We start from the raw sequence: 115,343 nt of genomic DNA on the forward strand, positions 1-115,343 counted from the left end.
TGGATCGGATGGTCGATACCAATGCCATCATCGCCAGCGCCATCGAGCAGCAAGGCGCTGTGGTCAACGAGATCGAACGCAACGTGGTGCGCATCTCCGATGGCAGTGACGAGGCGTTGCAAGTGGCCAACGCCGCTCGCGATGCCGCCCGCCAGATCCACCAGCTAACCGAACAGCTGCGCACCATGGTGCAGAGCTTCGTGCTGTGACAGAACGCTGACAAGCCGGGCTCAATATGAGCCCGGCATTATCCCGATCTGGCGCCTGCCCACACAGCGCCAGATGTACGGATCATCCTGAAAATTCCTGCGCCCCACTTGCCGGACAGACGCCAACAAAGTAGTCTCGAACGAAAACAAAATGCGGCATTCCTGACGCGCACTGTGTGCGACGTCGAGGCAAGCAAGCCGCCTGCGAGCCACAGATTAACACCAGCGTCACCTTATCTATCACCCGCTTCAGGCGAGGATTTACCTATGGCCAGATACCAATTTTTTACCGTTCCGGCGTCCAATCGGCAGCAATACACCTTTATCGACATGGCATCCCCGACTTTTCTGAGTGAAAAGGCGGCACTGCTGACCCAAGGATTCGAGGTGGAGGAGGACTTTATTGACGCAACCAGCCCGCGAGAGGCCGTCGAGAAGTACCAATCCAATTTTCTCTATGTAGCGGACGAGATAGGCAAGTCTGATAGCAGCTATGCCGCGGCCGTCGCCATGCTGGAGCTAGGCAAGGGGCTACTGGGCAATAAAACGCGCGGAGATTAGGTGCAGAGGTGAAGAGTGGTGGCCATCGTGGCAACGTGCCCGATGGCCATATGGCGAGGCGTTAATCTTGTGAATCAGAAGCGGGCCAACTGCTGGAGCATCTCGATCAGCTCCTCTTCGCTGCTCGGCTCATAGGCCAGCTGAAGGCTCGGCGCGGCGCCCCCCATCAGCATGTAGACGTTGGTGCTGCAGTGGTCGTAGTGATACCACTTACCGTCGATACAGACGTCGGTATAGCATCTCGGGTCCCTTTTCAGTTCCATATGCACATCCTTTTGTTACATCCCATCAACATCACTCCTGACCGTAAAACAACCCACTGCGACCTATATTGATACAGATCAAGGTGTGCAACGGCTGTGCTCCTGCGGGCGCAATTCCTGTTGTTTCCCTCCCCGATAGCGTGTTGTACCGCAAGCATCCCCCTCTTCTCTCCCTTCTCTTCCTTATCTCCTTTCTCTTCGCTGACTTGAGCCTGACTACACTGAGCCCTGCCGATCCACATCACCACCATCTGGAGTCATACCGATGAAACCGAGGCTTTCCACCCCCACGATTTTCTCGCTCTTGCTCTGTGGCGCACTGCTTGTGCAGCCTGATCTTGTGCAGTCGGCCAAGGCCGCCATCGACCCCAAGCCCGCGAGCGAATTTACCATCAAGGCTAACCAGCAGGTGCTCACTACCCTCCCCTTCAATGACAAGCAGGACTTCGAGGATGCCAAACGTGGCTTTATCGCCAAACCGGAGACCCTGACCATCAAGGATGACAAGGGCAACGTGGTGTGGGATCTGGAGCAGTACAAGACCTACATCGGCCTCGACAAGGTCGCGCCGGACACCGTCAACCCGAGCCTGTGGCGCAATGCCCAGCTCAACATGCAATACGGCTTGTTCAAGGTCACCGACAAGATTTACCAGATTCGCGGCTTTGATCTCTCCAACATCACCTTTATCGAAGGCAACAAGGGATGGGTGGTGTTCGATCCGCTGATCTCCCCGCAAACCGCCAAGGCGGCGCTGGCCTTCATCAACAAGACCCAAGGGGAGCGTCCGGTCACCGCGGTGGTCTACAGCCACTCCCACGTGGATCACTACGGCGGTGCCGCCGGTCTGTTCAACTCGCTGGACGAGGTGAAAAAGAACGGCGTCGAGATCATCGCGCCGGAAGGATTTACCGAACACGCGGTGTCGGAGAACGTCATCGCCGGCAATGCCATGGCCCGCCGCGCCGTCTACATGTACGGCGCCCTGCTGCCGCGCAACCCGCAGGGGGGCGTCAACGGCGGGCTGGGGCAAACCACCTCCACCGGTGTGCCCTCGCTGCTGCTGCCGACCCGCTTTATCGCCAAAACCGGTGAGACGCTGACAGTGGATGGCGTCAAGATGGTCTTCCAAATGACCCCGGGCACCGAAGCCCCGGCCGAAATGAACACCTGGTTCCCGGACAGCAAAGCATTGTGGATGGCCGAAAACACCACCAACACCATGCACAACATCCTCACCCTGCGCGGTGCCCAGGTGCGCGATGCACTGAAGTGGGCCAGCTTTCTCAACGAGACCATCGAAACCTGGGGTGATCAGGCCGAGGTCAAATTCCAGAGCCACCACTGGCCACGCTGGGGCAATACCAACATCGTCGACTACTTCAAGAAGCAGCGGGATCTCTACAAATACATCCATGACCAGTCGGTGCGCCTGATGAACATGGGCTACACCGGCGAGGAGATCTCCGAGCAGATCACCCTCCCTCCCGAGCTCAACAACTTCTGGCCGAACCGCGGTTATTACGGCACCCTGCGCCACAACAGCCGCGCTGTCTATCAGCGCTATATGGGCTGGTACTCCGGCAACCCCTCCGATCTCGACAACCTGCCCCCCGAAATGGTTGGTCCCAAATATATCGAGTTCATGGGGGGCGAGCAGGAGGTACTGAAAAAGGCCAAGGCCTCGTTCGATAAGGGGGAATATCGCTGGGTAGCAGAAGTGCTCAAGCATCTGGTGTTTGCCAACCCTAACAACACAGAGGGCAAGCTGCTGTTGGCAGATGCGCTGGAGCAGCTGGGTTATCAGGCTGAATCCGGCCCGTGGCGCTCTGTCTATCTGCAAGGTGCCTATGAGCTACGCAATGGCGTTCCGAACGTTGGCGGAACCGTGACCGCTTCGCCTGACACCATCCGCGCAATGAGCCCCAGCATGCTGTTTGACTATCTCTCGGTGCGCATTAACCCCGAGAAAGCGGCGGGCAAGAAGATGGTCATCAACATAGCGTTCACCGACATCGGCGAGAAACATACCCTGAGTCTGGAGAACTCGGTGCTGAACCACACTGCCCGCTATGCCGCCAAGCCTGATGTGACCATTACCCTGAGCAAGAAGACGCTGGATGATATCCAGCTCGGTCAGGGCACCATGGAGCAGAAGATCGCCAACGGCGAAATCAAGATCGAGGGTGATCAGCAGACGTTCAGCAACTTCGTCACGCTGCTCGACAAGTTCAACTTCTGGTTCAACATAGTGACCCCATGATGCAACGCACCTTGCGCGCCTGCATGGCCCTGCTCTGCCTCATCCCCGAGATGGGGCAGAGTTGCGGTTATGATGCACTCTACCCCAACCCGTTCGAACAGAACTGGCCGGGCACGGTCAATATTGCCATGGCCACGGCGACTGCGGTGAGCCGTGAGCAGTTGCCCCCCTTGACAGCCCTGACAGGCGAAGCCGGCTTCTCCCGTAGCCAGGCATGGCTCCAAACCCTCAAAAGTCGACTCCAGCAGGCAGGGGTAGGCGGCGGGATCTCCATCCTGCTTATCGACTCAGGACTCTGGTCCAGAGTACGAGGCAAAGAGTCCCTACTGCTCCAGCTGCACACCCCGGGCCCCCATCCCAATGATCGGATCATGCTGCTGAGCGAGGCGGCCATCAGCGCCATGCTGAATGGGTCGCTCACCATCGAGCAGGGACTGCAATTGGGTATTGTGGAACTGCAAAGAGACGACAATCAGCAGTTACAACGGGATCTGCACAAGGCGCTGAGCTCGCAGACCTGACGCCACAGGAGGAACAGATAGAACAAAGGGAGGCAAATGCCTCCCTTTTTATGTCTTCACGGCGAACGTCAAGCGCGAGCGCTTATTCGTCTTCCAGATAGGCGTAGCCTTGCAGACCCAGCTCCAGCTCGTCGAGCAGAGCTTTGCGGGTTGCGTCGTCCAGCGCCGGGTGGGAGGCGATCCGCTGGTAGTTCTCGCGAATGACAGACGGGTCAATGTTGACGTAACGCAGCAGCTGGTCGACGGTATCACCGCGCACCACGTTGCGAATGTCCATCTTGCCTTCCTCGTCCAGCCACACTTCCGCGCAGTGGGTGTCACCGAACAGGTTGTGCAGGTCACCGAGGATCTCCTGATAGGCACCGACCAGGAAGAAGCCGACATGGCACTCTTCGTTCTCGCCATAGACCGGCATCGGCAGGGTGCTCTCGACCCCCAAACCGTCGACGTAGTGCTCGACCTGACCGTCGGAGTCGCAGGTGATATCCATCAGGATGCCGCGACGGGTGAGCGGACGCTCGAGGCCAGCCAGCGGCATTACCGGGAACACCTGACCGATACCCCAGGCATCCGGCAGGGACTGGAACAGGGAGAAGTTGGCAAAGCACTTGTCCGCCAGCTTTTCACTCAGTTCGTCAGCCAGTGCGCGGTGGTTGCGGTTGACCGGATTGAGCAGCTCTTTGAGCGCCAGACAGGTGTTCTGGTGCAGCATCTCGGCCCAGGCACGCTGTTCAAGGTTCAAGAGACCCATGGTGTACTGGGTATTCACATCACCGAGGTCTGCCACCGAGTCGTGGAAGATCTCCAGCAGGGAGGGATCTTCGCTGCGCAGATCCAGCCAGCCTTGCCACATGTTCTGCAGAATGGTCGGTGCATCTTCGCCCGGTGCGCTGATGTCGTTCATCTCCACCCCTTCGGCACCAATGATGTTGGTAACCAGCACGGCATGGTGAGCGGTCAGGGCACGGCCAGACTCGCTGATGATGGTCGGGTGCGGCAGGTCGAACTCGCGGCAGACATCGCCGATGCCCCACACTACGTTGTTGGCGTACTCGGAGAGGCTGTAGTTGGCGGAGCAGTGGCTCTGGGAACGGGTTCCCTCGTAGTCCACGCCCAGGCCGCCGCCCACATCCACTACCTCGATGTTGGCACCGAGGCGACGCAATTCAGCGTAGAAACGGCCGCACTCGCGGATGCCGCCCTGAATGTCGCGGATATTGGCGATCTGGGAACCCAGATGGAAGTGCAGCAGTTGCAGACAATCCAGCTTGCCCAGCCCGCGCAGACGCTCGATCAGCGCCAGGATCTGGGAGGCGGATAGACCGAATTTGGACATGGAGCCGCCGCTCGATTCCCACATGCCGGAGCCGGTGGAAGCGAGCTTGGCACGCACCCCGATGTTGGGCTTGATGTTGAGACGAGCTGACTCGTCCAGCACCATTTCCAGCTCGGAGGGCTTCTCCACCACGATGTAGACCTTGTGGCCCATCAGGTTACCCAAGAGGGCGTGGCGGATATATTCGCGGTCTTTGTAACCGTTGCAGACGATCACCGAGCCTTGCTCATGGTGATGGGACAGCACGGCCAGCAGTTCCGGTTTGGAACCAGCTTCCAGGCCAAGCCGGGGCTTGTCGCTGTAGGACTGGCTGATGGTCTCGATGACACGACGCTGCTGGTTTACCTTGATCGGGTAAACGCAGAGGTAGTCCCCTTCATAGCCTGACTTCTCGATGGCCTGACCAAAGGCGTTGAACAGCGCATCGACCCGACTCTTGAGAATGTCGGGGAAGCGCAGCAACACGGGGGTGGTCAGCCCAGACTGACGCAGCTGTTCGATGGCATCAGAGATGACGATATGCGCGTCAGGGCGTGATTTATCGGGGGCGACGGTCACATGACCGGCGTCATTGATATTGAAAAAACCCGCACCCCAGTAGGGAACGTTGTAGACCTTCAAGGAGTCCTTGCTGGACCAGTTAGTCATGGGCTATGCCTCGCAAATGAGCGACCCAAAGTCGCCTTCGTTACCCTCAATCACATCCAGACCATCTAGTGCAAAGTGCGGCGGGTGCTGCCATCACGAGACGCAGCCACAACCGGACCAACGCTTTGCACATCGCGGCAAGCCAGAGGCTGCCTGGTGGATCTTGGGGAAGTAACGAGTCTTGATGTGGGGCTGGTGGCTTTACATCAAGCTCAACGGTATGCGGTGCCACCTTAAACGGGGCGCCGCGGTACTTTGATGACAGACGACATCAGCCACGCCGTCAGTTCATCATTCGGCAGCGATCCCGACAGAAGGAGAGGGTTCCAAGGAAGAGAAGCGAAGGCGCCAGCACGCATGCGTGTTGATAGACGACAACAACCACAGCCCACCTCACCGTCAGTGACCGCCCATGACAAGGGAAGATGATGAGCCGGTGGCCCACTCGGTCAAATGAAGGATGAGAGTCTGTTGTTCTCCCTGATACCGGAGCCTAACCGGTATTAAAGAAACCATTCCCCAGCAGTGTCTGTCGTTTCTGCGTGCCTCGCCCTATAGGCGTATGATCGGTCGGGTTTCTGGCGGCTCTGCCTGCTTCAGGGTTGCCCTTGGATCGGCGCGGAGTGTACACACTTACCGCAGGCGGTGACAATAAAAAATAGTGTTCAAAATCCCCTTTTAATAAGTCGATCAAATCTTGCTGGCGGGCAGGCGGGCTCTGGGATGGCGCAGGTTATGCGACAGCCCGCTTTCCCCTTGAAAAGTGTGTGAAAACGCCATGACGGGGCTGATGCCTTGCTGTGCGGTGGCCAAGGGGAATTTAGCCGTGACCGCCAGTGCCTAAATATCGTAATAAATGCCAAATTTATGCGCCCCCCCTCGCCGAAGTTGCCCCGCGCGCCGCACATTCGCCGCTCTTCCCTTGCGTCAAAAAATGGGAAAAACCTGCGCTGACGCAATGAGTCGCCTGCACTGATTGGCCACAATGACCGCTCACAACCGGTTAGAGGCTGACTAATGGATACCCTGCTTGAGCGTTTTCTGCGTTACGTGACTTTTCATACCCGCTCCGATGAGACCAATCCTGCCTGCCCCAGCAGCGAAGGCCAGCTGATCTTCGCCCGTGCCCTGCAAGAAGAGATGAAGGCGCTGGGGCTGACCCAGGTCACCCTGGATGAGCACGGCTACCTCACCGGCTGCCTGCCGGGCAACCAGCCGGACGCCCCCGCCATCGGCCTGATTGCCCACATGGACACCGCCGACTACGAGGCGGAGCAGGTCAAACCCCAGATCATCGAGAACTATCAGGGTGGCGACATCTGCCTTGGCAAGGGTGACGAAGTGCTCGCCATCCGTGACTACCGTTTCCTGAAAAACTATCTGGGTCAGGATCTCATCACTACCGACGGCACCACCCTGCTCGGCGCTGACGACAAGGCCGGCATCGCCGAGATCCTCACCGCCATCGCTCACCTGCAGGCCCACCCCGAGATCCCGCGCGGCGATATCTGGGTCGGCTTCACCCCGGACGAGGAGATCGGCCGCGGCGCCAACCTGTTCCCGCTGGACAGATTCCCGGCCAAGTGGGCCTATACCGTGGATGGAGGTGAACTGGGCGAGCTGGAGTATGAAAACTTCAACGCCGCCAGCGCCAACCTGCGCTTTGTCGGCAACAACGTCCACCCCGGCACCGCCAAGGGCAGCATGATCAACAGCCAGACCCTGGCCGCCCGCTTCCACGCCGCCATGCCTGCCGAGCAGACCCCGGAGTGCACCGACGGGTATGAGGGCTTCTTCCATCTGGCCCAGATGAGCGGCACGGTGGAAGAGAGCACCCTGCACTACATCATCCGCGACTTCGACGACGAGCGTTTCGCCGCGCGCAAGGCCGAGATGCAAAGCCGGGTCGCCGCCCTGCAAGCCAAGTATCCCAAGGCGCGCATCGAGCTAACCCTGACCGACAGCTATCGCAACATGCGCAGCCAGATCGAGCCGCACATGCACATCGTCGAGCTGGCCAAGGCCGCCATGGAGGCCGCCGACGTGGTGCCGAAGATCAAGCCCATTCGCGGCGGTACCGATGGCGCCCGCCTCTCCTTTATGGGCCTGCCCTGCCCCAACCTCTTCACCGGTGGCCACAACTTCCACGGCAAGCACGAGTTAATCCCGCTGCAATCCATGGAAAAATCGGTCGCCACCCTGGTGGAGCTGGTGCGCCTCACCGCGGCCTGGCGCGGTTAATCGGGTCGCTATCATTAACACGACAAAGGGGGGAGCCGGTTAACCGGCTCCCCCCTTTGCTATCTGGCCACCAGCCGCGAGCAACTGGCCGCTACTGCCATCAAACTGTCATCCCGCTGACATGTCGCGGGAACAGTGTCACATCATGCTGGGAGCAACGGATCGCCGGAGCCCTCCAGATGTTCACTATCGATACCCTGCTGACCCAGCACTTCCCTCGCCTGCTTGGCTCTCCCCTGCTCACCCCGCTGTGCAAGCGGCTGCTGGGCTGGCTGCTCAACGAACGGGCCTTTGCCGACTTTGCCGCCCGCTACCCGCACCTGCGCGGCCTCGACTTTGTCGAGCAGGCGCTGACCCGGCTCGACTTCGACTATCGGGTCAGCGAGGCGCAGCTGGAGCACATTCCCGCCAGCGGCCGGGTCATGCTTGTCGCCAACCACCCCATCGGCTCGCTGGACGGACTGGTGCTGCTGCAGCTGCTCGGCCGCATCCGCCCCGATGTGAAGATCGTCACCAACCAGCTGCTGGCCCAGCTCGCGCCGCTGCGCCCCCTGCTACTGCCGGTGGACAACATGGCGGGCAAGACCGATCGGCAGGCCATCCTCGCCATGAACGAACACCTCGCCCATGAAGGGGCGCTGGTGATCTTCCCCGCTGGCGAAGTCTCCCGGCTCGGCCTCAAGGGGGTGAAAGATGGCCCCTGGCAGGCTGGCTTTATCAAGCTGGCCCAGCGCACCCGCACCCCGCTGGTGCCCATCCATCTGGGGGGGAGCAACAGCCTCTGGTTCTATTTCGCCTCCTGGCTCAACAAGCCCGCTTCCGCCCTGCTGCTGGTACGCCAGCTGTTTCGCCAGCAGGGGCAGACCCTGCCGGTGACCATAGGGGCACGCATTCCGCTCGGCAGTTTTCAGGATCTGCCCGCCAAGACGGCAGCGCGGCTGGTGCGCAACCATCTCTACCGGATTGGCCGTGGCAAGGCGGGGCGCCTGCAGACCGAGGCCCCCATCGCCCTGCCGGAGGATCGCCGCCAACTCAAACAGTCCATCGAAAGCTGCGAGCAGCTCGGCACCACCCCGGATGGTCAGGGGATCTACCTCTACCGCCGCCACGAACTGAGCCACTCGGTGATCCTGCGCGAGCTGGGGCGGCTGCGGGAGATCGCCTTTCGCGCGGTGGGGGAAGGGTCCGGCAAGCGGCGGGATCTCGATGGTTTTGACAACGACTATCACCACCTGATCCTCTGGGATCCGGCCCGGCTCGACATCATCGGCGCCTATCGGTTCGCCCCGGTGGCGGAGCTGCTGGCCAGCAAGGGGAAGGATGGCCTCTACAGCCACACCCTGTTCGGCTTTGAGGAGAAGCTGCTGCCCCGGCTGGAACAGGCCATCGAGCTGGGTCGCAGCTTTATCCAGCCCGCCTACTGGGGCAAGCGGGGGCTCGATTATCTCTGGTTCGGTATCGGTGCCTATCTGGCCCGCTATCCCCGCTACCGCTACCTGTTTGGCCCGGTGTCGCTCTCCGGCAGCCTGCCACCGGCGGCCAAGGATCTGCTGGTGAGCTTCTACCGACAGCACTTTGCCCCCGAGCTGGCGCTGGCCCCCTCCCGCCGTCCCTACCCTGAGACGCGGCCCCTGTTCGAGGGGGTGGATTACGGCGCCGACCTCAAAGCACTCAAGGCCCGCCTCGACAATCTGGGCTGCGCCATCCCCACTCTCTACAAGCAGTATTCCGAGCTGTGCGAGCCGGGCGGCGTCCAGTTTATGGATTTTGGCATCGACCCCGACTTCAACCACTGCATCGATGGCCTGGTGTGGGTCGATGTGAGCCGCATCAAGCCCCACAAACGGGCCCGCTATATCGGTAGCCATCTGGCCGCGCCGCGCCCATAGCCCCGCAGATACCAAGCAAAAGCCAAATGCAAAAAAGGAGAGAGAGGCCATGGCCTCCCTCTCCTTGTTCTATTTTGTGTTTTACAGACAACGGGTTGGACGTTACTCGGCCGCCTTGCGATCCGAGTGGCCGAGATCCCGCTCCGGGGCGATGACATCGCGCACCCGCTGCTTGATCTCCTTGGCCTCGGGGAAGCCGTCATCGACCACCCGATCCCACACCTGCACCCCGTTCACCAGAATGCGGAACTCCCCCTTGCTGGCCGGCACCAGCGCCACCTCTCCCAGATCACTGTCGAAGGTGGAGAGCAGCTCCTGTGCCAGCCAGGCGGCGCGCAGCATCCAGCGACAGAGGGTGCAGTAGCGGATTTCGATGCGAGGTTTGCTGAGCAGGGTTTCGGATTCGGTCATGAATGACTCCATAAAAAAGTGACCAATAGCGGGAAGTGGCGTACTGCCGCCCAATGGCCGCTCCCGGTTTGGTCAAATCAGTGCTGATCAACCCCATGAAAATCGGCCAGCCAATGGCGGGCAATGGTACGCATCGCCGATTCTGGCAGCTCGAACAGGCCGGGAGCAAGGGGGCCTGCCGCCAGCATCCGGATCCCTTCCATGATCTCCGCCAGCACCAGATAGACGTATTCGCCAATTACGGCGCCATGGACGAAGTTGACCGCCTCGCCCCGATTGAGCAGGTAGATCTGGCTGCCATCCGGCCGGTTAAGGGCCAGTACATGGGGGCACACCTCTTCGCTCGGCCACGGCAGCTGGGCCAGCGAGAAGGCGAACTCGTCGTCGGCCGAGGTGACCGAGGCCACCATGGTGCCGGGGCGCAGCGCCTGCAGATCCGCCAAGTCCAGCGAACCGTTGCCGGTGGAGCAGATCACCAGCTCTGCACGGCTCAACGCCTCGGCCTTGGTGATCAAGCGAAAACCGTGGGAGAGCGCTTCGACCTGTCGCAGCACATCGGTTTCGACCAGCCCGAGATGGAGGTTGCGACAGCGCAGGTCGCGGGCGATGCTGCGCCCCACCTTGCCATAACCAAACAGCACGGCTTCGCAGACGTTGAAGGTGCGGTTGAGGGTGCGCGCCAGCGACTCGGCGGAGTAGACCACGCTCAGACCAATCTGGATATCCTCGGCCTGCTTGAGGGGGCTGCGCGCCACCGACACTACCGGGGTCGCCAGCACCTCCTGCTCATAGCGCTGATGGCCGTTTTCGGTCATCTCCACCACCCCGAGGAAACGGGGGCCGAAGTACTCGCTCAAGATCGCCTGGGTTCTGGCGAAGTAACCGCCGATATCGAGGATCAGCAGCCGCTCGTGGGGGGCCACCAGCGGTGCAATCTGCTGGATAAGGCTGTCGGGATCATTGGTCCAGTGCCGGTTGAGGGGCAACACCGGATAGTGTTGGGATACCCAATCCAGGGTCGGGCCGTGTACCGATTTCGGTTTGGGCAAAATGGCGCCGATTCGCCCAATCCGGGAAAGCGCTTCGATAAAACGGGGGCGATCGGGAAGCAGGTGAGTGACCAGCAGAATGCAGAGACCGTCGATACGTCCCTGTCCGGTGAAATGGCGAAAAAACAGATGCTCAGATCCTTGACTGCGCAACTGTGGCCTCCTTATGTGCCGCAAAGCAGGCAAACAGAACCCGGCGCGGCCGGGTTCTGTGTGTGTCCAAATAAAATGAAAATCCTTTTTATCTGAAACACATAGGGGGCTCAATCATTATCTGCCAAGAGTATGAGCGGGTATGCAAAAATGACTGTAATTGCCTGTTTTTCATGCAAAAATCAGTACAAAGAAGCAGCGGGCCACACCCACCACAGGCTGAGTCCGGTTCCTGCCGCGGCGAGCAGGATCAGTGCCCCCCAGCGCAGCGGCCACGGCTTGTCACGCAGCGCCCACTCCAGCAGCGGCAGCAGCCAGACCGGCAGCAACACCACCAGCGGCACCTCCACATACTGCCAGGCGAGCATCTGGACAAAAGCGAGGGCCAGCGCCAGACCGGCGGGTGCCACCTTGATGCCAACAAAGGTGGCGAGCAGGGCGCGAAAACCGGCGAAAGCGGCCAGCGCACCGGCCAACTGGGCAATCAGCAGGCTGCCATCGATGCCGATCACCAGCGCCAGCCAGATAAAGCCGAGGGCAAACCCCAGCCCCTCGCGGCTGTCAGAGCGCAAGGTGCTCCAGCCAAACCAGAGGATGGCGGGCAGCAGCGCCAGCCAGATCCCGGGTTCGCTCGCCAGTACCGAGGCCAATCCCTGCCACCACACCAGCGCACTGAACACCGCAAAGAGCAGCAACGAACCGCGCAGATCGCTCACCTGAGCCGCGATGGCGGGCACCAGCAAGGTCAGCGGCAGCCACTGCCACGCCTTGGTCGGGATGCCATAGAGACCGCCAAGCAAGGATCCCACCAGCCAGAGCGCCAGCGCGCCCCACAGATAACCCAGTCGCGGCCAGCGCCACGATAGCAAAGCGGCTCCCAGAGGAGCCGCCAGGGTTTGCAGCAGAAGTTCCGCGCCCATTACTTGCGCACGCCTTCGACAAACAGGTTGATGTTCATCTCGTCCGGAATGCCGGGCAGCATGTAGCTCACGCCAAAGTCACTGCGCTTGATGGTGGTGGAGGCGTTGAAGCCACTGCGGTAGCCGCCCCAGGGATCCTTGCCTTCACCAATCTTGACCAGATCGAAGGCCACTTCTTTGGAAACGCCGTGCAGGGTCAGGGTCCCTTTCAGCACGCCCTTATCCTTGGTGCCCTCGTAAGCGGAGCTGACGAAGGTCATCTTGGGATACTGCTTCACGTCGAGGAAGTCAGGGCTGCGCAGGTGCTTGTCGCGGGCCTCGTGGTTGGAATCGACGCTGGCGGCATCCACTTCAAAGCTCGCCTTGGCCGCCGTCGGGTTGGCGTCATCCATGCTGAAGGTACCGCTGAAGGTGTTGAAGCGACCCACCAGCTCGGAGAAGCCCAGGTGACCCACCTTGAACTGCACCGTGGTGTGCGCCGCATCCACATCGTAATCCGCCGCCATCAGAGGGGTAGCCATAAACAGGCAGGAGGCCAGCAGAGCCTTGGTCATTTTCATCCGTTCGTTCCTTCATCTTGGGGTTCACATCAGTGGCTAAAATGCTAACCTCGTTCTGAAGATGAATAATCAGTGATTTATTAAATTCATTATTTACTGAGGATGGAAAATGGACCAGATCGCCGCCATGCGCACCTTTATCAAGGTGGTGGAGTGCCAGAGCTTTACCAAGGCCGCCAACCAGCTCGGCATCTCGGTCGCCATGGCCTCCAAACTGATGCAGCAACTGGAAGAGTCCCTCGCCACCCGGCTGCTGTCGCGCACCACCCGTCAGGTCAATCCCACCGAGGCGGGCCAGTTTTACTACCAGCGCTCCCTCGCCCTGCTGGCGGAGCTGGAAGAGACTCACAGCCAGCTGACCCACCACAACCAGCAGCCCAACGGCACCCTCAAGCTCTCGGTGCCGATGGATTTTGGCTATCTGCACCTCTCCCCCGCCCTGCCGCTGTTTCGCCAGCGCTTTCCCGATCTCAAGCTCGATATCGAGTACAGCGACCGGCGGGTGGCACTGGTGGAAGAGGGATTCGATCTGGCGCTGCGCATCGGCCACCTCAGCGACTCCTCGCTGGTGGCACGCCAGCTGGCCACCATCAAGCTGGAGCTCTGCGCCAGCCCCGCCTATCTGGCTCGCAAGGGGGCGCCACAGAGCCCGGAGGATCTCAAGCAGCACGACTGTCTGATCTATACCCTGACCCAGCCGGAGTGGCACTTCAAACAGAGGGGCGAGGCGCAGAGCATCCGACCACAGGGGCCGCTGCGGGCCAACAACGGGGTGGCGCTGACCCGCGCCGCTTGTGATGATCAGGGCATCATATTGCAGCCCACCTTTATCGTGGGGGAAGCGCTGCGGGCAGGGCAGCTGGTGAGCCTGCTGCCGGAGTGGGAGAAAGGTGAGGTAGGACTCTATGCTGTCTATCCGCACCGCCGCTTCGTTTCGGCCAAGGTGCGCTGCTTTATCGAGTTCGTGCAGGAGCGCTATCTCGCCCCGCAACAGTGGGATACGCCGACCTGATTACCAGAGCAGAGAGTACGGCCTGAATGTCCGGCCTGCTGGCCCGGCTTGAACCCTAGGGCTGGCCGGGGGTGGCGGCAGGGGCGAGCCTTGCCAGCAGAAGCTCCTGCTCGAGGCTTAACTGCCAGCGCGGCAGCCGGGTGCGGATCACCGACAACTGCGGCTCACTGAGGGCATAGGGGAGCGCCACCTCCAGCTCGGTGCAATCAAACATGGCGGCCAGCTGCAGGATCAGAATGAGGTTTGCCTCGTCGGTCTTGTGCTTGTTGACCCGTTTGCGGATCTCGTGGCGCAGCTGGGTTTCCGGGTCCTGAGTCATCGCCTGCCAGCCGAAACCGAACAGCGGCACCAGCGCACTGACAATCCCCAGCGCCGTCATCGGCTGCTTGGGGGGATGATAGAGTTCGTTGAGATCCAGCAGAACAGGATTCTGACGAACCTCACCATCACCAAATAAAATCGTTTTCGTCATTGGATTACCCGTTATATTCCACTAGACTGCGCCGCATATTTTACCCCGATATGCCAACGAGGTGCTGATGCTAAGCGATATCGAGATCTCCCGCCAGTCCCCCCGTCTCTCCATTCACGCGCTGGCCGAACGCCTCGCTATCCCCCAGCACCTGCTCAGCCCCCATGGCCACTACAAAGGCAAGCTCAGCCTCGACCTGCTCAAGTCTCAGCCCAAACAGCGCGGCAAGCTGGTACTGGTGAGCGCCATCACCCCCACCCCGCTCGGTGAAGGGAAGACGGTGACCACCCTTGGCCTCTCCATGGGGCTCAACCATATCGGCAAGCCCAGCATCGCCACCATCCGCCAGCCGAGCCTCGGGCCGGTATTCGGTGTCAAGGGGGGGGCAGCCGGTGGCGGCCACGCCCAGGTGGTGCCGATGGAGGAGATGAACCTCCACCTCACCGGCGATTTTCACGCCCTGACGGCGGCCCACAATCTGGCGGCGGCGGCCCTCGATGCCCGCCTGTTCCATGAGCGCAAACTCGGCGACCAGTTCAGCGCCAAAACCGGCCTGCCGCGACTCGATATCGATGCAGACAACATTCTCTGGCCACGAACCCTCGACATGAATGACCGCGCCCTGCGCCACCTCACCATAGGTCAGGGGGGCGCTGCCGATGGTGTGGAACGCAGCGATCGCTTCGTCATCACTGCCGCCTCCGAGCTGATGGCCATTCTGGCGCTGGCAAGCGATCTGAAAGACCTGCGCCAGCGCATCGGCCGCATCCAGCTGGCCCGCGATATCCACGGCAAACCCGTCACTGCCGAACAACTGGAAGTGGCTGGCGCCATGACGGTGCTGCTGAAAGACGCGCTGCAACCGACCCTGATGCAGACCACCGAGCAGACGCCGGTGCTGGTACACGCGGGCCCCTTTGCCAATATCGCCCACGGTAACTCCTCGGTGATCGCCGATCGCATCGCCCTTGGCCTGACCGACTATGTGGTGACCGAAGCGGGTTTTGGCTCCGACATGGGGCTGGAGAAGTTCTTCAACATCAAGAGTCGCCAATCCGGCATTACCCCCGCCTGCGTGGTACTGGTGGCCACGGTGCGCGGCCTTAAGGCCAACAGCGGCCTGCTGGATATCCGCCCAGGCCAACCGCTGCCGGCGAGCCTGCAGGGGGAAGATCTGCCGACCCTCAAGCAGGGCTGCGCCAACCTCGCCTGGCATATCCGGAACGCCCGCCGCTACGGGGTGCCGGTGGTGGTCGCCATCAACCGCTTCCCCACCGACAGCGAGGCCGAACTGGCGCTGCTGGCCCATGAAGCGCAGCAAGCCGGTGCCAGTGGTGCGGCCATCTCCAACGCCTTCACCCAAGGTGGCGCTGGAGCCAGCGAGCTGGCCCGCGCCGTGGTCGCCGCTTGCGAACAACCCGGCAAGGTGAAACTGCTCTACCCCGACGAGATGAGCCTCGACGCCAAGCTGGCGACCCTGGTGGAGTGCGGCTACGGTGGCCGCGGGGTGCAGCTCTCCGACAAAGCGCGCCAGCAGCTGGCACAACTCTCCGCCGAAGGGTGGGATCACTTGCCCATCTGCGTGGCCAAGACGCCGCTCTCCATCAGCCATGACCCCGCCCTCAAGGGGGTGCCGACCGATTTCGAGGTGCCCATCGACGAGGTGAAACTCTGCGCCGGTGCCGGCTTCGTCTATGCGCTGGCGGGCCCCATCATGACCATGCCGGGGCTGGGCAGTCTGCCAGCCTATCGCCATATCGATATCGATGAGAACGGCGAGATAGTCGGCCTGAGCTGAGCCCTTCAGCTCACTTCACTACGCCAGAAACAACAAGGCCCCGCCAATTGGCGGGGCCTTCTGTTATCCGGGCATCAACCCTTAGAGGGTGAAGCGCTGGGTCATATGGTGCAAGGTGTTGGCCAGCTTGCTCAGCTCGACGCAAGCCTGGGCGATCTGATGAGCGCCCTGGGCATTCTCGTCAGCGGCATTGTGAATGTTGACGATGCTGCGGTTGAGCTCTTCGGTCACCGCGTTCTGCTCTTCGGTGGCGGTGGCGATCAGGGTGTTCATGTCGGTGATGCGCACCACGGCACCGTTGATGGTGTCGATACTGGTACCGGCATCCCGTGCCAGACCGACGCTCTCCTGCATCTGATGACGGCTCAGCTGCATGGCATTGCCCGCCTCGGCGGCGCGGCTCTGCAGCAGCTCGATCATCTTGCTGATCTCGGCAGTGGAGTCCTGGGTACGCTGGGCCAGGGATCGCACTTCATCGGCAACGACTGCAAAGCCACGGCCCTGCTCACCGGCACGGGCTGCTTCGATGGCGGCGTTAAGGGCCAGCAGGTTGGTCTGACCGGCGATATCGCGGATCACATCCAGCACCACGCTGATGTTGGCGCTGTCGGCCTCCAGCTGCTGCACCACGGTGCCCGCCTGTTCAATCTTGACCGACACCTCTTCGATGCTGGCGATGGAGCTGCGTACCACTTCGCTGCCGGCAGCGGAGGTGCGGGAGGCATCCTTGGCGGCGCTCATGGCATCCGTGGTGTTACGGGCCACTTCGTTAACGGTGGACTGCATCTCGTTCATGGCGGTCGCCACCTGGGAGACTTCGTTCTGCTGGATGGCCATGCCGCTGGCAGACTGGCTGGAGATGGCGCTCACCTCCTCCACTGCGCTGCTGAGCTGGCTCACGGAACCGGCGATCTCGCTCACCAGATCGGAGAGGGAGCCCTGCATCCGGTTGATGGCGGAACCCAGCTGACCCAGTTCGTCGCGGTTGAAGCGGCTGTCGCGGATCCACTGCTGCAGTTCGCCCTGACCCAGCTCGCCATTGGCAATACGCTGGGCCTGACGGGCCAGCATGATCAGCGGATCGCGGATCTGGCGGGTCAGTACCATGGAGAGCACCACCACCAGTACCAGACCGAGCACCAGCGCGATGGTGACGCTCAGCTTGGCGGAATCATAGGAGGCAACCACGACCTTGCGCGACTCGGTCGCATAACCGTGGTTGATGCGGATCAGCTCCGCCACCGACTTGTGCAGATTGTTGTAGAGGGGGATCCCCTGATCCATGAAGACGGTCTGGGCCTCGCTCATCAGGCCGCTATCTTGCAACTGCTTAACCTGCTGGTGCAGGGCCAGGTAGCTTGCCCAGTCACCCTTGACGATATCGAAGGTGCGACGCTCTTCCACGTCCTGCGCCCAGATGGTCTTGTCGTGGTCAATCATCTGCTGTTTGAGGCGTTCCACCAGTTGGGCGGCCATGGTGCGGTACTCGGCACGCTTCTGGGGATCAGAGGCCACCAGGAACAGGGCCAGCTCATAACGACGCAGCTCACTGATGCTGTCACCGATGTCATTGGTGCGGTTGACTGCGGGCAGGATGCTGTCGGTAAAACCGATAGCCGCCCGGTTCATGTTGCTGAACTCCAGCAACGAGAAGCCGCCGATAAAGGCGACCATCAAACCGAGCACGGCAAAGCCGGCGGTGAGTTTTTTGCCTATGGTCATGGAACTGGTATTCATGGCGTATCCTGGTGGTCGTTAAATTCGTTGCACTCGTCCGGTTCACGCCCTCCTGGCATGAACTATCTGGCCACTTGTTCAGTGGCGCACCATCCAACCTTGATGAATATCTCTGAATTCCATGAGCGGCAGCGAGAGCCGTGAGGGGGCGCTAGAGTAACCGGATTGTGGCGGTTCGGAAAGAGTCTGCCTGGTTACTTTTTGTAAGGTGAAAGCGAGGAATTTTTCGTGCCCGATTAAATATACCGTTCAGATGAATAAATCGAAAAAATGCATAACGTTTACATAGTGCAAGCCGTGCGGGCCCAGCCGTTGCAGGCCGCCGCTCTCATCCACGGCCAATGAAAAACGCCAGCAGTGGCTGCTGGCGTCTCGTTTATTCAGCGTGGCGGTTACAAAACAACCGCCTTTTTATCCGCGCAGGCCACCGAGAAACTCGGCGCGGGTATCGGGTTGGGTCTTGAACACCCCACCGAGGGAGGTGGTGGTGGTGTAAGAAGTCGAATCCATCACCCCGCGCGCCTTGACGCAGTAGTGGGTCGCCCGGATATTGATGGCCACGTCTTTGGTGCCGAGCAGGGTCTGCAGCGCCAGCAGGATCTGCTGGGTCAGCCGCTCCTGCACTTGGGGACGGCGGGCAAAGAACTGCACGATGCGGTTGATCTTCGACAGGCCAATCACCTTGCCACGAGGGATATAGGCCACATGGGCCAGCCCGTCGATGGTGACGAAGTGGTGTTCACAGGTGCTGGTGAGGCTGATGTCCCGCACCATGATCATCTCGTCCACCTGCATCTTGTTCTCGATCACCGTCACCTTGGGGAAGGTGGAGTAATCGAGGCCGGAGAAGATCTCGTTGACGTACATCTTGGCGATGCGGTGCGGCGTCTCGGCCAGACTGTCATCGGTCAGATCGAGCCCCAGCGTCTCCATGATGGAGCGCATATGGCCTTCGATCTTCTCCCGCTTCTGCTGGCTGTTCAGCTCGTTGGCGACCAGGGGGGTTTCCAGTCCCTGGGCTTCGAGGGCAGCCCTGACCAGCAAGGCTTCCGGACTTAAGGTTGTCATTATCTTCTCTCCCACGCTCAGGGACTGTGAGGGCCGCTCAAGGAGCAACCCCTTATGTTATGGCGGCGTACAGGGCCGACGGTATCGCTGTAATGGTCGCCACTCGGGATGTAACGGCCATCTGTTATGGCGGCATAGTAAACGGCCATTGCCGCCAAGATTCAAGTCAACTTGTGCGTCACCTCATACTTTATGGCCATCTCCCCCCGTTTTAGCGCCGATTACCCCGAGAATCCTTGAGATAACCTGCCCATACCCGGGGAATTTTGTGATAATCCCGCCTTCAATCATAGAAAGAGGTCATGACGATGGGATTTGATACCAGCGGACTACTCCCCTTAAGCGATGCCCTGCAAGGGATGCTGGAACAACTCGCCTGCTGCTGCGACTGCGAGCAGCTGCCCCTGCCAGAGGCCCTTGGCCGGGTACTTGCCAGCGATATCGCCTCCCCCCTCGCCGTGCCCCCCTTCGACAACTCCGCCATGGACGGTTACGCCGTGCGCCTTGCCGATCTCGCCAGCGGCACCCCGCTCATCATGGCGGGCAAAGCCTTTGCCGGTCAGCCCTATCAGGGCGAGTGGCCCGCCGGTCACTGCGTGCGGATCATGACCGGCGCCCCAGTGCCCGCAGGCACAGATGCGGTGGTGATGCAGGAAGAAACGCAGGCCGATGGCGATCGGATCACTTTTCTGGCGCAACCCGAACCGGGCCAGAATATCCGCCGCGCTGGCAGCGACATCGGCAATGGCGCCTGCGTGCTGCAAGCAGGCACCCGCCTTACCCCGCGCGAAATGCCGCTGCTGGCCTCCCTTGGTGTGGCCACCGTCGCGGTGCGCCGCCCACTGAAGGTGGCCATCTTCAGCACTGGTGACGAGCTCAAACCGGTCGGCACCCCGCTTGCCCACGGCGATATCTATGACTCCAACCGCTACGGCGTGCGGGCCATGCTGACACGCATGGGCTGCGACTGCCTCGACCTTGGCATTATTCCCGACGATCCGGCCCAACTGCGCGCCGCCTTTATCCGCGCCGATAAAGAAGCCGACGTGCTGATCACCACCGGCGGCGTCTCGGTGGGGGAAGCGGACTTCACCAAACTGCTGCTGGACGAGCTCGGCGAGATTGGCTTCTGGAAGCTCGCCATCAAGCCGGGCAAGCCGTTTGCCTTTGGTCGCCTGCCCCGCGCCTGGTTCTTCGGCCTGCCGGGCAACCCGGTCTCCGCCATGGTTACCTTCGATCAGCTGGTGCAACCGGCGCTGGCCAAGCTGGCGGGTCAACACTTCGAACGCCCACTCCAGCTGCAAGCCATTGCGGCCGAGCCACTCAAAAAGAGCCCGGGCCGACTCGACTTCCAGCGCGGTATCCTGAGTCAGGGACCAAACGGCCTCGAGGTACGCAGCACCGGCTCACAGGACTCCGCCGTGTTCAGCTCCCTGTCGCGGGCCAACTGCTACATCGTTCTTGAACGGGAACGGGGCCGCGTCGCCGCGGGCGAGACGGTGACCGTCGAGCCATTCGGGGGATTGCTGCTGTGAGCGAGATCCTCTGCGACGCCGAACTGCTGCGCTACAACCGCCAGATCATCCTCAAATCCTTCGACTTCGAGGGGCAGGAGGCGCTCAAGCAGGCCAAAGTGCTGGTGATCGGCGCCGGTGGCCTCGGCTGCGCCGCCAGCCAGTATCTGGCGGTGGCCGGGGTTGGCCAGCTCACTCTGGTCGATTTCGACAAGGTGGAGCTCTCCAACCTGCAGCGCCAGGTACTGCACAACGATGATCGCATTGGCCACCACAAGGTGGACTCAGCAGCGCAGTCACTGCGCGCGCTCAATCCCTGGCTCAACATCGAGACCCACGCAGCCATGGCCGATGAGGCGCTGCTCGATGCCCTGTTGCCCCAACATCAGCTGGTGCTCGATTGCACCGACAATCTGGCCATTCGCAACCTACTCAATCAAAAGGCACGCCAGCACCGGGTACCGCTGGTCAGCGGCGCCGCCATCCGGCTGGAGGGCCAGCTCTGCAGCTTCACTTGGCAGGAAGATGAGCCCTGCTACGCCTGCCTTAGCGCCCTGTTTGGCGAGCAGGCCCTCACCTGTGTCGAGGCGGGGGTACTCGCCCCCGTGGTGGGTCTGGTGGGCAGCCTGCAGGCACTGGAAGCCATCAAGCTCTTGGCAGGCATGGGCAAAAGCTACAGTGGCCGCCTGCTGATGATCGACGGCCTAAGCGGCACCTTCCGCGAGATGAAGCTGCCCAAGCGCCCCGACTGCCCAGTCTGCTCCCATCCTTAAACCCACGCGATACCCACAAAAAAGCCGAACCCTGTGGTTCGGCTTTTTGCATCAAGCTTGCGTAGATTAACCGGCGCAGTAGACCCGAGCCTCACGTGGGGTGTAGATTCCAAACGTAATCGCACCAAGCAGTCCATTGACGAAGGTGTGCTGGGCTTCAACCCGTACAACTTTGTCAGCACCATTGCACACGGTAGCAGCATCGATGTCTTTGCTCTGACCCAGACCAGAGATGAAGAAGTGATGAGTTACCTCTTTGGTCGGTGCAACCGCAGTACCCGGATGAACCGTGAAACCTTGCTGGGCACAACCAGCCATCATCAGCGCTACCGCTGCAGTCAATATCATTTTTTTCATTTTACTGTCCCTGACAACATTATTATTTCCCGTTCTAACCGGATGAAAAGAGGCGAGTTTTTTACAGTCAATGCGGTGTAAACATCCCCCTCTTACACCACCCAAGTTAATGAGATTAATCAGCTACTGCAACATGGCAATTGTTTCAAAATGCGACGAGTCCAGATCATGGCAAAGCTCAGTTTTAATGGGTGGTCAATATCCGGTGAAGCAAATGATTAAATCCGGAAGGATCTTCCGCTGGCCAAGCGTGGTGACCGTTGGGGGTGTGGATGGTGGCGTTGGGCAGGGCGGCAAACTGCTCTACCCGTTTGGCGAGCGGCAGGTAGTCATGACTGGTGGAAATGATGGCCACCGGCTGCCAGATGGAGCCAAGCCGGGCGCGTACCGACCAGCCGGGCAACGCCTCCAGCAGCGCCTTGTAGGTTTTCTTTTTATTGCGCACGAAACGCAGCCGGAAGGTGTGGCGCACCTGTGCCAGATCCGGCCCCGGGAAGAGATCGCGCCCCAACCACCAGGCGAGGGGGCGCATGCCAAACCAGCGCAGCCACTTGAGGCGCTGGGCATAACGCTCCTGCTCTTTGGGGCTCTCCAGCAGAAACTCGCTAAAGCCGTTGACCAGCACCAGCCCCTGTACCTTATGGGGCAGTTGCAGCGCCAGCTCCAGCGCCACCATGGCCCCCAGCGACAACCCTACGACCCAGGCGGGCTCTGACTGTGCATCGAGCCAACTCACCACATCGGCTGCCAGGGTCGCCACATCGAACGGCCCCTCCTGCATGCTCTGGCCGTGGCCACGCAAGTCCAGCGCCACCACCCGGTAGTGCTCGGAAAACCGTTCGATCTGCGCCTGCCAGTCGAGGCTGGAGGAGCCCAGCCCGTGCAGCAGCAACAGCAAGGGGCCCTCCCCCGCGCTGCGCAGGGCAAGACCATTGAATTTCATCACCTGATTGCGGCGCATCAGTGTATTGCCTCTCGACTCATCACCTGAACCATCTCTTGTTGTTATGTTGCCCGTGGCCATCCTGCCACGTTATCAGCACGGCGCCCAATCAGCCTTCGCTGACCAGACTCACCGCCTTGATATAAGCGTAGATCTGCTGCTCCGGCGCCAGCGCCAGCCGCCTGGCGGAGCGGCTGGTGATCCGGGCCAGCAGTATCTGCTCACCCAGCGCCAACTGCAACAGGGTCTGGCCGGGGCGCACCTCGCGCACCGCCAGCAGACGGGTGACGAGACAGTTGGAGAGACTGGAGTGCTCGATGGGGGCGGTGGCAATCACCACATCGCGCCCGGCCACCTTGATCTGCAAGGGGCCACTCTCGTCCGGCACATGGTTCATGGTGACCCGCAACTGCTGCTCGCCGAGTTGCAGGGTCGCCATCTGTTCGTCGTCATCGTAGTGGGCCAAGGTCGCATCCAGCATCACCCCGGCATCGTCACGGCTGGCGAGCGAGAGATCGGTTCGGGCGAAGATCTCGCTCGGCCTGCCTTGCGCCTCGACCCTGCCACTTTCCAGCAGCACCAGCTGATCGCAGAGCAGGCTCACCTCCTCCATGGCGTGACTGACGAAGATCATCGGGATGCCGCTCTCCTGCTGCAATCCCTTGAGCACATGGGCCTGATGGATGCGGCTGCGCCGATCGAGCGCAGAGAAAGGCTCATCGAGCAGCAGCAGGTCGGGCTCGGCCAGCAGCGCCCGTCCCAGCGCCACCCGCTGGCGTTGACCACCAGAGAGGGCATGAGCAGGCTGACCCAGCAGATCGGCAAAACCAAGTGTCGCCGCCAGCGCTTCGGGCTGCCAGCGCCCTCGCCCCTTGCGGGCCGCCAGTTGCAGGTTGCCGAGCACCGTCAGATGGGGGAAGAGGCGCGAGTCCTGAAACACCAGTCCGATCCGGCGCGCTTCGGGCAGCAGAGCTGCGCACTCCCGATCGCGCCACAGCAAGCGATCCCCGTTTTGGCGATCGAGCCCGGCGATGATGCGCAGCAGGGTGCTCTTGCCGCAGCCGGAGGGGCCGAACAGGCCGAGGATCCCACCCAGTTCGAGGGTCAGTACGCAATCGAGGGTAAAGGGGCCAAACTCGCGCCGGGCATGGAGGTTCAGGGCATGGCGGTGCGGCACGTTCACAGGCGGCATAGTAGCAGGCTGGTTCATCCAAACACTCTCCGCTGTCTGCGCTGCAGCACGCCGTAGACCAGCACCAGCATCACCAGCGAGAAGGCCATCAGGCCGCCCGCCAGAATATGGGCGTTCTGGTAATCCATCGCCTCCACATGATCAAACAGGGCAATCGAGAGCACCTGGGTCTCGCCCGGGATATTGCCGCCAATCATCAGCACCACGCCGAACTCTCCCAGGGTATGGGCAAAGCCGAGGGCCGCCGCCATCACGAAGCTGGGCAGGGTCATCGGCAAGATGATCTGGAAGAAGCGCTCCAGCGGGCCGAGCCCCAGGGTCGCAGCGGCCTCCAGCTCCTTGTTGCCCATGTTGACGAAGGCGGAGGTGAGCGGCTGCACCACGAACGGCAGCGAATAGAGGATGGAGGCGAACAGCAGGCCGAGAAAGCTGAAGGCAAGCGGGGCACCAAAGGTGTCGCGCCACCAGGCGCCGAAGCCATATTCGGGGGAGAAGGCGAGCAGCAGATAAAACCCCAGCACGGTGGGGGGCAGTACCAGCGGCAGCGCCACCAGCGCCTCCACCAGCGGCCGCAGCCGGTTCTGACTGCGCGACAGCCACCAGGCCAGCGGCGGTGCCAGCAACAGCAAAATCGCAGTGGTGCAGGCCGCGAGCTTCAGGGTGAGCCAGACCGCTAGCAGATCCCCTTCACTCATTGCCGACCTCCCGGTTGATAAATGCCCCCAACGGCATGGTATCCATCCTCATTGCAAAGAGTGGCCGACCCGAGGGCCGACCACTCATGGTATCGCATCTGGCCCATCCCCTTATCGGGGCAAGGCATAGCCCGCAGCCTTGATCTGTGCCTGACCCGGCCCCTTGAGCCAGGCGACCAGCGCTTCTACCGCGGCGCCTTTCTTCAATACCAGCCCCTGTTGCTCGATGGGGGGATAGAAGCTCGCTGGCACCGCCCAGGCTTCGCCGGTCTTGCCCGCTTCCACCAGATTGGCCCAGGCGACGAAGCCCAGCTCGGCATTACCGGTGTCGACAAATTGCCAGGTCTGGCCAATGTTGGCACCGGTCAGCAGTCGGTACTGCTTGGGATCGATCTTGAGATGCGTCAGGGTCGCCATGGCAGCGGCGCCGTAGGGGGCGGTGCGGGCATTGGCAATAGCGAGGTTGCCTTTCCAGCTGCGCAGCGTCGCCTCGTCAGGGGCCGGGCCCCCCTTCTTCCACAGCCCAAGCTGGCCGATGGCGTAGGTGAAGCGATCGCTCCCCTTGCCCTCTTTTTCCAGCTTCTCGGGGGTCGCCACATCGGCCGAGAGGAAGAGATCGAACGGCGCACCGTGACTGATCTGGGTGTAGAGCACTCCGGTGGCGGCAGACGAGATGGCCAGGGTATGACCGGTCTTGGCGGTGAACTCCTTGCCGATACGCTCGATAGTGCCCTTGAAGTTGGCGGCCACGGCCACCTTCACTTCATCGGCCTGCACGGCACCGGTATGCAAGGTGGCGGCGCAAATGCCGGCGATGACAACAGATAACAGCGGTTTCATTCCCTTTCTCCTGATGGGGCCCGCACATCCGCGCCCCGAAACGGGGCCGTGGTTCCCGTTGAACCTGCGCCCCTCGTGATGAACAGATCAGGCTTGCCAGCGGGCGGCGGCGGCGTTGTCGCTCTCCTTGGCCTCGACCCAGCGTTGCTCACCCTCGGCGGTCAGCTCTTTTTTCCAGAACGGCGCCCGGGTTTTCAAGAAATCCATAATGAAGTGACAGGCATCAAAGGCCGCGTCGCGGTGGGCGCTGCTCACCGCCACCAGCACGATCTGATCGCCAAGCCACAGCTCGCCGATGCGGTGGATCAGGGTGCACTCCTGCAGCGGCCAGCGACGACGGGCCTCCTGCACGATATCGGCCAGCGCCTTCTCGGTCATGCCGGGGTAGTGTTCGAGGGCCAACCCCTTCACCTCCTCCCCCTGATTGAAGTCGCGCACCTTGCCAACGAAAGTGACGATGGCGCCACTGTCAGCGCGGGTGGCGAGGCGGGCATATTCGTCCGCCAGCGAGAAATCGGCCCGCTGCACCACAATGTGATCGGTCATGGTTGCCTCGCTCATCCTTAACCTCCGGTCACTGGCGGGAAAAAAGCAACCTCATCGCCATCGTGGATGGGGGTATCGAGGGGCACCAGCGTCTGATTGATCGCCACCAGCAATTTGCCCGCCTCAAGCGCCAGCGCCCACTTGTCGCCGCGCTCACAGAGCGCCGCGCGCAGTGCTTCGGCTGTAGCGTAGTCGCATGGCAGGCTCAGCTCATCGCAGGCCACCAGCTCTCTTACTTGCGCAAAAAACAGTACCTTGATCATGCTTGCTCCCCGCTATTTGACCCCAGCTGAAAATGGCCGGACTTGCCGCCCTTTTTCTCTACCAGCCGCACCTGTTCGATCACCATGTCCTTTTGCACCGCCTTGCACATGTCGTAGATGGTCAGCGCCGCTACCGACGCGGCGGTCAGCGCCTCCATCTCCACCCCGGTCTTGCCGGAGAGCTTGCAGAGGGTGCGAATATGCACCTTGTACTGCTCGGCCATCGGCACTATCTCCACCTCGACTTTGGTCAAGGCCAGCGGATGGCAGAGGGGGATAAGATCGGAGGTCTTCTTGGCCGCCATGATGCCGGCGATGCGGGCGGTGGCGAACACGTCACCCTTGTGGTGCTGGCCGCTCAGGATCAGCGCCAGCGTCGCGGGGGCCATGGTGACAAACGCCTCGGCACGGGCTTCGCGCTCGGTCACCTGCTTGTCGGTCACATCCACCATATGGGCTTCGCCGCTCTGATTCAGATGCGTCAGGTTGGGCTGGGTCTGCTTGGGATCGGTCTGGTTCATCGTTGGCTCTCAGAGGTGGGAGACAAAGTTGCACGGCTTGGTGCGGGCATCGAGCTGATCGCGGATCAGTTGCTCCCAACCCAGCTGGCAGGCGCCGGTGGAGCCGGGCAGGCAGCAGATCAGGGTGCGATTGGCGAGTCCCGCCAGCGCACGGCTCTGCATGGCCGAGCCTTTAATCTCGGCAAAAGAGAGCTGACGGAACATCTCGCCAAAGCCCTGTACGGTACGCTCGAACAGCACACCGACCGCTTCCGGTACCCGGTTCTGTTCGTTGAAGCCGGTGCCGCCATTGATCAGCACCACCTGCACCCCTTCATCGGCGATCCACTCGCTCACCCGCGCCCGGATACGAAACAGGTTGTCCGGGCAGAGCGCCCGATCGGCCAGATTATGGCCCGCGTCGGTGAGGGCCGAGACCAGATAGTCACCCGAGCTGTCATCGGCGGCGGTGCGGCTGTCGGAGACCGTCAGCACGGCGATCTTGAGGGGAATAAATGCGTTGTTTTTCTGTCCCATCGGGCAGCTCCTTGTGGCTATGGGCCGTCAACGAGGCAGGAAGAGAAGGGGTATGAGAGGCCAGCTGTCAGGGCGCAAAAACTGACGCAGACAGGGGTGACCAACTTGCTCAAGCGTGTGACGGCGGGCTGATTCTATCAAAGGTTTCACGAGATATGGGATTTAAAAGACACACAAATCTGATGCTTGTCCCAGATATGAACAAAACGCAGGCCGGGGAAACCCGGCCTGTCGTTGCAGGATCAGAACCCTTTCACCCCGGTCATGTCGGGCAGCTGGTGAGCAATCCCCTTGTGACAGTCGATGCAGGTGCCCTGCCCCTCCTTGCCGAGGTTGGCCGAGTGCATCTTGGCTGCACGCTGCCCCTGCAGGGAGAAGTCCATGTACTCGAAGTTGTGGCAGTTACGGCACTCGCGTGAATCGGTCTCTTTCATCCGCTGCCACTCCCGCTCCGCCATCTCGCGCCGGTGCGACTCGAACTTCTCGCGGGTGTCCACCTTGCCGGTGATCATGCCCCACAGCTCCTTGGAAGCCTGCACCTTGCGGATGATCTTGTAGGTCCACTCGTGCGGAACGTGGCAATCCGGGCAGCTGGCCCGCACGCCGGAGCGGTTGGCATAGTGGATGGTGTCGCGGTACTCCTCGAACACGTTGTCCTTCATCTCGTGACAGCTGGTGCAGAAGGCTTCGGTGTTGGACGCTTCCATGGCGGTGTTGAAGCCGCCCCAGAAAATCACGCCGCCGAAGAAGCCCATCAGCAGCAGCACCCAGAGGGCCGCCTTCGATGGAGACTTGAAGGTGGTCCACAGACGCTGGATAAAGCCGGGTAATTTCATCGATAGGCTCCTCAGTTCAGCGCTTCAACCGGTTTAAAGGTATTTTCCACCAGCGGCTTGGCATCCGCTTGCGGCACATGGCACTGCAGGCAGAAGTAGCGACGCGGCGACACTTCACCCAGGGTCATGCCGTCACGGGTCTCGAAGTGAGTCGGGCTGATCTTGGGGGCCTTCATGGCACTGGCATTCTTGAAGCTGTGGCAGGCCAGGCACTTGTTGACCTTGGTATCCACCTCGTAGTTGCGAATGTCGTGGGGGATCAGCGGCGGCTGATGCATGTACTGACGATCATAGGGCGCGCCATCCTTGCGGAAATTTTTCAGCGGCGCAGCGGTGTCTTCGGTCACCAGATCGGTGGCACCACGCTCGGACTTGAGGCCACCGGTACTGTTGGTGATCTCGGGTGCCGCTGCCATCAAGGATCCCGCCATCAGGCAGGCCAGCATTGCTCCAATCAGCTTTTTCATTATTTGTTCTCCGACGTTTTTTCTGCCTTTACGGCAAAACCTACAGTGATTTCAAAAACTTGTTCCGCGCAGACATCAATGCAGCGGCCACAGTTGGTACACTCCTGAGCCGCAATCAAGGGCCCGTGACCGCGCTTGGCACCGTGAACAGGCCCGCGCAGGATTGGACGCTCCGGGCAGACCGCATAACAATCCATGCAGTTGTTGCACCGCTCGCGCCCCTTGGCAGAAATCTTGATAAACCCGACCCGGTTGACCAGGGCATAGAAGGCCCCCAACGGGCAGAGATGACCGCACCAGCCCCGCTCAACCACGAAGAGATCGAACAGGAACAGCGCCACCAGCAGGGCCCATCCCGCCCCCATGCCAAACAGCAGACCGCGCAGGGCGAGCGACACCGGATTGACCAGCTCCCACGCCATCACCCCGACCACCGCTGGCACCACCAGCACCATGGCCAGCAGCCAGTAGCGGGTCGCACGGCTGAACTGGCCATTGCCCTTGAGGCCAAGTCGCCCCCTGAGCCAAGCCGCCGCATCCGTGATGAGGTTGACCGGACAGACCCAGGAGCAGAACACCCGCCCCCCGACCAGCCAGTAACCGACCAGCACCACTGCCGCCCCCAGCCAGAGGGTGGTGATGGGCCAGTGGCCCGCCGCCAGCGACTGCAACAGCGTGAGGGGATCGGTCAGCGGCACCGTCTCCAGCAACAGCGAGCTGGAGAGGTTGCCCTTGAGGATCCAGATGCCCGCCAGCGGCCCCAGCAGAAACAGCGCGAGTACGCTGAATTGGCTGAGGCGACGCAGCAGCAGGAAGCGGTGGGAACGCCACCACCCCAGCTTGATACGAGCCTCCTCTCCCGGATAACGACTCATAACCCCTCCGGTTTGCGGGTCGGCAGGGTGAGCCTATCGCCAATGAGCGACTTGCCCGCCTTCGCTTTCTCTTCCCAGCCAAGCCGATAGTGATGACCCAGCTCACCTTTGGCGAGCTGGCGTGGCACCACCTTGATGGCCGCTTCCTCCAACACGCAGGCATGCTCGCACTTGCCGCAACCGGTACAGACATCGCTGTGTACCGTGGGCAGGAACATGGCATGCTTGCCGGTGCGCTGGTTGTGCTGCAACTCCAGGGTGATCGCCTTGTCAATCAGCGGGCAGACCCGATAACAGACATCGCAGCGCAGACCCAGATAGTTGAGGCAGGTCTCGTGATCGATGAGCACTGCCACTCCCATCCGGGCCTGATCGATGTCAGTCATCTGCTGATCCAGCGCCCCGCTCGGGCAGGCCACCACGCAAGGGATGTCATCACACATCTCGCACGGCACGGCACGCGCCTTGAAATAAGGGGTGCCGGTGGTCACAGGGTCAAACAGCCGGGCGAGCTGGAGGGTGTCGTAAGGGCATGCCTCGACGCAGAGCCCGCAGCGCACGCAGGCGCGGAGGAACTCTGCTTCATCGAGAGCGGCGGGCGGACGCAGCGCCTGGGCAGGCACCGCGTGTGCCTGCTGGCGGGCCACGCCACCGAGCCCTAAGCCAAGCAGGCCTACACCGCAAGCCCCTTTTGCCAGAGAGGCCATGTCGGCCAGAAACTGGCGACGACTACGACTCATCTCGTGCTCCCCCGCCTTATGCCTTCATCACCTTGACGGCGCACTTCTTGTAATCGGTCTCTTTCGAGAGCGGATCGGTGGCGTCCAGGGTCAGCTTGTTGACCAACTGGCTGGCATCGAAGAACGGCATAAAGACCAGACCTTTGGGCGGTTTATTGCGACCTCGGGTCTCGACACGGGTCTTCACCTCGCCACGGCGGGAAGAGACGATCACCTCTTCACCACGACGCACGCCGCGGGCCTTGGCATCGTCCGGGTGCATAAACAGCACCGCATCCGGGAAGGCGCGATAGAGCTCGGGCACCCGACGGGTCATGGTGCCGGTGTGCCAGTGTTCCAGCACCCGACCGGTGGAGAGCCAGAGGTCATACTCTTGGTCCGGCGATTCGGCGGCGGGCTCGAACGGCAGCGCGAAGATGACCGCCTTGCCATCGGGCTTGCCATAAAAACGCACCCCCTCGCCCGCTTTCACGTAAGGGTCGAACCCTTCGCGATAGCGCCACAGGGTCTCTTTGCCATCCACTACCGGCCAGCGCAGACCGCGCGCTTCGTGGTACTGATCGAACGGCGCCAGATCGTGACCGTGACCGCGACCGAAGGTGGCGTACTCCTCGAACAGCCCCTTCTGAACGTAGAAACCGAAGTGCTCGGCTTCGTCGTTCAGCAGCCCCTTGCTCTGCTCTTTCGGGAACTGGTTGACCTGACCGTTGGCATAGAGCACGTCGAACAGGGTTTTGCCCTTCACTTCCGGCATCTTGGCAATCAGCTCAGCCGGCCACACTTCCTCGACCTTGAAGCGCTTGGAGAACTCCATCAGCTGCCACAGGTCGGACTTGGCCCCTTCCGGCGCTTTCACCTGCTGGTGCCAGAACTGGGTGCGGCGCTCGGCGTTGCCGTAGGCCCCCTCTTTCTCCACCCACATGGCGGTGGGCAGAATGAGGTCAGCGGCCTGGGCAGTGACGGTCGGGTACGGGTCTGAAACCACGATGAAGTTGCGCGGGTCGCGATAGCCAGGCAGGCGATCGGTATTCATGTTGGGGCCAGCCTGCATGTTGTTGTTACACATCACCCAGTAGGCGTTGAGCTTGCCATCTTTGAGCATGCGGTCTTGCAGCACGGCGTGGAAACCCACCTTGTCGGGAATGGTCCCCTCCGGCAGTTTCCAGATCTTCTCGGCGATAGCGCGGTGCTTGGGCTCGGTCACCACCATGTCGGCCGGCAGACGGTGGGCAAAGGTACCCACTTCCCGCGCGGTGCCACAGGCAGAGGGCTGACCGGTCAGTGAGAAAGGACCATTACCCGGCTCGGAGATCTTGCCGGTCAGCAGATGGATGTTGTAGCAGAGGTTGTTGGCCCAGACACCGCGAGTATGCTGGTTGAAGCCCATGGTCCAGTAAGAGACCACCTTCTTGCTCGGATCGGCATAGAGCTTGGCCAGCTTTTCCAGCTTCTCTTTGGAGACGCCGGATAGCTTGGAGACCGACTCCACATCGTAATCCGCCACGAACTTGGCAAACTCCTCGAAGGTCATCGGAGTGGCATCGCCGCTGTCCGGGTTCTTCGCTTTCTGCTGCAGCGGATCGGTCGGGCGCAGGCCGTAACCGATGTCGGTTACCCCCTTCTTGAACACGGTGTGCTTGTTGACGAAGTCCCAGTTCACCTTGTCGTTCTGGATGATGTAGTTGGCGACATAGTTGAGGATCGCCAAATCGGTCTGCGGGGTGAACACCATGCCGTTGTCCGCCAGCTCGAAGCTGCGGTGCTCGAAGGTAGAGAGCACGTGCACCTGCACATCCGGGTTGGAGAGACGGCGATCGGACATCCGCGACCAGAGGATGGGGTGCATCTCGGCCATGTTGGAGCCCCACAGCACGAAGGCATCAGCCTGCTCGATATCGTCGTAGCAGCCCATCGGCTCATCCATGCCGAAGGTACGCATGAAGCCGACAACCGCAGAGGCCATACAGTGACGGGCATTGGGGTCGATGTTGTTGGTGCGGAAACCGGCCTTCATCAGCTTGGCGGCGGCATAGCCTTCCCAGACGGTCCACTGGCCGGAGCCGAACATGCCGACGGCGGTCGGCCCCTTCTCTTTCAGGGTCGCCTTGAACTTCTCGGCCATGATGTCGAATGCCTGATCCCAGCTGATGGGGGCGAAGTCGCCATCCTTGTCGAACTGGCCGTTCTTCATCCGCAGCATCGGCTGGGTCAGGCGATCCTGGCCATACATGATTTTGGAGAGGAAGTAGCCCTTGATGCAGTTGAGGCCACGGTTGACCGGTGCATCGGGGTCACCCTGAGTCGCCACGACCCGACCATCCTGAGAGCCCACCAGCACGGAACAGCCGGTACCGCAGAAGCGGCAGGGAGCCTTATCCCAATGGATGGCAGTCTTGTCGGTACTGGTGATGAGATTGGCTGCCAGCGTGGGGGCACTGACACCGGCCACGGCAGCGGCAGCTGCCACCGCGTTGGCCTTCATAAAGTCGCGTCGACTCAGCTTCATGGCATATCCTCGCATTGCTTATCGCGTAATAGTTGTCGAATCTGTCGAACGGGAGCCAGCCATCAGCGGCAGAGGGCACGCCCGGCATCCCATCACTCTTTTTCAGTGACCGCCCAGTTCATCGAACTGGTGGTAAATCAGGGCGGCAGAGAGCACGCCCGGCATCGCCTGTATCGCATCAATCGCCGCCATGATCGGCCGCTGACTCGGACCTTCCAGGGTCACGACCAGCTTGCCCTCGTCACTGACGGCGTGGATCTCGGCCCCTTCAAGGGCACCAATCTGCTCGGCGAGCTGATGGCGCAAGGGGGGCTGGGTCAGCACCACCAGACTCGATACATGGAACTCCTGAACCATAGTGGCTTCTGTGTCACACGGTTTCTGACTCATTCTGACTCCTGCTTGAGGGTGGGCTGGCTCGCACCACCGGATGGGGCGGCTCGCCCGTCGACCTTGATGCTGCCAACCGGACAATCCTGCACGCAGGCGCCGCAGCCGTTACAGCGATCCGGCTCCACCGTCGGGGTGGGCACGCGCCCCAGCACCGGAATAAAACGAATGGCATTGGGCTCGCAGCTGTCCTGACAGCGCTGGCAGAACACCTGACCATTGGCCAGACAGTTGGCCTCGATATGAGCCTTGTAGTGCCAGGGGGACTCGCTGGTCGGGCGAAACAGCGGCGCCTTGCAGACCGTGACGCACTCGGTGCAGAAGATGCATTCGCCACGCTGGAAATCGACCACCGGAAAACCGCCCTCGCCATTCACCAGGATCTGCTCCGGACAGGCGGCCAGACAGTCGCCGCAGCGGGTGCAGTCGGCGACAAATGCCGACCAGTTGACTGACCAGGGCAACTGCACCGGCGGTTCGGCGGTTCTCAGCCGCCCCCGGAACAGGCCGCGGCGGGCAAGATCGATCTCATCCGGCATGTTGACTCCTGTTCTGGTGAAGAAGGGGACAGTGCGAGTCCATGATTGGCATTCTTGATACCAATTATAAGAGTGGGTGTATATTGCGGCCCTGACAAGGTAAGGGATATACCACCAGGGAGATAAACAGGGGGGATTCTTGCGCCAGATCAAAGCCTTGCAGCGCAATAAAAATGGAGGTATCGGTTAAAATACCTCCATGTGAGGATTGCTATTTAATCGTTGGCGATTTTTTGCGGTTATCCGCCGATCGAGGCGAGATGAGGGGTGATGCCGGCATTGCCCTCATGGAGACGATGGGTGGCACTCTTGCCCGCCAGTGCCGCGCGAATGCGCTGTTGCAGCTCATCAGATTGTGCATCTGCGCCGAGCAGATCCCGCAGCTCGATGCCGTTGTCGCCAAACAGGCACAGATGCAGCTTCCCCAGCGAGGAGACCCGCAGCCGGTTGCAACCGGCACAGAAATCCTTGCTGTAGGGCATGATGAGACCCACGCCACCCAGCGAATCGGGGTGCATAAAGACCTGCGCCGGGCCGTCATCCTTGCCCCGCAACTGCTGCACCCAGCCGCTCTCCAGCAAGCGCTGCTTGATCTGCTCGCCACTGACATGGTGGTCACGAAACAGGTTATCCATCTCGCCGGTCTGCATCAGCTCGATAAAGCGCAGCTCGATGGGCTTGTGCCTGATCCAGCCCAGAAAGGCATCGAGCTGGTAGTCGTTGAGCCCCTTGAGCAGCACCGCATTGATCTTCACCGATTTGAAACCGGCGGCCAGTGCCGCTTCGATCCCCTCCATCACCTCGGCCAGCTTGTTCTCACCGGTGATCTGATGAAACTGACGCGGGTCGAGACTGTCGACACTGACATTCAGCGCATTGAGTCCGGCATCAAACCACTCCCGGGCCCGCTCCTTGAGGCGATAGCCGTTGGTGGTCATGGCGACCTTCTCGATACCCGGGGTGGTGGCAATCACCTTGACGATCTCGGTGAAATCGCGGCGCAGGGAGGGCTCGCCCCCCGTGATGCGCACCTTGCGGGTGCCCATGGCGGCAAAACCGCTGACCACGCGGCGGATCTCGTCAATCGAGAGAAAGGGTTGACGCCCCGCTTTGTGACCTTCGGGGGGGCGATAACCGTCTGGCAGGCAATAGGTGCAACGGAAATTGCACACATCGGTCACTGACAGACGCAAATAGTAAAAACGACGGGAAAAACCATCTTCAAGTGGCAACATAAACACCTTTCCAAATACGGGAGGCCAGGGCATTTCTTTCCTGACCCTTACAGCTCGACGATTGTGTTCAACTGTCGGCTGACGGCTGGTTTCCCCCTATCGCTAGGACGTAGGCAAAACCGCTCGGAGTTCATCTAGTTTTTCGATGCTAACACAAGTTGGAGTACACTCCCACGCATCTTGCGGGGTCCTTATCACTATCCAGAGGTGCGCATCAGTATGGGAAAACGGCTCAGGGTCCATTCGGTCAGCAGTGCGATTGGCCGCGCCATGGTGTTGATCCTCTTCATGGCCAGCCTGATCGCGCTGGTCGCCATGGTCACCCTCTTCTACTCGGTACCCGATGCCAAGGCGATCAACCTCTCCGGTTCGCTGCGGATGCAGGCCTACCGGATGGCCTACGAAATCGAGCGAGGCGACAGCGTGCTGGGACGCCTCTCCCAGTTTGAAGAGACCCTGCACGCCGAAGAGCTGCAGGAGACCCAGCGCTGGATCACGCCCGCCTCCCTGCGTCGCACCTATGGCGAGGTGCTCGGCCAGTGGCAGGTGATGCGCCAACACATCGAGGATCGCACTCCCAGACGGTACACCGATAACACCGAGCAGTTTGTGGCAGCCATCGACAATTTCGTCAATCAGATGCAGTACCACGTGGAATTCAAGGTGCGGATGCTGGCCCTGGCGGAGGGGCTCGGGCTGCTGGCCATCATCACCATCGCCTGGTTCACGGTGCGCTTCACTCGCCAGCAGGTGGTCGCCCCCCTCAACCAGCTGGTCTACTGCGCCCGCCAGATCCAGCGGCAAGACTTCGACCTCCAGTTGCCCGCCCATGGCGAAAATGAACTGGGGGAGCTGTCGCGCGCCTTCGTCACCATGGCGGACGAGTTGGGCAAGCTCTATCGGGAGCTGGAGAATAAGGTGGAGGAGAAAACCGCCAAACTGCAGCAGGCCAACGACACCCTCTCGTTTCTCTACTCGACCGCCCAGAAGCTGCACGCCGCCCCACTCAGCACCCGCACGCTGATCAAGCTGCTGGATCGGGCGGCCGCCCATCAGCATATCGACCACATCCGGCTGACCCGCTTCGAGCACAATGCCATGCCGGTCTACATCTCTGGGCGCACCGGCTGGCCCGGCGATCTCGATGCAGTCGCCAGCTTCTATCTGCAGATGGATGAGCAGGAGTTCGGCCGACTCGACATCATCAGCCAGCACCCCATCGACGAGCGGTTGATCAAGAACTTCACCATGCTGCTGGCCCAGGTGCTGCACAAAGACCAGACCCTGCTGCAACAGCAGCGGCTGCTGCTGATGGAGGAGCGGGCGGTGATCGCCCGGGAACTGCACGACTCGCTGGCGCAGGCCCTCTCCTACCTCAAGATCCAGTCCACCCTGCTCAAGCGCTCCTACGCCAAGGGGCAACAGGAGAAAGCGCAGGAGGCGATGCAGCAGATCGACGAAGGGCTCAGCAATGCCTATACCCAGCTGCGCGAACTGCTCGGCACCTTCCGCCTCACCATAGGGGATGCCAATCTGGGGGAAGCAATCCGGGTGATGCTCGATCAGCTGCAACCCCAGACCAAGGCCGAAATCCGGTTCCATTACGGACTGGCCGACAACGACCTGGAGGCGGGCCAGCATATCCACATTCTGCAACTGATCCGTGAGGCAGTGCTCAATGCCATCAAACATGCCAACGCGCAAGTGATTGATGTTAGCTGTGAGACCCTCGCCAGTGGTAACATCGAGGTTCAGATTTCAGATGACGGGGTCGGGATCGGACTCGCCAGCTCGGCGATCAACCATTACGGTTTGAGCATCATGAACGAGCGCGCCAGCAAACTGCATGGTCTGCTGACCATCAACGAGCAGCAACCACAAGGCACCCGCGTGCATCTGACCTTTCCCACCAGCCTAACGAGAGACGCCTGATGGACGAGATGAAATACACTGTTCTGGTCGTAGATGACCATCCCCTCATGCGCAAAGGGATTGTGCAGTTGCTGGCTCTGGAAGAGAACATGGAGGTGACCGGTGAAGCCTCCAACGGCACAGATGCCGTAGCACTGGCCAAAGAGGCCGAGCCGGATCTGATCCTGCTCGACCTCAATATGAAAGGGCTCTCCGGCCTCGATACCCTCAAGGCACTGCGGGCCGAGGAGATCACCTCCCGGGTGGTGATCCTCACCGTCTCCGATGCACGCCAGGATGTGGTGGCTCTGCTCAAGGCCGGTGCCGATGGCTACCTGCTCAAGGATACCGAGCCTGATCTGCTGCTGGCCCAGCTGGCAGATGTAATGACCGGCAAACAGATCCTGAGCGAACCGCTGCGCCCCTATCTCGAAAACATCTACGAGCTGGATCACCTGCAGCAGAAGCTGGAAAGCTTAACGCGTCGCGAAATGCAAATCCTGCGCGAAATTGCAAAAGGCCTCTCCAACAAACAGGTCGCCTCGGTACTCCATATCTCCGAGGGAACGGTCAAGGTTCACGTGAAGAGCCTGCTGAAGAAACTCGAGGCGCAAAGCCGCGTGGAAGCGGCTGTCATGTATCTGGAGCAGCGCAACTAAGCGCCCCCTTCTTGCCGAAAAGCCACCTTCCGGTGGCTTTTTTCATTCTCTGGCACAGTCGCTGCATTGTCCTATTCAGCAACTACTCAATGGAGGATGGAACATGAAACTACAACCTTTGGCACTGTTCCCCTTGCCTTCCCACATACTGCCGGGCGGCAAGCTTCCTCTGCGTCTGTTCGAGCCACGCCACCTGCAGATGCTCAAGGAGTCGTTCATCAACGATCAGGGCTTTGGCATCGTGATGGAAGAGTCCACCACCTCGGGACAATCCGGTCGCATTCTGCCGGTGGGTACCCGGGTCAAGGTGACCGACTTCTACACCCTTAATGATGGCCTGCTGGGTGTGACTGTGCTGGGACTGGAGCGCTTCTGCATCCACGAGATGGAAACAGATGAGATGGGCCTGCGCCGGGCCAAGGTGGAGATGCTGCCGAACTGGCCGAGCACTCACTCCGATTTCAACGACAAGCTGCTGGTCAATCGCCTGCGGGAAGTGTTCGAGCAGTATCCGGAGCTTGATGAGCTCTATCCGGACAAGCGCTTTGAAGATGCCGCCTGGCTCTGCCAGCGCTGGCTCGAGATATTGCCGATGCCGATTTATGAAAAGCAGATGCTGATTGCCAAACAGAACAGCGAAGCGGCCCGTAAATTCCTGCATCGCCTGATTTCACAATGACAGACACAGCGTTGCAAATTGCAATTATTCCAATAATGAAAACATGAAATTCGCATTTTGCAATTAACAAAAAGAACAACAAAGCATTACAAACGAGAGCCGATGCGCTAAACGGCCAGAATTGAACACGAAAGAGTCCCAAAAAAGTTGGCACAGATTTTTCATATAGATTGATACAACCCGATTTATCCCGTGCTCTCTTCAGTATTTGCTGAAGAACTGGTCAACCCACAAAGTTGACCATTTTTTTTATCCGCGCGTCGGCAACCGCTGACCAAAGTGACGCTGCAAACACTCTCTCAGCCGTGACAAGGTGATGGGCTTGGCGAGGAAATCATCCATCCCCTGCGCCAGACAGCACGCCTTGTCCTCCGCCATCGCATTGGCCGTCAGAGCGACGATAGGCATGGTGCATCCCAGCTCCCGCAACCGTCGGGTCGCTTCCAGCCCATCCATCAGGGGCATCCGCATATCCATCAGGATCAGATCCGGGCGCTGCTCATCCACCTGCGCCAGCGCCTCCAGACCATTGGCGGCCAGCCGCACCTTGCCCACCAGCTTTTGCAACATCAGCGACACCACCAGCTGGTTGACCGGGCTATCCTCCACCACCAGCACATCCAGCGGCAGCAACGTAGCAACACTCTCTTCCCGCAGTGGTTGACAATGGCAAGGCAGCGCCATATCCGACAGCTCGAACCAGAAGCAGCTTCCCTTGCCCGGCTCGCTCTTCAGGTGGATCTCCCCCCCCATCAGGGCGACCAGACGCTTGCTGATGGCTAGGCCAAGGCCGGTTCCGGAAAAACGCCGGGTGGCCGAGTTATCAACCTGGGAGAAGGGCTCAAACAGCCGCGCCTGATCCGCGCCGGCGATCCCGATCCCGGTGTCGGAGACCGAGATCCGCAACTTCTCATCCTGCCAGCCAAGGTGCAGTGTGACCTGCCCCTGCTCGGTAAATTTGAGGGCGTTGTCCAGCAGATTGCCCATCACCTGCGACAGACGCATCGGGTCCCCCTGCAACTCCAGAGGGACGGACTCATCAACCCGATAAACCAGCGCAATCCCCTTGGCGGTGGCACGGGCCTGCAGCGGTTCGACCAGGGATTGGCAAAGCTGGACTGGCTGCAAGGTCTCGCAGTGAAACACCAGGGTTTGCGACTCAATTTTCGAAAAATCGAGCACGTCATCGATGATGGTTTGCAGCAATCTGGCCGAGTGGGTGGCATGGCGCAGCAGGCTCTGTTGCTCCGGCGCCAGCTCGGCATGCTGCACCAGATCGAGCATCCCCAACACCGCATTCATGGGCGAGCGGATCTCGTGGGTCATCATGGCCAGAAACTGGGACTTGGCACGGTTGGCCGCTTCGGCCTCATCCCGTGCCCGTGCCAGCTCCTCTTCACGGCGAATTTGGGAGCTGATATCCCGGGCCGTGCCGCGATAGCCGGTAAAGAGACCCTCATGGTCGAAACAGGGTTCGGCGCTCACCTCCATCCAGCAGGGGCCATCAAGCAGCGCCACCTGCATCCGCACCCCTCGCACCGGCTGGCGCTGTTCCAGCAACCGCAGATATTGCTGCGCCTCGCAGCTCTGCTTGTTGCAGACGTAGTCATAGAGGGTCGGCCGGATCGCCTGCGGGGTCAGCTCATCCAGATAACCCGGTTCGGAGGCATAACTGAGGCGATGCTCGGCATCGGTCTCCCAGAACCAGTCGGAAGCCATGGCGGCAAAACTGCGAAAACGGCGTTCGCTGGCCTGCAGCGCCTCGGTCTTCACCGCCACCTGCTCCTGCAAACGGGCCCGATAGGTGATGTTGACCAGCGCCTGGGCGATAAGCGGGCGGCAGCGCTCCATGGCGGCCTTGCTGGTGAGATCAAATGTGCCCGCCCGGGCGTGGCGGCAGATGAGGGTAGCGGTAAAACCGGGAGCCTGCAGCCCGGTCAGCATCACGCTGGCCCAGCCCGGCTCGCTCGCCAGCGGCGCCAGCTCGGGCAACTGGGAAGGGTCGTAAATCACCAGGGTTTCACCGGCGATGGCACGGGCAAAGGCCGGGGTCATGTGCCAGCTGCGGGCAGCGCGCATCGGCTCGGTACTAAGGTGGGTACTCCCCCGCTCCCCTTCCCAGGCCACCACATCGGCGTGCTCAAAGCCGATAAAGGGTTTGAGCACCTGGATAAGGCTCTCCAGTACCTGCTCCAGCGTCTTGGCATCGGCGAGGGTGGCCACCCCGCCCAGCAGGGTCTGGGACTCGTGACGATACCTGGCCTCGCGCTCGCGGCAACGCATAAGATCGACCAGGGTGGTCTGCAATTTGTCGCCGAGCGCTTCCAGTTCACTGCTGCCAATCATCTTGTTGCCTGCTCTGTTATGTTCTGCCGACTCAACGGGTCAGGAAAATCACGCTCGATACCATCAGGTTACCGTGAGCCAGCTCGCCATTGGGCAGCCGCCCCTGCTCGCCGAAGGTAAAGGGGGTGATAAACGGGATCTTGCCGAGACGAGCCTGGCTCTGCTCGACGAATTGGCACAACATATCACCTAGCGCCAAACGGCAACCAGCACAAAAGATGATGAGGGCGCCGATCGGCTGCCATTCCACATCGACTCCATAACCCGGCTCAATGCGCATGGCATTGAGGCTTCGCTGCAGCAATCCCTCCTGACTACTGTACATCAGCAGCAGGCGCTCCCCCTGCACCACATCGGTAAAGAGCCGCAGCCCGCCCTGTTCGGTCACCGCCTCGGGATGGGATAGCTTGTAGTAGGGAATGCCATCCAGCGATCCCACTTGACGGGCCAGCGGGGTGAGGGTGGTCTCTCGCAAAATCGCCCCCACCGGCCAGGGCTGATCGCGTCCGCACCAGCGGGCATAAACCTCGGCGGCGGGCAGGTTATCGATGGTGAGCACCTCCCGCCCGTCGCAGGCGGTGATCTCGCCGCTGAATTCGGCAGGGACATAACCGGAGTGAAACTGAAAGGCCAGCTGGCAATCAGGATAGAGCACCGCCAGCGCGATGCCATCCTGACTCACCGCCTCATCCCAGCAGAGTTGCCACTCGCCGCTGACGCTGTTGTCTGCCGCGGATCCACCGACCACCGGCACCGAGGCACCGAGTTCGGCCTCGATACCGGCCAGCAGCCCCTCCTCCTTGCCGGGACTGGCGTGAAACAGGATCAGCTGGGGCAACTCGCCCGGTCGACCACAGTCGCTCATGGCTCGGCGCAGCAACTGCCGCACATCCACCCCGTCACCGCTGGCACCGGCCACCCCGAAGGCCCCTTTCTTGTCATAAAAAGCTGCGACCGCCACTCCGAACCCCTCTATGGCGTGGTGTCCCATCTCGGTCATCACCCCGCCACAGGAGCTGCACCCCAGCAGGCGGGTGGTCGGGAACTGGCGCTTGAGCGCGTCGCGCAGTATCGCCCCATCATGAGCCTGGGTAAAATAGAGCAGCAGCAGGGAGGGCGCCTGATCGGCATAGTGGCGCAGCTGCGTGCAGATCTCTTGGGCCGCCAGCGATGAATTCCGGGCGAGGGAGTGAACGGTCAGAAATTTCAACACCATCTCCTTGTTTTATCGGATAGCAGTCGCAAGCAAAAATCATACCCTTATCAAACAATTATCTCGCTTCACTTGCTAACATAGCGGTCAACTGAGACCAATGACAGGATGCCCACATGTGGCAAAAAAACATCAATGACTTCGATCGGGTCGTTGCCATCGGTGGTGGCCACGGCATGGGTCGCGTACTCTCGTCCCTCTCGTTTCTCGGTCAACGACTCACCGGCATCGTCACCACTACCGATGATGGTGGCTCGACCGGACGGCTGCGCAAGAGTCAGGAGTGCATCGCCTGGGGCGATCTGCGCAACTGCCTGAACCAGCTGGTGACCGATCCCAGTATCGGCAGCCTGTTGTTCGAATACCGCTTTGCCGGCAAAGGCGAGCTGGCGGGCCACAACCTTGGCAACCTGATGCTGCTGGCGCTCGATAATCTCTGTGTCCGTCCTCTTGATGCTATCAAGCTGATCAGTGACATGCTCAAAATCGAGTCACAATTGCTACCCATGTCTGAATTTCCCACCGACCTCTGCGCCCATATGGAGTGTGGCACCCAGATCCTGGGAGAGGTCTCCATCGATCAACTGGCCACGCCGCCCCTCTCCCTCGGCCTGATGCCGGAGGTGCAAGCAACCCGGGAAGCGGTGCTGGCACTACAGCAGGCAGACATGATCATTCTGGGGCCAGGCAGTTTTCTCACCTCCATTATGCCGCCACTGCTGCTGGCCGAGATTGCCCAGGCCATCAACGAGAGCAGCGCCATGCTGGTCTTTGTCTGCAATCTGGTGGCGGAAAACGGCCCTGCCAGCCAGCTGGATCTGATGAGTCAGTGTCGCTGGCTGGAGTCCCGGGTCGGTCAGGGTCGGCTGGATGCCATCCTGGCCCCCCGGGGCGCGGGTGATGCGGGAGCCTGGCAGGGTCGGTTGATCGACGCCGATCTGGGTGAGCTCGAATTGCCCCATCGACACGATCGGTTGAAGCTGAAACTGGCGCTGGACCGGATCATCCAGCACCTGCTCAACCAGCGTTAGGCAACGGCCACGGCGCCCCGCATCCCTGCATGGCGCCGCTACTGATAATCGGCAAGAAACGCCAGCACCCGGGGCAAGGAGGCCTCCAGCAGTTGCAACTGGCGCTCTGCCTCGGCCACATCCGCCTGCTTGCAGGCCATCTCCAGCGCCATCACCTGCTGGTAGCTCGGCATGGCGCCGTAGCTGCCACAGGATGATTTCATGCTGTGCGCCACTCGGGCCAGCGCCTCCCACTCTCCCTGCTCATAGAGGGGTCTGAGCTGACTCAGCTGCTCGCCCACCTCTTCGATAAATACTGCGATGACCACGGGCAGCATATCCTGACCAATATCCTCTGCCAGCTGCTGCAACACCTTGCGATCCACCCACTCCATGCGAGGCTCCTCCAGAACGGTATTCAAACAGACCATACTATAGATAGTTTTCGATGTCGTGGCTCACGGCCAGACAGTGATGACCCATCCGACTGGATAGCTCGGGGAATGAAGTGGCAAAATATGTGATCGGTATCGAAATAGCGATGCAGAAACGCCCGTCAAGACAACAACTTCATTGCCACAAATTAACAATTGATCAACACTCAATTTCGTCAGAGTGATGATGCTCAGCAACACCTCTCATCCCTTTTGCCTTTTATGGCTGCTGCGAAGAACCAGGGTAGGAATCTACCCTGGTATTTTTTTATCTCACTCAGGCACGACCTGATTGGTCGCCACCCGCTCCCCCATGCGAAACAGATTGAATTCGCCGGGCGCCATTTTGACCCAATTCTCATTGCCAGTCAGCGGACGGGTGGTGATCAGGGTCACCACATCGTTGGGGGTGGTCTCGCTTTGAAAGTCGATCACCACCTCCTCATCCAGCAGGCTCGCCTCGCCAAACGGCGCACAGCGAGTCAGCCAGTGCAGGTTGTTGCTACAGTAGCTCATCACATACTCCCCGTCCGAGAGCAGCATGTTGAACACCCCAAACGCTCTCAACTCGTCACACAGGGTAGCGAGATAGCGAAACATGGCGGGAAAGTTGGCCGGACGCTTGGGATATTTTTGCTCCAGCCGATCGAGCAGCCAGCAGAAGGCGTGCTCGCTGTCAGTATCCCCCACCGGCCGGTGGCGGCCGGTTGGCAGCTTCTTGTAGCCGGTCAGCTGACCGTTGTGGGCGAAGGTCCAGTAACGGCCCCACAGCTCACGGGTAAAGGGGTGGGTATTTTCCAGTGACACGCAGCCACGGTTGGCCTGCCGAATGTGGCTGACCACGGCGCAGCTCTTGATGGGCAGCGCCTGTACCAGTCTGGCGATGGGTGATTGGGCGCTGGGCTCGGGATCCTTGAAGGTACGAAAGCCCTTCCCCTCGTAAAAGGTGATCCCCCAGCCATCCTTGTGGGGCCCTGTCTTGCCGCCGCGCAGCATCAACCCGGTAAAGCTGAAGCAGATATCGGTCGGCACATTGGCACTCATGCCGAGCAGTTCGCACATCGGCAGACTCCTTTCATGATTTGGCTTGTGTCATGTTCGACCAGCACGCTGGTTCGACAGACCGCAGGGGAAGGCGCAATCCCTTCCCCTGTCACTGGCAACAACCGGCCGATGGCGAACCATGCAACCGGTGCTGCCCTTGTCTGATCGCGATAGCCTGATTACTTGGCCATCTCTTTTTCGACCAGCTGGATCAGGATGTGGATCACCTTGATGTGCACTTCCTGAATACGGTCGGCATAGCCAAAGTGCGGCACCCGGATCTCGACATCCGCCAGACCTGCCATCTTGCCGCCATCCTTGCCGGTCAGGGCGATCACTTTCATCCCCTTGGCGCGGGCAGCCTCGATGGCTTTCAGGATATTGCCGGAGTTACCGCTGGTGGAGATGCCAAGCAGCACGTCGCCACGGCGGCCGACCGCTTCCACGTAGCGGGAGAAGACATAGTCATAGCCAAAGTCGTTGGAGACGCAGGAGAGATGGCTCGGATCGGAGATGGCGATACCGGCGTAACCCGGGCGGTTCTCGCGATAACGGCCGGTCAGCTCTTCGGCGAAGTGCATGGCGTCACAGTGGGAACCACCGTTGCCACAAGAGAGCACTTTACCCTCTTCCTTGAAAGAGTCAGCCAGCAGTTTGGCGGCCGCTTCGATGTTTTTCAGGTTCTGCTCATCAGCCAGGAAGGCCTGCAGCACGCTGGCAGCTTCGGTCAGTTCATTGCGGATCAATTCTTGGTACATGATGTCTCTTCCACTGTTTTTAGTGTGCGTGTAGATCGCGGCTATTCTCGCACAAGCGAATCGCACAGTCGCCCCCCTGCGAGCCACAGCGCTGGCGGCACTTGAGCGTTATGGGGATCACAGAGAGAAGGTAATGAAGATGTAAACAGCTTGATAACTTTGTGCGTATGAATTACAACAGGGGCCATATCCAACAGGTCAGACCTCTGGATCAGTTACGCCACGTTGGCAACCTAACCACGCAAGGAGCAAGCAATGACGACGACCCTCACTCTGCTCGGGGTGATCCTGGTTATCGGAGCCCTGGCCTATCGCCGGGCATCCCTGTTCATCTCCACCCTGGTCACCGGCGCCGCCCTGGTGCTTGGCGCCATCTATGGTCATGTGCCCTTGCTGGTCTGGGCGCTGTTCGCGGTGATCGCCATCCCGCTCAATCTGGTGGAATTTCGCCGCAATCAAATAACCAAGCCACTGTTCAAGATCTACAAATCGATCATGCCGGAGATGTCGCGCACCGAGAAAGAGGCAATTGAAGCGGGCACCACCTGGTGGGAGGCCGATTTGTTCGCCGGCAACCCGGACTGGAAAAAACTGCACGCCATTCCGGTCAGCACTCTCTCTGCCGAAGAGCAGGCCTTTATGGATGGTCCGGTCGAGGAAGTGTGCCGCATGGTGAGCGACTGGGAAGTGACCCACGAGCGCGCGGATCTCTCCCCCGAGGTGTGGCAATACCTGAAGGACAACAAGTTCTTCGCGATGATCATCAAGAAGAAATATGGCGGTCTGGAGTTCTCTGCCTACGCCCAGTCCTGCGTACTGCAAAAGCTTTGCGGCGCCAGCGCCGTGCTCGCCTCCACCGTTGGTGTACCCAACTCACTGGGCCCGGGCGAACTGCTGCAGCACTATGGCACTGACGAGCAGAAAGATTACTACCTGCCCCGCCTGGCGGTAGGTAAAGAGATCCCCTGCTTCGCCCTGACCAGCCCGGAGGCGGGTTCTGACGCCGGATCCATCCCCGACTTCGGTATCATCGCCAAAGGCGAATGGGAAGGCAAAGAAGTGCTCGGCATGCGCCTGACCTGGAACAAGCGCTATATCACCTTGGCACCTATCGCCACCGTACTGGGCCTCGCCTTCAAACTGCGTGACCCGGAACACCTGCTGGGTGACGAGGAAGAGCTCGGCATCACCTGCGCGCTGATCCCGACCCACATCAAGGGTGTCGGCATTGGTCGTCGCCACTTCCCGCTCAACGTGCCGTTCCAGAACGGCCCGACCCAGGGCAAGGATGTATTCGTCCCGCTCGATTTCATCATCGGTGGCCCGACCATGGCCGGTCAGGGCTGGCGCATGCTGGTCGAGTGTCTGTCGGTCGGTCGCGGCATCACCCTGCCCTCCAACAGTACCGGTGGCGTCAAGATGCTGGCCCTGGCGAGCGGCGCCTATAGCCGCATCCGCCGTCAGTTCAAACTGCCTATCGGCAAGATGGAAGGGATTGAAGAGCCGCTGGCCCGCATCGGTGGCAACGCCTACATTATGGGTGCCGCAGCGAACCTGACCGTGACCGGTATTGACCTGGGCGAGAAGCCCTCGGTCATCTCCGCCATCGTCAAATACCACCTCACCGACCGAGCCCAGAAGTGCATCATCGATGCCATGGACATCCACGGCGGCAAGGCGATCTGCATGGGCCCCAACAACTATCTGGCCCGTGGCTATCAGGGTGCGCCCATCGCCGTCACGGTGGAAGGGGCCAACATCCTGACCCGCAGCATGATCATCTACGGTCAGGGCGCTATCCGCTGCCACCCGTATGTACTGCCGGAGATGCTGGCCGCCAGCCACCCCGACAAGGAGCAAGCGCTGAAGGATTTCGACAAGGCGGTGTTCAGCCACGTCGGCTTTGCCATCAGCAACCTGGTGCGCAGCTTCTGGCTGGGTGTGACCGGCGCCCGCTTTGCCGCGGCCCCGTACAAGGATCAGACCAAGGGCTACTACCAGCAGCTCTCCCGCCTCTCGGCTAACCTGGCGTTCCTGTCAGACATGGCGATGGGTACTCTGGGTGGCGAGCTCAAGCGCAAGGAGCGGGTCTCCGCCCGCCTCGGCGACGTGCTGAGCCAGCTCTATCTGGCCTCCAGCGCCCTTAAGCGCTATCAGGATGAGGGACGCCAGCAGGCCGACCTGCCGCTGCTGCACTGGGCACTGCAAGATGCCATGTTCAAGGCACAAGAGGCGATCGACGAGCTGCTGCGCAACTTCCCGAACCGCTGGATTGGCCTTGCCCTGCGCGCCGTGGTGCTGCCGCTCGGTCGCGACCTGAACCGCCCGTGCGACAAGCTGGATCAACAGGTTGCCCGTCTGCTGCAAACTCCGAGCGAAACCCGCAGCCGTCTGGCCAAAGGTCAGTATCTGACCCGCGAAGAGGGCAACCCCTTCGGGCTGCTGGAGCAAGCGCTCGATGACGTGCTGGCGGCCGAACCGCTGTTCGAGAAAGTCTGCAAGAGCGATGGCATCAAGCGCCCCTTCATGGCACTGGACAAGGTGGCCGACATTGGCCTGGCCGCTGGCGTACTGACCCAGAGCGAAGCGGAGCTGCTGCGCCGCGCCGAAGTAAGTCGCCTGCGCACCATCAACGTCGATGATTTTGACCCCATCGATCTGGTGGCCAACAAGAAGCTGTTTGAAGCCTCCGCTTACCATCACGCGGCCTGATAACCACGCCTCGACAACGCCTCCCTTGTGGGGGCGTTTTTTATGCTCGCTCCCCCCCATTCACGACCCCCACTGCCACTACTTGCACTCAAAGCTCCCCCGACCAGCTGCAGGCCCCGTGTGGTCTGCCGGGAAAAAAGGCACAATAGCCGACAAATCGAATCACCGAGGAAGCCAAGATGACCCTTGAGCACCTGATCCTGTGGCGCCGCGACCTGCACCGCCTGCCGGAAGCCGCCTGGAAAGAGTTTCGCACCACCAGCCTGATTGCCCACCACCTGAGCGAGCTCGGTTATCGCATCGTGCTCGGCGACAAGCTGCTGGCCAGCAATCTGATGATGGGCCGTGATGTGGATGTGGCGGCCGAGAAGGCTCGCGCCCGCCGTCAGGGAGCCCATCCCGACTGGCTGGAGCGGATCGGCGATGTCACCGGACTGATGGGAGAGCTGGATACCGGCCGTCCCGGCCCGACCCTGGCCTTTCGCTTCGATATCGACGCGGTGGAGGTAGAAGAGTCCGACGCCGAACAGCACCAGCCGCAGCAAGAGGGTTTTGCCTCCCACAACAAGGGGTGGATGCATGCCTGCGCCCACGATGGCCACACCGCCATCGGCATGGGGCTGGCCAGCCAGTTGATGGCGATGAAGGCGCAGCTGTGCGGTCGCATCAAGCTCTTCTTCCAACCTGCAGAAGAGGGGTGTCGCGGTGGCAAGGCGCTGGCCGCCGGTGGCGCACTCGATGACGTGGATGCCCTGCTCTCGCTCCATATCGGCATTCACGCCGGCAGCGGCGAGCTGGTGATCAACCCGACCGAATTTCTCTGCTCCACCAAGTTCGACGTCCACTTTATGGGCACCGCAGCTCACGCCGGTCTCGAGCCCAATGCCGGCAGCAATGCGCTGGCTGCCGCCTGCATGGCCACCACCGCCATGCTCGGCATTCCCCGCCACCGCGATGGCATGACCCGCATCAACATCGGCCAGCTCCACGGCGGCAGCGGGCGCAACGTAATTCCTGACCATGCCGAGCTGCACGGTGAAACCCGCGGCGCCGACAGCACCCTCAACGACTACATGTTCAGTCAGGTACAGCGCATCGTCGAAGGCACCGCCCTCGCCCACGGCGTCACCTACCGCATCATCAAGCAGGGTGAGGCTATCGCGCTCGACAACAGCCCGGCGCTACAGACCGAGCTGGCGGCGCTGGCCCGCAAGCAGGGGCTCGCCACCATCCAGACTCGCCGCTTTGGCGCCAGCGAAGATGCCGGATTTCTGATGGAGCGGGTGCAAAAGCAGGGGGGCGAAGCGGCTTACCTGATCCTGGGGGCCGATCTGGCGGCGCCGCACCACCATAACGAATTCGATTTCGATGAGCGGGTGATGCAAAGCGGGGTCGAGCTGTTGGCAGCCTGGGCACGCGCCCGGCTGGGCGTGACAGAGCCAGCTCAGGGCTGACGCGGCCCTCACTTGATATCCCGTTCGACCAGATGACCGGCTCACGGGATCAAAAAAAGGCGCCTCGGCGCCTTTTTTCTGCAAGAAAAACCTGAGCGCTACTCGCGGAGCTTGCGATGCACATCGGGTCGGCCACCGGTCACGCTATCGGCTCGCCCCTCCTCTTTGGCCTTCTCGGCGCGCTTCTTGCGCATCTCGCGCGGATCGGCGATGAGCGGGCGGTAGATCTCGATGCGATCGCCATCGTGCAGCAGCTCGCTCCCTTTCACCGGGCGGCTGTAGATACCGAACTTGTTGACCGCCAGATCGATCTCGGGGTGCTTTTGCACGATGCCGGACTGCTCGATGGCCGCCTGCACACAGGTCTCGGGCGCCACCCGCAGCGCAATCACCGTCTGTTGCTGCGGCAAGGCATAAACGACTTCGATATTGAGCTGATCAGACACCGTAAACCACCTTGGCGCGGTTTGAGAAGGCAGAGACCATGGAGCTCACCAGATCGCGGAACACCTGACCGAACGCCACCTCGATCAGCTTGGAGGTGAATTCGAAATCGAGATCAAACTCCACCTTGCAGGCGTCCACATCGAGCGGGGTAAAGGTCCACCAACCCGCTAGCTTGCGGAACGGGCCATCCACCAGCTCCATCCTGATCTGACGGTTCACATCCAGCTGATTGCGGGTGGTAAAGGTCTTGGCGATGCCCGCCTTGGCCACATCGACCGACGCCATCATATAGTCATCGCCAGCCTCGTGGACACGGCTGCCGACACAGCCGGGCAAAAACTGCGGATAGGCATCCACATCGTTAACCAACTTGAACATCTGTTCTGCACTGAACATCACCAGGGCACTGCGCGTAATTCGGGGCATGGCTTTTCCTCATCCAATCGGCGCGATTTTATCACCATGTTTCGGGTTGTGGAGGTAAAACCTCAACCAAACCGCTCACAAAGCCACCACTTGACCTGCTGCGCGTTTTACAGCCGCTCACGCCTACGTATAATACGAGCCTCCTAGTCATTGCCGGAAATCGCCCGTCATGAGCAAAAAAAACAGTAAAAACAAAGCCGGGTCCAGCACCATTGCACTCAACAGAACCGCCCGCCACGAATACTTCATCGAAGAGAGAGTGGAAGCCGGTCTGTCCCTGCAAGGGTGGGAAGTCAAATCCCTACGGGCGGGCAAGGCCAACATCAGCGAAGCCTATGTCATCTTCTTGCAAGGAGAAGCCTTCCTGTTTGGCTCCACCTTCCTGCCACTGAACGCGGCATCCAGCCATGTGGTCTGTGACCCGACCCGGACCCGCAAACTGCTGCTGAGCCGTCGCGAACTCGACAAGCTCGAAAGCCTGACCGCCCGTCAGGGTTACACCATCGTGCCACTGGCCCTCTACTGGAAAGAGTGCTGGGTCAAGGTCGAGATTGGTCTGGTGAAGGGCAAGAAAGAACACGACAAGCGTGAAGATACCAAGGCCCGCGAATGGGATCGGGAAAAAGCCCGCATCATGAAGAACAAGAATCGCGGCTAATCGGCCGCCCACCGGTTCCAGACGCCCATTCACCTTCCCTCTGCGCAGCAGCCCCCTGGCTCAGCTGCGCACAATAAATCGGCAAACAGCGTGGTTGCCAGAGGGAATGGGCATCAACGCCTTGCTATCACAACATTTTTGCGTACAATCACTTTTGACAACTTGGGGCTGATTCTGGATTCGACAAGATTCACGAAACCCAAGGTGCATGCCGAGGTGCGGTAGGCCTCGTTAACAAACCGCAAAAAAATAGTCGCAAACGACGAAAACTACGCACTCGCAGCTTAATAACCTGCGCTGAGCCCTTCTACCCTAGCTTGCCTGTGTCCTAGGGAATCGGAAGGTCATCCTTCACAGGATCGTGTGGAAGTCCTGCTCGGGGCGGAAGCATTAAAACCAATCGAGCTAGTCAATTCGTGGCGTGTCTCTCCGCAGCGGGTTGGCGAATGTAAAGAGTGACTAAGCATGTAGTACCAAGGATGTAGTAATTTTGGACGGGGGTTCAAATCCCCCCAGCTCCACCAAATCATGTTCCGGCCGGGAACGAAGAAGTACAGAAACCCGCATTGCCAAAGGCTTTGCGGGTTTTTTGTTGTCCTCAGTAGTCCGAGGAAGTCGCCAGAAACCAGCTCATTTAGTACCATTACTAGTACCACAAGGGCGATGGTACTAAATTCAGTGGTACTAAGAGGCGGCATGGACAAGAAGACGCGTAAGACAGGAACAAACCGGCTTTCTGACACTAAAGTGAAAACAGCCAAAGCAGACATCAAAGAGTTAACCTTGCCTGATGGGGAAGGGTTAGAGCTGAGAGTTAAGCCTAACGGAGGGAAAAGATGGGTTTTCAAGTACCAAAAACCAGCCGATAAAAAGCGCACCAACATGGGATTTGGTACTTATCCAGAAGTCTCCCTTGCCGCTGCTAGAGAGCGGCGGCGAGAAGTCCGCACCCTACTGGCCCAAGGCATTGATCCCAAGCTCCATAAAGAAGAACAGATCGCCACAGCTCAAGCCAAGCAAGAAGCTAGTGCTAACACGTTCGAACGCATGGCGTGCAAATGGCTGGAATTGAAACGCCACAATGTGACAGACGCCTATGCCACCGATTCGTGGCGCTCCCTTGAACTCTATGTGTTGCCCTTCATTGGCTCAATGCCCATAGACCAGATACGTGCGCCTAAAGTTATTGAAATTCTTCGCCCAATTGAAGCAGATGGCAAACATGAGACTGTACGTCGCCTCTGCCAGAGGATTAACGAAATTCTCGACTATAGCGTCAATCATGGCCTTCTCCAGGCTAATCCTTGCTCTGCCATTCGTAAGGTATTCAAGAAACCCACCAAAAAGCACATGCCGACCCTCAAGCCAGCAGAGTTGCCACATCTGATGGCAGACATTGCAAATGGGAGGTTAGACCTCACAACACGCTGCCAAATTGAATGGAGCTTGCATACCTTGGTTCGCCCAGGCGAATCCGCAGGTACTCGCTGGGATGAGATCGATATCGATGCCAAAGTCTGGAACATCCCTGAAGATCGGATGAAGAAGGAACGCCCGCACCGAGTCCCTCTGACACCACAAGCAATATCCCTGCTGGAACGGATGAAACCGATTAGTGGCCACCGCCCCTTCGTGTTCCCCGGCTACCGTGATCCACTCGGCCACATCAACGACCAGAGCGCGAATGCCGCCCTCAAGCGACTGGGCTATGGCGGACGACTGGTGGCCCACGGTTTGCGCTCGCTGGGTAGCACCACTCTAAACGAACAGGGATTCAACCCTGATGCCATCGAGGCAGCACTGTCTCACGCAGACGAGAACGAGATCCGCCGTGCCTATAATCGTGCAGATTACTTTGAGCAACGAGTGATAATGATGATGTGGTGGAGCAACCACATTGAACAGGCTAGCCAAGGGAACCTCTCTCTGGCTAGCGGTTTTAGAGCATTGACAGTTGTGGGCGAGTAGCCCACATCTGACTAATTGCCCGGACTATATGGAATTTGGACGTAAAGAAATATTGAAGGCCCTATCCACCTACCGATATTCAGCTCACAAAAGTCAAAGATATGGAGATTTGCAGACCGACACATTGTATTGACTGTGACTGCCACCACTCTAGACGACAAAACTATTCTAGGTGAAATCTTGGTGTAGAATCGCTCATAGAAATAGGAGAGCTACGTGATAACCTATGCAGACGATGGTATGAGTCCTCACATCACCACAAGTAGATCACTTGCACATGCCCTTAACATTCCGAGCGAGCTATTGAGAGTTCACCTATGGATTGTTGCTGGCGTAGCACCAGAGACTATTCCTCAGCTCGCTAAAATGGTTATGACCGATGTTGGCACGATATGCCGCCTCACCGGCATTAGCAAGAATACTATTTCACGCAAACTCAGAACAAATACACCTCTGACTATTCAACAAGGTTCTAGGGTTTATGGTGTTATATTGGCTCTGGATGCGGCTCGCGCCCTAAATGAAAATGATAATACCAAATCCATAGCATGGCTACATCAACCAGCTAAGGGACTTGGCGGGAAAATGCCAGCTGAACTGTTGAGTACATCAGTAGGAGTTCAAGCAGTGGTAGACTTAGTAGGACGAATTGAACATGGTGTCTACTAATATAAGACAACACATCTGGCTGCCATAATTTTAGTTTTTCCTCGCGTTGCGAGAAAAGATCCAGAGTTATTATAACTAAAGGGGGGGTGTCCCCCCCTGCATTCCGTAAAAACATCTATAAAGATCATTGTTACTCATTATGAGTATACTCTTCAAAAAAAATGTCATCTTCTAAATATTGAGCATACAACTTATATGCTAACTGTTGAGCCATATTGGATATACTTGTATCCACGTCAGGGGGAGTCAATGCAGGAAGAATTTTACCTGGTAATGAGAAAGTATAACTTTCATCGCCACTGTGCATATCATAACTTGTAGTTGTATCTGTCGACGTCAGTAAATCAAACCCTAACTCTTTAGCAAGAAATATCCATACCCAACACCGGAATGAGTTTTCCTTATCATAATCACTAACCAGCTTATATATTGCGTCAACAGAACCATTGATTGCACTAACAATCCACCAATAATAAGCATTCACCACCATGCCACGAGTTTCACATTCGATTGCAATAGATTCACTACGTTTACTTCCGCCCATATAGCCAATATATAAAGAGGAATCAAGTCCATGTGATGCCAACTCGAAAACAGCATCCATATCAAATGACATTGCAGCTTTTTTCAAGTGATGATACCAATAAATGTATCGTTCTTTATCTGTGTCAACTAATGCATTAATATCAGCACCATTAAAGCCACTGGCTATTCTGTACAATTTCTGATGAAGTTCAAAATCGGTAAATGACGAGGCATTTCGGTCTGCAAATGCACTTAACTGGACCAACCCCTGGTGTACTAATGGCGAGTTAAATTCATTCTGTTTAAACATACTCATTAACTCCCCAGCATAATGGTCTGAGGAGCTAAAGCGGCTAGCAGTAGTCGAATTAGGATGAAGTTGATTACTCTGAATATAAAGCTGAGTAATGTAATCGTCGTTTAGGCGATTCCTCAAAATCTCTTTTACGCGTAGGCTTATAATACCCGCCTGCACTAACGATGTGGCCAATTTCTGAGCGGCAAGCTCAGGAATACTAATACCCAGAATATTAGCTCTAGCCTCAATTGCACTTACATCCAACGCAACCTGCCATTTCGTATTACTGAGCAGAATCGCATCAGCTTGCAATGACGCGTAAGTGCTGTAGCCATAGGCCGCAGCAATCATCTCGTAGATATGACTACGTTTGAGGGAGATGCCTAGTACATCTTTGAGCTCACGTTGGGTTGTGTGGACGAACGCTTTGATGGTCATGATCCAATCTCCTAGTCCTACCCCGGGGTATAAATCGCACGTTTAATCCATCCAAGGTGAGGATTTGAGGTTGAGATCATGTGGCTTGAGAGTAGTAACCATTTTGACTCGTGCGAAAGTCTGGCTGGTCAGCCGAGACAAATCATAACCTAAATAACTGATCCCAATAGTGCTACACCTTCGCTGTGCCATAGCCATTCCCCGGGAAAGGAGACACGGTATCCATGAAGTGTTTCACTCGGGCCAGCAGGTTTGCCATCCCTCTGCATTGATGATTGCGCGTGATGGTTTCATGTAACTTGTGCCATAGCCGTTCTATGTGATTAACCCAAGGGCTGTAAACTGGCTGGAACACCAGGCAGAACTTGGGATTCTTCTTCAACCATCGCTCGGTCTGTTTGCTTTTGTGAATGATGTAGTTATCGAGGATCAACGTGATGGTTTTGGCTCGTCGGTAGTGGTGGCGCAGCTTTTCCAGCATGGCAATAAACAGCGATGAGTTTTTCTTGATCCCGCTGACGTAAAGTACCCTTCCGTTGCCTGCGTGGAGAACGCCTGCCAGATAATGCTTGGCATTCTGCCCCGGTGTGACAACCCGCTTTTGCTGCGCTCTGAACATCCAGTCGGCTCCTAATTTGGGATTGAGGTCTATATCGACTTCATCCTCATAAAACACCGGATTATCGGCATCACAGCGGGCCAGCGCGGCGTCGATATTCGCCATTTTTTCCTGATAGGCTGGGTCTTTTATCCGCAAGGTCGGCACGGGCCGGCGCCAGACAATGCCCATACGAGGTAACCATCGGCGGAGCGTGGAGGCTGCCACATTGAGCCCTGTTAACCGATTGATTTTTATAGCCAATAGTTCAGTACACCAACGGCTGCGCTGATAACCAAAATCTTGCGGAGAAAACTGCATGAGCAGCACCAGTAGGGTGACAATCTTGGCGATAGGTAAGACTGGGGCACGGCCAGCCGGTAAGGCTTCTAGCGCATCTATGCCTTCATCTCGATACCACCGAAGCCAACGACCGATGGTCGAGCGCGCAGCGCCGGTAAGGTGATGAACATCGGTGATCGTGCGTCCTTCATGTAACAGCAAGATGGCCATCAAGCGACGAGCATGTCCTTTATCACGGGTGGCATGGATGATTTTGTGAATGCGGCGCCGTTGTGGTCGTGGCAGAGGTGGTAGGATAGGCATCAACTCAGTCCTTTGGGTGTGGCTTGTTTTGTTTAGCGACTAATCAGATCGCACAAACTGGACTGAGTTCCCTTCCTCCGGTGATCTACTATTCGGAACAGCTATTTAGTAAGTGGCACTGTCCAAGAGTCCATTCTCGCCCCGAGCCTCTCCGACACCCAGTAGACCAGCCCTGTGAGTTGTGGAATGAGCCGAATGAGGGCTATTATCGGCTCATATCGCGAGCCGAATGTGGTGTCAATTCGGCTCATTGTTGGCATTGCACTGCTTGCCCGCGACACAAAATCAGCGAGATTATCGATGACCGTAGACTGGATCTGGCAACACGAGAACTGGCCTCATTTTTGCTGGCAAGACCGGCAGTTACTGCCAAAGCTACGCCAAGTGCACCGTAATCTGGGGTTGCTCCAGGGCCTTCACTTATCAGCTCACAACACAACACTGGCGCATCAGACACATGCCCTAGATACGCTGCTGGCCAATGTCGTCGCGTCCTCGGCTATCGAGAATCAACAACTGAACTCTCAGTCGTTACGTGCATCTCTGGCATGTCGCCTCGGGATAGTGGAGCAGTCCCCCTACCCTATCTCAGTTAGATCCGAGGGACTGGCCGCGATGATTGTGGATGCAATTAGCAGCGATGAGCAGTTGACGCTTGAACGCCTGCTACAATGGCATCGCTGGCTTTTTCCCGCAGATGACCGGAGATCGCATCAGATACGTGTTGGCCAGCTGCGTGGTGATGAGCCGATGCAGGTGATATCCGGAGCACGAGATCGACTGACCGTGCATTTCGAGGCACCACCACGAGAGGGGCTGGAGGAGGCATTGGCGACATTTGTCGACTGGTTCAGAAGCAGTCTCGATGAGCCCAGCCTAGATCCAGTGCTTCGGGCGGCCATCTGCCACATATGGTTTGTCACGTTACATCCGTTTGATGACGGTAATGGCAGAATCACCCGAGCCCTCACCGATCTTGCACTCTCTCAGGCCGACAACCAGAGCATCAGTCTGTATGCAATGTCGACCGTGATTTTCGAGCGTCGAGCTGATTACTATCGCGCTCTGGAGCAGACTCAGAGAGGAGGCTTGGATGTCACAGAGTGGCTGGTTTGGTTTTTGGACACACTCAACGTCACGCTGGAACAGGCCCAACAATCATGCACCCATACTCTGGCCCGGAACCGTTTCTGGCTGCGACACGCTAGTGACCCATTATTTACAGAACAAATCCAGATCCTGAACCATTTGCTCGACGGTTACACACAGGACGGCCTACCGTACATTAGTGCCAGCCAGTATCAAAAAATTGCTCAGGTGAGCAAATCTACAGCCACGCGCCACCTTACTGATCTACTGGAAAAAAACTGCCTAGAAAAAGAACCTGGTGGAGGCGGTAGAAATACCCGTTATAGACTCAAATTAACAAATTACTGACAAAGGGACTCAGAATGGAATCATTTTTATAGGTATCGTTAGAAACATCCCTATTATAAGCATGTGTGATTAGACACCGTCATATTGGCTCCTTTATATAGGATGCTTGGCGCTAGTTAAAATTGGGGGGCAAAACAATGGACCAAGCGATTAGTGTTTTGAGCATTGAGCCACTGGGACTGTGGTTGTACGCAGACGGGAAAAAGTATTTTTTGGAATTTAGACATTCTCCGTGGTTTAGCGGAGCGCCAGTAGCATCGGTGTTTAGTGTTGAGCCGTTTGGGGATGACGGAGTACGGTGGCCAGCTCTTAACATTGATCTACATCTTGCCAACATTGAGGATCTTGCTCAGCATCCACTCATCAGTCAAGATCCACCAGTAGCCCCCGCTGTCATGGCTGCGGCCATAGCATTACATCATAGCCATGTATCACGTGCACTACTATGGTTGCAGAAACCCGTGATAGCCGTTGGGGCATTCGTCCAGTCAACTACCAGGATAACGCCGAACACATCCAGGCTGTGCTCGACTTTATCAGGCGTATCGAGCACGGCGTTCTAAACTAACGCGCAATCTGCGCACCAATTTGAGGCCGGTGTCAGGTGATAACTAGATCTGTACAACCAGTGCCATTCTCGTGATGTCAAAAATAGGAAATAACGAGCATTCTTCTACTCATCATTATCTGATATCTCACTTTTTAGTTCGTTCAGCTTCTCACATAATTTATCAATAAAATTACATACATTGCCGGCTATATTTTCGAACTCCGTTTTATCTAAAGATGAACCGTCTGATGCGCGAAAATATAACTCATCCTCAGCCCAAACACTCAAAAAATCATACAGTTTTTGTTCTTCATCGGATAAAACGGAGGAAGGAACCTGATAGTTTTCGGCCATTTTTAGGGGGTGAAAATCAATAAAGAGCAACATTCTATATAAATCAACGACCATTGAAAAACTGTCTGCTGCGAGCGATTCATATCTACCCAGCCTGTTTCTCTCCCATACATTAGCCTCAGGGGAAAGTATACTCAACATATCTATAATCCCCTTAAATCTTGCTAATGGGTAAGCAAGTCCATTTAAGGAACTTCTGTGCGCCCATATTTTAAGGATCAACTCAACGGTTTGCTGCTGGTATTTTTCCTTTTTTTTCACATCATTTTCACATTCAATCCGATCCATCATTTCGGCTAAATAATGTGACATCCACTTCCCCAGCGTATCGCAACTATCGGAGAAACCCAGCTCAGTCATAAGATGGTGCCCAAGTACCAGCACGTCCTTCAGCGGTATAGATTTCTCCAGTTCTTCTGAAAAGGTAGATTCTTGTGTACCGCGCTTTTTTTTCGGACTCTTCGTTAAGCTCTTTAATTCCATTATTTTCTACCCTTCGGGTTATTTCAACTTCTAGAATAAGATCAAGTTTAACTTTCTCTAGATACTTCTTCAGATAATGAAGTGATATTTTCAGACGATAACCACTGGAGATAACATCCTCGTCATATATGTAGTCTCCTTCTCTGGAATCATTTCTTATATCACCCCATGCTTCATAATGAAATACTCGGTCTCCATTAGAGGAGTCAAGCCAGCAAACAGGATAGCTATCCGAACGGTATAATCCAAGCATTTCAACTACATTTTCAGATGGTGTCGACTCAATTAAACGGACACCATGATTAAACACATCATTTTCATCTAAACGAGCATCACCAGTGTGTTCACAAATCCAACCACACAGAATAAACGGATCATCATCGATCTCAAAGTCATGACCAGCAGGTGGTAGCCGATAGTCGTGGGAGTCGTCGGATGTTTGAAGCGCTCTAATCAAGGACAATCCGGTATCAGGACTAACAAGAGAAGAGGATATATTCAGACTTGAGCGATGATTACTAGTACGAATATCATAATCAGAATGCACAACCAGATTGCGATCGTCAGAGGTTAAACCGAGCTCCAACTCAAAATCATCAGCTGTTATTACTCCTATCCAATCCTTGGGCTCGACAGTAGGTGATTTGTGAAAACGTGAGTCTAGGGGTTTCGGACAGCGAAGATCACTTGACCAATGAGGAGGCTGGGTCAGTCCATTTTGTTTCAAGAAGCCGTCTAGTGTACCGTAATCGCTGTCATCATACTCCGCCTTAGCTAACGCTTTCGTTGCTAGCAAAGAACCAACGCTACACCACATAGCGTGCCACTCTAGGTAATAGCTATAGCGCTCTATAGTCGGCATTGAACCGTGACGGTGGCTGTATAAGTTATAGTCTGCTTTTTCAAACTTATATTTTCTTGGTTCATTTTCCCACCTTGATAAATCGGAACCGCTCTTCCAACGATCCATAATCCAAACTTCCGCCTCATCAAGGAACATGTCCTGATCTACATTAGAGAAGCACCTTATAGCGCTAGGATATACATAACTTAAAGTATCTAGCGTATCAAAGCTAAACCGCCTCTCTTTATCCCCTTCGTGGAGTCCTCTACGGGAAGCTCTACGCTTCGATTTCTCTGCAACTAGGTCAGAGGTGTTAATACTGAGTACCGAAGAAATTTCCTTTTCATCAAAAACAATAAAACCTTTTTCAAGAAGCTTTATCAAACAGGATTTTGCAAAATGACGTATTAACACATGCGGGAATTTTTGGTCAGTAGCAATGCTCAATAACCAACGAGCGACAGGAGCGATGGCTTCTGGTACCTCGGATGCAATTCTCTCAAATGTAACAATGAGCCAAAGGCGCGCCGCCAACCAATAGAAAGGTGCATTATCTTCGCGATAGCCAGGTATAGATTTACACTCATACAATGCGGTTAACTCCATAATTGTACTAAAATCACCCAATCTGGCAGATGCTCTAATACAATGTGCTGCTCGCCACCTCACCCTTGTATCTACATCACCTAAAAATGAATAGAGTTGGCGTGCTAAAGCTGATTTAGTAGAACACTCAGACCCAATTTTATTCGACGGAAGTTTTAACCGTGTAGTTAGTCGCTGAATATAACGAATAGTTACATCTGCAACCTGCCCTTCATCGCAATAATCTGTCAATAGACTAATCACCGAATATAACTTAGGTAAAGGCAAATACTCTGAATTTTTTTCTAGGCCATCAAGCAATATTCTTACCGATTCTTCCTTACTGAGATTAAGACTATGAATAACATCTTTCAGCATTCTTTTGCCGTAGCCATAACCTTCATCATAAGAAAATTCGCCCAAATGATTAGAAATTAAAGTTGGCAGATTTTCCACTTTCCAAGTGGATATGGCATGAGAGGATCCTATCCATAAGTCAATACAATTAATTAACGTTTTAGCCCATGTATAGCCAAGTTCATGAATTACATGCTCATCGGTTAGGAAATTAATAAATAAGCAACGTTTTTTTGAATCCAAAATATTGCCAATATATTTCAATATGTCATCGCTCGTGACATACAAATCTTTACCCTTGGCTTCATTTTGCTTGGCATGAACAGAATTCATAAAATCGGCAGGTGATTCAAAGGAGATTTCTGCCAATTTTATACATTCTAAAAACTCTGATTTCGTTAACTTCTTAGTTGTTGAATCAGGTTTATCATTGTCACTTTTGACCTTGATAGATGTCTTTGTTTGAGATTTGAATTCAATCAGTTTATTAAGAGCTGAATGCCAATATTTACTACTTTCACCATACGGAACCAGTTCATTTAGGACCTGGCATACTTTAGTTCTACCCAATCGATCAAAATTCAATAACTCAGCTTTTGAAATTTCTTCTACCAATTGACTTGCATCTTGAACGCTTGTTGCTGATACTAGTTTAGCTACAAGATCCTCATCCAAATGATCACATAAATTAAGCAATGATGCTGCCTGCGTAGAACTTATAGTTCCTTCTGAAATCCCCGTAAATATCAATGCAGGGAGAGTTTCGCTAGCTTGAACTAAGTTACAATCTTCCCAATATCCGATAAGGCTGATTGCCTTCGGCATATCCAATATAGCAATAGCAGAAATTGCATCCTGCCAAGGGAAATGATCATACCCATCAAGAAGAGTACCATACTCCTTTATTATCGCAGCCATTTGACTGGCTATTTTCTGCGAATCTGTGGGCGAAAAGTGATTTTTAGAATTTTTGGATAATGCAGAAAAAAGAGCCACATCATGCATAGCATCTACATCAACGTCATTAGCAATATCAACTGCTATTTTAAATACCTCTCTTGATTCATCCTTATCCACAAACAGTAATATTCTAGACAAGTCCAAAAGAATATTAATTTTTTCACTTGCTGCTGCTTTCAACTCCTTTATTTCAACTGAACGATCGTAAATATCCTTAACAATTATCGGCCTCAGCTCTGATATTTTTATTAAATTTGAAACAACCATTAGTTGCCCAGGTGAAAACACTGACGGCCATTGTTTAAATGCTCCCCTAGCTAGAGTTAACACTGTGTTGACATCGATATTAGGCACAGCATAAAGTTTGGTTAACGATAATGAAAGGCGACTACATATAGATTCAAAATCGTGCTCTCTAGATATCCTCCATGAGTTTGCAAACAATGAATCTAGTGCCGACTTAACTTTCTCTTCAACATTTTCAGGCTGGATATTGGACAGCAAAACATCAGCTCTAACAGCATAAACAGACATTAAACCAGACAGGCTTTCTTTTATCTGTCTATGCTTTTCTGATAGTTTTTGTTTTTTCTTATTTTTTTCGGCTTCGCTAAGATCTTCAGGCGTGGGCGAATCAATCCAATATGACTCAATTGAAACATCAACACCACGATGACGCATCAATAAAGAGTAAGCTCTAAAAGAGATGTCATTTTTAAGAATATCGTGTATGTGGATGCTATTTACCAACCGCCAATTATTAGGGCATAGATATTCAAGGATTGGCTCAACTGAAGATATATCCACGCCATTAGCAGCTAAAATTTCACAGCCACTAAGTAACATCTCCGCGTAGCTAAAACTTTCTGAGTTGTAAGATGTGTACCCTGTTAGCTCTCTTAGGTCGCAATATTTTAATACATCGTCATTACATAGTGCTTTTTCAAGAGAATCACAATCGACACGATGAGCAACAAGAGCTAGAGGTATTTTGAACAATGATGACCAAAGTTCTGGAATACAGTCACTATCCAGAAACTCTTGAATTGTAGCTATCTTTCCTGATAACAACAGGCGATCCAATAATTTTATCGCTATTTTATAATGAAGACTTCTCGGTCTCCAACTGCAAATGTAGTCGTATGCAACTTGGTAGCCATCCATATCCAACAAAGAATGGGCAATAGCGGTAATATCTTCGAGCTCTAATGGCCACGCATGTATATGTTGGAACCGTTGATCACTTTGTTCGAATTTTTGTCGTTGAATATCTTCACTTCTCCGATTAATCCATTCACGAAGAATACGTTTCTTTTCGCGGGCAGCGATAAAGTCTCTGTCGGCTGCATCGCGGGCAACAATATGCGACAAAAACCTACCATGGTTTTTATATGTTTTCGATGAGTAAAGTATATGTCTGCCTACAGTATCAGACGCAAAATGGACTGATAAATCTGGGTTTTCATATATTATTTTTTCTACTGCATCATCTGTTTTTATCGCATCAGCACCAACCAATAAGGTAAATATTGCGTCGGCTGGCTCGCCAGCTGAACGGCACACTTTCATCGCGAGTTGCAACCGTTTACGTTGCACTTCTCGACGAATTATTTGGTCTTTTATAGCTGTTGGAGCTTCATTCTCCTCAATGATTTTTATGATTTCATGACCTTGCCCTGCTAAAAATAGTGCGGAAGCCAAATGCATGGCTGAATACTCATCACTCTTATGATTTGCACTGAAATGTGCTGCTGAAAGTTTATAAGCTTCGAAAAGCTTTGGTTTCGCCTTTTCTCTAACAAAAAATTCAACATCTTCATCAAGAAACCCCACTTTCCCTTCAATAACACGCATTCCTGGCAGGTCATATATAATATCATTAACCCTCTCTATCGATATTCCTACAACACTCGCTAAATGTTGTTTTGGAACCGGTGTAGGTAATGCTATTAACGACGAACAGAAAAGAGACAAGACATCGGAATCACCTTCTTTCAAAATTGCTTCTTTAAATCTGGATTCAAATATTTGATCCAACAACTTGCCATTTGGCCTTAAAAAATCAATAGCCTTACCCGGGTCTGCACCAGCGTAATCGAATGCGTAACTTTGTACTCGTGGATTGTGGTTCGATAAATTATGAAAATCCTCAATCCATGTTTTGGTTGCTCTGGGATACCGATTACGTACATTCAGAGCAGTTTCTTCCTGTGAGAAGTTGGAAATTTCTATTAAGCTATATTTAGCTGGAATAGATAAAGAATCCAAACGCCCAGTTCTAGAGGAAATTAACAACCTTACATTACTTGGTAAAGTTCCTATCTTAATAAGTTCATGAACAAAACTGGTTTCTTCTGGTTTGCACTGTTTAGCTCCCGTAACTGTATTATCCGCAGCATCAATAACTATAACTAACAATGCATCATCTGCTTGTGCTTTTAAAACCTTGCTTGCACTTTCTATTCTTAACGAAAAAGCCTTAAGGAAATCAATTGAAGGATCCTGACTAATCAACAAAGGTAATCGTAATCGCGCAGAGGTTTCATTGATTATTTGCAAATAAGCATCTTTCGGTCTGTGCCTATACGCTTCGCTATCCATATAAGTGCCAGCACCATAACAGTCATATGTCACCATGACTGAACCTACAGGCAATAATAATTCTGCTTGTTTTAGTACAGTTGTCTTACCACTCCCCCCTTTGCCATGAAGGCAGATAAATTGAGCACCATTAACCATTGCAGTTTGTATTGCAATAGCAGTATTTCTATTAACTGGTTTTTCTACTACCTTGAGCCTCGGTGGGCAGGGGAATAGAGCAAGAGTATCAGATACATTCATCCATGTCAGGACAGTTTCTCTTGTGATATAACTCCCTGTACCTTCTGGCAGCATCAATTTATGAACACGATCTTTCAACTCCAACACAAAACCTCTATCGGCGCTATATGTGAGAGCTAAAATCTCATTAATTGCATTTTCTTCCTGCTTAAATCGAGAGCCAGCACCACAGTCAGAATAGTCGAAGAGTTTAATGAATTTCTTAAAGTTAGTCTTATTAAGGCCACTGGCAACTCTTAGAATTTCATGTTTCTTGTTACTGACATCGGAGATAGATTTTTGGAGGTCTGTACCTATAGAACGATTACTGACCAGCTTTATTGTAAGCATGCCAGCACTAATAAGATCCGGCCTAATATTTAATATGGCACAAAATGAATCAGCAAGCCCTTTGATAATACTGTTATTTGAAGACTTCGACTTTGAGCTTGTTAGCTCCGAAACAGTCCAATTTTTTTCTGGCGTTGATGAAGAATATTTTAGCTGCTCAATGACAACCCTTTCAGCTTGCTCTAATGTATGACCACCATAAAATAAACCACAATCAACAGAGTCCCATTCCGTTAACGCCTGAGCACCTTCATTATCAAGATTTACACCTTCAACTGTTACAGCAACCAACGATGTATCTGGTTCGAGTAGTTGTAATGCTAAACGAAGTGCCCACCATTCATGAAAATCATCACCAGTATTAGAGGCTCTAGCACCTAGATATTCTGCTTTCATGTCCTATCCATTGATCCTTACTTGATGTCTACTTTGGGCCAAATTTCGACTTATTTTGACCAACGTATAACGCCGTATTAAGGTGTGAGCAACATAATACCGGTTTCACCACGCACCACCTAAATCGCCCCCCACCATGTACTCCAGCAGGGCGCTAACAAGGTACGCAGCTTAATCTCCGATCTTTAGGCGCACTGGCCCAACACCGAGCTATTCGCTTATCACACCATACCTTGCGCATAGTGTATTTGACCAGCATCATGACTCAATCGACAATACATATATCCATTCGAATCAGTGAAAAGTTATGCAGTAAATGCTGGAGCGATGGGTTGCATCGCAGTGAATACCTGCTCACTACGCCGCATTTTGGACGAGTCCCATATCTTTCTGATAGCGCATTATCAACCGCTTAATTGAGGTTTACGTGACAACTACCCTGAAAAACGCCGAGCGGGCGAACCACTTTTTTACCAGACCGTAGCCTATACGATAGCTTCAAGCAATTCTCATCGCTCGCAGCATGTCGTAAAGGTCTGTTCTTGGCTGCGTTTTTCTGGGATCCTTTGCAGTCATGACAAGTCAATCCAGCTCAGTACAGTACGCTTACGCCCTAGATAGCCAAGGCACGCTCACGCACATTAGCGATGCTCTGCGCTCGCGTACCTACACCTGTCCAGGCTGTAAAAGCCTCCTCACGCCAGTATTAGGCGAGAACTATGCTAAGCACTTCCGTCATTCGGAAGAATGCTGCGCCCTTGAAACCTATCTTCACAAGTGCGGCAAAGAAGCATTCTTCTATCGCTACCAACAAGCTCTCTGCCATGATGTGCCTGTTAGCCTTGAGCTAGAGCGTCGGGTTTCCTGCAATGGTTCTCGTTTAGCCTTAATTGGAGACGAAACACGTCACTGCCTAAAATTCGTACCTGCACGCTATAACTTGACTCAATTCTTCGATCAGGCAGAGCTGGAAAAGTACGATAAGGTTACAGGACTGCGCCCAGACATAATGTTGTGTGATGCGGTTAGCGAAAGGCGTTGTTATGTCGAGATTTGTGTTACGCACCCCTGCTCTCAAGAGAAGATCGAAACCGGCATCCCGATTCTTGAGTTTAAAGTTCAATCTGCCGCCGATATTCAGATGTTGCTTACCGGGTCATACTCAATAAAAGAACAGTACCTGAGAGTATTTAACTGGGCTCCTCCCTCACAAACCGTTGATACGTGCACTGGCGTCTGCTCCGTAGGTAACGTGGTTATGTCTGTCTGGAGCTTAAGCGATTCCGGCCGACTCAACGAACAAACGATGCAGCTCGCTGAAGTGGATCTAACAATCAACTCTAACGTGAACACATGGCCGAGATCGTTAGGAGGTGCCGAGCTGGCCGATAACTTGAGAGCCTTTATCTGTCACGCCGATCCTCATTCGCAATTTTCTAACTGCATTATGTGCGAGCAAGCAGAGCTGTGGGAGGATGGCTATCTGCAATGTCGAAGTAAGGCCAAAATAGTTCCTTACACCGAGGCCCGTCAGTGCGCCAGTTACAAGGTTAAGGCATGACAAAAAGACTAACTTGGGAACAAAAAAGCATTGTTGCTCATGATACCGGACATGCGTTGGTAAAAGCCGTACCGGGCAGTGGAAAAACAACCACTCTCGTCAAACGCATTGAAAGGTTAGTAAAAATGGGGACGGACCCTCGTTCCATCCTAATTTTGATGTACAACAAATCTGCCCAGATGAGCTTCACTGATAAATTGAAAACGGCACTCAAGTCGGGCGTGATGCCAGAAATCCGCACGTTCCACAGTTTAGCCTTGAAGATTGTTGGTTATGGGGAGAGCCGACAGCTAATCAAGAAGAAAGACCTCATCACGCCCGACGACTACCGCTATGAACAACTGGTTAAGCAAGCCTACCGCCATGGATTTGACTGTGAGGCGAATTACATCGACCCCAATGAAATTGAAGACTTCGAACTATTTATCGCTCGTTGTCGGGCGGCGGCAGTAACTCCTGTCGATGCTGCTAATGATCCGACATTCAGCATCATAAAGCGGGAATTTATTCGCGCTTATGGTCGCTATTGTGAGCTGTTGGAGGAAAACGGTCTGCGAACCTTTGATGACTGTTTGGTTGAGGCTGTCGCTCTGTTGCGTAAAGACAGTAGCCTTGGTGCCCACTTCAAACACATCATTGTTGATGAATATCAGGATGTTAACCTGATACAACATGAAATGACCCGCTTGCTATCCAAGCCGGATACGTCAGTTATGGCTGTTGGTGATGTTAACCAGTGTATTTACGAGTGGCGTGGTGCTCGACCAGATTTTATCGGTGGCTTGTTTGAACAGCATTACCAGAATACGACTGTGTTTCAACTTTCATGCACATTCAGGTTTGGCCATGAGCTTTCCTTGATGGCCAACTCGGTAATTAGGCGTAACTCCACAAAGCTGACCAGGCTTTGTGTCAGTCATCCTAGCACCCCAAAAACAGAGGTAAGACTGCACTTTGATAACTGCTTATCCAAGGTGCTGTCAAACCTTTCTGTGAGCAGCGGAACACAAGCCATATTGTCCCGCACTAAGGCGAACCTTGCAGAGGCGGAAATTGCATTACGCCTGTGTGGGCTACCCTATCGCTACCTCAATGGTTCAAGCGCATTACATACCCGTACTGAAATCGGGATACTGGTAGTCGGCGTATTGCTGTCTGTGTACGGCGATCTGCGGCTACTTGAAAACCACCCCAACAAAAAAGCGATTGTCTACGGCTTTCTGAAGGAAGCTGGTTTTAATTGGCAGACAGGGCAATTAAAAGCAGCGCTCAGTGGATTGATGGCTCCCCACGCCGACCTATGGGCTGTTCTAGGTCAGTTATTCGACGGAGCACAATACCAAAAGGACCGGCTTGGAAGGCTTGCCACTATATGCCAAAAGGACGGAGAGGAAACGCCAGCTATTGATGTGTTACGCCGTCTTGGCATGGAGGGATTTATTGATAGTGTTGGCTCAGACGGCGTAACACGCACTAGCTCAAACGATCGGCAACGAGGAGTCGTGAGGATCGTGGAACTACTTGACTCTAGTAAGATCGATTCCCGCACGTTTTTAAAACTTATACTAAACCCGGAAGAGGCTGCGACTGATTGCGAGCCCTTCATCCTTTCTACACTGCATGGTTCCAAGGGGCTAGAGTGGGATAAAGTGATACTGATAGGCTTGAGTGAGCAGGAATTTCCTGGCGGCAAAACCGATGACCTTTACAGCGTGCGCACATCGATGAGCCCCCCTTCGACCAACGAGGACATCGAGGAAGAGCGTCGGTTGTTTTATGTCGGTATCACTCGCACAAAACAACAGCTTAATCTGGTTACCCCTCTTGATGAAGGGCTCACACTGTGGCTGAGAAACCACTGGGACAGCACCCCGAAGAAGTCACCGATAGCTACTCGTTTTGTCTATGAGGCGGGCTTGTCTGCTTGTGCTGTTACCAGTGATGCGATCTATAACAACACGTTAAAGAAACTGGAGAGTGACCTCAGCAAGTTTCACCAATGGTATCTCAGAGATCTTCAGCGATTAAAAGTCTAGGGAGCACGGACAAGATTCTTGGACTGACCCCGCCCCAGTAGACGATCCAGCCCTAGAGTACTCGTACCGCTTCTACAGGTGACATGGAGCACACGTCGTCGATAAACCTTGTCTATTCAGGTGTTGGATGTTAATCAGAATATGCCAAGGGTGTGACTGTGGATCGTTTGCCGTTGAATAACGGCAATTAAAAATAATTGGTTAATCATTGTTTAAACCACCTAATCAACCTAAAGCACCACATTCGTAGGTTTATTTTCGCTAATGGTTAGATGGTTAATTAGGTTCGCTATAAAGGATAAGTATATTGACAGTTTTGAATTATACTCACCCATACTTCACAATTTTATTTTCATTAAAATTACTTAACTACCTAACCATAACTATCACTCAATCAGTAATAATGTGGTTTATGGATGGTTAGCAACATTGTAATGTTCACTTAACCAGAATCTAATTCATTAACCATTAGCAGCATCTTTTGATAAAAAACACCCGCCTCAGTGGCGGGTGTTTTTTACTTTGTCACTTTATCTATCCTATTTGTTCCAATCATTGGCAAACAGTACAGTGTTTGATTAGCTCGGCCTTTTTTGCTCTGTATTTTCCCCTCGCTTGCGAGCATCTTGAGTGCTTTACCACAAGAAGCTGCCATATTGGCCTTCTCTCCATGCAGCTTGCACAACTCACTCGCAATAATCCATTTGGTATTATTATTTTCCCCTGAAAGATAATGATGGCAAATAAGGTCGTACCAAGTTCCCTTATCAGTGTGGGCATCGTTTATAGACGCAGCTTGAATGACTGTCGTTTCATCCAGATACCAAGAGGCCCCATCATCATATTTTGCCTTCACCTCCAACCAAAACTGCCGTAACCTCTCGGGTTCGGTGTGACGCACTCGCCCCTCATCCCAACTCCAGCCAAGAATTTCATTTAGAGCATCCATATTTGCTGGTGACGCCAACTCGATCACCGCAAACCGCGAACTCCCTGTAGCATCTCTCAGGAAACCAGTGCCGTTAACCGTGCCAATAAAACTAGTTTGACGTCGCTTAACAGTGAAATTGCGCCCATATGGCACTCGAAAACGGTCATGATCTCTCGTTAAAAACGCTTTCAAACTGCCAGCCTCATGCCTAGTGGTACTCTCAAGTTCGGCCAATTCTACCACCCACGCGGAAACTGCGCGTCTCACATCATCAGGCACATCGGGATTGATGGAGCAATCCAGTGTTGACCCAGGCACCACAGTGGCAATATGGCGTATCCATGCAGATTTTTTGAATGATTGGCCACCCGCGAGGACCGGAACCAATTTTGATATCCAATTGGGTTCATATAATGCAGCAATACATCCAATCAACCATGGATAAATTACCTGAGCTGCATACCTTGGGTTGACCGCACCTAGGGTGGCTATAACCTTATCCACTCGTAATTTACCGTCCCACGGCATCCCGTTCTCCAGCCAACTACGTACAGGATGATAACTATGCTGTTCACAAATCGCGGTCAAATGATCATCAATTGCCCTGTCTGACAGATGTGCATGCTGGCAGGCATCAACCAGCGCAGATCGCTGACCTGCATCAGAGAGACCTAAATAGCTGTTCCGAATAGTAGATCACCGGAGGAAGGGAACTCAGTCCAGTTTGTGCGATCTGATTAGTCGCTAAACAAAACAAGCCACACCCAAAGGACTGAGTTGATGCCTATCCTACCACCTCTGCCACGACCACAACGGCGCCGCATTCACAAAATCATCCATGCCACCCGTGATAAAGGACATGCTCGTCGCTTGATGGCCATCTTGCTGTTACATGAAGGACGCACGATCACCGATGTTCATCACCTTACCGGCGCTGCGCGCTCGACCATCGGTCGTTGGCTTCGGTGGTATCGAGATGAAGGCATAGATGCGCTAGAAGCCTTACCGGCTGGCCGTGCCCCAGTCTTACCTATCGCCAAGATTGTCACCCTACTGGTGCTGCTCATGCAGTTTTCTCCGCAAGATTTTGGTTATCAGCGCAGCCGTTGGTGTACTGAACTATTGGCTATAAAAATCAATCGGTTAACAGGGCTCAATGTGGCAGCCTCCACGCTCCGCCGATGGTTACCTCGTATGGGCATTGTCTGGCGCCGGCCCGTGCCGACCTTGCGGATAAAAGACCCAGCCTATCAGGAAAAAATGGCGAATATCGACGCCGCGCTGGCCCGCTGTGATGCCGATAATCCGGTGTTTTATGAGGATGAAGTCGATATAGACCTCAATCCCAAATTAGGAGCCGACTGGATGTTCAGAGCGCAGCAAAAGCGGGTTGTCACACCGGGGCAGAATGCCAAGCATTATCTGGCAGGCGTTCTCCACGCAGGCAACGGAAGGGTACTTTACGTCAGCGGGATCAAGAAAAACTCATCGCTGTTTATTGCCATGCTGGAAAAGCTGCGCCACCACTACCGACGAGCCAAAACCATCACGTTGATCCTCGATAACTACATCATTCACAAAAGCAAACAGACCGAGCGATGGTTGAAGAAGAATCCCAAGTTCTGCCTGGTGTTCCAGCCAGTTTACAGCCCTTGGGTTAATCACATAGAACGGCTATGGCACAAGTTACATGAAACCATCACGCGCAATCATCAATGCAGAGGGATGGCAAACCTGCTGGCCCGAGTGAAACACTTCATGGATACCGTGTCTCCTTTCCCGGGGAATGGCTATGGCACAGCGAAGGTGTAGCACTATTGGGATCAGTTATTTAGAAAGCTAGTATTAGTTGTCACCGCCGATGTAAAAATGACCCACTAACGCCGGAGTAAAGTTGACCCACCTGGGCCAAGATCGTAGCTTTTGAGCCACGCCCATGTTGACCCAGGAGTTATCAGTGGAAATCAGAGTTTGGCCCGTCAGGGCATGAGCATCCGGGCTATCGCCCAGCAATTGCGGGTGTCCCGTAACACGGTTCGCAAGTATCTGCGCAACCCGGGCCTGCCAATCTACTGTTGTTTGGGGGAATGAACAATCAGAGCTCTGTTACACGAGTTGTCATGACAGCATCATTTTCCTTCAATCAGTTCGCCGAACAGCTCCTTAACCTTGGCTTTGGCATCGGTCAGCGCCACGCGGCCTTGCTCGGTGATCTCATACATCCGTCGATCCCGTCTACCGGTGCGCTCATGCCGTGAAGTGAGATAACCCTTCTTTTCCAATCCGTGCAGCATCGGATACAAGGTGCCTGCGCTGATCTCGTAACCGTGGTGTCGCAATTCCTCGATGATGCCGAGGCCGAAGATGGGTTCTTCGGCTGCGTGATGCAGGATGTGCAAACGGATCAACCCGCCGTACAGGTCTTTGTCGGTCACGCTCGGAACCTCATAGGGTCACGCTCAACAACCAGCCCGCGATACCACTGCCAACTACGACCAACCACGGCGGCAGCTTCCAGAACATCAGGGCAACCAGAGCAACAAGGGCCAAGCCGAAGTCTTGCGGCGCATGAATCGCGCTCGTCCATACTGGTTGATAGAGGGCGGCCAGCAGCAGGCCAACTACGGCCGCATTGATGCCCAGCAACGCCGCTTGCGTGCGGGTGTTGCGGCGCAGACGTTCCCAGAACGGCAACGCACCCACGACCAGCAGGAAGGACGGCGCAAAGATTGCCAGTAGGCAGACCAAGCCACCCAACCAGCCGGAAGGTGTCTGGTTCATCGAAGCACCGAGAAACGCCGCGAAGGTGAACAGAGGGCCAGGGACGGCCTGCGCGGCACCATAGCCTGCCAGAAATGCGTCGTTGCTGACCCAGCCTGAAGGTACCACTTCGGCTTGCAACAGCGGTAGCACGACGTGCCCGCCACCAAAGACCAGTGATCCGGCCCGGTAAAAGGCATCCACCATCGACAGCGTCTGATTTGGGAACATGGCTGTCAACAACGGTAACCCCGCCAGCAGCGCAAAGAACAGCGTCAGCCAGAACAAGCCAACACGACGCCGCATGGCAATCGGCAACGGATCATGCGCTGCACCCTGCTGAGGTTTGAACAGCAATAGGCCAATGACCGCTGCAACGGCGATGACCCCCACCTGCCCCCAGGCGGATGGCACCAAAAGAACAAGGTAGGTCGCTGCCGCCATGATGGTGATACGAGGTGCGTCAGGACAGAGATTGCGAGCCATTCCCCATACAGCTTGCGCGACCACCGCCACCGCCACCACCTTCAATCCATGCAGTACGCCTGACGGCATCGCATCCCCGTAACTGGCCATTCCCAACGCAAACAGGATCAACGCAATCGCAGATGGCAAAGTGAAGCCCACCCAGGCGGCCAACGCCCCGGCATAGCCGGATCGGGACAGCCCAATTGCTATGCCGACCTGGCTGCTGGCTGGCCCTGGCAGGAATTGGCACAGCGCGACCAAATCTGCATAGCTGCGATCACTCAACCACTGCCGCTTTGTCACGAACTCATCGCGAAAGTAGCCTAAATGGGCAATTGGGCCGCCGAAGGAGGTCAGGCCCAATCTGAGAAAGATCAGAAAAACAGCCCAGGGGCTGCGGTCAGTCTTGATGGAGTCGGTCATGGTCGCACCTTGATTTCTAGTTTCATTGGATCATAATAATCGAATTTCAATAACGAAACTCGATAAATTAAAGGTACGCATCATGGAACTCGTTCTGATCGGCCTTGCGGCCCTGCTGACATCAGGGCTGACCTTGTTCTCAGGCTTCGGGTTGGGAACCATCCTAATGCCGGTATTCGCCCTGTTCTTCCCATTGCCATTAGCCATAGCTGCGACTGCTGTGGTGCATTTAGCCAATAATCTCTTCAAGTTCGGGTTGATGGCCAAGAAAGCTGATTGGCCAGTCGTGGCGAAGTTCAGTGTGCCTGCGGCTATCACGGCGACTCTTGGTGCAGCATCCTGCGTATTCCCACGCATGGCGATCGCTCAATAACATTCATGCCGATCACTCAATAACATCCATGCCGATCGCCCAATAACATCCCAAGCCGATCACTTTTTTCCTCTATGGGAAACCATGATCGGCATGAATGTTATTGATGACTTCTTCTCCCCGCTTCGTTAAACCCGCACTTTCCAACTGGACCCAAAAGAGGAAAGTGCATGTCTGCGAGGCCTATCACCGTGAGAAAACTCAAAGAAATCCTTCGTCTCAAATATCAGGCTCAACTGGCGCATCGTCAGATCGCCCTCAGCCTGCATATCTCATCCAGCACCGTCTCCTATTACCTCAATCGCGCTGCTCAGTTGGATATCACTACCTGGCCGCTCTGTGAGCGCTGGGATGATGTCACCCTGGAGCGTGCCTTCCTCAGCACCCGCGCGGTGTCCAAAACCCGCCACAAACCGCTCCCTGACTGGGCCGTGCTCCATCAGGAGCTCAAACAGCCCGGTCAAAAAGGGGTAACGCTGGAGCTACTGTGGCAGGAGTATGCCGAGCGCAATAACGGTGCCCACTACAGCTACAACCATTTCTGTCGGCTCTATAAGGAGTGGGCATCGGTGCTGCAACCGTCGATGCGCCAGACCCATATCGCGGGCGAAAAACTCTTTGTCGATTACTGTGGCCAGACCATGCCCATCGTGGATCCTCATACCGGTGAGATCCTCTATCGGGCCCAGGTCTTCGTCGCGGTGCTCGGGGCCTCCAACTACACCTTTGCTGAAGCCACCCGCTCCCAACAGCTTGAGGATTGGGTGATGAGCCACAAGCGGGCCTTTGAGTTTTTCGGCGGCGTCCCGCAACTGGTGGTGCCTGATTGCTTGAAGAGTGCGGTCAGCGTGGCACGCAATACTGACCCGGATCTCAATCCCACCTACCAGATGCTGGCCGCTCACTTCGGCACAGCGATCATGCCCGCCAGGCCGCGCAAGCCGAAAGATAAATCCAAGGCCGAGGTGGGGGTACAGATCGTCACCCGCTGGATCCTGGCGGTACTGCGCCATGAGACCTTCCATAGCCTGGCTCAGCTTAACCAACGGATATCCGGGTTACTGACCCGGCTCAATGAGAAACCCTTCCAGAAGCTGCCCGGTTGCCGCGCATCCATGTTTGCCGAGCTCGATGCGCCAGCACTCAAGCCCTTGCCAGCGTACCCCTACCAGTACACCAAAGTGGTGTCGGTGCTGGTCGGCAAGGATTACCACGTCGACCTGGAGAAGCACTATTACTCGGTCCCTTATGCCTTGCAGGGCAAGCGGCTGGAAGCCCATCTGGCGGAGCGTACGGTCACCCTGTATCACGCGGGTAAGGTCGTCGCTCAGCACCCACGCAGTCATCGCAAAGGCCAGCACAGCAGTCTGCCCGCCCATATGCCAGCGCATCACCAGGCACTGCTGGAGTGCTCACCTGAACGCCTACTGAGCTGGGCCGCGTCCATCGGGCCCTATACCACGCATTGGGTGGATAGTTTTATCCGCCAGGCAGCGCATCCGGCCCAAGCCGTGCGACCTTGTCAGGCCCTGCTGGGACAGAGCAAAAAGTATGGCAAGGCGCGGCTGGAGGCCGCCTGTCTACGTGGCTATCTGACCGGCGCCAACCGGCTGCACCACATCCGCAACATGCTCAAACACGGGCTGGAACAACAACCAGTTGCCACCTCACGCCAGGATCCGTTGCAAGACATCCATCATGACAATGTCCACGGCGAACACTACTTCCACTAATCCATCACTCAACAAGGAAAAGAGCATGCAATTACATCTCGATGAACAACTGAGCACCCTGCGTCTGGGCGGTGTGAAACAGGCGCTGAGTCAGCAACAGACACAGAGCGCGTTGTATCAGGACATGAGCTTTGAAGAGCGGCTGCAACTGCTGCTGAGTCATGAGCTGGTGCAACGGGAGCAGCGCAAAGTTAACCGGTTGGAGAAGCAAGCGCGGTTTCGATTGTCCGGTCAAATTGAGCAGCTGGACTACCGTGCCAGCCGGGGAATAAGCAAAGCGCAGATCCGCCAGCTACTGGAAGGGCAGTGGCTGGCTCATCAGCAAAACCTGCTGCTGACGGGGGCGGCAGGCTGTGGGAAGAGTTACCTGGCCTGTGCGTTGGGCCGCTATTTTATCCGGCAAGGCGTAGCGGTGCGCTACTACCGGCTGAAAACCCTGCTGGAAGAGATGAGACTGGCGCAGGCGGATGGCAGTTATCCGAAGCTGCTGGAGCAGGTGAATAATGTGGGCTTGCTGATCCTGGATGACTGGGGCATGGAGATGCTGGATGCGGCCGAGCGCAGTAATTTGCTGGAGATCATCGATACCCGTTACGGGAGGGTCTCGACAGTGGTTGCGAGCCAACTGCCGGTAGAGAAATGGTATGGGATGATCGGAGAGGCCACATTCGCAGAAGCGATCCTGGACCGGCTGATCCACAGAGCGGTACGAGTAGGTTTGACAGGTGAGTCGATGCGAAAACAGGGCATCAACTTGACCGATGCCGATCAGGCAGAGTAAAAGAAAGACGCAGTTCCTGCGGGTAGAAAAATGGTGATCGGCATGATGTTATTGGCTGATCGACATGATGTTATTAGCCACATCCCTGGCTTTGTTCGACCGACTGCCAGCCTTATGGCGGTACAGCTTTGGTGACGCGGCTTTTGAGATCACACCTGTGAAGTGTCTCGCACCTCGATAACTGTACGTAAGATCAGTATAGTTCGTGGTAACTGACTGCTAATCATGGGTAATCAGGAACTGAAAAAATGAAATGACTGAGTCAGCCGAGAAGAATTTCCCCGCTTATTCGCACCTTCCTTAACATTCCGTCCTGATAAGTTGGTCGGATAAGGCGCTCGCGCCGTATCCGACATTAATTTCTTAAGGAAGGTGCGAATAAGTCATATAGCACGAGAGCATTTACTGGTAACCCATTGATATTAAATGACTAAAATTTTCATTTTTTGTTCGTGGGATACTTGTTCGCACTTTCCTTAAGCGACTTCATTCACCTGGCGACGCAGCAGGGAAAGTGGGCCGGGGCCGCTAAGCGTGAACACGGAAATTAAGGTGAAGCCCAGCGCCACCAGACCCAGCACCAGGTAAGCGCCCTGGAAACCGATGCTTTCATACATATTGCCCGCCAGAATAGACATAAAAATCATCGCCAGTTGCTTAAAGAAGCAGAAACAGACCAGATAAATCGTCGCTGAAAAACGCACTTCAAACTGGCTGGTAATATATTTAAAGCAGCCCACCAGCAGGAACGGTACTTCAAACATATGCAGCGTTTTCAGAATAATCACTTCCAGTGCTGAGGTAGCGAACGATGAGCCAATAATACGTACTGACATAATAGTGCCAGCCAGCAGCAGGGCGTTTTTCCCACCGATGCGATTAATGATCAGTGGCGCAAAAAACATAATCGAGGCGTTAAGTAATTCGCCCATTGTCGTTACGTAGCCAAATACCCGCGTACCCTGTTCACCGGTAGCAAAGAACGAAGTAAAGAAATTAGCAAACTGTTGGTCAAAAACATCGTAGGTGCAGGAAACGCCAATAACATACAGTGACAAAAACCACAGTTTTGGCTGTCTGAACAGTTCCAGCGCCAGCTTAAGGCTAAATGCCGAATGGTTGGCACCTACCGCATTGGCAACCGTGGCAGAAGAGGGCGCATCCGTTTTGGCGCAAAAGAGTAAAACGGCGAGGATGAGTGCACAGCCAGAACCCAGCCAGAAAACAAACTGATTATTGATGGTGAACATGATGCCGACAATCGAGGCACACAGCGCCCAGCCAACACAGCCAAACATCCGCGCGCGACCAAATTCGAAATTACTGCGACGGCTGACTTTCTCGATAAATGCCTCTACTGCTGGCGCACCGGAGTTAAAACAAAAGCCTAGATAAATACCACCAACAATCGATCCTACTAAAATGTTGTATTGTAACAGTGGCCCGAAGATAAAAATAAAGAACGGCGCAAACATCACTAACATGCCGGTAATAATCCACAGCAGGTATTTGCGCAGCCCGAGTTTGTCAGAAAGCAGACCAAACAGCGGTTGGAATAATAGCGAGAACAGAGAAATAGCGGCAAAAATAATACCCGTATCAATTTTGCTGATATGGTTGATGTCATGTAGCCAAATCGGGAAAAACGGGAAGTAGGCTCCCATGATAAAAAAGTAAAAGAAAAAGAATAAACCGAACATCCAAAAGTTTGTGTTTTTTAAATAGTACATAATGGATTTCCTTACGCGAAATACGGGCAGACATGGCCTGCCCGGTTATTATTATTTTTGACACCAGAGCAACTGGTAATGGTAGCTCCCGGCGCTAAGCTGGAATTCCGCCGACACTGACGGGCTCCAGGAGTCGTCGCCACCAATCCCCATATGGAAACCGTCGATATTCAACCATGTGCCTTCTTCCGCGTGCAGCAGATGGCGATGGCTGGTTTCCATCAGTTGCTGTTGACTGTAGCGGCTGATGTTGAACTGGAAGTCGCCGCGCCACTGGTGTGGGCCATAATTCAATTCGCGCGTCCCGCAGCGCAGACCGTTTTCGCTCGGGAAGACGTACGGGGTATACATGTCTGACAATGGCAGATCCCAGCGGTCAAAACAGGCCGCAGTAAGGCGGTCGGGATAGTTTTCTTGCGGCCCTAATCCGAGCCAGTTTACCCGCTCTGCTACCTGCGCCAGCTGGCAGGTCAGGCCAATCCGCGCCGGCTGTGGCGTATTGCTCGCCACTTCAACATCAACGGTAATCGCCATTTGACCACTTCCATCAATCCGGTAGGTTTTCCGGCTGATAAATAAGGTTTTCCCCTGATGCTGCCACGCGTGGACCGTGGTAATCAGCACCGCGTCGGCAAGCGTATCTGCCGTGCACTGCAACAACGCTGCTTCGGCCTGGTAATGGCCCGCCGCCTTCCAGCGTTCGACCCAGGCGTTAGGGTCAATGCGGGTCGCTTCACTTACGCCAATGTCGTTATCCAGCGGTGCGCGGGTGAACTGATCGCGCAGCGGCGTCAGCAGTTGTTTTTTATCGCCAATCCACATCTGTGAAAGAAAGCCTGACTGGCGGTTAAATTGCCAACGCTTATTATCCAGCTCGATGCAAAAATCCGTTTCGCTGGTCGTCAGTTGCGGGATGGCGTGGGGCGCGGAGGGGAGTGTCACGCTGAGGTTTTCCGCCAGACGCCACTGCTGCCAGGAGCTGATGTGTCCGGCTGCTGACCATGTGGTCGCGTTCGGTTGCACTACGTGAACCGTTAGCCAGAGTTGTCCGGCGCTCTTCGGCTGCGGTAGTCCAGGCAGTTCAATCAACTGTTTACCTTGTGGAGCGACATCCAGAGGCACTTCACCGCTTGCCAGCGGCTTGCCATCCAGCGCCACCATCCAGTGCAGGAGCTCGTTATCGCTATGACGGAACAGGTATTCGCTGGTCACTTCGATGGTTCGCCCGGATAAACTGAACTGGAAAAACTGCTGCTGGTATTTTGCTTCCGTCAGCGCCGGATGCGGCGTGCGGTCGGCAAAGACCAGACCGTTCATGCAGAACTGGCGATCATTCGGCGTATCGCCAAAATCACCGCCGTAAGCCGACCACGGATTGCCATTTTCATCATATTTAATCAGCGACTGATCCACCCAGTCCCAGACGAAGCCGCCCTGTAAACGGGGGTACTGACGAAACGCCTGCCAGTATTTAGCGAAGCCGCCAAGACTGTTACCCATCGCGTGGGCGTATTCGCAAAGGATCAGCGGGCGCGTCTCTCCAGGCAACGAAAGCCATTTTTTGATGGACCATTTCGGCACAGCCGGGAAGGGCTGGTCTTCATCCACGCGCGCGTACATCGGGCAAATAATATCGGTTGCGAAGGTGTCGGCTCCGCCGCCTTCATACTGTACCGGGCGGGAAGGATCGACAGATTTGATCCAGCGATAGAGTGCGTCGTGATTAGCGCCGTGGCCTGATTCATTCCCCAGCGACCAGATGATCACACTCGGGTGATTACGATCGCGCTGCACCATTCGCGTTACGCGTTCGCTCATCGCGGGTAGCCAGCGCGGATCATCGGTCAGACGATTCATTGGCACCATGCCGTGGGTTTCAATGTTGGCTTCATCCACCACATACAGGCCGTAGTGGTCGCACAGCGTGTACCACAGCGGATGGTTCGGATAATGCGAACAGCGCACGGCGTTAAAGTTGTTCTGCTTCATCAGCAGGATATCCTGCACCATCGTCTGCTCATCCATGACCTGACCATGCAGAGGATGATGCTCGTGACGGTTAACGCCGCGAATCAGCAACGGCTTGCCGTTCAGCAGCAGCAGACCATTTTCAATCCGCACCTCGCGGAAACCGACATCGCAGGCTTCTGCTTCAATCAGCGTGCCGTCGGCGGTGTGCAGTTCAACCACCGCACGATAGAGATTCGGGATTTCGGCGCTCCACAGTTTCGGGTTTTCGACGTTCAGACGTAGGGTGACGTGATCGGCATAACCACCACGCTCATCGATAATTTCACCGCCGAAAGGCGCGGTGCCGCTGGCGACCTGCGTTTCACCCTGCCACAAAGAAACCGTCACCCGCAGCTCATCGCGCAGCTCGCCGTACATCTGAACGTCTGCCTCCAGTACAGCGCGGCTGAAATCATCATTAAAGTGAGTGGTTACATGGAAATCGCTGATTTGCGTGCTCGGTTTATGCAGCAACGAGACGTCACGGAAAATGCCGCTCATCCGCCACATATCCTGATCTTCCAGATAACTGCCGTCACTCCAGCGCAGCACCATCAGCGCGAGGCGGTTTTCTCCGGCGTGTAAAAATGCGCTCAGGTCAAATTCAGACGGCAAACGACTGTCCTGTCCGTAACCGACCCAGCGCCCGTTGCACCACAAATGAAACGCCGAGTTAACACCATCAAAAATAATTCGCGTCTGGCCTTCCTGTAGCCAGCTTTCATCAATATTAAATGTGAGCGAGTAACAACCCGTCGGATTCTCCGTGGGAACATACGGCGGATTGACCGCAATGGGATAGGTCACGTTGGTGTAGATAGGCGCATCGTAACCGTGCATCTGCCAGTTTGAGGGGACGATGACAGTATCGGCGTCAGGAAGATCGCGCTCCAGCCAGCTTTCTGGTACCGCTTCTGGTGCCGGAAACCAGGCAAAGCGCCATTCACCATTCAGGCTGCGCGACTCTTGGGAAGGGCGATCGGTGCGAGCCTCTTCGCTATTACGCCAGCTGGCGAAAGGGGGATGTGCCGCAAGGCGATTAAGTTGGGTAACGCCAGGGTTTTCCCAGTCACGACGTTGTAATACGACGGCCAGTGAATCCGTAATCATTGTCATAGTTGTATCCTGCGTGAATTGTTATCCGCTCACATTTTCGCATAACATACGAGCCGGACACATAGAGTGTAAAGCCTGGGGTGCCTAATGAGTGAGCTGACTCACATTAATTGCGTTGCGCTCACTGCGGCGTTGTTGCCCAAATCGATGCAGCTTGAATGGAACTAACTGAGGACTTGGTGATCTGATCACCACCATCTCCTTCAAGTCTGCATCATGAGCACGTCGCTTCACCCCATCACCAACTGGCCTACATACAACAAATCTTTGATTAACCGTGGTTCACTCACCTTCTGGGTTGATGCCGAGGCCATGAACAACTGGTTTCACCACGGCCATCATGGGCGGCGGGGCCGCAGCCAACTATACACTGACCAGACCATCTGCACCTTCCTGATGCTCAAGGGGATTTTCAACCTCACTCTGCGGGCCACCCAGGGACTACTCGACTCCCTGTTCGAGTTGATGAACGTACCGCTTTGTGCCCCCGATTACAGCTGTGTCAGCAAGCGAGCACGCACGGTGGCGGTGGCTTATCGACAGCCCTCTAAGGGGCGCATCACTGACTTGGTTATCGATTCGACGGGCCTGAAGGTATTTGGTGAAGGCGAGTGGAAGGTCAGAAAACACGGCGCCGAGAAGCGGCGAGTGTGGCGCAAGTTGCATCTGGCGGTAGACCCGGTGACCCACGATATCGTGGCGGCGGAAGTCTCGCTGGAAAATGTCCATGATGCCGAGGTGTTGCCGACCTTGCTCAACCCACTGCGGCGCAAGCTGGGACGTGTTTATGCGGATGGCGCCTATGACAGCAAAGCCAGCCATCAGCTAATCTCGCGCAAAGGGGCGACAGCCTGTATCCCGCCTCGCAAGAACGCTGGGCTATGGGAAAAAGGACATCCAAGAAATGAGGCTGTGCTGGTGATGCGCAAGGTAGGGCTGGCGCACTGGAAGAATATATCGGGGTATCACCGTCGCTCGCTGGCGGAAACGGCGATGTATCGGTTCAAGCAGTTGCTGGCGGGGAGAATCAGTCTGCGTAACTACAATGGCCAAGTGGGAGAAGTCATGGCGTATGTCAGTGCCATAAACAAACTGAATACCCTTGGTCTGCCTGTCAGAAAGCCCCGAGTGTAACGGTCACTTGGGGCTGGGGCAGTTGTGGCTTGATGGTTGATTTGGGAAACAGCGCCGCTCACTGCCCGCTTTCAAGTCGGGAAACTTGTCGTGCCAGCTGCATTAAGGAATCTGCCAACGTGCGGGGAGAGGTGGTTTGCGTATTGGGCGGTAGGGTGGTTTTTCTTTTCACCAGTGAGACGGGCAACAGCTGATTGCTCTTCACCGCCTGGCCCTGAGAGAGTTTCAGCAAGCGGTCCACGCTAGTTTTCCCCAGCAGGCGAAAATCCTGTTTGATGGTGGTTAACGGCGGGATATAACACGAGCTGTCTTCGGTATCGTCGTATCCCACTACCGAGATATCCGCACCAACGCGCAGCCCGGACTCGGTAATAGCGCGCATTGCGCCCAGCGCCATCTGATCGTTGGCAACCAGCATCGCAGTGGGAACGATGCCCTCATTCAGCATTTGCATAGTTTGTTGAAAACCGGACATGGCACTCCAGTCGCCTTCCCGTTCCGCTATCGGATGAATTTGATTGCGTGTGAGATATTTATGCCAGTCCGCCAGACGCAGACGCGCCGAGACAGAACTTAATGGACCGGCTAACAACGCGATTTGCTGGTGACCCAATGCGATCAGATGCTCCACGCCCAGTCGCGTACCGTCTTCATGGGAAAAAATAATACTGTTGATGGGAGTCTGGTCAGAGACATCAAGAAATAGGGCCGGAACATTAGCGCAGGCAGCTTCCACAGCAATGGCATCCTCGTCATCCAGCGGATAGTTAATTATCAGACCACTGACGCGTTGCGCGAGAAGGTTATGTACCGCCGCTTTACAGGCTTCGACGCTGCTTCGTTCTACCATCGACACCACCACGCTGGCACCCAGTTGATCGGCGCGAGATTTAATCGCCGCGACAATTTGCGACGGCGCGTGCAGGGCCAGACTGGAGGTAGCAACGCCAATCAGCAACGACTGTTTGCCCGCCAGTTGTTGTGCCACACGGTTGGGAATGTAGTTCAGCTGCGCCATCGCCGCTTCCACCTTTTCCCGCGTTTTCGCAGAGACGTGGCTGGCCTGGTTCACCACGCGGGAAACGGTCTGATAAGAGACACCGGCATACTCTGCGACATCGTATAGCGTTACTGGTTTCACATTTACCACCCTGAATTGACTCTCTTCGGGTGCTATCATGCCATACCACGAAATGTTTTGCGCCATTCGGAGGGGGCACGCCGAAGTGAGATTCAAAATGCCGACGTCAGTTCACAGGTGGGTAATGCTGTCAACGTGTTGATTTCGTATTTTCACTGACACCAGGATCATCCTGATGTTACAAGGATTGAATGACTACAGATTAAAATAGTCATCAACAGGTTGACAGCATTACCCAGCGCCCGCTTTCCGCGTATTTTTCGATTTGCACTGCCGGGGGCACTGGCGGGTATCGCGTTCCGCACACTTTTACATTTATTTATCTGGTGACTGACCTTTGGAAGGTGCGAAAAAGCGGGGAAATTCTTCTCGGCTGACTCAGTCATTTCATTTTTTCAGTTTGAGCCGATCTTTTCTCCCGTAAATGCCTTGAATCAGCCTATTTAGACCGTTTCTTCGCCATTTAAGGCGTTATTCCCAGTTTTTAGTGAGATCTCTCCCACTGACGTATCATTTGGTCCGCCCGAAACAGGTTGGCCAGCCGTCTGTCAGCTGAATAGTGGGCAAGTTTTGACGCTATGCCCACAGTGTAGAATTTTTTAAATTGCCGTTAGTCAACGGCAGGATGCCAGTATAATAAAATACTTTTATTTTAATATGCCTGCGTACATACAATCCGTTGTTCATCATTTTTTTAGGGAAGGTGCGAATAAGTACCCTATGTGCCAAAACTAAAAAGTTTAGCCATTTAATATCAATAATTTAGAATGGTGTGTTTTTGTGCCAAGTGACTTGTTAGCACCTTCCTTAGTGGTTCCATTTTCAATGAATCATTTTTGAGGTATGAGGTCATATAAACTATTCCATAGTATTATTTTTTGCAGAAAACTCATCCTGAAAAACCTCTACAAACTCATGTCTACTGATAGTAGGAACTTTCATATTGCTAAATACAATCTCCCCAGAGTAATCATCACGAATGAATTGCCAACCGTTAAAGACCATTGAAGAGTTATCAATAGAGTATGGCCATTGCTCACCGATGTTATTGCCAAGCCAGATTAATGCAGACACACGATCAGCTATGCTCTCATGAGAGAACCCCACCATACACATGGCCCTTTGAATTAAGGAATGAAGCGATATATTCCCCATAGATTACCCCCTGAAAACGATAGCTCTCTTTGATATGTGGTAGCTCATAAGGCTGATGCCATATGACCATATGACCATATGACCATATGACCATATGAAATGAGATTTAAAGAAGCTAGTACTGTTTTCGCCGACACAGTGAAGTATCTGCTGACGCCGGAGTCTCAGGTAGCCCAGGGATTGCATCGACTGGACAACGCTGTTTGAGGAGAGACCAGTGGACAGCTTGGTCAGATAGAAAACTGGATCACATGCACCACGACCAGTGGTGCAACCTAAATAGCTGTTCCGAATAGTAGATCACCGGAGGAAGGGAACTCAGTCCAGTTTGTGCGATCTGATTAGTCGCTAAACAAAACAAGCCACACCCAAAGGACTGAGTTGATGCCTATCCTACCACCTCTGCCACGACCACAACGGCGCCGCATTCACAAAATCATCCATGCCACCCGTGATAAAGGACATGCTCGTCGCTTGATGGCCATCTTGCTGTTACATGAAGGACGCACGATCACCGATGTTCATCACCTTACCGGCGCTGCGCGCTCGACCATCGGTCGTTGGCTTCGGTGGTATCGAGATGAAGGCATAGATGCGCTAGAAGCCTTACCGGCTGGCCGTGCCCCAGTCTTACCTATCGCCAAGATTGTCACCTTACTGGTGCTGCTCATGCAGTTTTCTCCGCAAGATTTTGGTTATCAGCGCAGCCGTTGGTGTACTGAACTATTGGCTATAAAAATCAATCGGTTAACAGGGCTCAATGTGGCAGCCTCCACGCTCCGCCGATGGTTACCTCGTATGGGCATTGTCTGGCGCAGGCCCGTGCCGACCTTGCGGATAAAAGACCCAGCCTATCAGGAAAAAATGGCGAATATCGACGCCGCGCTGGCCCGCTGTGATGCCGATAATCCGGTGTTTTATGAGGATGAAGTCGATATAGACCTCAATCCCAAATTAGGAGCCGACTGGATGTTCAGAGCGCAGCAAAAGCGGGTTGTCACACCGGGGCAGAATGCCAAGCATTATCTGGCAGGCGTTCTCCACGCAGGCAACGGAAGGGTACTTTACGTCAGCGGGATAAAGAAAAACTCATCGCTGTTTATCGCCATGCTGGAAAAGCTGCGTCGCCACTACCGACGAGCCAAAACCATCACACTGATCCTCGATAACTACATCATTCACAAAAGCAAACAGACCGAGCGATGGTTGAAGAAGAACCCCAAGTTCTGCCTGGTGTTCCAGCCAGTTTACAGCCCTTGGGTTAATCACATCGAACGGCTGTGGCACAAGTTACATGAAACCATCACGCGCAATCATCAATGCAGAGGAATGGCCAGCCTGCTGGCCCGAGTGAAACACTTCATGGATACCGTGTCTCCTTTCCCGGGGAATGGCTATGGCACAGCGAAGGTGTAGCACTATTGGGATCAGTTATTTAGAAAAAATGGCTACTGAGCTATCCTGCCTGGGGGGGACGAGTACGACAGATCTATGAACAATCCTTGCTACGCAAGAATGATAGCCATAGCAATTCAACTTTTCAGGTGAGAGGGATACGCTTTATCTATATATATAAAAACAATCCCTCTCAGCTACGCAACTCAGTTACCCTGCTGGACCTCAGAGTTTCTCTCGCTCCTGGGCGGTTGGCTGCTCACGTTCGGCCATGAAGTCGGCGCTCATACAAGGCTCATCAAACCACCTATCCCAGGACTCACCTACAGGTGTGATTATGCGAGTACGACCAACCACGACGATCTCAACATGCGTGACCTCATCTGGCAGGGCCACGGCCTCGGGCAGGTATACCCCCTGGCCACGACCACACCTAAAAACTGTTGATTCCATCACGCGTCCTATGAACACAGTACCATGTGAACCGAACATAGCTAATGGGCCCGGTATGTCAACTGACACCGGATGCACACGTTATGAGGTGTCCTGACAAGATCGGACAGTCTCGGATCAAGCAGCCTGAGCAGTTTGTTTATCACACTCACATACGCCATCACTGTTTCGGGCTGTGCAGCAGAAGAGGCCACCCGTTGGGCTTATTCATCACACAGACCGGGGCAGTCAGTACTGTGCCAAGGCTTACCGGGCTCTCCAGGTACAATTTGGCATGCAGACCTCCATGTCACGCAAGGGGAACTGCTTCGACAATGCCCCGATAGAAAGCTTCTGGGGGTCTCTTAAAAATGAACTGGTTCACCACCATAGATTCGAGACGAGAGCGGAGGCCAAGGCAGCGATTCAGGAATACATAGAGATTTTTTACAACCGCCAGCGTCGGCATTCACGACTTGGCAATGTCAGCCCGGCGGAGTTTAACAAGAGGTATTGGAGAACTGCTCAGGCTGCTTGATCCGGGACTGTCCGATCTTGTCAGGACACCTCAAAGGAGTCTGACGACAAGCATCCCATCAGCGGTATCATTCAACTCGATGATGTCTACTGGGGCAGTGAACGCCGTGGTGGCAAGCGGGGTTGTGGTACCGTTTGCAAGACACCTTTGTGGCGGCAGTGTCCCTGAAGAAGGAAAGAAATCCAATCAAAATGTGGATGACGGTGGTTGATGGGTTCAAAACTAAGACCATTGGCAAGTGGGCTAAACGACATCTTGCTAAGGAAGGTGCGAATAAGTACCCTATGTGCCAAAACTAAAAAGTTTAGCCATTTAATATCAATAATTTAGAATGGTGTGTTTTTGTGCCAAGTGACTTGTTAGCACCTTCCCTAACGGGAGTGCCGTGATATCTGATGAGTTATCCCGTTTCAGGGCAGTCAAGGAAGCCAACTGTGAGTACCTGAGTGTCGTCACTGGAGGCAACCTGGATTTACTGGAGCATCTTGCGTTCAACTGGGTAAGCACGATAATAGGGAATGTGCAGAACTCGCTGCGGAGCAGTTGCCATACGCTTGGAACCAAGCCTCTACCAAATCATCTGACGGAATGATGCTTCCGATTTAAGCATCGTTTTGGCATCAAGAGCATACTGGTTGAATTGAACCACACGATAGAGGAAATCCATCTGATGCCATATCGGGAAGATCATGGGTAATCGGATAGGTGGTACCCCATATCTATAGCCACGTATGAATAATACATACCGATAAATTTGAGGAGCAACCTCTTATAGAAGAGTTAATAACTGTGCGATTTCAAAAACAAGCCTATCCGCTTCATCAGAATCAAAATCTGTTTTCTGAAGTTTTTTGACTCCATGCTCATTCAATAAGACATGATTTGTAGGAGTGAGATTGTGAATAGCCAAACAACTTTTGACACATTGTAAAGGACATCCATCGATAGCAATGATCGATCTACCAGACTTTGCTATACGGACTAAATGCTTTACGTTTCCACCAACACCTGCAATGCAGGACATTTCTGCATCACCTCGTTTATCTAGGGAAGGTGCGAATAAGTATCCTATGTGCCAAAACTAAAAAATTTAGCCATTTAATATCAATAATTTAGAATGGTGTGTTTTTGTGCCAAGGGACTTGTTAGCACCTTCCCTAGCTGAATAGCCATATAGTTTGCCATCTGCGCTGCACTTGAACAACCAGAGCATGAATAAACCAATGGTAAAGAACGTAAACATTCACTCATAAAACATCCTTTAAAAATCATAGTCCCATGAAGATGCCCTTAATAAATAGGGCATCTGCGAAATCAATTATCAAATTTAAAGTTTCTACCAATAGCGCTGGTAATTCCGTGGTAACTCCTGAAATTATAAATCAGAGGGCTCCACAAATCCGCGTCAATAACGTCATCTTTTTTAAGTAAAGATGCATCTGCATGCACATGAGTGGCTCGCAATTCAACGATAGCAAAATTATTGCGCTTTGTTATATGTTCAACTAAACACTCGACCTGAATTAAACATTCTTGGATACGAGATGGTTTAACGGTACAGGACGCCAGCTCTGTAAATCCACCAAGAGCAAATTTATTACCACAATAACTGAAACCTATCTTTTCAGATGGGACAGGATCCTTTCCGGTCAATTTGGCAATAGATTCAATTCTATCCGAAAGGTTGTCTGATGCAACATTCAATACGACTTCTGGACAATTCTCAATGTTTTCGATAGCCTTTGAATTTAGACTGAGGCCGATGACAATATTATTCGAAAGAGACCAACTCGATGATATTGGTGTAATGTTAGTTGTATCAGTATCATCGATGGTACTCAGTAGAATTACGGTGTTTCCCCAATAAAGTGATTTTGGGTGAACTTGCTTATGCATTGCCATCTCCTTTGTAACAGAAACACTACAAATTATATATCACAGTGTGATATAATTGAACTTATTGTATTTCACCTAAGAAGTCAACAACCGAGTAAGCTATGCTAACAAAAGCTCAATTTGAGGCACTTTCTGAGTTTCGCTATCAGTTAAAGCGTTTTCTTCACTTTAGTGAAACTGCGGCCAAGGAGCTCGGGCTCACACCATTACAATATTTATCCCTCCTGCACATTCAAGGATACCCAGGGCGCAACTGGGCAAGCGTGGGTGAACTAGCGGAAAGGCTACAAATGAGTCATCATGCTACCGTAGCTTTACTTACGCGATGTGAGGAGTTGGACCTTGTTGAACGGCGGAAAAATGAAAATGACAAGCGCAAAGTAGATGTGTATTTAACAGACAAAGGGAGAGAATATTTACAGCAATTGGCACAGCAGCATAAAACAGAATTACAATCGCTTCAAAATACTTTCCAAGTAGCACGTATTACAGCACTGAATGAAAACTATGATGCTGACCAGTAAAAAACATTATGTACTAAGAGTATGAGCAAGTGAATTGCTCATACTTAATTACCAGAATACTCTAGGGAAGGTGCTAACAAGTCACTTGGCACAAAAACACACCATTCTAAATTATTGATATTAAATGGCTAAACTTTTTAGTTTTGGCTCATAGGGTACTTATTCGCACCTTCCCTAATCATGGGTAATCAGGAATTCATTAATTTATTACTTTCATAAAATTAGCTCATTAAACAGCAATAGAGATCAATCATGATAGTAAAAACATCATTATAGTCTTGTCCGAAACTTAAGAGTGAACCCTATGATAAAAAGGCCAATATGCATTATCTCATAGTAACACAATGGACTTATCACTATTAATAGCAGAACTATTTTCTGGTTATTTTATCGAGATAACCCATGGCGAATGCAGACAAAACAAAAGTGATATGAATCAAAAGATACCATTTTATTTTATCATTAGGAATATTCTCTGTATTCATAAACACTTTTAATAGGTGAATAGATGATATTGCCACAATAGATGCAGCTACTTTATTCTTGAGAGAACCTGCATCTAGCTTACCCAACCAGCCTAACTTATCGTCGTTATCCCCTACGTCTAACCTTGATACGAAGTTCTCATAGCCAGAAAACATCACCATAACTATTAGCCCACCAACAAGAGCAATATCTATAAGTGATAGCGTGACTAGCACTAACTCAACCTCTTTTATCTTCCATATGTTTGGGATTATATGGAATATTTCTTGGAAAAACTTCACTCCAAGTGCTACTAGTACCAGGCTGAGACCTAGATATATAGGAGCCATAATCCAGCGAGATGAATACATTAATTTCTCGAATGCTTTTTCCATACAGTTCACCAAGCCTATTTTCTTTTTAACAAGTTAGATAACTATAAGCATTAATTCTACAGCCACCCCAAGTATTTTTATAAAGCCATTATTACATCTATGAAAACTTAATTCACATCAAAAGCCCCATCACAATATAAAACAATCTCGTTTCTATGTAGGATATACCATGAATAATCCTAGATAGATTATTGCCATAAAGATACTAACTTAGTATGAACCGCGAATTCAACTTCGAAGTGCGACACTCGCCTATGCCGCCTGACGGTACTCTTCGAATACCTTGACAGGCTGCCTGAATCCGAAACATTTCCGAGGTCGTAGGTTGAGCCACTGCTCCGCTCTCCTGACATCCTCGTCCGTGACCTCTCTCAGGTCTGTTCCCTTTGGGATAAACTGCCTCAACAGCCCATTGCTGTTCTCGTTCAGACCGCGCTCCCACGAAGAGTAAGGGTGCGCAAAGTAAGTCTCGGCACCCAGCGCTTCCTCTATCGCCTTGTGTTCAGCAAACTCGCCGCCGTTGTCAAAGGTGATGGTATGCACCTGCTCGATGTAGGGCGTTAACATCTCGATTATCGCATCCCGCACCACCCCAGCCTGTTTGCTCGCGACCCGCTTGACCAGATAGAGCCGGCTCTTGCGCTCCACCAGGGTGACCAGTGCACCTGTGCCTTGCTTGCCCAGCACCGTGTCCGCCTCCCAATCACCGAGCCGCTCCCGGCTATCGACGATAGCCGGCCGTTCATCAATAGAGCGGGCTTCCTTGATGGGAGAACGCAGGCTGCTCGCCCCCTTGCGGTAGCGCTTGTGGCCCTGGCGCAGATGGCGGTACAACTGGCCACCCCGGGCTTTGTCGGCGGCCACATGGCGGTATATCCACTCGTGACTCACCATGAGGCCTATCTGCTTGCCCACCGCGCTTATCTGCTCCGGGCTCCACCACCAGGCGAGTGTCAGCTCGACAAACTGGATGACATCGGCAGATAGCCGAGATTTGGCCGCACTGGCCCGTCGGTGGGTGGCGTGCTGATGCGCATTGTCTGGCTGGTAGCCCTGCGGCCCGGCGTTACGACGCAACTCCCGGTAGAGGGTGGAGCGATGAACGCCAATGGCGCGTGCGGTGGCAAGGATGGACATCCCCTGTGCGCGAAGCACCGATAACTGGTATCGTTGCCCCTCGGTCAACTGCTGATAGCTCATGGTGATACTGCTTTTACTTTGGCGAGCAGAAGGGTACCACCAATCAGCAGTTGGCCACCTCTCGCCATTCATCCATGAGTGTCGCACTTATTATCTGAATTCCCGAAATAACTGTTAGGGAAGGTGCGAATAAGTACCCTATGAGCCAAAACTAAAAAGTTTAGCCATTTAATATCAATAATTTAGAATGGTGTGTTTTTGTGCCAAGTGACTTGTTAGCACCTTCCCTAACAAATAGACTGGATAAGCGTACAAAACACCGGTTCAAGACCGGTGTTTTTGATAGTAACAGCAATACCAATAGCGATCTATTTTAGTAACGGCTCATAATTTTAGCAACCCACTCTCTAATATCATTTGACAGACGCGCTTTTTTTACAGTTCTTTTTGAACGACCCGCCCCTGGTCCATCACGATAGTAATTTTGTTCCTGACTCATATAAGTTTCATAGCCAAAATTATTTTTAAGAAATGACTCTAAAAACTTAATTGGAATTTTCCTGTTAGATGGAATGATAAAATAGTCATTATTAAAGAATTTTTTTACTGCAATGAGTTCATGCCCAAACTCAAATTTTCCATTCTCAATCCACGCTAGGAATTTACCAGCCTCATCACTACTGTAGCAATAATTGTCACTGAGTTTTAAATTATTGGCTAGCGATCTTATCATTGCAAATGTTACTGATTCTTGACTATTATAATCGTCAGTACACTTATATAATGGAATGTTATTTGTAATTATTCTACGTGTATTTCCTCTATCATCAAACCTAATCAATTCCTCACTCAATACCTCACTATAAAAGTGCTCAATATCAAAAGCCTCCCGAGCATAAAATTTACTTCTATTTAATAACCCGCAAATTCGCTCCTCCTCTGTTTTCAACTCCGCTAACTCAAGCATTTTTTTATCTGAATTTTTCAGCTCAGGTAAAAGATAGCTAATTTTATACCCCTGTTGTTCCAGCATTGTTAGTAGGGTGAAATTATAATCCAAACACAATTTATGTTGAATAAACAATCGGTTAACCATATGCATTAATGTGGGGTTGTGGCAATACTCATGCAAACGTTCAATAGAATAATCACACCCCAACGCTGACATCACCAACTCTGTAATGATATGATCGCTATTTTTATATACCCTATTTTTGCCACCAAGAAGCGCTAAAAATGCATTATTAGCATTCCTCGCTCGGTGGACAAACTGCATAATATCATTAGGCTGAACGAGCCCATTTGAAAAAATTGCAGTAAATGTTAGATCCTTATCTGTGAAACTAAATCCATTTTTCACAACCGGTGTAAAAATTGACACCAGTTTACTGCTAACATTTTTGTTTATAGCACCATTAGGGAATTTACGAGCAGTGTCAGCATCGATTAATATTTTTTTTGGTGTATTTATTGCGTTTACCAATACGTTAACATTTGATTTTTTTGCATTGTGTGCCTCGTCGCTAAATACAATACATTTTTTGCCACTTGATGCACGCTCATTGATCTTGTTTATAATATCTGGTTTAGTTGTTATAAAGATTTCTGGCATATTCCTAGGTTTGGATGATCTATATACGAACACTTTTTTATTACTGAGCGTAGCTAAATTTGAAATAAAATCAAATGAGTCCTGACTTAAAAACGCATCGGCAATAATAACAGTGCTGGCATCAGCAATAATTTTTTTGAAATTATCCATCCTTTCAATGTATTCATCAACTGAGACTCTCATGCCCAATTCTGAGTGCATTAAATTAAAAACATCCTCAAATTCATCTATAATCAAAACTTGGCACTTATCCCGGATATGCTTATATTTTTTACTATATAAAATGCTCAGACTAACACCATAGACACCGGTTTCATTTTTGGTGATATCTGTATGATAGTGTCGTTCATCCTGATCAGGATACAGTGAATTCGTGAACGCTCGAGATGGATTTAAAAAAATAGGATGCATGCCATTATTCCCAGCCTCGTCAAATGTGGGTATTAGGCAATTAGTTGTTTTACCAGTCCCTGGTGGAGTAACAACTATGTGAATCCCAGGGAAACGATCTAGACACAATCTTTCGTGACAAAGATCGATATTAGTTTCAGTAATATTATCATTCTTAGTATAGAAATTGTGCGCCAAAGATACCGCGCTCTTTTTAGCAAACAAGTGTTTGTTTATAGCCTCGGCGATTCTAGTATGGAATCGATTACTAGTTTGAGACCAAACATAATCAATTAGAGACGTCTGAGACATTATTTCTGGGCAAAAATGATGAGAGTTTAGCGCCACAAAATCAATTGCTTCTTGCTCCTCCACCTCATTTTTAGCATACCCGAGAAGCAGCAACCCTAGATTGACCTTGTTCGAACAAGTCTTAAACTCATGCCCATCAAGCACGACTGTGATCTTATAATCGAATGCAATTTTCACTGCATCAAATCCCGATTTATTGTCACTGATTAATCTTACTGAATTCCTAGACTCACCATCGCCAATAATTTCTACGATTTTATCCCTCAGCGCGTTAGATTCATCAACCCCAAATTTCAACTGGCAGTTTTCGCCACAACTCAACACAATCATATCCACCTCATTTAGTTTTTATAATAATATGGTGGCGTTTTTCAACGCTACACTTTTATTATAGTTATTAAATATTTAAATACTTCTCTAGCATTCACACCTAAATATTGGCGTAGGTATGATCCTTAGAGATTTTTTAATCTCTTGGAAGAATTCATAAATATAAATTATGTATCTACATACACTGACTGGTATGTATGAAATGAACGATATGCTGATTCCAATGCGTTTGCAATAGGGTAAAGAAAAATATCTTGACTTTCTTCTTGAATTATTAGTTAAACATTATAATTGAGCCCTAAAATGGCAAAAATATCTATAAACTCTAATAATTTTGAGGGGTGTGCAAGAGCTCTATCTGAATAGTCAATGCGATACAAAGGCCACTACACAGCGATGTAGTATGAGGAGCTAGTGACAAGAACGATCTTTGAGGCGATTTATTGTAACTGGTGTGGATGCACCACAGTGGTGCAAAACTCAAAAATTATAGCTCGATTCGCGATTGAGTCATAGGTAGGCAATATGTCGGAGCATTCCTCGCTCTGCGAGAACGTGACCATTTTCAATTCAAGGGTGAGGGAATAGTATGTTTATCATCCCCTCACCCTTCAAGTAAAAGCATCCCTAATAAACTGCTCGTTTTTCTGCTGCGAAAAATCTCTTAGAACAAATGGCTGAAAAGATGCATTCGCATCGTGGTCATAAACCTACTGCTTCGCAACAATCTTGCCAGTGGTGTTATCTAACCGATACTGAGAGATAGAGCCATCAACGATGTACTGAATTACATCCATAGCTGTCTCTATAGGAACACAAAACCACTCCTTCGGTGTATACACCTGCCCACCGAGCCCCTTTAGTTTTACATTGAGACGTCGTGAGGCAAGAAAACCATGAACTAAAGCCTCCAGCTTTTGCGCATTGAGATTGAAACAGTGGTTGATCGCAACTATTTGAACCGGAGCCTCCAGAAATGTACTGTCCAGCTCTGCATTTTTGATCCGCTCTTCCACCGACGTTTCAGTGAACCCAATCTTGTAGAGATTCGGCTTATATGGAGTGAGAGCAGGATCTGTACTCAGTGTTTTGAGGATATAAACAACCCCGGTCGACACTGTATCCAAAGATGGCAGCAATGATTGCCCATTGAGCTGAGCTTTTCGACCTTCGTTATCTCGAACCAAACCATGGGTCAATGACTGATAGAGCATGTGCATCTCAGTACCATTTTCAAACACCAGATAAAGCCTGGCATTGTACCCGCTATATTGCTCTAGGCGCTCCCCCACACTATCCACATAACCGATCACCCCATTGAGAATGAAGAAATCACCAGCAGCAATTTTCAACTTATGCGTGAAGCGTTCTAAACCAAAGGCTCCCGCCTTCAAACCATCATGGAAGGCAGTAAATAATGGGGCAAATCGGGGGAAATCACGGCACGGTTGACGCTGAGCAATCTCATCAGGTTGTTCTTTTTTCTCGCCAGAGATATGCCGCAAGTTGAAGATGTCAGGTTCATCAAAGTCGAGTAACCCATCATCGTCATCGGCAAAAATATCAGCAAGCGAAGTCACCAATTCAGACTTGCTTATACACGTTTCAGGCTCAACCGCAGTAGCTAAATAACTCTGTTTTAGAGCTGTTTCGCCTCGGTTTAACAGACCGAATTTATCCTGCGCCTGCAAATGATCGCACTGGGCGGGATTTGCCAAAATCCCCTTTAGTCGTCTTGCCAGCAGCTTCTCCTCGAGCAGCGCACCAGTTCCCTCATCGGGTAACCGGCCATGCTGTTCATAGAATGCGCTAATTGCAGCAAACTGTGCGCTGGCTAGATCGGGTGGTGCTGCTTTCACTTTAAGAGGTTGCACATCCAGCAACCCCAAGTCATCGTCTTCACCTAGGATATCACCCAAGCTCGATTTAGTGGCGAGCCTGGCTGTCGATAAGCGGATCATTTTAACGTCCCTGTGCTGCCATCTGTTGTTGCTTCATCTTGCGTACAAAGGCTAACGCTTCTGCATAGCGCACCTCAATCTGATCACTCGCATTAAGCGATGGCTCCCGCCCGTGCTCCCGAGTGAACTGCTTGATCTTGGGCCAGAGGATCACCGCCTCTTCTTCAGATACCTGTGACTTGGTTGCACTTACCGCCTGTTGGATCGTTTTCAGCATGGCTGCGGTAACTTGCTTTGACAGGATCTCATAAGCACCGTGGAACGGATTAACTGTATCGATCAGGTCAATATCCAGATTGTCGATGCATAGGAACTTCTCACCCATTTTCAAAAACTGTTTACCCGCCACACCACTTCCAGTGCTGCCATCCTGATGACCTGCTTCACTACCTAAATCGACGTCCGCACCCTCTGGCAAGTCTTTGCCATCAATCAAGCCTCCCTGTTGGTTGATCAATATGGTTTGCAGCAATCCTTGCCGTACCTGTTCCTGCTCTTCCTCGCTCAGTTCCGGGTAGAGGGTCTGGATCACTTGAGGCAGCGCCACCTGTGTCACGGCTTCAATTGGCGTGGTATCTGTGATCGCCTCTTTCACCACCTGCTCTTTGGTTAAAAGCGCAGCCATCAACTCATTCCTGTCACCGTTCAAAATGTCCAATACCTTCTGAGAAACGGGTGTGGCCGTAGTGTCATCGATAATCAGGGTATTAGGCGGCAGTGGGGTGCCATCCCATTGCGAACGGGGCTTGAACTGAATGCTGGGAGCGAGGATTTGCTCCATCAACAGTGAAGTGGTGATTGCTTTGAGCATATTGTTTACAGATGCCCGAACATCCTCATCTTGCGCATCAGGTTGGGCGATCAGATTTGTAAACTGGGCATGCCTCTTACCCTTGCAATCACGGGTCGCACGGCCAATTATCTGCACAATTTCGGTCAACGAGCTGCGATAACCAATGGTCAACACATGCTCACAGTAAGGCCAGTCAAACCCCTCCTTGGCCATTCCTAAGGCAATGATGATGTCCATATCATCGGCATGTTTGATATCTCGTAAATAGGCCTGAACTTTTGGGCGTTCAGTGGCATTGTCATCTACCAAGTTGGCCACTTTCAACATCCGCCCATCTTTGGCTGTGATATGCAAAATGCCCGTATCCTGGTCACGCATCGCAACCTCACCCAACACGTCGAGAATGGCATCTACCTCACCGTGCTTGTCCTTAGTTGATTCACCTGAATTAACGTTAGGGATATGGATGATGGTTTTCTTGCTGGCATCAAGCACATCAGGCAAAGCATCGATATAACGCCCCTGATAGAAGTGGTAACCGATGCCAAGGGATTTCAGGTACTGATAGCCATTAAGCTGCTCGTAGTAGGTGTAAGTGACCTTGGTAAACTTGGCCTCGTCCTCTGCGAGCAGGATCGGAACTGTATCTCCTCGGAAATATGACCCCGTCATCGCGACAATATGGGCGCTCGACTTATTCATCAGATCATCGATCAGGCTCCCCAATCGGTTATCACCATCAGCGGACACATGGTGAAACTCATCGATGGCCACAACACAGTCATTGAAGACGGCCACTGGTAGCTTATCAAACGCAAACCGCAGAGTGGCATGGGTGCAAACCAAGATCCGATCATCACCACTCATAAAGCGCTGAAATGCGTTGACCTTACCGCTGTCACTACCATCAACACAGAGATTGTTTTCCGGGCTTACCACCCAATCGGCAAAAAAACCATGTTCGGTTAACTGCGTATTCTGGAAAGATCCACCGATGGACTTTTCTGGCACAGCTACTATCACCTTGCGCAGCCCCTGACGCTCTAACTTGTCGAGCCCCAGAAACATCAAAGCACGAGACTTGCCGCAAGCAGGCGGTGCCTTAATCAACAAATACTGGCTATTACGCTCGGCAAACGCACGCGCCTGCATCTCGCGCATCCCCATTTCATTTAAGCTGGCACTCTGGCCTGTCTGGCCATACTCGACATGCAACAAATTGTTCATCGTGAATCCTTCCGAATAATGGTGACACAACGCAGGCCCTCAGCCTGCGTCATTGATCAATTTCCGACGAGAGCCTCGTAACGAGCCAAGAGGCAACTTAAACGGTCTGCCGCATCTTTGAATGGTCGATCGCGATAAAGACGATCAACAGCTCTGTCAAGCGCCTGATGTGCGGCCAACAATGCAGCAGGCATTTTGTTGGGATCATAGAGCTCTGCCAAGGTACGCCCAAGGAACTCTGCTCGAGTCAGCAAGACCTCTTCAGCTAAACGCTCTATTTCTTGGCGTTGGGCATCTGTGACTTCCGGCCAGGGGAATGGATTGTAAACAACAGAGGATGAATAGCGATAACGGCTTTCTAAACGCCCGGCAACCAAGCGCATCCAATCGTTGTGCAACAGTGAGGAAAGGATTCCAAATTCGTACATTGTACCATTAGGTATTATGTAGTTAAGGTTTGTTGAAATTACATCTGCATTGAAAAAGCCAAGTGGTACATAGGTTCTACGCTCAGAAGATACACTAGGTACAAGGATGTAATTATCAGGGTTATTTAAGTCCCGAAACTGATGTGGGCGCTCAGCAAGTTTCTGAGCTCCCTTATCAGGGCTTTTAATACGTGTTGAGGCAACTAACTGAACACGACGCTCGACTAATGGCATTGAGGCAAGTTCTTCTTCAGAAATCCCAACCAACCATAAGCACCAGCGCTCCCGTCCATTCAGAAACTCATCAGCTCCCAGAACCCTTTTTATCCAGCGTTCTGCTTGTGGCTCTTTTTCAAGCAGTTGCTCACGTTCAATTCTATTGAGCAGTAAATGTCCGCCATCTGTTGGCTTATTGCCAAACAATAATGGAGATACATTCGCAATCAATGGTTTGCTTCTCGGGATGACAGCCGCTATCGTACCTTCAACTAAGTAAGGACTAATGTTTTCAACTTGCTTGCAATGCCAATCCCCCTCTATATTTTGATATAAGTTTCGCTTTATTGGGCATGACGAAAGTCCCACGATGACTACATGTACGGCAGCTTTATCGCGAGCATTGTTACTCCAACTAAATGTTGGATATGCAAAATGAATTTTTAAACCAAGGCTAAAAATTGGTGGCCACAGAGTTGCGACCTGCTCACCTTGGCAAATAGAATTGGTTGATACCAGAGCTAACTCAGCTCTCGAGTTTTTAATATACTGAGCACCCTTCCAAAACCAACAAGCAACAAAATCTAAAGTCCCCAGTGATTTGAATCCACTAAATACTTCTTGCATGTCAGTCCGCTGTTCATCACTACGGCCAAGAGTTCCCAAAAAGGGCGGGTTGCCGATGATGTAGACCTCCTCTTCAGGACCTTTGGGACACACCAAGTTCCAATCCAGCCGTAGGCTATTACCGCTGTGAATATTGCCGCTGTCGCGCAAAGGGAGTGCCGGGGGAGCAAAACCAAACTCCTGCTGCCACTGGCTATTGAGCTGGTGCTCTGCCAGCCACAGCGACAAACGGGCAATCTCACAGGCAAAATCATCTATTTCAATGCCGTAAAATTGCGACAGATGCAGCCCACTCATGGCGAATCCTTGCGGATCAACTTCCTCCAATGCCTTGATGACTGCCATCTCAAGCTTGCGTAGCTCCTTATAAGCCACAATCAAGAAGTTACCCGAGCCGCAAGCGGGGTCAAAAACCTTGATCTGACCCATTCGCACCAATAACGCTTGCAGCCCTCTAGCACGCTTATTGGCTGCAACTTGAAGCTGTTTATCGAGTTCAGCTTGCAACGAGTCAAGAAACAGCGGTTGAATCACCTTCATGATATTACTGTAGGAGGTGTAGTGCTGGCCCAGCCGACTGCGCTGCTCTACGTCGATAACGGCCTGGAACATACTGCCGAAGATATCAGGGTTGATTTCACTCCAATCCATGGTGCCGCATTCAAGCAGGATCCGGCGGCCTTTCTTACCCAGTTCCGGGATAGGTTGATCCGATGAAAACAGTCCGCCATTGACGTAGGGGAATGCCGTCAGATGCACTGGCAAATTTTGCCGCTTAGCACTGCTTGGTTCGCTATTGAGCACCGCAAACAATTGATCGAGGAAGGCGTCCAGATCGCGACCATCCTCTTCTGTGTAGCTCTGGATGGCCGAAGTAAACTGCCCTTTGCCAAAAATGCCAGTATCTTCGGCAAACAGGCAGAACAACAAGCGGGTCAAAAAGACATTCAGAGCGTGGATATCTTCAGGCAGGTTAAGGTCATTCTGGGTGCGGATCAGATCGAACAGCTTGCCCATTTTCTCAGCCGCTTTGACATCAGCCGGGTTTTCGCTACTGACGATAGCCTTCTCAAGGCCTACCAGCGGCAGGAAGAAACCATAGTTGCTGTGCAGCTCCTCAAGTTCAATATCGAGCAACTCTTTGCTTAAAGTATCCGTAACCGTTCACCGGGACGGTGTTGACAGCACCAACTCCTCCGGGAACGGGTAGTCGGTTTTCTCGATGCAGGACCTGACAACTGCCCTCAGCCACTCCTGCGGGCAGCGGCCCAATCGCTTGGCCGTCTCCACCAACGATAGGATACGCTGCCTGAACTGCTCGCCTCGATGCGACCAGACGCCATAGCTTCCCTTGCGCCACAGCACATAGCCACGCAGCGCCCGCTCCGCTTCATTGTTGGTCAGCGCTATCTCGTCGTTTTCCATAAAACGCCATAGCATCTCATCGTCCTTGAGCAGTAACTGGCAGCGCCCACGGTAGCGCTTGGAACACAGTACACTGCCCCGCTCCAGCTGCCTTCGCCAGCTTTGCCGACATCGCTGCAACCTTCGCTGGTACTGCTCCCGGCTTAAGCAGCCTTGTTCATAGCCATGCCGGGTTCTGAACACCGTGTCAGCCAGCAGTACCAGCCGGGCTCCGATAGGCTGGTTGACGGCGTCGCTACTCTCGGCAATCGCCGCCACGTTGCGCAGCACATGCGCCCAGCACAGTTGGCGCTGGGCGCTGTCGATGAAGCGGTATCCCGCATACTGGTCGGTCACCAGCACCCCATCAAGCTCACTGCCCAGCAACCGCTTCGCTGCCTCCTGACCGCGGCCAAACGCCGTCATGAAGCAGACCGCGACCTTGCTCAGGGCCAGCCACATCCAGCGTCGCTCACCGCCCCGCTGGTGCCGGGTTTCATCGGCATGGATGATGGCGGCAGACTGCACTTGCTGTTTGATGGCTTGGTGGGTCGGGGTGAGCATGGCGCTGACCCGGCCTTGCGCTTCACTGATGGCGCCTCGGCTAAAGCTCAAACCGAAGTGCTGCTTGAGCTGCTGCTGTATCTTGCTGATGCTCTGGTGGAACTGACCACTCTGCAAAGCGATATAGCTCAGCAGATTAGCCCCCATCTGGCTGTGGCTCACCGTATCGGGCAGGGCTGCTTCACTGGTGGTGACGCACCCACGGCAGGTGCCCCGATACAGCTGATGCTCTGTCACCACATAGCTGACCTCGGGCAGGTCAAACACCTGATGAACCCGGTAGGGCTTGTCATGGGACACCACCTGCTCACCACAGCAGGCGCACTGCCGGGCAGGATAGTGTGGTATTGCCGTCAGTCGGTCGTCCTCAGGATGACGTTCACGCCGCTGCCCCTTGTGGCCAGGCTGGGCACCACGAGCCTTGCCGGAAGCGGGGCGCTTGCGCGCAGGCGGGGTCCCCGAGCCATCAGTGGAGGGGGGCTTGGAGGAGTTATTGCTGTTTTGGTTGAGGCGGTCTTCAAGCTCGGCGATGCGCGCCATCAGCTTGTAAATCAGCTCGTTGGCTTGCTCGAGGGTCAGCGGCAGGCCGGGTGGTGGCGTAATGGGTTTGCTCATGACGTGATGGTGCCAAGCTGGCGGGATCAGGCAAGGGGCAACAGTGGATCAAGGGATGATCGTCTCACTTTTTCCTGTCAATGCCATCTGGGTGAACAGTTACAAGTATCCCACGCCAGAAACCGGATAAAATCTGTGACCAACACAAATCGGATCTTGTGTTTAGCAATAGCAGGATCGCTTAAGCGAGCATCCAACAAGGCATTCAGGTCTGCTCTCTCTACTGTTGACTGGAAGTAAAGCTTGTTCTTGAGCGCAACATGACCTGCTTCTTTTGCTAAATTTCTCGGGTCATCGCCATTGCGAATTCGTGAGACAGTGGCTTTGGGGAAACCGAACACTGTCAGAAAGCTGTATATAAATTCATCGACATCTAGCTCTTGAGTCAGTTGTTCGAGCTGTTCGAAAATTTTCGCCTGATTGACGGCCATTAGTGGTCCTAAGATGTTTGTTGATTATTTTTTGCCTAACCCTGACACTTCATCAATCACGTACAAAGTTGCCTTGAGTAAGCCACTTATACTCTAGGGTTGGAGACTGTAATGACAGGGCTCAACCAAATTCTCTATATCATAACTCTACTATTTAACTGGGAGTCAATCAACTACACACTAAAAATGGGCGTTAAGCTACACGCCCATTTATAAAACATCCTCAACACCCAATTTAAAATGGTAGTTAATACTGAATATGATAAAGAGCTTCATTTCTTATTTCATCATCAAAATTAGTAGGCAAGGACAGAATCTCATCTAATACTGGGACAATCACGTTATCGTTGATATTTTTTCTAGCAATGTTGCCAACATTGTCTAAAAACTCAGAAACAAGTGCCAGCAAACAACACTCACCAAGATCACTCATGATACTTTTTTTGTCTAAGATAGAAATCAACATATTGATCCCATCTTCATACTTCTCATTATCATTCAAATACATTTTTGCAAGTTGAAATGTTGCACCTAAATGGTTAGCATTACGAGAAGCTAACTCAAACAATTTAATTGCATCGTCCTTGTTCTTATCATGATGTAGTGCGATATAACCACGTCGATAGTTTATATCATCATCATAAAGACTCGGGAATTGACTAATATAGGAATCCATAATCTCTTTACATTTATGTATATCTGCATTTACTCCATCACCAATGTGATAGATGTATGCTAGACGACATAGGATTTCTGGGTCTCCAGAACCAATACATTGGTTATACCAAAATTCAGCTTTTTCAAGATCTTGGGATACAGTAAGCCCCTTTGCATAGCGAGTTCCCAGTACAAATTGAGCCTTGCTATCACCTGATTTAGCTAGCGAAACAAGTTCATCTATAGTGCTATCATCTAAATGATGGCAATAATTAATTTCTGTGTAGTTTAACAAGTGATAATCTCGGACCCAATACATAAGGTGCGTCAATGCCGCCCGACAATTAGTATCACCATAACCTGCTCGATAGAGTTGCCAGTACAATTTTGCTAGTTGCAATTTTGCGCCTATTATTCCGTTTTCAGATGCGTATTCTAGATTATTTTTAATACTACCAATATCTCTAAGCAACATATCCTTATACTTTTCACATTCTTCTTTGTCATTCAATAATGACTTGAGTTCGCAAAGCTCCTTCATAGACAGCAAATATTTTGCGGCAGGATAGTTTCCATACGCAGCAGAGGAAAGCATCTCCAGTCCATCACTACAGCTCGCATTTTCATTTAACAGTATGATGCTGGCCTTATATTTAGCTTCCATATTGCCTTTTTTTGCTGCTTCGAGATAATGCCCCCAATCTGGCCCTATTTCATATTCATGCCCTCCAATCTTGATGTTCTCAAACTGAGTATTATCAAGATCGTATCCCAGCCAACAGTAGCACATGTCTCCAATTTTCACTTGCGCCTGAATATGCCCGGCATCTTTTGCTTTATTTAAAAATTCAAATGCCATATTGAGATCACGATCTATCTTATATTTTTTGTAGCTTTTTAGATGCATTAATCCTAATTGATATAACGCATCAATATTTCCCTGTTCTGCTGAGAGTGTAAATAGCTGATTTGCATGTACATCAACCTCTGGCCCTTCATTTTTATTGACTAAATGAATACCCATATTCAATTGGGCCAGTGGATGGTCATTTTTAACTGCCAACTCAAGCCATTCTATTGATTTTTTTTCATAGCTTTTCTTGGACGTTTTTTCACTTATCTTCAAACACAGTTGAGATAAGTTATACTGTGCGTTGCCATTTCCCTTTTCAGCTGATTTTGTATAACAATATTCAGCTTTATCGTCATCCTTAGGTATTAAAACCCCTTCGTCATAAATCCATCCTAGTGTAAAGTAGGACAGGGCACACCCACGATCCCCAGCTTTCCAAAAATACTTAATTGCTTTATTTATATTTTGAGTTACACCATGACCATGAAAATAGAGCATGCCAAGTTTTAAATTTGATTGAGGGTGGCCACGTAACGCTGCGATCTCATATGTTTTAATCGCTTTTAGAAAGTCAGCTTCTACGCCGATCCCAAATTCGTAAGAAATTGCCTCTAGATATATTGGCTCCATAGAGCGCTCATAACAATCAACTACTTTTTCAGTACCATTGCCGATCTTTATGAATGTCATTCCAACCTCCACGTATCCATTTAGTCAACTTGATCTCAATCTATCATCTTCAGAATTTTGTTTAATTACATTTAAGCATAAGTATGAGCTCTGTAACATTTATCGTAGATTTATAGCAGATCATCCATACAACACATGCTTAATGAGCCTAGGGAAGGTGCGAACAAGTCCCTGATATGAGATCATGTTTGTCATCTGGAGCCATGGAACAGGGTTCATCATGAGTCATCAACTTACCTTCGCCGACAGTGAATTCAGCAGTAAGCGCCGTCAGACCAGAAAAGAGATTTTCTTGTCCCGCATGGAGCAGATTCTGCCATGGCAAAACATGGTGGAAGTCATCGAGCCGTTTTACCCCAAGGCTGGTAATGGCCGGCGACCTTATCCGCTGGAAACCATGCTACGCATTCACTGCATGCAGCATTGGTACAACCTGAGCGATGGCGCGATGGAAGATGCTCTGTACGAAATCGCCTCCATGCGTCTGTTTGCCCGGTTATCCCTGGATAGCGCCTTGCCGGACCGCACCACCATCATGAATTTCCGCCACCTGCTGGAGCAGCATCAACTGGCCCGCCAATTGTTCAAGACCATCAATCGCTGGCTGGCCGAAGCAGGCGTCATGATGACTCAAGGCACCTTGGTCGATGCCACCATCATTGAGGCACCCAGCTCGACCAAGAACAAAGAGCAGCAACGCGATCCGGAGATGCATCAGACCAAGAAAGGCAATCAGTGGCACTTTGGCATGAAGGCCCACATTGGTGTCGATGCCAAGAGTGGCCTGACCCACAGCCTAGTCACCACCGCGGCCAACGAGCATGACCTCAATCAGCTGGGTAATCTGCTGCATGGAGAGGAGCAATTTGTCTCAGCCGATGCCGGCTACCAAGGGGCGCCACAGCGCGAGGAGCTGGCCGAGGTGGATGTGGACTGGCTGATCGCCGAGCGCCCCGGCAAGGTAAGAACCTTGAAACAGCATCCACGCAAGAACAAAACGGCCATCAACATCGAATACATGAAAGCCAGCATCCGGGCCAAGGTGGAGCACCCATTTCGCATCATCAAGCGACAGTTCGGCTTCGTGAAAGCCAGATACAAGGGGTTGCTGAAAAACGATAACCAACTGGCGATGTTATTCACGCTGGCCAACCTGTTTCGGGCGGACCAAATGATACGTCAGTGGGAGAGATCTCACTAAAAACTGGGAATAACGCCTTAAATGGCGAAGAAACGGTCTAAATAGGCTGATTCAAGGCATTTACGGGAGAAAAAATCGGCTCAAACATGAAGAAATGAAATGACTGAGTCAGCCGAGAAGAATTTCCCCGCTTATTCGCTCCTTCCCTAAATACGATTTCTCCTGAGTCAGTATCGCGTATGAATTTCCAATCGTTAAACCCTATTTTTGAGCCATCAATATAATATGGCCATTGTTCACCGATATTATCACCAAGCCAGATTAGTGCTGATACCCGATCAGCCATACTTTCTAATGAGAACCCCAACATACACATAGTTCTCTGAATTAACGAATGCAGTGAAATTCTTTCCATTTTTACTTCCATGATACAGATAGGTCTTTGTTGTGGAGCTACGGCTATAAGACCTTATGAAATGGAAACGAAAGATGCTAGTACAGTTTTCGTCAGCCAGTGTTGAGGTTGCTCCTATGCAGGGACACAGCCATGATGGTGCTCGACATGTGCCAGATAGTCCGTGGATTGCAACAAGTGGAATACCCCATTTACAAGTTCCTGGTGGAATACTTGGCCAGATAACTAACTGGATCAGATGCACCACGCCAGTGGTGCAACATAGAAAATTGCTATCGAGCTATCCTGTCTACCAGGGAGAGCAAGCGCCGACAGCTCTATGGACAATCCTCGCTATGCGAGAATGATGTAGCCACATCGTTACCTGGTAGGTGAGAGGGATGCGCTTTATCTATATATATAAAAACAATCCCTCTCAGCTGTGCACCTCAGCTCTAGTGCCACCAAAACACCTTCAACGAATGGTCCAATGGAAACCACAGGTAGATAACTGGATCACATGCACCACGACCAGTGGTGCAACCTAGAAAAAATGGCTACTGAGCTATCCTGCCTGGGGGGCGAGTACCGACAGCTCTATGAACAATCCTCGCTACGCGAGAATGATGGCCATAGCTATTCACTTTTCAGATGAGAGGGAAGCGCTTTATCTATATATATAAAAACAATCCCTCTCAGCTTCGCAACTCAGTTACCCTGCTGGACCTCAGAGTTTCTCTCGCTCCTGGGCGGTTGGCTGCTCACGTTCGGCCATGAAGTCGGCGCTCATACAAGGCTCATCAAACCACCTATCCCAGGACTCACCTACAGGTGTGATTATGCGAGTACGACCAACCACGACGATCTCAACATGCGTGACCTCATCTGGCAGGGCCACTGCCTCGGGCAGGTAAACCCCCTGGCCACGACCACACCTAAAAACTGTTGATTCCATCACGCGTCCTATGAACACAGTACCAACCGAACATAGCTAATGGGCCCGGTATGTCAACTGACACCGGATGCACACGTTATGCAATACGGCTATACTGTATATAAAAACAGTAACCAGTGAGCCACCATGTTCGCCATCCCACATCCAACCCCGGACGCTCTAGAGCTGCCGCTTTTTCTGTCCCCTGTGGTTTGCGGCTTTCCTAGCCCAGCACAGGACTATATTGAGCAAACCATAGATCTGAACCAGATCTGTATTGAGCATCCCGCTGCCACCTTCTATGTCAGGGCCAGTGGCCACAGCATGGTGGAAAAGGGCATCAATGACGGGGATCTTTTGATCGTAGATAGGGCGCTCAAGGCCCGCCACGGCGCTATCGTTCTAGCCTGCCTTGATGGAGAATTCACTGTCAAACAGCTGCAAGAACGCCCGTTCCCTGCCCTGCTACCCGCCAATCCGGATTTCCAACCCATCCATCTATTGGACGGGCAGGAACTAGAAATTTTTGGCGTCGTAACCTATGTGCTCCACAAGACCAAACTGGGGTAAACCATGCCCAACGCCATTGCCCTCGTCGATGTGAACAACTTCTATGCGTCCTGCGAGCGCCTGTTTAGGCCAGACCTCAAGGGGCGCCCGATCGTGGTGCTATCGAACAACGACGGCTGCGTTGTGGCTCGCTCGGCAGAAGCCAAGGCGCTTGGCATCAAGATGGGTGTTCCCTACTTCCAGATCCGTCAGTTCTTCGAGGCCGCAGGCGGTGTTTGGTTCTCGAGCAACTACGCCCTCTATGGTGATATGTCACAGCGCGTAATGACCACGCTGGAAGGCATGGTGCCAACTGTCGAGGTGTACAGTGTTGACGAGGCGTTTGTTGAACTGAACGAATCATGGGCGGGAGACCTAACAGCATATGGTCGTCAGATCCGTGAACGAATACAGCAATGGACTGGACTCACAGTCGGCGTCGGGATCGGGCCAACCAAAACACTCGCCAAGCTGGCAAACTACGCCGCGAAGAAGTGGCCTGCGACTGGTGGAGTGGTTGATTTGCGTGATGAGGCACGTCGAGCGCGTTTGATGGCTATCACTCCGGTCGGGGAAATATGGGGAATAGGTAGAAAACTGACCACCAGGCTCGAAGCGCACGGGATCAATAGTGTGGCGGACCTAGTCGCTGTCGATGGTAAAAACCTACGGCATCGTTATGGGGTCGTTGTTGAGCGAACCGTGCTAGAGCTACGCGGCTATCCATGCGCCAGCCTGGAGCAGGACACACAAGCCAAACAGCAGATCATCTGCTCCCGATCATTCGGTGAACGGATCACACACATGAATTCCATGCATCAAGCACTCGCAGGATATATGGAACGTGCAGCTGAAAAACTCCGGGCAGAGGGAATGTACTGTCGCCATGTCACTCTATTCATTCGTACCTGCCCCTTCAATGACAAAGAGCCCTACTACGGCAACCACGTGAGCACCAAGCTGGCTGTGCCTACCAACGATACTAGGGAGCTGCTGGGAGTGATCCACTCACTGCTCTCTCATATCTGGCGGGATGGGCACCGCTACCAAAAAGGGGGCGTGATGCTAGCCGACTTCACTCCTATCGGCAGCCAGCAGGGAGATTTGTTCGACCATCATCAACATAAGCCCCGCAGTCAGGACCTAATGCAGATGATCGACCGAATCAACCAGGGACGATTAGGAAAAATTCATTTTGGAGCTCGTGGGAGAGACAACAGTGATTGGATTATGAGGCGTGAAAAACTCAGTCCCCGCTATACCACGGCATTAGACGAATTACCCATTGCAAAGTGACAACCCGGATTTGCACTCAGCAAGGCGCTCTTGCGCCATCATTAATTCGCAACCGGTGATTCGGTCAACGCCTTTCACATCACGCATTGGTGGTTTAATCTCATGTCCGTTGAGCATTCCAGTTAGCATCCACTGCCGCAGTTGGCCCAATGAGAGCCCCAATTGCCTGGCAGCATCCAGCATTCGCCATGGCAGCTTAAATTGCAGATCGTCGGACACAGGGTCAGAGTTACCAGCCTGCAATTTTAACAAAGCCCGGTGAGCAAGGGTCTCTGCCATTGATCCAAACCGCGCTTCGCTATGGGACTTTCTGCCCTAAGTAGCTTGCCTGCCACAGGCCACGAGATGGTTGAACTGTAACGCTACCGGAACTAAATGGTTTACTCATTACACACTCTATCCTCTATAAAGGCCCAGTATGAGCGACTCGGATTGTCTCAAGCCCCTATCCGAGTCGCTCAGTATATACATTTCAAATTCTGCATAAAGACTATGCCCATCCGGCTCGACTTGGAGCTAGTCCGATGCCATATCGGCTCTTGAAGCTGGCTGAGGGTCATGGGAAATCAGGTTAGTTTATGTTGTTTTCTCGGTAGAATACAATTAATCTGTACGATTAATGGACTAAAAACGGTCGTTTTTTGGGGGGGGGATGTGAACATTGTAGATGCTCTTGTTCTTAAGAAGTTAATGAGCGTTGGTGATGAAACGGTTCTGTCGATCTTAAAGTTTTCAGCGTATAGCGGAGTGTCAACGCTCGAAGAACTGGTACACCATTCCTCCAATCTAAAAATCTCAAATGTTAAATCTCGAGCAGCTCTCGAAAGTTTCTTCAACGCTGCGAACTTCCAGGCTCTCAGGGACGAAGTACAAGCTGAGATTGATTCGTTCAAAAATAAAGGAGTTGAGATTGTTCTCTTCGGTTCGAAAACCTATCCAATCTCGTTATACAATCTCCCGAAACCTCCTCCCTTTCTTTACTGCAAAGGCAATCTGAAACTCTTAGAGAATAGGCTTTCTATAGCTGTTGTAGGAACTCGTGAAAACACCCCCAAGGGTGAAACCATAACGATTAAAACTATTCAAAAGTTTGCGACTTATGGTTTCACGATAGTCAGTGGACTTGCACTGGGTATCGATACAATTGCTCATCGCGCTGCATTAGACGCCAAAACCTCAACGATTTCTGTTCTTGTCGATGTGGATTCTATTTCTCCCACAAGTAATCGAGAACTCGCTCAGGAAATTTTGGATACGGATGGACTTCTAGTTGCGGAGAATGCTCCAGGAACCAAAGCAATACCTGCGTTCTTTGCTAAGCGAGACAGGATACAAGCAGGTTTATCTACTGCCGTCTTTGCTATTGAAACTTCGATAGATGGTGGGACGATGCACGCAGTCAAATCTGCTCTCTCTATGGAGCGTCCTGTCTTCGTTCCTGACGCACAGAAAGCTAGGTATCCAGATCTTACTATCAAGGCAATTTCAGGAACGCAACATCTAGTTAACGAAGGAAAGGCGATACCCTACACGAGCGAATCTTATGAAGATATTCAGCTTCAATTAAAAGACATCGCGAGTTCATTTAGATCGTTGAAATCAAACGGTGGCCTGCTGTGATAAAGGTCATCGTCCTCGATCTTGATGACACGCTTATTGATACATCAAGCCTCGAACCATTTCGGTCAGCTGGCCGATGGAGAGACATACACAGGTACTTTAATGGTTGTGCCGTTTATCAGGGCGTTGTCGGCCTTGTTACAACGGCTCGGTCAGTTGGAATCAAGGTTGCTATCTTCTCGAATGCGCCTTCGAATTACGTTCAGGGTCTACTCAAACACTTCAGTATCTCTGTTGATTATGTAGTAGCCTACCATGATGTAACGCAGCATAAGCCGAGCCATGAGGGCGTTACTCGTATTCTCGAGTATTTCGGTGTTAGCGCCGACGAGTCAATTTATTTAGGAGATAGCAACCTAGATCGAGACGCTGCTTTCAATGCAGGAGTTGAGTTTTTCTCAGTAGATTGGGGTTCTGCCTCGGAGATCGATTCGTCACATAAGGGAGTAAGCAATCTCTCCGAGCTTATTGGAAAAAACTCGACACCGAGTTCCGCAACAACGGGACGTTCTGAGTTAATACAATCTGGAAATAAACTTCATCTGGGATTCTATTTAGATGGTGTCAAACAGGAAGTTTGGTCTTTCAAAGATAACAAGAATCCTTCTGTACGCCGCTGGGTTAACAAGACTGTTGAGCTAGCTCCTTCATTTCCAGTTATAGATATTGTTGTTCGAGCGTTAGGTCACGCTGAGCTTAGGGCTGAAGATGGCGATAAAGCATTAGATACCTTGGGCAAGTCGCTGGCTGTTGCTTTAGGGGCTACTTACCAACCTAAGATATTAGAGAAAAAGCACGTATTAGTTAAATCGACTAATTGCAGTGCAGTACAAAGACGACAGCAGGTCGGAGGGGCCTATAAAGCCGAAGTTGATTCAATAGAAGCGAATTCAAATCCGACATTTCTTATCGTTGACGACGTATTAACTTCGGGGGCTACAACTGATGAGATAACACGCTGTCTATCTCAAGCTTTCCCGAATTCAAGTATTTACATTTTTACGTTGGTCAAAACTCTCTATAGATTAGAGCTAAGTACTGACAGCATTGAACAACAGCACAATAACCAACTATTTTCAGATTTGTACAACCCAATCATCGACTCGCTGGCGGATGAAAGTGAACTATCTGGATATGTCAGGCCGAAGTCTAGTCGTAGGCTTGTAAGCAAGAAGTTTTCTGCTAACTACGCGAGAACCAACCATAACTTCATTTTCCATAATCTTCTCAACTATTCTATCTCGTCTGAAGTGGCGTCTGGTCAGCTATTTGGAGCAATTCAAGTTCTTAAAAACATACTTCAGAGAGGGAAGCCTACAATAGCCTCGCGAAAACTGAGGAAAGCATTTGGCATTGAGCTGGAACAGAGCGCTCTTAATACACCAGCTCAGGCTCTTTTGTCAGATAAGTCAGTTTTTTGGAACAGATTAATTCGAGGCAACAAACAGTCTGGAAGCTACCCAGCGAAAAGGTTTTTTGATGAGCTGATTCCGAAGTATTTCGGTAAGTACATTTTTGTAAAACAGCTAATGCTCCCTGAAGTCCAGATTTACGATATGACTCAGGTCTACGTTGAACAATTCCAGAACCGACAGGTAGATTTTTACATTCCTCAAGTTGGTTTAATTATTGAGATAGACGGTCAGCAACACCAAAATTCTCAGCAGTTAGATGAGATGAGGGATTTGTTTACTGAAACCCAGGGACTGAAGACTGTTCGGTTCACTGTTCAAGAACTGGCATCTGAGAACCAGTCATTTATCAGTAAGATAAATTCGATTATTTCTCACATTCAGATCGTAGATGGCCTAGAGCGTGACGGTGTCCTAACGCCTCCTAATGGTATTTCTTTATTGAATTACCAAGAGGTTTATGAAAATGGAGCTGATGTTACCGACCCACGATTGAGGCTGACCTCGGCGTTGCGTTTCCAGTTACTGTTATTGGAGCTTCTTGAACGCGGTCAGATCAGACTAGGAGAGTTGAAAAAACTATTCATAGTCAATCGTGATGGCACAGATTTTGCTGAAGCGGCACTAGACGACCTGAACGATTTGTTATCGAATCTCTTGCGTCTCATTGGTATTGAAGAAAGGCGAATTGAAGTAGCGCTGATCGAATCAGATGAGCTTCCGAGCGAACGGTCTGGTGAAAATATATTCATCGACTTCAGCATACTGGAGCGTTATGACGATTCCTTTCAAGTTAACAAAGACGTCATATATTCACGTACGGATTACTTCGATTTCTATCGATACTTCGAAGATTCTGATGCTGTTTCAATAGAAACCAGTCAATTAATTGACTATGACTTCTTCGAGCTTTCATGCAGTGATCCCATTGCCTACAAGCTAGATCTTAGCCCAGGCAGCGAGCAGCGAGAGTCTCTGAGATACTTCCTCAGCAACCTGTTTCTACCATACCTAGAGGATGTAGATTTCAGGGAAGGGCAGGTTGGTATCATAGGATCTGCACTTTCGAGAAACGGCACAATAGGATTGTTGCCTACAGGTTCGGGTAAGTCGATTTGTTACCAGCTGTCTGCGGTTCTGCAACCAGCTGTTAGCTTTGTCGTGTGTCCGATAAAGAGTTTGATGTATGACCAGAAAGCCGATTTGGATAGCATCGGCTTCACTCGAAGCAATTTTATTACTAGTGATTTGAAGGCAGGAGAGAAGGCCAAAGTTCAGAGCGATTTCGGACGTGGTAAGTACTTCTTCGTTTTCATATCGCCTGAGCGATTCCAAACCCATGCGTTTAGAAAAGAGATGTTGGCTATCGGACTAGATCTCTCATTTGCCTACGCGGTGATCGATGAAGCTCACTGTTTGTCTGAGTGGGGGCATGATTTCAGGACGTCTTATCTTAACCTGGCAAATACAATTGGACGGTTTGCTCCCAGTGCAATTTATATAGGCCTAACTGCAACCGCATCAGTTAACGTCCTAAAGGATATTCAAACAGAGTTTGATATCCCCGATGATTTTGTCCGCACACCCATGGACTTCACTCGCGAGGAACTCTCATTCCACGTTATCGACGATAAAGGCCGCAAAGTTGATGCAGCCGTCGAACTTGTTTCTGAAATGGAGCGTAAATGGAATTCCGACGGGGAATATGGCAATAAGGCGGGAATCATATTCACTGCCACCGTCAACGGGTCTAAGGGTTGTCATAGCTTAGCGGGCCGAATTTCAACACTCTTGAATATGGATGTTAGATATTTTTCGGGGTCTGCTCCGAAAATGGGGGTATTACAGGGAGAGGCTTTCGATAGATATAAGCGCCAAGTTCAAGACGATTTTAAAGAAAATAAATACCGCCTACTTACTGCTACTAAGGCATTCGGAATGGGCGTGAATAAGGGGAATATTGCCTATACGGTTCACTTCGGAATACCTGGGTCGATGGAAGCCTTGTATCAGGAAGCAGGCAGGGCAGGGCGAGATAAAAAATTATTCAAGGAAGTACCCGCAGATTGCTATGTGCTTCTCACAAAAGAGCCCAATTCAGCTATTCTCGACAAGATTTGGGACGCTAGTACGAACGTCAAAGATCTGAAGGAGTACGTGAAGTTATTGAGTCGAGATAGCGACCTGAACACAAATCTGTTCCTGATGACAAACAGCTTGGACACAATCAATGATGAGTTCAAGTTGATGGCAAACGTATACGAATTCTTTAAGTACAATCAGGAACACAACACGGTGACCATTACTGCCAGGCAGTTTGGTACGGAAAAGTATAAATTGGAAAAGGCTATCTACCGTCTTTCTCAATTAGGTATTGTTTCTGACTGGGTAATCGAAGACTTTTTTAATGGCACGCTCTATGTCGAGTTCCAGTGCCTATCGGAAGAAGGTCTTGAAAATAAAATTGAGCATACCGTCAGAAAGTATGATCCTGAGTTCAAACTCGCGGATGTGTTCAGTAGTGATAACCAGTACTACAAAATTCTCTGCGACAAGTTAAGAAAAGGGTCTATCGATAAATCGCAATTTATCTTTCTTGTTCTTTTACTCTGGTCCTATGACCATTTTGTCTACAACCGTCGCCAGTCACAGAAGAACGTTTATGAACAATGTAGTTTATTCGCTGAAGGCAGGATGGACGACAAAGAATTTAAGGAGAAGCTAGAGGGTTATTTCAGGCACGACAAGTCGAGCCAACTTCTGCTCAATATGGCTGAGAATTCTGTGTCGGCGAAGATATGGCCATCAGTATTTTTTGAAACTGATGAAGAAGAGCGCACGGAACATCTAGTAGGCAGCGAGAAGATGACGCTCCTACGAGGTCAACTTTCTCGATTCCTAGAGTCATACAAAGATAATGCATTCTTGAACTACTTGAGCGGTGTACTGCGACTAGCTTCCGATGAGTTTGATGATGCAGATGGAGAGCGAAGAATGGCAGCGTCTTTTGATCGATTGATTAGTGATAATAGGGATGAAGCACTAGAGCTGGTCCGAAAAACTATGCAGCTAAAGCCAATGTTCTCTGAAAATGCGCGAAGCCGCTTTGCTCGTTTGGTCCATGAGAAATTTGATGATTTGGATGTTCTTGGGGAGGTAAATGAAGAGCTAGGGGATCCGTTCTCCTATCACACTTTGTTAGCTCCACTAGCAAATAGGCTTGAAAAACTTACCAGCCAATACAAGGGGATTAATTGGTGAATGACATACAGAAACTACACCGAGTAATCGATTCACTCGAAGAGCAATCGGCGCAAGTGGCAGAGTTTAATGGCCTGTTAAGCGCAGTTAACGATGCAAGAACAGAGATAGAGGCTGCGAAATCAACCCTCGCAAATCTAGCTACTGAACAGGGTGAATGGGTTACGAAGAACTCGAATAAATTTGAAGAGTTTGAAGGTCGCCTGACGTCACTTAATGACCTTCTAGGCCAGATCAAAGATGAACAGTTTAAACTAAGGCGTGACGTAGCAGCCTTGACGTTCGTAACACCTGATCAGTTTGAACAAGGCCGCGCAGCAATTGATAGCTGCATTGCTAAACAATTTGGCGAATTGAACAGCAAGTTAGAGGCTGTCGCGGAGTCTCAGAAAAGATCGATAAGTGGGCTACGAGCCATAGTTGTTTTAGGTATATTGGTGTTGGCTGGAGGTATCGGACTTCTGACTATGAACATGGTTTAATTTTCAGATTACCATTCAGTTTTTAATTGTAATCAATAAGTTGGCTTCGGCTTTGCCAGTGGCGCACCTCGCAGCCAGTTGCAGGAGTTGGCCAGCCTGGCTTTTATAGAGCGTAGCGAAAACATAGTGCTGCTGGGCCCAAGCGGAGTGGGCAAGAC

General features: G+C 53.1%; 95 protein-coding genes, 1 other RNA gene, 5 pseudogenes and 1 riboswitch (2 of these 102 running past the window's edge). Of the genes and pseudogenes, 42 read left to right on the top strand and 59 right to left on the bottom strand.

Annotated features, from left to right (window positions below; translation table 11 throughout):
- On the top strand, window positions 1–209 hold the final stretch of the coding sequence (locus I6G90_RS08850) for a methyl-accepting chemotaxis protein (protein WP_058052111.1). Its footprint begins 1,798 nt before the window's first position; the window shows 209 of its 2,007 coding nt (coding positions 1,799–2,007); the start codon falls outside the window, past its left edge; its stop codon occupies window positions 207–209.
- Window positions 210–476: 267 nt separating this feature from the next.
- Window positions 477–770, top strand: a complete 294-nt coding sequence (locus I6G90_RS08855; RefSeq protein ID WP_058052112.1) for a hypothetical protein — start codon at window positions 477–479, stop codon at window positions 768–770.
- A 74-nt stretch (window positions 771–844) separates the two neighbouring features.
- Here the strand turns inward: I6G90_RS08855 and I6G90_RS08860 are convergent, their stop codons facing one another.
- Entirely contained in the window at window positions 845–1,033 is a 189-nt protein-coding gene (locus I6G90_RS08860; RefSeq protein WP_042655959.1) for a hypothetical protein, read from the bottom strand.
- A 265-nt stretch (window positions 1,034–1,298) separates the two neighbouring features.
- On the opposite strand from I6G90_RS08860, the gene I6G90_RS08865 reads away from it, so the two are divergent.
- Window positions 1,299–3,296, top strand: coding sequence for an alkyl/aryl-sulfatase (locus tag I6G90_RS08865; RefSeq protein WP_058052114.1), 1,998 nt, complete (start codon window positions 1,299–1,301; stop codon window positions 3,294–3,296).
- The gene (locus tag I6G90_RS08870) at window positions 3,293–3,817 is read left to right on the top strand and encodes a hypothetical protein (protein WP_058052115.1); all 525 of its coding nucleotides are present in this window, start codon (window positions 3,293–3,295) and stop codon (window positions 3,815–3,817) included. The genes I6G90_RS08865 and I6G90_RS08870 overlap by 4 nt, the downstream gene beginning before the upstream one ends.
- Window positions 3,818–3,899: 82 nt before the next feature.
- Here the strand turns inward: I6G90_RS08870 and speA are convergent, their stop codons facing one another.
- Window positions 3,900–5,801 (bottom strand): biosynthetic arginine decarboxylase, encoded by a 1,902-nt coding sequence (gene speA / locus I6G90_RS08875; protein WP_042655958.1) that lies wholly within the window; start codon window positions 5,799–5,801, stop codon window positions 3,900–3,902.
- 1,017 nt (window positions 5,802–6,818) lie between these two features.
- On the opposite strand from speA, the gene pepT reads away from it, so the two are divergent.
- On the top strand, window positions 6,819–8,042 hold the full coding sequence (pepT, locus tag I6G90_RS08880; protein WP_197930811.1) for a peptidase T: 1,224 nt from the start codon (window positions 6,819–6,821) through the stop codon (window positions 8,040–8,042).
- A 179-nt stretch (window positions 8,043–8,221) separates the two neighbouring features.
- The gene (locus tag I6G90_RS08885; RefSeq protein WP_197930813.1) at window positions 8,222–9,931 is read left to right on the top strand and encodes a lysophospholipid acyltransferase family protein; all 1,710 of its coding nucleotides are present in this window, start codon (window positions 8,222–8,224) and stop codon (window positions 9,929–9,931) included.
- 102 nt (window positions 9,932–10,033) lie between these two features.
- Here the strand turns inward: I6G90_RS08885 and I6G90_RS08890 are convergent, their stop codons facing one another.
- The 4 genes from I6G90_RS08890 to I6G90_RS08905 form a co-directional block, all read right to left on the bottom strand.
- The gene (locus tag I6G90_RS08890; RefSeq protein WP_197930815.1) at window positions 10,034–10,342 is read right to left on the bottom strand and encodes a SelT/SelW/SelH family protein; all 309 of its coding nucleotides are present in this window, start codon (window positions 10,340–10,342) and stop codon (window positions 10,034–10,036) included.
- Between the two features lie 77 nt (window positions 10,343–10,419).
- Window positions 10,420–11,544, bottom strand: coding sequence for an adenosylhomocysteinase (locus tag I6G90_RS08895; protein WP_197930817.1), 1,125 nt, complete (start codon window positions 11,542–11,544; stop codon window positions 10,420–10,422).
- Window positions 11,545–11,726: 182 nt separating this feature from the next.
- On the bottom strand, window positions 11,727–12,464 hold the full coding sequence (locus I6G90_RS08900; RefSeq protein ID WP_197930819.1) for a hypothetical protein: 738 nt from the start codon (window positions 12,462–12,464) through the stop codon (window positions 11,727–11,729).
- Window positions 12,464–13,024, bottom strand: coding sequence for a YceI family protein (locus tag I6G90_RS08905; RefSeq protein ID WP_197930821.1), 561 nt, complete (start codon window positions 13,022–13,024; stop codon window positions 12,464–12,466). Before I6G90_RS08905 ends, I6G90_RS08900 begins: the two co-directional genes overlap by 1 nt.
- A 109-nt stretch (window positions 13,025–13,133) precedes the next feature.
- Here I6G90_RS08905 and I6G90_RS08910 point away from each other — a divergent pair, with 109 nt between their 5' ends.
- On the top strand, window positions 13,134–14,036 hold the full coding sequence (locus tag I6G90_RS08910; RefSeq protein WP_182969386.1) for a LysR family transcriptional regulator: 903 nt from the start codon (window positions 13,134–13,136) through the stop codon (window positions 14,034–14,036).
- Window positions 14,037–14,091: 55 nt separating this feature from the next.
- Here I6G90_RS08910 and I6G90_RS08915 read toward each other — a convergent pair whose 3' ends face one another.
- Entirely contained in the window at window positions 14,092–14,508 is a 417-nt protein-coding gene (locus tag I6G90_RS08915) for a hypothetical protein (RefSeq protein ID WP_197930823.1), read from the bottom strand.
- A gap of 67 nt (window positions 14,509–14,575) precedes the next feature.
- Between I6G90_RS08915 and I6G90_RS08920 the strand changes: the two genes are divergently transcribed.
- Complete coding sequence (locus I6G90_RS08920; protein WP_197930825.1) at window positions 14,576–16,306, top strand: formate--tetrahydrofolate ligase; 1,731 nt, start codon at window positions 14,576–14,578, stop codon at window positions 16,304–16,306.
- 81 nt (window positions 16,307–16,387) lie between these two features.
- Here the strand turns inward: I6G90_RS08920 and I6G90_RS08925 are convergent, their stop codons facing one another.
- Together I6G90_RS08925 and folE are read right to left on the bottom strand one after the other, a co-directional pair.
- Window positions 16,388–18,043: a methyl-accepting chemotaxis protein gene (locus tag I6G90_RS08925; RefSeq protein WP_197930827.1), complete on the bottom strand. Its 1,656-nt coding sequence runs from the start codon at window positions 18,041–18,043 to the stop codon at window positions 16,388–16,390.
- A gap of 411 nt (window positions 18,044–18,454) precedes the next feature.
- On the bottom strand, window positions 18,455–19,111 hold the full coding sequence (gene folE, locus I6G90_RS08930) for a GTP cyclohydrolase I FolE (protein ID WP_139708853.1): 657 nt from the start codon (window positions 19,109–19,111) through the stop codon (window positions 18,455–18,457).
- A gap of 308 nt (window positions 19,112–19,419) precedes the next feature.
- On the opposite strand from folE, the gene moeA reads away from it, so the two are divergent.
- Window positions 19,420–20,646 carry a molybdopterin molybdotransferase MoeA gene (moeA, locus tag I6G90_RS08935; RefSeq protein ID WP_197931186.1) on the top strand — a complete coding sequence of 409 codons (1,227 nt, stop codon included), beginning with the start codon at window positions 19,420–19,422 and terminating at the stop codon, window positions 20,644–20,646.
- Window positions 20,643–21,398, top strand: a complete 756-nt coding sequence (moeB, locus tag I6G90_RS08940; protein WP_197930829.1) for a molybdopterin-synthase adenylyltransferase MoeB — start codon at window positions 20,643–20,645, stop codon at window positions 21,396–21,398. Before moeA ends, moeB begins: the two co-directional genes overlap by 4 nt.
- A gap of 66 nt (window positions 21,399–21,464) precedes the next feature.
- Here moeB and I6G90_RS08945 read toward each other — a convergent pair whose 3' ends face one another.
- The 17 genes from I6G90_RS08945 to moaA all read right to left on the bottom strand — a co-directional run bounded on the left by I6G90_RS08945 (window position 21,465) and on the right by moaA (window position 34,859).
- Window positions 21,465–21,755, bottom strand: coding sequence for a Bor family protein (locus tag I6G90_RS08945; RefSeq protein ID WP_182937873.1), 291 nt, complete (start codon window positions 21,753–21,755; stop codon window positions 21,465–21,467).
- A 184-nt stretch (window positions 21,756–21,939) separates the two neighbouring features.
- The gene (locus I6G90_RS08950) at window positions 21,940–22,716 is read right to left on the bottom strand and encodes an alpha/beta fold hydrolase (RefSeq protein WP_197930831.1); all 777 of its coding nucleotides are present in this window, start codon (window positions 22,714–22,716) and stop codon (window positions 21,940–21,942) included.
- A gap of 91 nt (window positions 22,717–22,807) precedes the next feature.
- Window positions 22,808–23,908 (bottom strand): molybdenum ABC transporter ATP-binding protein, encoded by a 1,101-nt coding sequence (modC, locus tag I6G90_RS08955; RefSeq protein ID WP_197930833.1) that lies wholly within the window; start codon window positions 23,906–23,908, stop codon window positions 22,808–22,810.
- Window positions 23,905–24,585 (bottom strand): molybdate ABC transporter permease subunit, encoded by a 681-nt coding sequence (gene modB / locus I6G90_RS08960; RefSeq protein ID WP_163129546.1) that lies wholly within the window; start codon window positions 24,583–24,585, stop codon window positions 23,905–23,907. Before modB ends, modC begins: the two co-directional genes overlap by 4 nt.
- 111 nt (window positions 24,586–24,696) lie before the next feature.
- Window positions 24,697–25,425 (bottom strand): molybdate ABC transporter substrate-binding protein, encoded by a 729-nt coding sequence (gene modA / locus I6G90_RS08965; protein ID WP_197930835.1) that lies wholly within the window; start codon window positions 25,423–25,425, stop codon window positions 24,697–24,699.
- An 87-nt stretch (window positions 25,426–25,512) separates the two neighbouring features.
- Window positions 25,513–25,986 carry a molybdopterin synthase catalytic subunit MoaE gene (moaE, locus tag I6G90_RS08970; protein ID WP_182969398.1) on the bottom strand — a complete coding sequence of 158 codons (474 nt, stop codon included), beginning with the start codon at window positions 25,984–25,986 and terminating at the stop codon, window positions 25,513–25,515.
- A gap of 2 nt (window positions 25,987–25,988) precedes the next feature.
- Window positions 25,989–26,234, bottom strand: a complete 246-nt coding sequence (gene moaD, locus I6G90_RS08975) for a molybdopterin synthase sulfur carrier subunit (protein ID WP_197930837.1) — start codon at window positions 26,232–26,234, stop codon at window positions 25,989–25,991.
- Window positions 26,231–26,755 (bottom strand): cyclic pyranopterin monophosphate synthase MoaC, encoded by a 525-nt coding sequence (gene moaC / locus I6G90_RS08980; RefSeq protein ID WP_197930839.1) that lies wholly within the window; start codon window positions 26,753–26,755, stop codon window positions 26,231–26,233. The genes moaD and moaC overlap by 4 nt, the downstream gene beginning before the upstream one ends.
- A 9-nt stretch (window positions 26,756–26,764) precedes the next feature.
- Window positions 26,765–27,271, bottom strand: a complete 507-nt coding sequence (gene moaB, locus I6G90_RS08985; protein WP_197930841.1) for a molybdenum cofactor biosynthesis protein B — start codon at window positions 27,269–27,271, stop codon at window positions 26,765–26,767.
- 242 nt (window positions 27,272–27,513) lie between these two features.
- Window positions 27,514–28,107 (bottom strand): cytochrome c3 family protein, encoded by a 594-nt coding sequence (locus tag I6G90_RS08990; RefSeq protein WP_042058070.1) that lies wholly within the window; start codon window positions 28,105–28,107, stop codon window positions 27,514–27,516.
- An 11-nt stretch (window positions 28,108–28,118) separates the two neighbouring features.
- Window positions 28,119–28,574 (bottom strand): nitrate reductase cytochrome c-type subunit, encoded by a 456-nt coding sequence (locus I6G90_RS08995; protein ID WP_042058072.1) that lies wholly within the window; start codon window positions 28,572–28,574, stop codon window positions 28,119–28,121.
- A complete protein-coding gene (gene napH / locus I6G90_RS09000; protein WP_197930843.1) occupies window positions 28,574–29,449 on the bottom strand; it encodes a quinol dehydrogenase ferredoxin subunit NapH in 876 nt (291 codons plus the stop codon). Before napH ends, I6G90_RS08995 begins: the two co-directional genes overlap by 1 nt.
- On the bottom strand, window positions 29,446–30,189 hold the full coding sequence (gene napG / locus I6G90_RS09005; protein WP_197930854.1) for a ferredoxin-type protein NapG: 744 nt from the start codon (window positions 30,187–30,189) through the stop codon (window positions 29,446–29,448). The genes napH and napG overlap by 4 nt, the downstream gene beginning before the upstream one ends.
- 16 nt (window positions 30,190–30,205) lie before the next feature.
- Entirely contained in the window at window positions 30,206–32,695 is a 2,490-nt protein-coding gene (napA, locus tag I6G90_RS09010) for a nitrate reductase catalytic subunit NapA (protein ID WP_197930856.1), read from the bottom strand.
- Window positions 32,696–32,797: 102 nt separating this feature from the next.
- Entirely contained in the window at window positions 32,798–33,052 is a 255-nt protein-coding gene (locus I6G90_RS09015) for a chaperone NapD (protein WP_139408355.1), read from the bottom strand.
- Between the two features lie 29 nt (window positions 33,053–33,081).
- Window positions 33,082–33,624 (bottom strand): ferredoxin-type protein NapF, encoded by a 543-nt coding sequence (gene napF, locus I6G90_RS09020; RefSeq protein ID WP_197930858.1) that lies wholly within the window; start codon window positions 33,622–33,624, stop codon window positions 33,082–33,084.
- A 239-nt stretch (window positions 33,625–33,863) separates the two neighbouring features.
- A complete protein-coding gene (moaA, locus tag I6G90_RS09025) occupies window positions 33,864–34,859 on the bottom strand; it encodes a GTP 3',8-cyclase MoaA (RefSeq protein ID WP_197930860.1) in 996 nt (331 codons plus the stop codon).
- A riboswitch (molybdenum cofactor riboswitch) is annotated at window positions 34,847–35,000 on the bottom strand. Its footprint overlaps the gene before it by 13 nt.
- Before the next feature lie 78 nt (window positions 35,001–35,078).
- On the opposite strand from moaA, the gene narQ reads away from it, so the two are divergent.
- The 3 genes from narQ (at window position 35,079) to I6G90_RS09040 (ending at window position 38,108) form a co-directional block, all read left to right on the top strand.
- Window positions 35,079–36,791, top strand: a complete 1,713-nt coding sequence (gene narQ / locus I6G90_RS09030; protein WP_042655933.1) for a nitrate/nitrite two-component system sensor histidine kinase NarQ — start codon at window positions 35,079–35,081, stop codon at window positions 36,789–36,791.
- Entirely contained in the window at window positions 36,791–37,429 is a 639-nt protein-coding gene (narL, locus tag I6G90_RS09035; RefSeq protein ID WP_058052140.1) for a two-component system response regulator NarL, read from the top strand. Before narQ ends, narL begins: the two co-directional genes overlap by 1 nt.
- A 103-nt stretch (window positions 37,430–37,532) precedes the next feature.
- Window positions 37,533–38,108, top strand: a complete 576-nt coding sequence (locus I6G90_RS09040) for an LON peptidase substrate-binding domain-containing protein (protein ID WP_005334473.1) — start codon at window positions 37,533–37,535, stop codon at window positions 38,106–38,108.
- Between the two features lie 249 nt (window positions 38,109–38,357).
- On the opposite strand, the gene I6G90_RS09045 is transcribed toward I6G90_RS09040, so the two are convergent.
- Together I6G90_RS09045 and I6G90_RS09050 are read right to left on the bottom strand one after the other, a co-directional pair.
- The gene (locus I6G90_RS09045) at window positions 38,358–40,454 is read right to left on the bottom strand and encodes a hybrid sensor histidine kinase/response regulator (RefSeq protein WP_197930862.1); all 2,097 of its coding nucleotides are present in this window, start codon (window positions 40,452–40,454) and stop codon (window positions 38,358–38,360) included.
- Window positions 40,455–40,485: 31 nt separating this feature from the next.
- Complete coding sequence (locus I6G90_RS09050; RefSeq protein ID WP_197930864.1) at window positions 40,486–41,670, bottom strand: FIST signal transduction protein; 1,185 nt, start codon at window positions 41,668–41,670, stop codon at window positions 40,486–40,488.
- A gap of 113 nt (window positions 41,671–41,783) precedes the next feature.
- Here I6G90_RS09050 and I6G90_RS09055 point away from each other — a divergent pair, with 113 nt between their 5' ends.
- Complete coding sequence (locus I6G90_RS09055; RefSeq protein WP_042058092.1) at window positions 41,784–42,698, top strand: gluconeogenesis factor YvcK family protein; 915 nt, start codon at window positions 41,784–41,786, stop codon at window positions 42,696–42,698.
- A 38-nt stretch (window positions 42,699–42,736) separates the two neighbouring features.
- On the opposite strand, the gene I6G90_RS09060 is transcribed toward I6G90_RS09055, so the two are convergent.
- The 3 genes from I6G90_RS09060 to lpcA all read right to left on the bottom strand — a co-directional run bounded on the left by I6G90_RS09060 (window position 42,737) and on the right by lpcA (window position 44,913).
- Entirely contained in the window at window positions 42,737–43,072 is a 336-nt protein-coding gene (locus I6G90_RS09060) for an Hpt domain-containing protein (RefSeq protein ID WP_182969410.1), read from the bottom strand.
- A 312-nt stretch (window positions 43,073–43,384) separates the two neighbouring features.
- Window positions 43,385–44,173, bottom strand: coding sequence for a class II glutamine amidotransferase (locus tag I6G90_RS09065; protein WP_197930866.1), 789 nt, complete (start codon window positions 44,171–44,173; stop codon window positions 43,385–43,387).
- Between the two features lie 161 nt (window positions 44,174–44,334).
- Window positions 44,335–44,913, bottom strand: coding sequence for a D-sedoheptulose 7-phosphate isomerase (gene lpcA, locus I6G90_RS09070; RefSeq protein WP_005334485.1), 579 nt, complete (start codon window positions 44,911–44,913; stop codon window positions 44,335–44,337).
- Between the two features lie 255 nt (window positions 44,914–45,168).
- On the opposite strand from lpcA, the gene fadE reads away from it, so the two are divergent.
- Together fadE and I6G90_RS09080 are read left to right on the top strand one after the other, a co-directional pair.
- Window positions 45,169–47,625: an acyl-CoA dehydrogenase FadE gene (fadE, locus tag I6G90_RS09075; RefSeq protein ID WP_197930869.1), complete on the top strand. Its 2,457-nt coding sequence runs from the start codon at window positions 45,169–45,171 to the stop codon at window positions 47,623–47,625.
- A gap of 179 nt (window positions 47,626–47,804) precedes the next feature.
- Window positions 47,805–49,079, top strand: coding sequence for an amidohydrolase (locus tag I6G90_RS09080; RefSeq protein WP_197930870.1), 1,275 nt, complete (start codon window positions 47,805–47,807; stop codon window positions 49,077–49,079).
- A gap of 98 nt (window positions 49,080–49,177) precedes the next feature.
- On the opposite strand, the gene I6G90_RS09085 is transcribed toward I6G90_RS09080, so the two are convergent.
- Together I6G90_RS09085 and I6G90_RS09090 are read right to left on the bottom strand one after the other, a co-directional pair.
- Entirely contained in the window at window positions 49,178–49,525 is a 348-nt protein-coding gene (locus I6G90_RS09085) for an RnfH family protein (protein WP_197930872.1), read from the bottom strand.
- Window positions 49,518–49,952: an SRPBCC family protein gene (locus I6G90_RS09090; protein ID WP_042062520.1), complete on the bottom strand. Its 435-nt coding sequence runs from the start codon at window positions 49,950–49,952 to the stop codon at window positions 49,518–49,520. Before I6G90_RS09090 ends, I6G90_RS09085 begins: the two co-directional genes overlap by 8 nt.
- A 169-nt stretch (window positions 49,953–50,121) precedes the next feature.
- Between I6G90_RS09090 and smpB the strand changes: the two genes are divergently transcribed.
- From smpB to I6G90_RS09110, 4 genes are all read left to right on the top strand, one after another.
- On the top strand, window positions 50,122–50,610 hold the full coding sequence (gene smpB / locus I6G90_RS09095) for an SsrA-binding protein SmpB (RefSeq protein ID WP_042062518.1): 489 nt from the start codon (window positions 50,122–50,124) through the stop codon (window positions 50,608–50,610).
- A gap of 164 nt (window positions 50,611–50,774) precedes the next feature.
- Window positions 50,775–51,134, top strand: a transfer-messenger RNA (tmRNA) gene (gene ssrA / locus I6G90_RS09100).
- A 172-nt stretch (window positions 51,135–51,306) separates the two neighbouring features.
- On the top strand, window positions 51,307–52,578 hold the full coding sequence (locus I6G90_RS09105; protein WP_104452560.1) for an integrase domain-containing protein: 1,272 nt from the start codon (window positions 51,307–51,309) through the stop codon (window positions 52,576–52,578).
- A gap of 216 nt (window positions 52,579–52,794) precedes the next feature.
- Window positions 52,795–53,247, top strand: a complete 453-nt coding sequence (locus tag I6G90_RS09110; protein WP_223931102.1) for an antitoxin Xre/MbcA/ParS toxin-binding domain-containing protein — start codon at window positions 52,795–52,797, stop codon at window positions 53,245–53,247.
- A 130-nt stretch (window positions 53,248–53,377) separates the two neighbouring features.
- Here I6G90_RS09110 and I6G90_RS09115 read toward each other — a convergent pair whose 3' ends face one another.
- On the bottom strand, window positions 53,378–54,508 hold the full coding sequence (locus tag I6G90_RS09115) for a hypothetical protein (RefSeq protein WP_197930874.1): 1,131 nt from the start codon (window positions 54,506–54,508) through the stop codon (window positions 53,378–53,380).
- 172 nt (window positions 54,509–54,680) lie between these two features.
- On the bottom strand, window positions 54,681–55,712 hold the full coding sequence (locus I6G90_RS09120) for an IS630-like element ISAhy2 family transposase (protein WP_001809438.1): 1,032 nt from the start codon (window positions 55,710–55,712) through the stop codon (window positions 54,681–54,683).
- A gap of 195 nt (window positions 55,713–55,907) precedes the next feature.
- Here I6G90_RS09120 and I6G90_RS09125 point away from each other — a divergent pair, with 195 nt between their 5' ends.
- Together I6G90_RS09125 and I6G90_RS21475 are read left to right on the top strand one after the other, a co-directional pair.
- On the top strand, window positions 55,908–57,149 hold the full coding sequence (locus I6G90_RS09125) for a Fic family protein (RefSeq protein WP_232254439.1): 1,242 nt from the start codon (window positions 55,908–55,910) through the stop codon (window positions 57,147–57,149).
- A gap of 137 nt (window positions 57,150–57,286) precedes the next feature.
- The gene (locus tag I6G90_RS21475; RefSeq protein WP_370736841.1) at window positions 57,287–57,712 is read left to right on the top strand and encodes a DUF2442 domain-containing protein; all 426 of its coding nucleotides are present in this window, start codon (window positions 57,287–57,289) and stop codon (window positions 57,710–57,712) included.
- A gap of 110 nt (window positions 57,713–57,822) precedes the next feature.
- Here the strand turns inward: I6G90_RS21475 and I6G90_RS09130 are convergent, their stop codons facing one another.
- Window positions 57,823–58,413 carry a hypothetical protein gene (locus I6G90_RS09130; protein WP_197930876.1) on the bottom strand — a complete coding sequence of 197 codons (591 nt, stop codon included), beginning with the start codon at window positions 58,411–58,413 and terminating at the stop codon, window positions 57,823–57,825.
- Window positions 58,406–64,849: a hypothetical protein gene (locus I6G90_RS09135; protein WP_197930878.1), complete on the bottom strand. Its 6,444-nt coding sequence runs from the start codon at window positions 64,847–64,849 to the stop codon at window positions 58,406–58,408. Before I6G90_RS09135 ends, I6G90_RS09130 begins: the two co-directional genes overlap by 8 nt.
- 574 nt (window positions 64,850–65,423) lie before the next feature.
- Here I6G90_RS09135 and I6G90_RS09140 point away from each other — a divergent pair.
- Entirely contained in the window at window positions 65,424–66,410 is a 987-nt protein-coding gene (locus I6G90_RS09140) for a competence protein CoiA family protein (RefSeq protein WP_080990003.1), read from the top strand.
- Complete coding sequence (locus I6G90_RS09145) at window positions 66,407–68,446, top strand: ATP-dependent helicase (RefSeq protein ID WP_144716186.1); 2,040 nt, start codon at window positions 66,407–66,409, stop codon at window positions 68,444–68,446. The genes I6G90_RS09140 and I6G90_RS09145 overlap by 4 nt, the downstream gene beginning before the upstream one ends.
- A gap of 517 nt (window positions 68,447–68,963) precedes the next feature.
- Here I6G90_RS09145 and I6G90_RS09150 read toward each other — a convergent pair.
- Complete coding sequence (locus I6G90_RS09150) at window positions 68,964–69,905, bottom strand: virulence-associated E family protein (protein WP_232254440.1); 942 nt, start codon at window positions 69,903–69,905, stop codon at window positions 68,964–68,966.
- Window positions 69,906–70,157: 252 nt separating this feature from the next.
- Between I6G90_RS09150 and I6G90_RS09155 the strand changes: the two genes are divergently transcribed.
- Window positions 70,158–71,189: an IS630-like element ISAhy2 family transposase gene (locus I6G90_RS09155; RefSeq protein WP_001809438.1), complete on the top strand. Its 1,032-nt coding sequence runs from the start codon at window positions 70,158–70,160 to the stop codon at window positions 71,187–71,189.
- Between the two features lie 124 nt (window positions 71,190–71,313).
- Window positions 71,314–71,450 (top strand): annotated as a pseudogene (locus I6G90_RS09160) (helix-turn-helix domain-containing protein); the annotation flags it as partial.
- Window positions 71,451–71,506: 56 nt separating this feature from the next.
- Here I6G90_RS09160 and I6G90_RS09165 read toward each other — a convergent pair.
- Together I6G90_RS09165 and chrA are read right to left on the bottom strand one after the other, a co-directional pair.
- Window positions 71,507–71,812: a PadR family transcriptional regulator gene (locus tag I6G90_RS09165; RefSeq protein ID WP_190283662.1), complete on the bottom strand. Its 306-nt coding sequence runs from the start codon at window positions 71,810–71,812 to the stop codon at window positions 71,507–71,509.
- A gap of 10 nt (window positions 71,813–71,822) precedes the next feature.
- On the bottom strand, window positions 71,823–73,028 hold the full coding sequence (chrA, locus tag I6G90_RS09170) for a chromate efflux transporter (protein WP_197930880.1): 1,206 nt from the start codon (window positions 73,026–73,028) through the stop codon (window positions 71,823–71,825).
- Window positions 73,029–73,110: 82 nt separating this feature from the next.
- Here chrA and I6G90_RS09175 point away from each other — a divergent pair, with 82 nt between their 5' ends.
- The 3 genes from I6G90_RS09175 to istB (I6G90_RS09185) all read left to right on the top strand — a co-directional run bounded on the left by I6G90_RS09175 (window position 73,111) and on the right by istB (I6G90_RS09185) (window position 75,915).
- Window positions 73,111–73,401 carry a TSUP family transporter gene (locus I6G90_RS09175; protein ID WP_197930882.1) on the top strand — a complete coding sequence of 97 codons (291 nt, stop codon included), beginning with the start codon at window positions 73,111–73,113 and terminating at the stop codon, window positions 73,399–73,401.
- A 170-nt stretch (window positions 73,402–73,571) separates the two neighbouring features.
- Entirely contained in the window at window positions 73,572–75,134 is a 1,563-nt protein-coding gene (gene istA, locus I6G90_RS09180; protein WP_024945937.1) for an IS21 family transposase, read from the top strand.
- A 25-nt stretch (window positions 75,135–75,159) separates the two neighbouring features.
- Complete coding sequence (istB, locus tag I6G90_RS09185) at window positions 75,160–75,915, top strand: IS21-like element helper ATPase IstB (RefSeq protein WP_024945936.1); 756 nt, start codon at window positions 75,160–75,162, stop codon at window positions 75,913–75,915.
- 476 nt (window positions 75,916–76,391) lie between these two features.
- Here the strand turns inward: istB (I6G90_RS09185) and lacY are convergent, their stop codons facing one another.
- Entirely contained in the window at window positions 76,392–77,645 is a 1,254-nt protein-coding gene (gene lacY, locus I6G90_RS09190; protein ID WP_197930892.1) for a lactose permease, read from the bottom strand.
- 51 nt (window positions 77,646–77,696) lie between these two features.
- Entirely contained in the window at window positions 77,697–80,771 is a 3,075-nt protein-coding gene (lacZ, locus tag I6G90_RS09195; RefSeq protein ID WP_197930902.1) for a beta-galactosidase, read from the bottom strand.
- Between the two features lie 216 nt (window positions 80,772–80,987).
- On the opposite strand from lacZ, the gene I6G90_RS09200 reads away from it, so the two are divergent.
- Window positions 80,988–81,905, top strand: a complete 918-nt coding sequence (locus tag I6G90_RS09200) for an IS5-like element ISAs13 family transposase (RefSeq protein WP_197930904.1) — start codon at window positions 80,988–80,990, stop codon at window positions 81,903–81,905.
- A gap of 58 nt (window positions 81,906–81,963) precedes the next feature.
- On the opposite strand, the gene lacI is transcribed toward I6G90_RS09200, so the two are convergent.
- Both lacI and I6G90_RS09210 read right to left on the bottom strand, forming a co-directional pair.
- Complete coding sequence (gene lacI, locus I6G90_RS09205) at window positions 81,964–83,046, bottom strand: DNA-binding transcriptional repressor LacI (protein ID WP_004152286.1); 1,083 nt, start codon at window positions 83,044–83,046, stop codon at window positions 81,964–81,966.
- A gap of 858 nt (window positions 83,047–83,904) precedes the next feature.
- Window positions 83,905–84,156 (bottom strand): hypothetical protein, encoded by a 252-nt coding sequence (locus tag I6G90_RS09210; RefSeq protein ID WP_197930906.1) that lies wholly within the window; start codon window positions 84,154–84,156, stop codon window positions 83,905–83,907.
- A gap of 429 nt (window positions 84,157–84,585) precedes the next feature.
- Between I6G90_RS09210 and I6G90_RS09215 the strand changes: the two genes are divergently transcribed.
- Window positions 84,586–85,617 carry an IS630-like element ISAhy2 family transposase gene (locus I6G90_RS09215; RefSeq protein ID WP_197930908.1) on the top strand — a complete coding sequence of 344 codons (1,032 nt, stop codon included), beginning with the start codon at window positions 84,586–84,588 and terminating at the stop codon, window positions 85,615–85,617.
- A 204-nt stretch (window positions 85,618–85,821) separates the two neighbouring features.
- Here the strand turns inward: I6G90_RS09215 and vapB (I6G90_RS09220) are convergent, their stop codons facing one another.
- On the bottom strand, window positions 85,822–86,088 hold the full coding sequence (gene vapB / locus I6G90_RS09220) for a type II toxin-antitoxin system VapB family antitoxin (RefSeq protein ID WP_307772348.1): 267 nt from the start codon (window positions 86,086–86,088) through the stop codon (window positions 85,822–85,824).
- A gap of 121 nt (window positions 86,089–86,209) precedes the next feature.
- On the opposite strand from vapB (I6G90_RS09220), the pseudogene I6G90_RS09225 reads away from it, so the two are divergent.
- From I6G90_RS09225 to I6G90_RS09235, 3 pseudogenes are all read left to right on the top strand, one after another.
- Window positions 86,210–86,566, top strand: a pseudogene (locus I6G90_RS09225) (IS3 family transposase); the annotation flags it as partial.
- 33 nt (window positions 86,567–86,599) lie between these two features.
- Window positions 86,600–86,826, top strand: a pseudogene (locus tag I6G90_RS09230) (IS1595 family transposase); the annotation flags it as partial.
- A gap of 113 nt (window positions 86,827–86,939) precedes the next feature.
- A pseudogene (locus tag I6G90_RS09235) lies at window positions 86,940–87,263 on the top strand (transposase); the annotation flags it as partial.
- Between the two features lie 72 nt (window positions 87,264–87,335).
- Here the strand turns inward: I6G90_RS09235 and I6G90_RS09240 are convergent.
- A complete protein-coding gene (locus tag I6G90_RS09240) occupies window positions 87,336–87,590 on the bottom strand; it encodes a putative zinc-binding protein (protein WP_197930910.1) in 255 nt (84 codons plus the stop codon).
- Between the two features lie 290 nt (window positions 87,591–87,880).
- Window positions 87,881–88,462, bottom strand: a complete 582-nt coding sequence (locus I6G90_RS09250) for a flavin reductase family protein (protein WP_162516531.1) — start codon at window positions 88,460–88,462, stop codon at window positions 87,881–87,883.
- A 101-nt stretch (window positions 88,463–88,563) separates the two neighbouring features.
- On the opposite strand from I6G90_RS09250, the gene I6G90_RS09255 reads away from it, so the two are divergent.
- The gene (locus I6G90_RS09255) at window positions 88,564–88,986 is read left to right on the top strand and encodes a MarR family winged helix-turn-helix transcriptional regulator (RefSeq protein ID WP_081999320.1); all 423 of its coding nucleotides are present in this window, start codon (window positions 88,564–88,566) and stop codon (window positions 88,984–88,986) included.
- Between the two features lie 371 nt (window positions 88,987–89,357).
- Here the strand turns inward: I6G90_RS09255 and I6G90_RS09260 are convergent, their stop codons facing one another.
- From I6G90_RS09260 to I6G90_RS09300, 9 genes are all read right to left on the bottom strand, one after another.
- Entirely contained in the window at window positions 89,358–89,846 is a 489-nt protein-coding gene (locus I6G90_RS09260) for a TIGR00645 family protein (protein ID WP_109422348.1), read from the bottom strand.
- 252 nt (window positions 89,847–90,098) lie between these two features.
- Entirely contained in the window at window positions 90,099–91,046 is a 948-nt protein-coding gene (locus tag I6G90_RS09265; protein WP_139700491.1) for an IS30-like element ISAs2 family transposase, read from the bottom strand.
- A gap of 313 nt (window positions 91,047–91,359) precedes the next feature.
- A complete protein-coding gene (locus tag I6G90_RS09270) occupies window positions 91,360–93,630 on the bottom strand; it encodes a hypothetical protein (RefSeq protein WP_197930914.1) in 2,271 nt (756 codons plus the stop codon).
- Window positions 93,631–94,340: 710 nt separating this feature from the next.
- Window positions 94,341–95,591: a GIY-YIG nuclease family protein gene (locus I6G90_RS09275; protein WP_197930916.1), complete on the bottom strand. Its 1,251-nt coding sequence runs from the start codon at window positions 95,589–95,591 to the stop codon at window positions 94,341–94,343.
- Between the two features lies 1 nt (window position 95,592).
- Entirely contained in the window at window positions 95,593–97,611 is a 2,019-nt protein-coding gene (locus tag I6G90_RS09280) for a DEAD/DEAH box helicase (RefSeq protein WP_197930918.1), read from the bottom strand.
- A 56-nt stretch (window positions 97,612–97,667) separates the two neighbouring features.
- Complete coding sequence (locus tag I6G90_RS09285) at window positions 97,668–100,019, bottom strand: class I SAM-dependent DNA methyltransferase (RefSeq protein ID WP_197930920.1); 2,352 nt, start codon at window positions 100,017–100,019, stop codon at window positions 97,668–97,670.
- Between the two features lie 27 nt (window positions 100,020–100,046).
- The gene (locus I6G90_RS09290) at window positions 100,047–101,465 is read right to left on the bottom strand and encodes an IS66-like element ISAs21 family transposase (protein WP_004576012.1); all 1,419 of its coding nucleotides are present in this window, start codon (window positions 101,463–101,465) and stop codon (window positions 100,047–100,049) included.
- A gap of 77 nt (window positions 101,466–101,542) precedes the next feature.
- On the bottom strand, window positions 101,543–101,896 hold the full coding sequence (locus I6G90_RS09295; RefSeq protein WP_197930922.1) for a type IIL restriction-modification enzyme MmeI: 354 nt from the start codon (window positions 101,894–101,896) through the stop codon (window positions 101,543–101,545).
- Window positions 101,897–102,143: 247 nt separating this feature from the next.
- A complete protein-coding gene (locus I6G90_RS09300; RefSeq protein ID WP_197930924.1) occupies window positions 102,144–104,096 on the bottom strand; it encodes a tetratricopeptide repeat protein in 1,953 nt (650 codons plus the stop codon).
- Window positions 104,097–104,316: 220 nt separating this feature from the next.
- Here I6G90_RS09300 and I6G90_RS09305 point away from each other — a divergent pair, with 220 nt between their 5' ends.
- Window positions 104,317–105,297 carry an IS5-like element IS5 family transposase gene (locus I6G90_RS09305; RefSeq protein WP_000019402.1) on the top strand — a complete coding sequence of 327 codons (981 nt, stop codon included), beginning with the start codon at window positions 104,317–104,319 and terminating at the stop codon, window positions 105,295–105,297.
- Between the two features lie 37 nt (window positions 105,298–105,334).
- Here I6G90_RS09305 and I6G90_RS09310 read toward each other — a convergent pair whose 3' ends face one another.
- Window positions 105,335–105,652 carry a hypothetical protein gene (locus I6G90_RS09310; RefSeq protein ID WP_197930926.1) on the bottom strand — a complete coding sequence of 106 codons (318 nt, stop codon included), beginning with the start codon at window positions 105,650–105,652 and terminating at the stop codon, window positions 105,335–105,337.
- Window positions 105,653–106,358: 706 nt separating this feature from the next.
- Complete coding sequence (gene vapB, locus I6G90_RS09315) at window positions 106,359–106,586, bottom strand: type II toxin-antitoxin system VapB family antitoxin (protein ID WP_029314895.1); 228 nt, start codon at window positions 106,584–106,586, stop codon at window positions 106,359–106,361.
- A gap of 126 nt (window positions 106,587–106,712) precedes the next feature.
- On the opposite strand from vapB (I6G90_RS09315), the gene umuD reads away from it, so the two are divergent.
- Entirely contained in the window at window positions 106,713–107,135 is a 423-nt protein-coding gene (gene umuD / locus I6G90_RS09320) for a translesion error-prone DNA polymerase V autoproteolytic subunit (protein WP_010676201.1), read from the top strand.
- A 3-nt stretch (window positions 107,136–107,138) separates the two neighbouring features.
- Window positions 107,139–108,410 carry a translesion error-prone DNA polymerase V subunit UmuC gene (umuC, locus tag I6G90_RS09325; RefSeq protein ID WP_197930937.1) on the top strand — a complete coding sequence of 424 codons (1,272 nt, stop codon included), beginning with the start codon at window positions 107,139–107,141 and terminating at the stop codon, window positions 108,408–108,410.
- On the opposite strand, the gene I6G90_RS09330 is transcribed toward umuC, so the two are convergent.
- Entirely contained in the window at window positions 108,393–108,689 is a 297-nt protein-coding gene (locus I6G90_RS09330; RefSeq protein WP_197930939.1) for a hypothetical protein, read from the bottom strand. The genes umuC and I6G90_RS09330 overlap by 18 nt on opposite strands.
- A gap of 375 nt (window positions 108,690–109,064) precedes the next feature.
- Here I6G90_RS09330 and I6G90_RS09335 point away from each other — a divergent pair, with 375 nt between their 5' ends.
- The 4 genes and pseudogenes from I6G90_RS09335 to istB (I6G90_RS09350) all read left to right on the top strand — a co-directional run.
- Complete coding sequence (locus tag I6G90_RS09335) at window positions 109,065–110,030, top strand: DNA-processing protein DprA (RefSeq protein WP_197930941.1); 966 nt, start codon at window positions 109,065–109,067, stop codon at window positions 110,028–110,030.
- Entirely contained in the window at window positions 110,027–114,703 is a 4,677-nt protein-coding gene (locus tag I6G90_RS09340; RefSeq protein ID WP_075114261.1) for a RecQ family ATP-dependent DNA helicase, read from the top strand. Before I6G90_RS09335 ends, I6G90_RS09340 begins: the two co-directional genes overlap by 4 nt.
- The gene (locus I6G90_RS09345) at window positions 114,700–115,185 is read left to right on the top strand and encodes a hypothetical protein (RefSeq protein WP_075114281.1); all 486 of its coding nucleotides are present in this window, start codon (window positions 114,700–114,702) and stop codon (window positions 115,183–115,185) included. Before I6G90_RS09340 ends, I6G90_RS09345 begins: the two co-directional genes overlap by 4 nt.
- Before the next feature lie 45 nt (window positions 115,186–115,230).
- Window positions 115,231–115,343, top strand: a pseudogene (istB, locus tag I6G90_RS09350) (IS21-like element ISAeme17 family helper ATPase IstB) (its annotated part continues 427 nt past the right edge of the window); the annotation flags it as partial.

The organism is Aeromonas allosaccharophila (assembly GCF_016026615.1).
Classification (GTDB): Bacteria; Pseudomonadota; Gammaproteobacteria; order Enterobacterales; family Aeromonadaceae; genus Aeromonas; species Aeromonas allosaccharophila.

Excerpts from the sequence above, each read along its gene's own strand:
- I6G90_RS08855 (WP_058052112.1), top strand. The coding sequence starts at position 477 with ATGGCCAGATACCAATTTTTTACCGTTCCGGCGTCCAATCGGCAGCAA.
- I6G90_RS08860 (WP_042655959.1), bottom strand. The coding sequence starts at position 1,033 with ATGGAACTGAAAAGGGACCCGAGATGCTATACCGACGTCTGTATCGAC.
- I6G90_RS08865 (WP_058052114.1), top strand. The coding sequence starts at position 1,299 with ATGAAACCGAGGCTTTCCACCCCCACGATTTTCTCGCTCTTGCTCTGT.
- I6G90_RS08870 (WP_058052115.1), top strand. The coding sequence starts at position 3,293 with ATGATGCAACGCACCTTGCGCGCCTGCATGGCCCTGCTCTGCCTCATC.
- speA (WP_042655958.1), bottom strand. The coding sequence starts at position 5,801 with ATGACTAACTGGTCCAGCAAGGACTCCTTGAAGGTCTACAACGTTCCC.
- pepT (WP_197930811.1), top strand. The coding sequence starts at position 6,819 with ATGGATACCCTGCTTGAGCGTTTTCTGCGTTACGTGACTTTTCATACC.
- I6G90_RS08885 (WP_197930813.1), top strand. The coding sequence starts at position 8,222 with ATGTTCACTATCGATACCCTGCTGACCCAGCACTTCCCTCGCCTGCTT.
- I6G90_RS08890 (WP_197930815.1), bottom strand. The coding sequence starts at position 10,342 with ATGACCGAATCCGAAACCCTGCTCAGCAAACCTCGCATCGAAATCCGC.
- I6G90_RS08900 (WP_197930819.1), bottom strand. The coding sequence starts at position 12,464 with ATGGGCGCGGAACTTCTGCTGCAAACCCTGGCGGCTCCTCTGGGAGCC.
- I6G90_RS08905 (WP_197930821.1), bottom strand. The coding sequence starts at position 13,024 with ATGAAAATGACCAAGGCTCTGCTGGCCTCCTGCCTGTTTATGGCTACC.
- I6G90_RS08910 (WP_182969386.1), top strand. The coding sequence starts at position 13,134 with ATGGACCAGATCGCCGCCATGCGCACCTTTATCAAGGTGGTGGAGTGC.
- I6G90_RS08915 (WP_197930823.1), bottom strand. The coding sequence starts at position 14,508 with ATGACGAAAACGATTTTATTTGGTGATGGTGAGGTTCGTCAGAATCCT.
- I6G90_RS08920 (WP_197930825.1), top strand. The coding sequence starts at position 14,576 with ATGCTAAGCGATATCGAGATCTCCCGCCAGTCCCCCCGTCTCTCCATT.
- I6G90_RS08925 (WP_197930827.1), bottom strand. The coding sequence starts at position 18,043 with ATGAATACCAGTTCCATGACCATAGGCAAAAAACTCACCGCCGGCTTT.
- folE (WP_139708853.1), bottom strand. The coding sequence starts at position 19,111 with ATGACAACCTTAAGTCCGGAAGCCTTGCTGGTCAGGGCTGCCCTCGAA.
- moeA (WP_197931186.1), top strand. The coding sequence starts at position 19,420 with ATGGGATTTGATACCAGCGGACTACTCCCCTTAAGCGATGCCCTGCAA.
- I6G90_RS08945 (WP_182937873.1), bottom strand. The coding sequence starts at position 21,755 with ATGAAAAAAATGATATTGACTGCAGCGGTAGCGCTGATGATGGCTGGT.
- I6G90_RS08950 (WP_197930831.1), bottom strand. The coding sequence starts at position 22,716 with ATGCGCCGCAATCAGGTGATGAAATTCAATGGTCTTGCCCTGCGCAGC.
- modC (WP_197930833.1), bottom strand. The coding sequence starts at position 23,908 with ATGAACCAGCCTGCTACTATGCCGCCTGTGAACGTGCCGCACCGCCAT.
- modB (WP_163129546.1), bottom strand. The coding sequence starts at position 24,585 with ATGAGTGAAGGGGATCTGCTAGCGGTCTGGCTCACCCTGAAGCTCGCG.
- modA (WP_197930835.1), bottom strand. The coding sequence starts at position 25,425 with ATGAAACCGCTGTTATCTGTTGTCATCGCCGGCATTTGCGCCGCCACC.
- moaE (WP_182969398.1), bottom strand. The coding sequence starts at position 25,986 with ATGAGCGAGGCAACCATGACCGATCACATTGTGGTGCAGCGGGCCGAT.
- moaD (WP_197930837.1), bottom strand. The coding sequence starts at position 26,234 with ATGATCAAGGTACTGTTTTTTGCGCAAGTAAGAGAGCTGGTGGCCTGC.
- moaC (WP_197930839.1), bottom strand. The coding sequence starts at position 26,755 with ATGAACCAGACCGATCCCAAGCAGACCCAGCCCAACCTGACGCATCTG.
- moaB (WP_197930841.1), bottom strand. The coding sequence starts at position 27,271 with ATGGGACAGAAAAACAACGCATTTATTCCCCTCAAGATCGCCGTGCTG.
- I6G90_RS08990 (WP_042058070.1), bottom strand. The coding sequence starts at position 28,107 with ATGAAATTACCCGGCTTTATCCAGCGTCTGTGGACCACCTTCAAGTCT.
- I6G90_RS08995 (WP_042058072.1), bottom strand. The coding sequence starts at position 28,574 with ATGAAAAAGCTGATTGGAGCAATGCTGGCCTGCCTGATGGCGGGATCC.
- napH (WP_197930843.1), bottom strand. The coding sequence starts at position 29,449 with ATGAGTCGTTATCCGGGAGAGGAGGCTCGTATCAAGCTGGGGTGGTGG.
- napG (WP_197930854.1), bottom strand. The coding sequence starts at position 30,189 with ATGAGTCGTAGTCGTCGCCAGTTTCTGGCCGACATGGCCTCTCTGGCA.
- napA (WP_197930856.1), bottom strand. The coding sequence starts at position 32,695 with ATGAAGCTGAGTCGACGCGACTTTATGAAGGCCAACGCGGTGGCAGCT.
- I6G90_RS09015 (WP_139408355.1), bottom strand. The coding sequence starts at position 33,052 with ATGGTTCAGGAGTTCCATGTATCGAGTCTGGTGGTGCTGACCCAGCCC.
- napF (WP_197930858.1), bottom strand. The coding sequence starts at position 33,624 with ATGCCGGATGAGATCGATCTTGCCCGCCGCGGCCTGTTCCGGGGGCGG.
- moaA (WP_197930860.1), bottom strand. The coding sequence starts at position 34,859 with ATGTTGCCACTTGAAGATGGTTTTTCCCGTCGTTTTTACTATTTGCGT.
- narQ (WP_042655933.1), top strand. The coding sequence starts at position 35,079 with ATGGGAAAACGGCTCAGGGTCCATTCGGTCAGCAGTGCGATTGGCCGC.
- narL (WP_058052140.1), top strand. The coding sequence starts at position 36,791 with ATGGACGAGATGAAATACACTGTTCTGGTCGTAGATGACCATCCCCTC.
- I6G90_RS09040 (WP_005334473.1), top strand. The coding sequence starts at position 37,533 with ATGAAACTACAACCTTTGGCACTGTTCCCCTTGCCTTCCCACATACTG.
- I6G90_RS09045 (WP_197930862.1), bottom strand. The coding sequence starts at position 40,454 with ATGATTGGCAGCAGTGAACTGGAAGCGCTCGGCGACAAATTGCAGACC.
- I6G90_RS09050 (WP_197930864.1), bottom strand. The coding sequence starts at position 41,670 with ATGGTGTTGAAATTTCTGACCGTTCACTCCCTCGCCCGGAATTCATCG.
- I6G90_RS09055 (WP_042058092.1), top strand. The coding sequence starts at position 41,784 with ATGTGGCAAAAAAACATCAATGACTTCGATCGGGTCGTTGCCATCGGT.
- I6G90_RS09060 (WP_182969410.1), bottom strand. The coding sequence starts at position 43,072 with ATGGAGTGGGTGGATCGCAAGGTGTTGCAGCAGCTGGCAGAGGATATT.
- I6G90_RS09065 (WP_197930866.1), bottom strand. The coding sequence starts at position 44,173 with ATGTGCGAACTGCTCGGCATGAGTGCCAATGTGCCGACCGATATCTGC.
- lpcA (WP_005334485.1), bottom strand. The coding sequence starts at position 44,913 with ATGTACCAAGAATTGATCCGCAATGAACTGACCGAAGCTGCCAGCGTG.
- fadE (WP_197930869.1), top strand. The coding sequence starts at position 45,169 with ATGACGACGACCCTCACTCTGCTCGGGGTGATCCTGGTTATCGGAGCC.
- I6G90_RS09080 (WP_197930870.1), top strand. The coding sequence starts at position 47,805 with ATGACCCTTGAGCACCTGATCCTGTGGCGCCGCGACCTGCACCGCCTG.
- I6G90_RS09090 (WP_042062520.1), bottom strand. The coding sequence starts at position 49,952 with ATGCCCCGAATTACGCGCAGTGCCCTGGTGATGTTCAGTGCAGAACAG.
- smpB (WP_042062518.1), top strand. The coding sequence starts at position 50,122 with ATGAGCAAAAAAAACAGTAAAAACAAAGCCGGGTCCAGCACCATTGCA.
- I6G90_RS09105 (WP_104452560.1), top strand. The coding sequence starts at position 51,307 with ATGGACAAGAAGACGCGTAAGACAGGAACAAACCGGCTTTCTGACACT.
- I6G90_RS09115 (WP_197930874.1), bottom strand. The coding sequence starts at position 54,508 with ATGACCATCAAAGCGTTCGTCCACACAACCCAACGTGAGCTCAAAGAT.
- I6G90_RS09120 (WP_001809438.1), bottom strand. The coding sequence starts at position 55,712 with ATGCCTATCCTACCACCTCTGCCACGACCACAACGGCGCCGCATTCAC.
- I6G90_RS09125 (WP_232254439.1), top strand. The coding sequence starts at position 55,908 with ATGAGGGCTATTATCGGCTCATATCGCGAGCCGAATGTGGTGTCAATT.
- I6G90_RS21475 (WP_370736841.1), top strand. The coding sequence starts at position 57,287 with ATGGACCAAGCGATTAGTGTTTTGAGCATTGAGCCACTGGGACTGTGG.
- I6G90_RS09130 (WP_197930876.1), bottom strand. The coding sequence starts at position 58,413 with ATGACTGAGCTGGGTTTCTCCGATAGTTGCGATACGCTGGGGAAGTGG.
- I6G90_RS09135 (WP_197930878.1), bottom strand. The coding sequence starts at position 64,849 with ATGAAAGCAGAATATCTAGGTGCTAGAGCCTCTAATACTGGTGATGAT.
- I6G90_RS09140 (WP_080990003.1), top strand. The coding sequence starts at position 65,424 with ATGACAAGTCAATCCAGCTCAGTACAGTACGCTTACGCCCTAGATAGC.
- I6G90_RS09145 (WP_144716186.1), top strand. The coding sequence starts at position 66,407 with ATGACAAAAAGACTAACTTGGGAACAAAAAAGCATTGTTGCTCATGAT.
- I6G90_RS09150 (WP_232254440.1), bottom strand. The coding sequence starts at position 69,905 with ATGCCGTGGGACGGTAAATTACGAGTGGATAAGGTTATAGCCACCCTA.
- I6G90_RS09155 (WP_001809438.1), top strand. The coding sequence starts at position 70,158 with ATGCCTATCCTACCACCTCTGCCACGACCACAACGGCGCCGCATTCAC.
- chrA (WP_197930880.1), bottom strand. The coding sequence starts at position 73,028 with ATGACCGACTCCATCAAGACTGACCGCAGCCCCTGGGCTGTTTTTCTG.
- I6G90_RS09175 (WP_197930882.1), top strand. The coding sequence starts at position 73,111 with ATGGAACTCGTTCTGATCGGCCTTGCGGCCCTGCTGACATCAGGGCTG.
- istA (WP_024945937.1), top strand. The coding sequence starts at position 73,572 with ATGTCTGCGAGGCCTATCACCGTGAGAAAACTCAAAGAAATCCTTCGT.
- istB (WP_024945936.1), top strand. The coding sequence starts at position 75,160 with ATGCAATTACATCTCGATGAACAACTGAGCACCCTGCGTCTGGGCGGT.
- lacY (WP_197930892.1), bottom strand. The coding sequence starts at position 77,645 with ATGTACTATTTAAAAAACACAAACTTTTGGATGTTCGGTTTATTCTTT.
- lacZ (WP_197930902.1), bottom strand. The coding sequence starts at position 80,771 with ATGACAATGATTACGGATTCACTGGCCGTCGTATTACAACGTCGTGAC.
- I6G90_RS09200 (WP_197930904.1), top strand. The coding sequence starts at position 80,988 with ATGAGCACGTCGCTTCACCCCATCACCAACTGGCCTACATACAACAAA.
- I6G90_RS09210 (WP_197930906.1), bottom strand. The coding sequence starts at position 84,156 with ATGGTGGGGTTCTCTCATGAGAGCATAGCTGATCGTGTGTCTGCATTA.
- I6G90_RS09215 (WP_197930908.1), top strand. The coding sequence starts at position 84,586 with ATGCCTATCCTACCACCTCTGCCACGACCACAACGGCGCCGCATTCAC.
- vapB (WP_307772348.1), bottom strand. The coding sequence starts at position 86,088 with ATGTTCGGTTCACATGGTACTGTGTTCATAGGACGCGTGATGGAATCA.
- I6G90_RS09240 (WP_197930910.1), bottom strand. The coding sequence starts at position 87,590 with ATGTCCTGCATTGCAGGTGTTGGTGGAAACGTAAAGCATTTAGTCCGT.
- I6G90_RS09250 (WP_162516531.1), bottom strand. The coding sequence starts at position 88,462 with ATGCATAAGCAAGTTCACCCAAAATCACTTTATTGGGGAAACACCGTA.
- I6G90_RS09255 (WP_081999320.1), top strand. The coding sequence starts at position 88,564 with ATGCTAACAAAAGCTCAATTTGAGGCACTTTCTGAGTTTCGCTATCAG.
- I6G90_RS09260 (WP_109422348.1), bottom strand. The coding sequence starts at position 89,846 with ATGGAAAAAGCATTCGAGAAATTAATGTATTCATCTCGCTGGATTATG.
- I6G90_RS09265 (WP_139700491.1), bottom strand. The coding sequence starts at position 91,046 with ATGAGCTATCAGCAGTTGACCGAGGGGCAACGATACCAGTTATCGGTG.
- I6G90_RS09270 (WP_197930914.1), bottom strand. The coding sequence starts at position 93,630 with ATGATTGTGTTGAGTTGTGGCGAAAACTGCCAGTTGAAATTTGGGGTT.
- I6G90_RS09275 (WP_197930916.1), bottom strand. The coding sequence starts at position 95,591 with ATGATCCGCTTATCGACAGCCAGGCTCGCCACTAAATCGAGCTTGGGT.
- I6G90_RS09280 (WP_197930918.1), bottom strand. The coding sequence starts at position 97,611 with ATGAACAATTTGTTGCATGTCGAGTATGGCCAGACAGGCCAGAGTGCC.
- I6G90_RS09290 (WP_004576012.1), bottom strand. The coding sequence starts at position 101,465 with ATGAGCAAACCCATTACGCCACCACCCGGCCTGCCGCTGACCCTCGAG.
- I6G90_RS09295 (WP_197930922.1), bottom strand. The coding sequence starts at position 101,896 with ATGGCCGTCAATCAGGCGAAAATTTTCGAACAGCTCGAACAACTGACT.
- I6G90_RS09300 (WP_197930924.1), bottom strand. The coding sequence starts at position 104,096 with ATGACATTCATAAAGATCGGCAATGGTACTGAAAAAGTAGTTGATTGT.
- I6G90_RS09305 (WP_000019402.1), top strand. The coding sequence starts at position 104,317 with ATGAGTCATCAACTTACCTTCGCCGACAGTGAATTCAGCAGTAAGCGC.
- I6G90_RS09310 (WP_197930926.1), bottom strand. The coding sequence starts at position 105,652 with ATGGAAAGAATTTCACTGCATTCGTTAATTCAGAGAACTATGTGTATG.
- vapB (WP_029314895.1), bottom strand. The coding sequence starts at position 106,586 with ATGGAATCAACAGTTTTTAGGTGTGGTCGTGGCCAGGGGGTTTACCTG.
- umuD (WP_010676201.1), top strand. The coding sequence starts at position 106,713 with ATGTTCGCCATCCCACATCCAACCCCGGACGCTCTAGAGCTGCCGCTT.
- umuC (WP_197930937.1), top strand. The coding sequence starts at position 107,139 with ATGCCCAACGCCATTGCCCTCGTCGATGTGAACAACTTCTATGCGTCC.
- I6G90_RS09330 (WP_197930939.1), bottom strand. The coding sequence starts at position 108,689 with ATGGCAGAGACCCTTGCTCACCGGGCTTTGTTAAAATTGCAGGCTGGT.